General features: G+C 56.2%; 106 protein-coding genes, 7 tRNA genes and 2 pseudogenes (2 of these 115 running past the window's edge). 62 read left to right on the top strand and 53 right to left on the bottom strand.

The genetic code is table 11. The annotated features are described in order from the left end of the window. A protein-coding gene (gene maeB / locus ID864_RS09395; RefSeq protein ID WP_191149759.1) for an NADP-dependent oxaloacetate-decarboxylating malate dehydrogenase crosses the window boundary here: on the top strand, positions 1 to 1,902 show its 3' portion. 378 nt of this gene lie to the left of the window's left edge; 1,902 of the gene's 2,280 nt are visible here — the last part of the coding sequence; its start codon lies off the left edge, out of view; its stop codon occupies positions 1,900 to 1,902. A gap of 38 nt (positions 1,903 to 1,940) precedes the next feature. Here maeB and hemF read toward each other — a convergent pair whose 3' ends face one another. Then, positions 1,941 to 2,849, bottom strand: a complete 909-nt coding sequence (gene hemF / locus ID864_RS09390) for an oxygen-dependent coproporphyrinogen oxidase (protein WP_062818120.1) — start codon at positions 2,847 to 2,849, stop codon at positions 1,941 to 1,943. A gap of 47 nt (positions 2,850 to 2,896) precedes the next feature. Further along, positions 2,897 to 3,775, bottom strand: a complete 879-nt coding sequence (gene amiA / locus ID864_RS09385) for an N-acetylmuramoyl-L-alanine amidase AmiA (RefSeq protein ID WP_048915253.1) — start codon at positions 3,773 to 3,775, stop codon at positions 2,897 to 2,899. Between the two features lie 207 nt (positions 3,776 to 3,982). Here amiA and ID864_RS09380 point away from each other — a divergent pair, with 207 nt between their 5' ends. The 12 genes from ID864_RS09380 (at position 3,983) to ID864_RS09325 (ending at position 14,458) form a co-directional block, all read left to right on the top strand. Then, complete coding sequence (locus tag ID864_RS09380; protein WP_048915254.1) at positions 3,983 to 4,408, top strand: GNAT family acetyltransferase; 426 nt, start codon at positions 3,983 to 3,985, stop codon at positions 4,406 to 4,408. Positions 4,409 to 4,417: 9 nt separating this feature from the next. After that, positions 4,418 to 4,864 carry a DUF2919 domain-containing protein gene (locus ID864_RS09375; RefSeq protein WP_099753437.1) on the top strand — a complete coding sequence of 149 codons (447 nt, stop codon included), beginning with the start codon at positions 4,418 to 4,420 and terminating at the stop codon, positions 4,862 to 4,864. 69 nt (positions 4,865 to 4,933) lie between these two features. Next, entirely contained in the window at positions 4,934 to 5,557 is a 624-nt protein-coding gene (locus ID864_RS09370) for an RpoE-regulated lipoprotein (protein WP_048915256.1), read from the top strand. Between the two features lie 116 nt (positions 5,558 to 5,673). Then, positions 5,674 to 6,567, top strand: coding sequence for a Dyp-type peroxidase (locus ID864_RS09365; protein ID WP_048915257.1), 894 nt, complete (start codon positions 5,674 to 5,676; stop codon positions 6,565 to 6,567). Positions 6,568 to 6,792: 225 nt separating this feature from the next. Then, positions 6,793 to 7,806 carry a sulfate ABC transporter substrate-binding protein gene (locus ID864_RS09360; RefSeq protein WP_099753438.1) on the top strand — a complete coding sequence of 338 codons (1,014 nt, stop codon included), beginning with the start codon at positions 6,793 to 6,795 and terminating at the stop codon, positions 7,804 to 7,806. A gap of 2 nt (positions 7,807 to 7,808) precedes the next feature. Continuing rightward, entirely contained in the window at positions 7,809 to 8,642 is an 834-nt protein-coding gene (gene cysT, locus ID864_RS09355) for a sulfate/thiosulfate ABC transporter permease CysT (RefSeq protein WP_048915259.1), read from the top strand. Next, positions 8,642 to 9,517 (top strand): sulfate/thiosulfate ABC transporter permease CysW, encoded by an 876-nt coding sequence (cysW, locus tag ID864_RS09350; RefSeq protein WP_048915260.1) that lies wholly within the window; start codon positions 8,642 to 8,644, stop codon positions 9,515 to 9,517. Before cysT ends, cysW begins: the two co-directional genes overlap by 1 nt. Continuing rightward, positions 9,507 to 10,595, top strand: a complete 1,089-nt coding sequence (gene cysA, locus ID864_RS09345; protein ID WP_099753439.1) for a sulfate/thiosulfate ABC transporter ATP-binding protein CysA — start codon at positions 9,507 to 9,509, stop codon at positions 10,593 to 10,595. Before cysW ends, cysA begins: the two co-directional genes overlap by 11 nt. Before the next feature lie 76 nt (positions 10,596 to 10,671). Next, the gene (cysM, locus tag ID864_RS09340) at positions 10,672 to 11,550 is read left to right on the top strand and encodes a cysteine synthase CysM (RefSeq protein WP_048915262.1); all 879 of its coding nucleotides are present in this window, start codon (positions 10,672 to 10,674) and stop codon (positions 11,548 to 11,550) included. A 162-nt stretch (positions 11,551 to 11,712) separates the two neighbouring features. Then, positions 11,713 to 12,393 carry a response regulator transcription factor gene (locus ID864_RS09335; RefSeq protein ID WP_048915263.1) on the top strand — a complete coding sequence of 227 codons (681 nt, stop codon included), beginning with the start codon at positions 11,713 to 11,715 and terminating at the stop codon, positions 12,391 to 12,393. After that, the gene (locus ID864_RS09330) at positions 12,390 to 13,742 is read left to right on the top strand and encodes an ATP-binding protein (protein WP_048915264.1); all 1,353 of its coding nucleotides are present in this window, start codon (positions 12,390 to 12,392) and stop codon (positions 13,740 to 13,742) included. The genes ID864_RS09335 and ID864_RS09330 overlap by 4 nt, the downstream gene beginning before the upstream one ends. Positions 13,743 to 13,762: 20 nt before the next feature. Beyond that, the gene (locus ID864_RS09325) at positions 13,763 to 14,458 is read left to right on the top strand and encodes a GntR family transcriptional regulator (protein ID WP_099753441.1); all 696 of its coding nucleotides are present in this window, start codon (positions 13,763 to 13,765) and stop codon (positions 14,456 to 14,458) included. Between the two features lie 71 nt (positions 14,459 to 14,529). Here ID864_RS09325 and crr read toward each other — a convergent pair whose 3' ends face one another. From crr to cysZ, 6 genes are all read right to left on the bottom strand, one after another. Continuing rightward, positions 14,530 to 15,033, bottom strand: coding sequence for a PTS glucose transporter subunit IIA (crr, locus tag ID864_RS09320; protein WP_012440843.1), 504 nt, complete (start codon positions 15,031 to 15,033; stop codon positions 14,530 to 14,532). A 42-nt stretch (positions 15,034 to 15,075) separates the two neighbouring features. Then, on the bottom strand, positions 15,076 to 16,803 hold the full coding sequence (gene ptsI / locus ID864_RS09315) for a phosphoenolpyruvate-protein phosphotransferase PtsI (RefSeq protein WP_048915266.1): 1,728 nt from the start codon (positions 16,801 to 16,803) through the stop codon (positions 15,076 to 15,078). A gap of 213 nt (positions 16,804 to 17,016) precedes the next feature. Beyond that, positions 17,017 to 17,274 carry a phosphocarrier protein Hpr gene (ptsH, locus tag ID864_RS09310; RefSeq protein WP_048915267.1) on the bottom strand — a complete coding sequence of 86 codons (258 nt, stop codon included), beginning with the start codon at positions 17,272 to 17,274 and terminating at the stop codon, positions 17,017 to 17,019. Positions 17,275 to 17,403: 129 nt separating this feature from the next. Beyond that, a complete protein-coding gene (locus tag ID864_RS23700) occupies positions 17,404 to 17,649 on the bottom strand; it encodes a hypothetical protein (RefSeq protein ID WP_180276710.1) in 246 nt (81 codons plus the stop codon). A gap of 16 nt (positions 17,650 to 17,665) precedes the next feature. Next, positions 17,666 to 18,637 (bottom strand): cysteine synthase A, encoded by a 972-nt coding sequence (gene cysK / locus ID864_RS09305; protein ID WP_048915268.1) that lies wholly within the window; start codon positions 18,635 to 18,637, stop codon positions 17,666 to 17,668. 297 nt (positions 18,638 to 18,934) lie between these two features. Further along, positions 18,935 to 19,696, bottom strand: coding sequence for a sulfate transporter CysZ (gene cysZ, locus ID864_RS09300; protein WP_048915269.1), 762 nt, complete (start codon positions 19,694 to 19,696; stop codon positions 18,935 to 18,937). A 220-nt stretch (positions 19,697 to 19,916) separates the two neighbouring features. Between cysZ and zipA the strand changes: the two genes are divergently transcribed. From zipA to ID864_RS09280, 4 genes are all read left to right on the top strand, one after another. Then, positions 19,917 to 20,882 (top strand): cell division protein ZipA, encoded by a 966-nt coding sequence (gene zipA, locus ID864_RS09295; RefSeq protein WP_048915270.1) that lies wholly within the window; start codon positions 19,917 to 19,919, stop codon positions 20,880 to 20,882. A gap of 70 nt (positions 20,883 to 20,952) precedes the next feature. Further along, positions 20,953 to 22,965, top strand: a complete 2,013-nt coding sequence (gene ligA, locus ID864_RS09290) for an NAD-dependent DNA ligase LigA (RefSeq protein ID WP_187498150.1) — start codon at positions 20,953 to 20,955, stop codon at positions 22,963 to 22,965. Between the two features lies 1 nt (position 22,966). Then, the gene (locus ID864_RS09285) at positions 22,967 to 23,179 is read left to right on the top strand and encodes a DUF3820 family protein (RefSeq protein ID WP_048915272.1); all 213 of its coding nucleotides are present in this window, start codon (positions 22,967 to 22,969) and stop codon (positions 23,177 to 23,179) included. Between the two features lie 107 nt (positions 23,180 to 23,286). Then, on the top strand, positions 23,287 to 24,756 hold the full coding sequence (locus ID864_RS09280) for a PhoPQ-activated pathogenicity-related family protein (protein WP_191149758.1): 1,470 nt from the start codon (positions 23,287 to 23,289) through the stop codon (positions 24,754 to 24,756). 50 nt (positions 24,757 to 24,806) lie between these two features. On the opposite strand, the gene ID864_RS09275 is transcribed toward ID864_RS09280, so the two are convergent. Further along, positions 24,807 to 25,829, bottom strand: coding sequence for a bile acid:sodium symporter family protein (locus tag ID864_RS09275; RefSeq protein ID WP_048915274.1), 1,023 nt, complete (start codon positions 25,827 to 25,829; stop codon positions 24,807 to 24,809). A gap of 93 nt (positions 25,830 to 25,922) precedes the next feature. On the opposite strand from ID864_RS09275, the gene ID864_RS09270 reads away from it, so the two are divergent. Next, positions 25,923 to 26,843: a LysR family transcriptional regulator gene (locus tag ID864_RS09270; RefSeq protein ID WP_048915277.1), complete on the top strand. Its 921-nt coding sequence runs from the start codon at positions 25,923 to 25,925 to the stop codon at positions 26,841 to 26,843. Here ID864_RS09270 and ID864_RS09265 read toward each other — a convergent pair. The 5 genes from ID864_RS09265 to ID864_RS09245 all read right to left on the bottom strand — a co-directional run bounded on the left by ID864_RS09265 (position 26,840) and on the right by ID864_RS09245 (position 27,932). Beyond that, complete coding sequence (locus tag ID864_RS09265; RefSeq protein WP_048915278.1) at positions 26,840 to 27,184, bottom strand: FlxA-like family protein; 345 nt, start codon at positions 27,182 to 27,184, stop codon at positions 26,840 to 26,842. The two genes, ID864_RS09270 and ID864_RS09265, sit on opposite strands and share 4 nt — an antisense overlap. Before the next feature lie 353 nt (positions 27,185 to 27,537). Next, positions 27,538 to 27,613, bottom strand: a tRNA-Lys gene (locus tag ID864_RS09260). A gap of 4 nt (positions 27,614 to 27,617) precedes the next feature. Further along, a tRNA-Val gene (locus tag ID864_RS09255) sits at positions 27,618 to 27,693 on the bottom strand. Between the two features lie 35 nt (positions 27,694 to 27,728). Beyond that, positions 27,729 to 27,804, bottom strand: a tRNA-Val gene (locus tag ID864_RS09250). A gap of 52 nt (positions 27,805 to 27,856) precedes the next feature. Beyond that, positions 27,857 to 27,932 (bottom strand) — tRNA-Val (locus ID864_RS09245). 272 nt (positions 27,933 to 28,204) lie between these two features. On the opposite strand from ID864_RS09245, the gene gltX reads away from it, so the two are divergent. Further along, a complete protein-coding gene (gltX, locus tag ID864_RS09240; RefSeq protein WP_048915279.1) occupies positions 28,205 to 29,614 on the top strand; it encodes a glutamate--tRNA ligase in 1,410 nt (469 codons plus the stop codon). 45 nt (positions 29,615 to 29,659) lie between these two features. On the opposite strand, the gene ID864_RS09235 is transcribed toward gltX, so the two are convergent. Further along, positions 29,660 to 30,010: a YfeC-like transcriptional regulator gene (locus ID864_RS09235; protein WP_048915280.1), complete on the bottom strand. Its 351-nt coding sequence runs from the start codon at positions 30,008 to 30,010 to the stop codon at positions 29,660 to 29,662. 152 nt (positions 30,011 to 30,162) lie between these two features. Continuing rightward, positions 30,163 to 30,951, bottom strand: a complete 789-nt coding sequence (locus tag ID864_RS09230; protein ID WP_048915281.1) for a formate/nitrite transporter family protein — start codon at positions 30,949 to 30,951, stop codon at positions 30,163 to 30,165. A 346-nt stretch (positions 30,952 to 31,297) separates the two neighbouring features. Between ID864_RS09230 and ID864_RS09225 the strand changes: the two genes are divergently transcribed. Both ID864_RS09225 and ID864_RS09220 read left to right on the top strand, forming a co-directional pair. Next, positions 31,298 to 31,373: transfer RNA gene (locus ID864_RS09225), tRNA-Ala, on the top strand. Positions 31,374 to 31,423: 50 nt separating this feature from the next. Then, positions 31,424 to 31,499 (top strand) — tRNA-Ala (locus ID864_RS09220). A gap of 164 nt (positions 31,500 to 31,663) precedes the next feature. Here ID864_RS09220 and ID864_RS09215 read toward each other — a convergent pair. From ID864_RS09215 to ID864_RS09195, 5 genes are all read right to left on the bottom strand, one after another. Further along, positions 31,664 to 33,262, bottom strand: a complete 1,599-nt coding sequence (locus tag ID864_RS09215) for a rhodanese homology domain-containing protein (protein ID WP_191149757.1) — start codon at positions 33,260 to 33,262, stop codon at positions 31,664 to 31,666. Next, the gene (locus ID864_RS09210; RefSeq protein WP_099755190.1) at positions 33,255 to 33,839 is read right to left on the bottom strand and encodes a cysteine dioxygenase family protein; all 585 of its coding nucleotides are present in this window, start codon (positions 33,837 to 33,839) and stop codon (positions 33,255 to 33,257) included. Before ID864_RS09210 ends, ID864_RS09215 begins: the two co-directional genes overlap by 8 nt. Beyond that, the gene (locus ID864_RS09205; protein ID WP_191149756.1) at positions 33,832 to 34,806 is read right to left on the bottom strand and encodes an ABC transporter substrate-binding protein; all 975 of its coding nucleotides are present in this window, start codon (positions 34,804 to 34,806) and stop codon (positions 33,832 to 33,834) included. Before ID864_RS09205 ends, ID864_RS09210 begins: the two co-directional genes overlap by 8 nt. Next, the gene (locus ID864_RS09200; RefSeq protein WP_099755188.1) at positions 34,806 to 35,888 is read right to left on the bottom strand and encodes an LLM class flavin-dependent oxidoreductase; all 1,083 of its coding nucleotides are present in this window, start codon (positions 35,886 to 35,888) and stop codon (positions 34,806 to 34,808) included. Before ID864_RS09200 ends, ID864_RS09205 begins: the two co-directional genes overlap by 1 nt. A 106-nt stretch (positions 35,889 to 35,994) precedes the next feature. Beyond that, positions 35,995 to 36,894, bottom strand: a complete 900-nt coding sequence (locus ID864_RS09195) for a LysR family transcriptional regulator (protein ID WP_191149755.1) — start codon at positions 36,892 to 36,894, stop codon at positions 35,995 to 35,997. 149 nt (positions 36,895 to 37,043) lie between these two features. On the opposite strand from ID864_RS09195, the gene ID864_RS09190 reads away from it, so the two are divergent. After that, positions 37,044 to 37,961: an aliphatic sulfonate ABC transporter substrate-binding protein gene (locus ID864_RS09190; RefSeq protein ID WP_191149754.1), complete on the top strand. Its 918-nt coding sequence runs from the start codon at positions 37,044 to 37,046 to the stop codon at positions 37,959 to 37,961. A gap of 2 nt (positions 37,962 to 37,963) precedes the next feature. Next, positions 37,964 to 39,268, top strand: a complete 1,305-nt coding sequence (locus ID864_RS09185; RefSeq protein ID WP_048915288.1) for an LLM class flavin-dependent oxidoreductase — start codon at positions 37,964 to 37,966, stop codon at positions 39,266 to 39,268. Positions 39,269 to 39,324: 56 nt separating this feature from the next. Here the strand turns inward: ID864_RS09185 and ID864_RS09180 are convergent, their stop codons facing one another. Continuing rightward, on the bottom strand, positions 39,325 to 40,509 hold the full coding sequence (locus tag ID864_RS09180) for a NupC/NupG family nucleoside CNT transporter (RefSeq protein WP_048915289.1): 1,185 nt from the start codon (positions 40,507 to 40,509) through the stop codon (positions 39,325 to 39,327). Between the two features lie 439 nt (positions 40,510 to 40,948). On the opposite strand from ID864_RS09180, the gene ID864_RS09175 reads away from it, so the two are divergent. Next, positions 40,949 to 42,190, top strand: coding sequence for an Nramp family divalent metal transporter (locus ID864_RS09175; RefSeq protein ID WP_191149753.1), 1,242 nt, complete (start codon positions 40,949 to 40,951; stop codon positions 42,188 to 42,190). A gap of 117 nt (positions 42,191 to 42,307) precedes the next feature. Here ID864_RS09175 and ID864_RS09170 read toward each other — a convergent pair whose 3' ends face one another. Together ID864_RS09170 and mgrA are read right to left on the bottom strand one after the other, a co-directional pair. Beyond that, positions 42,308 to 42,661, bottom strand: a complete 354-nt coding sequence (locus tag ID864_RS09170) for a DUF2502 domain-containing protein (RefSeq protein ID WP_099754678.1) — start codon at positions 42,659 to 42,661, stop codon at positions 42,308 to 42,310. A 186-nt stretch (positions 42,662 to 42,847) separates the two neighbouring features. Continuing rightward, entirely contained in the window at positions 42,848 to 43,837 is a 990-nt protein-coding gene (mgrA, locus tag ID864_RS09165) for an L-glyceraldehyde 3-phosphate reductase (RefSeq protein WP_099754677.1), read from the bottom strand. Between the two features lie 207 nt (positions 43,838 to 44,044). On the opposite strand from mgrA, the gene ID864_RS09160 reads away from it, so the two are divergent. Both ID864_RS09160 and glk read left to right on the top strand, forming a co-directional pair. Then, positions 44,045 to 45,694 carry an alpha-keto acid decarboxylase family protein gene (locus ID864_RS09160; protein ID WP_191149795.1) on the top strand — a complete coding sequence of 550 codons (1,650 nt, stop codon included), beginning with the start codon at positions 44,045 to 44,047 and terminating at the stop codon, positions 45,692 to 45,694. Between the two features lie 158 nt (positions 45,695 to 45,852). Continuing rightward, entirely contained in the window at positions 45,853 to 46,818 is a 966-nt protein-coding gene (gene glk / locus ID864_RS09155) for a glucokinase (RefSeq protein WP_048915294.1), read from the top strand. A 19-nt stretch (positions 46,819 to 46,837) separates the two neighbouring features. Here glk and ID864_RS09150 read toward each other — a convergent pair whose 3' ends face one another. The 3 genes from ID864_RS09150 to ID864_RS09140 form a co-directional block, all read right to left on the bottom strand. Beyond that, entirely contained in the window at positions 46,838 to 47,566 is a 729-nt protein-coding gene (locus ID864_RS09150; protein WP_048915295.1) for a LytR/AlgR family response regulator transcription factor, read from the bottom strand. A 14-nt stretch (positions 47,567 to 47,580) separates the two neighbouring features. Continuing rightward, positions 47,581 to 49,266 carry a sensor histidine kinase gene (locus ID864_RS09145; protein WP_048915304.1) on the bottom strand — a complete coding sequence of 562 codons (1,686 nt, stop codon included), beginning with the start codon at positions 49,264 to 49,266 and terminating at the stop codon, positions 47,581 to 47,583. 167 nt (positions 49,267 to 49,433) lie between these two features. Next, on the bottom strand, positions 49,434 to 50,675 hold the full coding sequence (locus ID864_RS09140; RefSeq protein ID WP_099754675.1) for a DUF1479 domain-containing protein: 1,242 nt from the start codon (positions 50,673 to 50,675) through the stop codon (positions 49,434 to 49,436). Positions 50,676 to 50,798: 123 nt separating this feature from the next. Here ID864_RS09140 and ID864_RS09135 point away from each other — a divergent pair, with 123 nt between their 5' ends. Next, positions 50,799 to 51,326, top strand: a complete 528-nt coding sequence (locus tag ID864_RS09135; protein ID WP_099754674.1) for a GNAT family N-acetyltransferase — start codon at positions 50,799 to 50,801, stop codon at positions 51,324 to 51,326. Positions 51,327 to 51,444: 118 nt separating this feature from the next. Then, on the top strand, positions 51,445 to 52,647 hold the full coding sequence (gene alaC, locus ID864_RS09130) for an alanine transaminase (RefSeq protein WP_048915297.1): 1,203 nt from the start codon (positions 51,445 to 51,447) through the stop codon (positions 52,645 to 52,647). A 50-nt stretch (positions 52,648 to 52,697) separates the two neighbouring features. Here alaC and ypdK read toward each other — a convergent pair whose 3' ends face one another. The 3 genes from ypdK to ID864_RS09115 form a co-directional block, all read right to left on the bottom strand. Next, complete coding sequence (ypdK, locus tag ID864_RS23950; RefSeq protein WP_208864875.1) at positions 52,698 to 52,793, bottom strand: membrane protein YpdK; 96 nt, start codon at positions 52,791 to 52,793, stop codon at positions 52,698 to 52,700. Positions 52,794 to 52,860: 67 nt separating this feature from the next. Further along, positions 52,861 to 53,889 carry an HlyD family secretion protein gene (locus tag ID864_RS09120; protein WP_099754672.1) on the bottom strand — a complete coding sequence of 343 codons (1,029 nt, stop codon included), beginning with the start codon at positions 53,887 to 53,889 and terminating at the stop codon, positions 52,861 to 52,863. Beyond that, on the bottom strand, positions 53,889 to 55,496 hold the full coding sequence (locus ID864_RS09115) for an MFS transporter (protein WP_191149752.1): 1,608 nt from the start codon (positions 55,494 to 55,496) through the stop codon (positions 53,889 to 53,891). The genes ID864_RS09120 and ID864_RS09115 overlap by 1 nt, the downstream gene beginning before the upstream one ends. 171 nt (positions 55,497 to 55,667) lie before the next feature. On the opposite strand from ID864_RS09115, the gene ID864_RS09110 reads away from it, so the two are divergent. From ID864_RS09110 to ID864_RS09095, 4 genes are all read left to right on the top strand, one after another. Then, positions 55,668 to 56,450: an IclR family transcriptional regulator gene (locus ID864_RS09110; RefSeq protein ID WP_133623138.1), complete on the top strand. Its 783-nt coding sequence runs from the start codon at positions 55,668 to 55,670 to the stop codon at positions 56,448 to 56,450. Between the two features lie 12 nt (positions 56,451 to 56,462). Further along, positions 56,463 to 56,912, top strand: coding sequence for a universal stress protein (locus ID864_RS09105; RefSeq protein ID WP_048915301.1), 450 nt, complete (start codon positions 56,463 to 56,465; stop codon positions 56,910 to 56,912). Positions 56,913 to 56,970: 58 nt separating this feature from the next. After that, positions 56,971 to 57,780 (top strand): hypothetical protein, encoded by an 810-nt coding sequence (locus ID864_RS09100; protein ID WP_187499474.1) that lies wholly within the window; start codon positions 56,971 to 56,973, stop codon positions 57,778 to 57,780. 255 nt (positions 57,781 to 58,035) lie between these two features. Then, positions 58,036 to 58,317 carry a hypothetical protein gene (locus ID864_RS09095; protein WP_048915303.1) on the top strand — a complete coding sequence of 94 codons (282 nt, stop codon included), beginning with the start codon at positions 58,036 to 58,038 and terminating at the stop codon, positions 58,315 to 58,317. 116 nt (positions 58,318 to 58,433) lie between these two features. Here the strand turns inward: ID864_RS09095 and ID864_RS09090 are convergent, their stop codons facing one another. Further along, a complete protein-coding gene (locus ID864_RS09090; RefSeq protein ID WP_180276845.1) occupies positions 58,434 to 58,580 on the bottom strand; it encodes a hypothetical protein in 147 nt (48 codons plus the stop codon). Between the two features lie 274 nt (positions 58,581 to 58,854). Here ID864_RS09090 and ID864_RS09085 point away from each other — a divergent pair, with 274 nt between their 5' ends. Continuing rightward, positions 58,855 to 59,745 carry an SMP-30/gluconolactonase/LRE family protein gene (locus ID864_RS09085; protein ID WP_062818121.1) on the top strand — a complete coding sequence of 297 codons (891 nt, stop codon included), beginning with the start codon at positions 58,855 to 58,857 and terminating at the stop codon, positions 59,743 to 59,745. A 43-nt stretch (positions 59,746 to 59,788) separates the two neighbouring features. Here ID864_RS09085 and ID864_RS09080 read toward each other — a convergent pair whose 3' ends face one another. Further along, the gene (locus ID864_RS09080; RefSeq protein ID WP_191149751.1) at positions 59,789 to 61,015 is read right to left on the bottom strand and encodes an L-lactate MFS transporter; all 1,227 of its coding nucleotides are present in this window, start codon (positions 61,013 to 61,015) and stop codon (positions 59,789 to 59,791) included. Positions 61,016 to 61,354: 339 nt separating this feature from the next. Here ID864_RS09080 and ID864_RS09075 point away from each other — a divergent pair, with 339 nt between their 5' ends. Continuing rightward, positions 61,355 to 63,283, top strand: a complete 1,929-nt coding sequence (locus tag ID864_RS09075) for a methyl-accepting chemotaxis protein (RefSeq protein ID WP_048915307.1) — start codon at positions 61,355 to 61,357, stop codon at positions 63,281 to 63,283. 45 nt (positions 63,284 to 63,328) lie between these two features. Here the strand turns inward: ID864_RS09075 and ID864_RS09070 are convergent, their stop codons facing one another. Beyond that, positions 63,329 to 63,538, bottom strand: a complete 210-nt coding sequence (locus tag ID864_RS09070; protein WP_048915308.1) for a hypothetical protein — start codon at positions 63,536 to 63,538, stop codon at positions 63,329 to 63,331. Between the two features lie 186 nt (positions 63,539 to 63,724). On the opposite strand from ID864_RS09070, the gene ID864_RS09065 reads away from it, so the two are divergent. Beyond that, positions 63,725 to 64,276 (top strand): chorismate mutase, encoded by a 552-nt coding sequence (locus tag ID864_RS09065; RefSeq protein ID WP_099755041.1) that lies wholly within the window; start codon positions 63,725 to 63,727, stop codon positions 64,274 to 64,276. Positions 64,277 to 64,348: 72 nt separating this feature from the next. Further along, positions 64,349 to 65,596, top strand: coding sequence for a mechanosensitive ion channel family protein (locus ID864_RS09060; RefSeq protein WP_191149750.1), 1,248 nt, complete (start codon positions 64,349 to 64,351; stop codon positions 65,594 to 65,596). Between the two features lie 59 nt (positions 65,597 to 65,655). Here the strand turns inward: ID864_RS09060 and ID864_RS09055 are convergent, their stop codons facing one another. The 3 genes and pseudogenes from ID864_RS09055 to ID864_RS09045 all read right to left on the bottom strand — a co-directional run. Beyond that, positions 65,656 to 67,596: a methyl-accepting chemotaxis protein gene (locus tag ID864_RS09055; protein WP_048915311.1), complete on the bottom strand. Its 1,941-nt coding sequence runs from the start codon at positions 67,594 to 67,596 to the stop codon at positions 65,656 to 65,658. Between the two features lie 600 nt (positions 67,597 to 68,196). Then, the gene (locus ID864_RS09050; protein ID WP_191149749.1) at positions 68,197 to 68,439 is read right to left on the bottom strand and encodes a hypothetical protein; all 243 of its coding nucleotides are present in this window, start codon (positions 68,437 to 68,439) and stop codon (positions 68,197 to 68,199) included. A gap of 83 nt (positions 68,440 to 68,522) precedes the next feature. Next, a pseudogene (locus tag ID864_RS09045) lies at positions 68,523 to 68,664 on the bottom strand (transposase domain-containing protein); the annotation flags it as partial. 265 nt (positions 68,665 to 68,929) lie between these two features. Between ID864_RS09045 and ID864_RS09040 the strand changes: the two are divergent. The 4 genes from ID864_RS09040 (at position 68,930) to ID864_RS09025 (ending at position 76,137) form a co-directional block, all read left to right on the top strand. Continuing rightward, entirely contained in the window at positions 68,930 to 70,138 is a 1,209-nt protein-coding gene (locus ID864_RS09040) for an MFS transporter (protein ID WP_191149748.1), read from the top strand. Positions 70,139 to 71,419: 1,281 nt separating this feature from the next. Then, positions 71,420 to 72,970 carry an AAA family ATPase gene (locus ID864_RS09035; RefSeq protein ID WP_191149747.1) on the top strand — a complete coding sequence of 517 codons (1,551 nt, stop codon included), beginning with the start codon at positions 71,420 to 71,422 and terminating at the stop codon, positions 72,968 to 72,970. After that, complete coding sequence (locus ID864_RS09030; protein WP_191149746.1) at positions 72,963 to 73,847, top strand: HNH endonuclease; 885 nt, start codon at positions 72,963 to 72,965, stop codon at positions 73,845 to 73,847. The genes ID864_RS09035 and ID864_RS09030 overlap by 8 nt, the downstream gene beginning before the upstream one ends. 313 nt (positions 73,848 to 74,160) lie before the next feature. Then, positions 74,161 to 76,137: an ORC-CDC6 family AAA ATPase gene (locus ID864_RS09025; protein ID WP_191149745.1), complete on the top strand. Its 1,977-nt coding sequence runs from the start codon at positions 74,161 to 74,163 to the stop codon at positions 76,135 to 76,137. A gap of 1,131 nt (positions 76,138 to 77,268) precedes the next feature. Here ID864_RS09025 and ID864_RS09020 read toward each other — a convergent pair. From ID864_RS09020 to ID864_RS09010, 3 genes and pseudogenes are all read right to left on the bottom strand, one after another. Beyond that, positions 77,269 to 77,825: pseudogene (locus tag ID864_RS09020) on the bottom strand (tyrosine-type recombinase/integrase); the annotation flags it as partial. A 165-nt stretch (positions 77,826 to 77,990) separates the two neighbouring features. Next, positions 77,991 to 78,065 (bottom strand) — tRNA-Arg (locus ID864_RS09015). A gap of 70 nt (positions 78,066 to 78,135) precedes the next feature. Next, on the bottom strand, positions 78,136 to 79,056 hold the full coding sequence (locus ID864_RS09010) for a formate/nitrite transporter family protein (protein WP_099755043.1): 921 nt from the start codon (positions 79,054 to 79,056) through the stop codon (positions 78,136 to 78,138). Positions 79,057 to 79,302: 246 nt separating this feature from the next. Here ID864_RS09010 and ccmA point away from each other — a divergent pair, with 246 nt between their 5' ends. The 10 genes from ccmA (at position 79,303) to mlaA (ending at position 87,078) form a co-directional block, all read left to right on the top strand. Next, a complete protein-coding gene (ccmA, locus tag ID864_RS09005; RefSeq protein WP_191149744.1) occupies positions 79,303 to 79,920 on the top strand; it encodes a cytochrome c biogenesis heme-transporting ATPase CcmA in 618 nt (205 codons plus the stop codon). Next, the gene (gene ccmB / locus ID864_RS09000) at positions 79,920 to 80,579 is read left to right on the top strand and encodes a heme exporter protein CcmB (protein WP_048915372.1); all 660 of its coding nucleotides are present in this window, start codon (positions 79,920 to 79,922) and stop codon (positions 80,577 to 80,579) included. The genes ccmA and ccmB overlap by 1 nt, the downstream gene beginning before the upstream one ends. Positions 80,580 to 80,658: 79 nt before the next feature. Further along, entirely contained in the window at positions 80,659 to 81,402 is a 744-nt protein-coding gene (locus tag ID864_RS08995) for a heme ABC transporter permease (RefSeq protein ID WP_048915373.1), read from the top strand. Beyond that, complete coding sequence (ccmD, locus tag ID864_RS08990; RefSeq protein ID WP_048915374.1) at positions 81,399 to 81,632, top strand: heme exporter protein CcmD; 234 nt, start codon at positions 81,399 to 81,401, stop codon at positions 81,630 to 81,632. Before ID864_RS08995 ends, ccmD begins: the two co-directional genes overlap by 4 nt. Then, complete coding sequence (gene ccmE / locus ID864_RS08985; protein WP_048915375.1) at positions 81,629 to 82,111, top strand: cytochrome c maturation protein CcmE; 483 nt, start codon at positions 81,629 to 81,631, stop codon at positions 82,109 to 82,111. Before ccmD ends, ccmE begins: the two co-directional genes overlap by 4 nt. Continuing rightward, the gene (locus ID864_RS08980; RefSeq protein ID WP_191149743.1) at positions 82,108 to 84,063 is read left to right on the top strand and encodes a heme lyase CcmF/NrfE family subunit; all 1,956 of its coding nucleotides are present in this window, start codon (positions 82,108 to 82,110) and stop codon (positions 84,061 to 84,063) included. Before ccmE ends, ID864_RS08980 begins: the two co-directional genes overlap by 4 nt. Then, entirely contained in the window at positions 84,060 to 84,617 is a 558-nt protein-coding gene (locus tag ID864_RS08975) for a DsbE family thiol:disulfide interchange protein (RefSeq protein WP_048915377.1), read from the top strand. The genes ID864_RS08980 and ID864_RS08975 overlap by 4 nt, the downstream gene beginning before the upstream one ends. Beyond that, positions 84,614 to 85,072, top strand: a complete 459-nt coding sequence (locus ID864_RS08970; protein WP_191149742.1) for a cytochrome c-type biogenesis protein — start codon at positions 84,614 to 84,616, stop codon at positions 85,070 to 85,072. The genes ID864_RS08975 and ID864_RS08970 overlap by 4 nt, the downstream gene beginning before the upstream one ends. After that, complete coding sequence (gene ccmI / locus ID864_RS08965; protein WP_187497738.1) at positions 85,069 to 86,274, top strand: c-type cytochrome biogenesis protein CcmI; 1,206 nt, start codon at positions 85,069 to 85,071, stop codon at positions 86,272 to 86,274. Before ID864_RS08970 ends, ccmI begins: the two co-directional genes overlap by 4 nt. Positions 86,275 to 86,316: 42 nt before the next feature. Then, entirely contained in the window at positions 86,317 to 87,078 is a 762-nt protein-coding gene (gene mlaA / locus ID864_RS08960; protein WP_191149741.1) for a phospholipid-binding lipoprotein MlaA, read from the top strand. Between the two features lie 73 nt (positions 87,079 to 87,151). Here the strand turns inward: mlaA and fadL are convergent, their stop codons facing one another. Beyond that, positions 87,152 to 88,489 (bottom strand): long-chain fatty acid transporter FadL, encoded by a 1,338-nt coding sequence (gene fadL / locus ID864_RS08955; protein WP_048915381.1) that lies wholly within the window; start codon positions 88,487 to 88,489, stop codon positions 87,152 to 87,154. Between the two features lie 374 nt (positions 88,490 to 88,863). Here fadL and ID864_RS08950 point away from each other — a divergent pair, with 374 nt between their 5' ends. The 4 genes from ID864_RS08950 to sixA all read left to right on the top strand — a co-directional run bounded on the left by ID864_RS08950 (position 88,864) and on the right by sixA (position 93,430). Beyond that, positions 88,864 to 89,160, top strand: a complete 297-nt coding sequence (locus ID864_RS08950; protein WP_099753350.1) for a YfcZ/YiiS family protein — start codon at positions 88,864 to 88,866, stop codon at positions 89,158 to 89,160. 153 nt (positions 89,161 to 89,313) lie between these two features. Continuing rightward, positions 89,314 to 90,624, top strand: a complete 1,311-nt coding sequence (gene fadI / locus ID864_RS08945) for an acetyl-CoA C-acyltransferase FadI (RefSeq protein WP_099753351.1) — start codon at positions 89,314 to 89,316, stop codon at positions 90,622 to 90,624. Further along, positions 90,624 to 92,777, top strand: coding sequence for a fatty acid oxidation complex subunit alpha FadJ (gene fadJ / locus ID864_RS08940; protein WP_191149740.1), 2,154 nt, complete (start codon positions 90,624 to 90,626; stop codon positions 92,775 to 92,777). Before fadI ends, fadJ begins: the two co-directional genes overlap by 1 nt. Before the next feature lie 170 nt (positions 92,778 to 92,947). Then, a complete protein-coding gene (gene sixA / locus ID864_RS08935) occupies positions 92,948 to 93,430 on the top strand; it encodes a phosphohistidine phosphatase SixA (protein WP_048915384.1) in 483 nt (160 codons plus the stop codon). A gap of 111 nt (positions 93,431 to 93,541) precedes the next feature. On the opposite strand, the gene smrB is transcribed toward sixA, so the two are convergent. Beyond that, complete coding sequence (smrB, locus tag ID864_RS08930; protein WP_187498514.1) at positions 93,542 to 94,090, bottom strand: endonuclease SmrB; 549 nt, start codon at positions 94,088 to 94,090, stop codon at positions 93,542 to 93,544. 200 nt (positions 94,091 to 94,290) lie between these two features. Between smrB and prmB the strand changes: the two genes are divergently transcribed. The 6 genes from prmB to ID864_RS08900 all read left to right on the top strand — a co-directional run bounded on the left by prmB (position 94,291) and on the right by ID864_RS08900 (position 98,924). Then, positions 94,291 to 95,223, top strand: coding sequence for a 50S ribosomal protein L3 N(5)-glutamine methyltransferase (prmB, locus tag ID864_RS08925; RefSeq protein WP_048915386.1), 933 nt, complete (start codon positions 94,291 to 94,293; stop codon positions 95,221 to 95,223). Positions 95,224 to 95,249: 26 nt separating this feature from the next. Continuing rightward, positions 95,250 to 96,335 (top strand): chorismate synthase, encoded by a 1,086-nt coding sequence (gene aroC / locus ID864_RS08920; RefSeq protein WP_062818151.1) that lies wholly within the window; start codon positions 95,250 to 95,252, stop codon positions 96,333 to 96,335. Between the two features lie 4 nt (positions 96,336 to 96,339). After that, a complete protein-coding gene (gene mepA / locus ID864_RS08915; protein ID WP_191149739.1) occupies positions 96,340 to 97,167 on the top strand; it encodes a penicillin-insensitive murein endopeptidase in 828 nt (275 codons plus the stop codon). A 9-nt stretch (positions 97,168 to 97,176) separates the two neighbouring features. Continuing rightward, positions 97,177 to 97,980, top strand: a complete 804-nt coding sequence (locus ID864_RS08910; RefSeq protein ID WP_048915390.1) for a sulfite exporter TauE/SafE family protein — start codon at positions 97,177 to 97,179, stop codon at positions 97,978 to 97,980. Between the two features lie 82 nt (positions 97,981 to 98,062). After that, complete coding sequence (locus ID864_RS08905) at positions 98,063 to 98,611, top strand: elongation factor P hydroxylase (RefSeq protein WP_048915391.1); 549 nt, start codon at positions 98,063 to 98,065, stop codon at positions 98,609 to 98,611. A gap of 31 nt (positions 98,612 to 98,642) precedes the next feature. Beyond that, entirely contained in the window at positions 98,643 to 98,924 is a 282-nt protein-coding gene (locus tag ID864_RS08900) for a YfcL family protein (RefSeq protein WP_048915392.1), read from the top strand. Between the two features lie 36 nt (positions 98,925 to 98,960). Here ID864_RS08900 and ID864_RS08895 read toward each other — a convergent pair whose 3' ends face one another. From ID864_RS08895 to mnmC, 6 genes are all read right to left on the bottom strand, one after another. Further along, entirely contained in the window at positions 98,961 to 99,932 is a 972-nt protein-coding gene (locus ID864_RS08895) for an XdhC family protein (protein WP_191149738.1), read from the bottom strand. A gap of 2 nt (positions 99,933 to 99,934) precedes the next feature. Beyond that, positions 99,935 to 100,513, bottom strand: coding sequence for a nucleotidyltransferase family protein (locus ID864_RS08890; RefSeq protein WP_191149737.1), 579 nt, complete (start codon positions 100,511 to 100,513; stop codon positions 99,935 to 99,937). Then, positions 100,510 to 101,808, bottom strand: a complete 1,299-nt coding sequence (locus ID864_RS08885) for a c-type cytochrome (RefSeq protein WP_191149736.1) — start codon at positions 101,806 to 101,808, stop codon at positions 100,510 to 100,512. Before ID864_RS08885 ends, ID864_RS08890 begins: the two co-directional genes overlap by 4 nt. After that, a complete protein-coding gene (locus ID864_RS08880; RefSeq protein ID WP_191149735.1) occupies positions 101,805 to 104,051 on the bottom strand; it encodes a xanthine dehydrogenase family protein molybdopterin-binding subunit in 2,247 nt (748 codons plus the stop codon). Before ID864_RS08880 ends, ID864_RS08885 begins: the two co-directional genes overlap by 4 nt. Continuing rightward, entirely contained in the window at positions 104,048 to 104,521 is a 474-nt protein-coding gene (locus ID864_RS08875; protein WP_191149734.1) for a (2Fe-2S)-binding protein, read from the bottom strand. The genes ID864_RS08880 and ID864_RS08875 overlap by 4 nt, the downstream gene beginning before the upstream one ends. Positions 104,522 to 104,668: 147 nt before the next feature. Continuing rightward, positions 104,669 to 106,669 carry a bifunctional tRNA (5-methylaminomethyl-2-thiouridine)(34)-methyltransferase MnmD/FAD-dependent 5-carboxymethylaminomethyl-2-thiouridine(34) oxidoreductase MnmC gene (gene mnmC / locus ID864_RS08870; protein ID WP_191149733.1) on the bottom strand — a complete coding sequence of 667 codons (2,001 nt, stop codon included), beginning with the start codon at positions 106,667 to 106,669 and terminating at the stop codon, positions 104,669 to 104,671. Between the two features lie 155 nt (positions 106,670 to 106,824). Between mnmC and fabB the strand changes: the two genes are divergently transcribed. Beyond that, complete coding sequence (gene fabB, locus ID864_RS08865) at positions 106,825 to 108,048, top strand: beta-ketoacyl-ACP synthase I (protein ID WP_048915398.1); 1,224 nt, start codon at positions 106,825 to 106,827, stop codon at positions 108,046 to 108,048. Positions 108,049 to 108,109: 61 nt separating this feature from the next. Here the strand turns inward: fabB and ID864_RS08860 are convergent, their stop codons facing one another. After that, the gene (locus tag ID864_RS08860; protein ID WP_048915399.1) at positions 108,110 to 108,475 is read right to left on the bottom strand and encodes an MmcQ/YjbR family DNA-binding protein; all 366 of its coding nucleotides are present in this window, start codon (positions 108,473 to 108,475) and stop codon (positions 108,110 to 108,112) included. 262 nt (positions 108,476 to 108,737) lie between these two features. On the opposite strand from ID864_RS08860, the gene ID864_RS08855 reads away from it, so the two are divergent. Further along, positions 108,738 to 108,893 (top strand): Hok/Gef family protein, encoded by a 156-nt coding sequence (locus tag ID864_RS08855; protein ID WP_191149732.1) that lies wholly within the window; start codon positions 108,738 to 108,740, stop codon positions 108,891 to 108,893. A 67-nt stretch (positions 108,894 to 108,960) separates the two neighbouring features. Here the strand turns inward: ID864_RS08855 and ID864_RS08850 are convergent, their stop codons facing one another. The 5 genes in view from ID864_RS08850 to ID864_RS08830 are tightly spaced (at most 15 nt apart) and all read right to left on the bottom strand, a layout consistent with a single transcriptional unit that may run on beyond the window. After that, a complete protein-coding gene (locus ID864_RS08850) occupies positions 108,961 to 109,566 on the bottom strand; it encodes a KpsF/GutQ family sugar-phosphate isomerase (protein WP_048915403.1) in 606 nt (201 codons plus the stop codon). Then, positions 109,566 to 111,200, bottom strand: a complete 1,635-nt coding sequence (locus tag ID864_RS08845) for an FGGY-family carbohydrate kinase (protein WP_191149731.1) — start codon at positions 111,198 to 111,200, stop codon at positions 109,566 to 109,568. Before ID864_RS08845 ends, ID864_RS08850 begins: the two co-directional genes overlap by 1 nt. 15 nt (positions 111,201 to 111,215) lie before the next feature. After that, on the bottom strand, positions 111,216 to 112,169 hold the full coding sequence (locus ID864_RS08840) for an ABC transporter permease (protein ID WP_048915405.1): 954 nt from the start codon (positions 112,167 to 112,169) through the stop codon (positions 111,216 to 111,218). 1 nt (position 112,170) lies between these two features. Further along, complete coding sequence (locus tag ID864_RS08835; protein ID WP_048915406.1) at positions 112,171 to 113,157, bottom strand: ABC transporter permease; 987 nt, start codon at positions 113,155 to 113,157, stop codon at positions 112,171 to 112,173. Continuing rightward, a protein-coding gene (locus ID864_RS08830; RefSeq protein WP_191149794.1) for a sugar ABC transporter ATP-binding protein crosses the window boundary here: on the bottom strand, positions 113,150 to 113,736 show its final stretch. It continues 913 nt past the right edge of the window; 587 of the gene's 1,500 nt are visible here — the last part of the coding sequence; its start codon lies beyond the right edge, outside the window; the stop codon is at positions 113,150 to 113,152. The genes ID864_RS08835 and ID864_RS08830 overlap by 8 nt, the downstream gene beginning before the upstream one ends.

Genomic DNA, 113,736 nt, shown 5'->3' with positions numbered 1-113,736 from the left:
GAGCCGACTTTTGGCGGTATTAATCTGGAGGATATCAAAGCGCCAGAGTGCTTCTACATCGAAAAGAAACTGCGCGAGCGCATGAATATCCCGGTGTTCCACGACGATCAGCACGGCACGGCGATCATCTGTACCGCCGCGGTGCTCAACGGGCTGCGCGTGGTGAAGAAAAACATCTCCGACGTGCGGCTGGTGGTCTCCGGCGCCGGCGCTTCTGCCATTGCCTGCCTTAACCTGCTGGTGGCGCTGGGTATGCAGAAGCACAACATCGTGGTGTGCGATTCGAAAGGGGTGATCTACCAGGGCCGTGACGCCAACATGGAACAGACCAAGGCAGCCTATGCGGTAGCCGACAGCGGCAAGCGCAGCCTGCTCGAGGTGATTGCTGATGCCGATATCTTCCTCGGCTGCTCCGGGCCAAAAGTGATGACTCAGGAGATGGTAAAACGGATGGCGCGTGACCCGCTGATCCTCGCGCTGGCCAACCCGGAGCCGGAGATCCTGCCGCCGCTGGCGAAAGAGGTGCGCCCGGATGCCATTATCTGCACCGGCCGCTCGGACTTCCCCAATCAGGTGAATAACGTGCTGTGCTTCCCGTTTATCTTCCGCGGGGCGCTCGACGTGGGTGCGACGGCAATTAACGAGGAGATGAAGCTGGCGGCGGTGCACGCTATTGCCGAACTGGCGCTGGCGGAGCAGAGCGACGTGGTTGCCTCGGCCTACGGCGATCAGGAGCTGTCGTTTGGCCCGGAGTACCTGATCCCCAAACCGTTTGACCCGCGTCTGATTGTGCAGATCGCCCCGGCGGTAGCGAAAGCGGCGATGGAGTCCGGCGTGGCGCGCAGGCCGATTGCCGACTTCGATGCCTATCGCGAAAAGCTGATGGAGTTCGTCTATAAAACCAACCTGTTTATGAAACCGGTGTTCTCGCAGGCGCGTAAGGATCCGAAGCGGGTGGTGCTGGCCGAAGGGGAGGAGGCGCGCGTGCTGCACGCCACGCAGGAGCTGGTGACGCTCGGCCTGGCAAAACCGATCCTGATTGGTCGCCCAAGCGTGATCGAGATGCGCTTGCAGAAGCTGGGGCTGAAAATTGAGGCGGGCAAAGACTTCGAGATGGTGAACAACGAATCCGATCCGCGCTTCAAAGAGTACTGGAACGAGTATTACCAGATCATGAAGCGACGCGGCGTTTCACCGCAGCAGGCGCAGCGGGCGGTGATTGGTAATCCGACGCTGATTGGCGCGATTATGGTTCATCGCGGTGAAGCCGACGCGCTGATCTGCGGCACCGTCGGCGACTACAAGCAGCATTACGACATTGTGGAGAAGCTGTTTGGCTTCCGTGCGGATGTGAAAGTCGCCGGAGCGATGAATGCGCTGGAGCTGCCGAGCGGCAATACTTTTATTGCCGATACCTACGTCAACGAAAACCCGACCCCGGAACAGCTGGCCGAGCTGACGCTGATGGCGGCAGAAACCGTGCGCCGCTTCGGCATTGAGCCTAAAGTTGCCCTGCTGTCGCACTCCAGCTTTGGCGCTTCCGATGCGCCCGCCGCCCGCAAGATGCGTGACACGCTGGCGCTGGTGAAGGCGCGTGCGCCAGATCTGGAAATCGACGGGGAGATGCACGGCGACGCCGCGCTGGTGGAGAGTATTCGCCAGGATCTGATGCCGGACAGCCCGCTAAAAGGGTCTGCCAACATTCTGATTATGCCGAACGTAGAGGCGGCGCGTATCAGCTACAACCTGCTGCGCGTCTCCTGCTCCGACGGCGTGACGGTTGGCCCGGTACTGATGGGGATTGCCAAACCGGTCCACGTGCTGACACCGATCTCTTCGGTGCGGCGCATCGTGAATATGGTGGCGCTGGCGGTGGTGGAGGCGCAAACCGCCCCGCTCTGATCCTCAAAAAGGCCGGGTGAGATGCCCGGCCGCTTCATTTAGATCCACTCGCGGGGGACGATAAAATCGCTGTACAGCGCGGCTTCCGGCGTGCCGGGCTGCGGCTGATAGTCATATTCCCAGCGCACCAGCGGCGGCATCGACATCAGGATCGATTCAGTGCGGCCCCCGGTTTGCAGGCCAAACAGCGTGCCGCGATCCCATACCAGGTTAAACTCGACGTAGCGCCCGCGGCGATAGAGCTGGAAATCGCGCTCGCGTTCGCCCCACGGCATCGCCTTGCGGCGCTCGACAATCGGCAGATAGGCGTCGGTAAAGCCATTGCCTACCGCCTGCATAAAGCCGAAGCTCTGGTCGAAATCCGGCGTGTTCAGATCGTCAAAGAACAGCCCGCCGATACCGCGCTGCTCGTTACGGTGCTTGAGATAGAAGTAATCATCGCACCACTTTTTATAGCGTGGATAGAGATCTTCGCCGAACGGCTGGCACAGGTCGGCAGCGGTCTGGTGCCAGTGCACCGCATCTTCTTCGAAGCCGTAATAGGGCGTCAGATCGAAACCGCCACCAAACCACCACACCGGGTCGGCGCCCGGTTTCTCGGCGATAAAGAAGCGCACGTTGGCGTGGCTGGTCGGGATATAGGGATTTTCAGGGTGGATCACCAGCGATACGCCCATCGCCTCAAAGCTGCGTCCCGCCAGTTCCGGGCGGTGAGCGGTGGCGGAAGCCGGCATTGCATCACCGTGTACGTGAGAAAAATTCACGCCAGCCTGCTCGAACACCCGGCCCTGACGCAGTACGCGACTGCGCCCGCCACCGCCGCCAGGGCGGTCCCAGCTGTCTTCGGCAAAACCGGCTGCGCCATCGGCGGCGGCCAGCTTGCGACAAATTTCATCCTGCAGGTGGAGTAAAAATTGCTTAACCTGGGCGATATCCGGAGTGTTCATGAGTAAATCCTGTGGCAAAAAGACGCGCGGATTATACGCCATTTGGCTCAGCCTGTGCGCCTGGTCGCATCATACTCGTCAAAAAAGCTGACGATGCCGTCGGCGATCGCCCCGGCAATTTTCTGGCGAAACGCGGTGGTGCCGAGCAGGCGCTCCTCGTCAGGGTTGGTGATAAATGAGGTTTCCACCAGCACTGACGGGATGGAGGGCGACTTCAGCACCGCAAACGCCGCCTGCTCGGTGTGCTGGCTGTGCAGATGGTGTACCGGGCGGATCTGGCTCAGCACGTGCTTGCCGAGGGTCAGGCTATTTTTAATGGTATCGGTCTGCACCAGGTCAAACAGCACCTGCTGCAGATAGTGATCTTTCGCCGCCACTTTGACGCCGCCGGCGTCATCTGCCGCGTTTTCACGCTCGGAGAGGTAGCGTGCCATGGTACTGCTGGCGCCACGATTTGACAGGGCGAAGACCGAGGCGCCGTTAGCGCTCGGGCTGGTAAACCCGTCGGCGTGCACCGACATAAACAGGTCAGCACCGTGCTGATGGGCGATCTCCACGCGCTCGCCGAGCGGAATAAAGCGATCGGTTTCGCGCGTCAGGCGCACTTCAATACGCGGATGGTCACCCAGCAGGTGACGAATATGGTTGGCGATCTCCAGCACCACGTGCTTCTCCTCCGAGCCTTCATGACCGACCGCGCCGGAGTCAATCCCGCCGTGGCCGGGGTCAATCATCACGATACGTTTAGCGTTTTTCGCGCGCGGCGGCGGTGGAGAAACCGGCCTCGGCAGAACTGAACTGCCCCGCAGCGTGGCCTCTTCTTGTTTTGCGCGGGCCGGTCTGTTCGCCAGCAGCGCCAGCGCCAGGCCGGAGAGCAGAAGCTGACGGCGGCTGGTGAGCGGCGTCAGCTGAGAAATCTTTTTCATAAGAAGATCCTGAAGCATTAAGTGCTTATTGTTATATCGTAACGATGCATCGACAGCGAGGGGGGAACTATTTCAGGTTTTTACCAGTTATTTCAGCTGACTAATTGCACAACGGCCGTTTTTTTTCTTTCAGGTGCGTTAACAGACTTGCACCCGCAGAAGAAAGCGTGATAATCAGCAAATTAGCCTTAACATCAGGTATATCCCATGGAAATCCGCGCATTCCGACAAGATGATTTTGAAGAAGTGATCACCCTTTGGGAGCGTTGCGATTTGTTACGTCCGTGGAATGACCCGGAAATGGATATCGAGCGTAAGCTCAATCACGACCCGGATCTGTTCCTGGTGGCGGTGGTGGGGGGCGAGATCGTTGGCACGCTGATGGGCGGCTACGACGGACATCGCGGCTCTGCCTATTATCTCGGCGTGCACCCTGATTATCAGGGCCGTGGCTTTGCCAACGCGCTGATTAATCGCCTGGAGAAAAAACTGATTGCGCGCGGCTGCCCAAAAATCAATGTGATGGTGCGCGAAGAGAACGATGCGGTTGCGGGCTTTTACGAAAAGCTGGATTATGAAACTCAGGACAGCCTGCTGCTTGGCAAGCGTCTGATTGAAGACCGCGAGTATTAATTTATTATTTTGAATTATTCCCCTGATGATTACGACGCCAAAGGCCAGCTGCGACTGCCGCTGAGCTTTTGGGCGATCTTACTGCTGCAGGCCCGCACCTGGGTGATGTTTGTTATGGCCGGTGCGTCGCGCCAGCAGGGCACGCAGCTGCTGGAGCTGTTCTACCCGGATACTCACTCGTTTTGGCTCGGCCTGGGTTTTGGCATTCCAGCCGCCATCGGCCTGCTGCTGACCGGTTATCGTCAGCGCCTGCCGCGCCTGTGGCAGGCCTGGCGCTGGGTGCTGATTATCACGCTGGCGGTGACGATGCTGGCGCCGCTGCTGATGCAGTGGCAGGAAGAGGATCCGCTCTCCGAACTGCTGCTGATGGTGACGCTGCTGGATGGCCTTGCGCTGCTGGCGCTGCTGTTCTCCCCGCGGCTGCGCGACTGCTTCGACCCGGCAAAAAATCATTAAATAAAACTTTTTTGCCTGCCGGTACTCCAAGCAGGTAATTAAGGACCCCGTTTATTCACTGGAGTTGTCATGAAAACTTTTCGCCCGGCGCTGTTAATCGCCACCATCATGCTGGCTGGCTGCGCCGGTTCCTCTTCTTCGCAGCCGCAAAGCGCCTCGTCGTCCACCTGGTGGAATCCGATTTCCTGGTCGTGGTCCAGCCTGTCCCCCACGCACTGGTTTAGTTCTTCGCTGCAGGTGAGCGAGCAGGGCGTGGGTAAAGTCAATGGCAGCACCGCCATGCAGCAGGAGGCGATAGAGGATGGCCTGAGCGGCAACTATCAGCTGCGCCAGGGGATGCGCACCGCCAACGGTAATATCGTGCACTTCTGGCAGGCGCTGGACAGCGACAAACAGGTCAAGATGGTGCTGACGGGGCAGACGACCGTTAACCAGATTGAGGTCAGCGACAGCGATGTGGCCACTGAGAGCGGCGTTAAGATCGGCACGCCATTCAGCGATCTCTACAGCAAAGCGTTTGGCGCCTGCCAGCAGACCAGCGCAGGCGACAGCGCCAGCGTGGAGTGTAAGGCGCCGGGCAGCCAGCACATCAGCTACCAGTTCAGCGGCGAATGGCACGGGCCGGAAGGATTGATGCCGTCTGACGATGCGTTGAAAAGCTGGAAGCTGAGCAAAATTATCTGGCGCCGCTAAAGCCTGGCGACAAAGACCCCAGTAATACTGCGTATAAATAGTCTCCTGGCGGTACGATTTAAGGTATGATACGGCGCAAAATCGACCAGAAATAACCTGAACGCCAGGAGAGCAGTATGTCCCATTTCCAGAGCGGCATTTTGTTAGAACATCGCCGTTTTGCTATTTACCTTGAAGCCATGGTGGCGGGCGATATTGCCGATCTGCGCCGCGCCGTGGCGAACTTCTTACAGCAGTTAGCAGCACTGCAGCAGCAGTACCCGGATGCCGGCCTCGGTGCCGTGATTGCTTTTGGCAACGGCCTGTGGAGCGACCTCAATCCGTCACAGGTCAGCGAGCTGAAAGATTTCCTGCCGCTGGGCAAGGGCATGGCCCCCGCCACCCAGCGCGACCTGCTGATCCATATTCAGTCGCTGCGTCACGATGTTAACTTTAGCCTTGCCCAGGCTGCGCTCGCGGCCTTTGGTGACACCCTGCGCATTGCCGAAGAGACGCACGGCTTCCGCTGGACGGAAGACCGCGATCTGAGCGGCTTTGTTGACGGCACTGAAAACCCTCAGGGTGAAAAGCGCCAGCAGGTGGCGATTATTGCCGCGGGCGCTAATGCGGGGGGGAGCTACGTGTTCAGCCAGCGCTGGCAGCACAATCTGAAAATGTTTAACCGCCTGGCGGTGGATAAGCAGGAGCAGATTATGGGCCGTACCAAAGTCAGTAATGAAGAGCTGGAAGGGGATGCCCGCCCGGCGACCTCACACGTGGCGCGCGTTGACCTTAAGGAAAATGGGGCAGGGCTGAAGATCCTGCGTCAGAGCCTGCCGTACGGCACGGCCAGCGGCACCAACGGGCTGTTTTTCCTCGCCTATTGCCATACGCTACATAACATTGAGCAGCAGCTGCTGAGCATGTTTGGCGAAACCGACGGCAAGTTCGATGCGATGCTGCGCTTCACCAAGCCGGTAAGCGGCAGCTACTTCTATGCGCCGTCGCTGGAGCAGCTAGCGGCGTTGTAATGTCAGTTAGCCACACGTAGGGTCCAGGCATGCCTGGACCGGGCGGGTCATGACCCGCCCCGACGTTCATTTCCCATCCCCTGCATAACCAATTCCACACCCTTATAGCGTTTTCTACTTGCAAAGCACCAAACGGTATATAAAACCGCTACAGCTTTCACCCGGGTTATAAATAAACTGAACGCTCTTATGGCCTGCCTGGCAGGCAATCTTTCAGGGTGCAATATGACGTTACCGACGGTTAAAAAATTAGTGAGCGCTACCGCACTTTCTATACTGCTGGCAACAGGCGCGCAGGCCACAGAACTTCTCAACAGTTCGTATGATGTGTCACGCGAGCTGTTTACCGCCCTGAATGCACCGTTTGAGCAGCAGTGGGCGCAGCAGCATCCGGGCGACACCCTGACCATAAAACAGTCCCATGCCGGTTCCTCCAAGCAGGCGCTGGCAATCCTGCAGGGGCTAAAGGCGGACGTGGTAACCTACAATCAGACCACGGACGTGCAGATCCTGCATGACAAAGGCAACCTGATCCCGGCCGACTGGAAGCAGCGCCTGCCGAATAACAGCTCGCCCTTTTACTCCACCATGGCCTTCCTGGTGCGTAAAGGTAACCCGAAGAACATCCACGACTGGAACGACCTGGTGCGTGACGATGTGAAGCTGATTTTCCCGAATCCGAAAACCTCCGGTAATGCGCGCTATACCTATCTGGCCGCGTGGGGGGCTTTCGATCGGTCCGATGGCCAGGATAAAGCCAAAACCGAGAAGTCGATGACCCAGTTCCTGAAAAACGTCGAAGTGTTTGATACCGGCGGACGCGGGGCCACCACCACCTTTGTGGAGCGCGGGCTGGGCGATGTGCTGATCAGCTTTGAGTCGGAGGTGAACACCATCCGCAACCAGTACGCGAAAGACGGTTATGAAGTGATCGTACCGAAAACCAATATTCTGGCGGAGTTCCCGGTGGCGTGGATCGATAAAAATGTCGAACACAACAAAACCGAAGACGCGGCCAAGGCCTATCTCAACTATCTCTACACGCCGAAGGCACAGCAGATAATGACCCAGTTTTACTACCGGGTGAATAATCCGCAGCTGATGGCTGAACAGAAAGATCGCTTCCCGCAGACCAACCTGTTTAAGGTTGAGGAGTCTTTCGGAAGCTGGGATCAGGTGATGAAAACCCATTTCGTCAGCGGTGGCGAGCTGGATAAGCTGTTAGCGGCGGGGCGTTAAAGATGTTTGCAACCAGTAGTAAGCGCGTACTGCCCGGGTTTGGCATCAGCCTTGGCAGCAGCCTGTTTTTCACCTGTCTGATCCTGCTGCTGCCGATCAGCGCGCTGCTGATGCAGCTGTCGCAGATGACGCTGGCGCAGTACTGGGAAGTGATCACCAACCCGCAGGTGGTTGCGGCGTATGAAGTGACCCTGCTGGCTGCCGGTGTGGCATCCCTCTTCAACGCGCTGTTTGGCATGCTGATGGCATGGATCTTGACGCGCTACCGCTTCCCGGGCCGCGCCATGCTTGATGGCCTGATGGACCTGCCGTTTGCGCTGCCAACCGCGGTAGCGGGTTTGACGCTGGCCGGGCTGTTCTCGGTCAACGGCTGGTACGGTCAGTGGCTGGCGCAGTTCGATATTAAAGTCTCTTACACCTGGCTCGGTATTGCCGTGGCGATGGCGTTTACCAGTATCCCGTTTGTGGTGCGTACCGTGCAGCCGGTGCTGGAAGAGTTAGGACCAGAGTATGAAGAAGCGGCTGAAACCTTAGGTGCGACGCCGTGGCAGAGCTTCCGCCGCGTGGTGCTGCCGGAAGTTGGCCCGGCGCTGCTGGCCGGAACCGCGCTGTCGTTCACCCGCAGCCTCGGCGAGTTTGGCGCAGTGATCTTCATCGCCGGGAATATTGCGTGGAAAACTGAAGTGACCTCGCTGATGATTTTTGTGCGCCTGCAGGAGTTCGATTATCCGGCAGCCAGCGCGATTGCCTCGGTTATCCTCGCCGCCTCGCTGCTGCTGCTGTTTGCGATTAACACCCTGCAGAGCCGCTTTGGCCGTCGTATTGGAGGCCACTAATGGCAGACGTTACCGATTTTAAAGGGGCAGATCGTACCCGCTTTCAGTGGGGTAAGTGGATCCTGATTGGCCTGGGGATGCTGATCTCCCTGCTGCTGCTGGTGGTGCCTTTAGTGGCAATTTTCACTACCGCATTTTCTGAGGGGCTGATGGCCACGCTGAGCAATCTTGGCGATGCCGATATGCTGCACTCGATCTGGCTGACCGTGCTGATTGCGCTGATCGCGGTGCCGGTCAACCTGGTGTTCGGAACCCTGCTGGCCTGGCTGGTGACGCGTTTTAGCTTCCCCGGTCGCCAGCTGCTGCTGACGCTGTTTGATATTCCTTTCGCCGTGTCGCCGGTGGTGGCAGGGCTGATGTATCTGCTGTTCTGGGGCGTGAACGGCCCGGCAGGCGGCTGGCTGGATGCCCATAACATCCAGCTGATGTTCTCCTGGCAGGGCATGGCCATGGTCACCATATTTGTCACCTGTCCGTTTGTGGTGCGCGAACTGGTGCCGGTGATGCTGAGCCAGGGCTCGCACGAAGATGAAGCGGCGGTGCTGCTGGGCGCCTCCGGCTGGAAAATGTTCTGGCGCGTGACGCTGCCCAATATCCGCTGGGCGCTGCTTTATGGCGTGGTGTTAACCAACGCCCGTGCGATTGGTGAGTTTGGTGCGGTCTCGGTGGTATCGGGATCGATTCGCGGCGAGACCTACACGCTGCCATTACAGGTTGAATTACTGCATCAGGACTACAACAGCGTGGGCGCATTTACCGCCGCGGGCTTGTTGACTCTGATGGCGATAGTGACGCTGTTTCTGAAAAGTGCGGTGCAGTGGCGGTTAGAGAGCCAGCAGAAGCGCTTGCAACGGGAGGGGAACCATGAGCATTGAGATCGGTAACATCAATAAATCCTTCGGCAAGACGAAAGTCCTGAACGATATTTCCCTGGATATCCCTTCCGGGCAAATGGTGGCGCTGCTGGGGCCGTCTGGCTCCGGCAAAACCACGCTGCTGCGTATTATCGCCGGGCTGGAAAACCAGAACAGCGGGCGCCTGAGCTTCCACGGGAAGGATGTCAGCCGCGTGCATGCCCGCGATCGCCAGGTCGGCTTTGTGTTCCAGCACTACGCGCTGTTCCGTCATATGACGGTGTTCGACAATATCGCCTTTGGCCTGTCGGTGCTGCCACGCCGCGAACGCCCGTCAGCAGCAGAAATTAAGCAGAAGGTCACCCGCCTGCTGGAGATGGTGCAGCTGGGGCATCTTGCCAGCCGCTATCCGGCACAGCTGTCAGGCGGGCAGAAGCAGCGTGTGGCGCTGGCGCGTGCGCTGGCCGTTGAGCCACAGATTTTGCTGCTGGATGAGCCATTTGGCGCGCTGGATGCGCAGGTGCGCAAAGAGCTGCGCCGCTGGCTGCGTCAGCTGCATGAAGAACTCAAGTTCACCAGCGTCTTCGTGACTCATGATCAGGAAGAAGCGATGGAAGTCGCCGACCGCGTGGTGGTGATGAGCCAGGGCAACATTGAGCAGGTGGGCACGCCGGACGACGTCTGGCGCGATCCGGCCACCCGTTTTGTGCTGGAGTTCCTCGGCGAAGTGAACCGCTTCGACGGCGAAGTGCACGGCTCCCAGTTCCACGTTGGTGCCCATCACTGGCCGCTGGGCTACGCGCCGGCACATCAGGGGGCGGTTGAGCTGTTCCTGCGCCCGTGGGAGATTAACGTCAGCCGCCAGAGCAGCCTGGAAACGCCGCTGCCGGTACAGATTCTGGAAGTCAGCCCGCGTGGGCATTACTGGCAGCTGGTGGTTCAGCCCGCAGAGTGGAGCGGTGAGCCAATTACCGTGGTAATGGAGGGGGACCAGGTCGCCCCGATCCGCGGTGAGCGTCTGTTCGTTGGCCTGCAGCACGCGCGCCTGTATCACGGTGATACGCCATTACGCCCTGTTGCCTTTGCGCATAGCGCCTGATATTTTTTGTTCTGACATCTTTTGGGGAGAGGCTGGGTAATTCCGGCCTCTCTCATTTCATGCCGGGAATCACACCTTGACCACACTCGAAAATACCATCGGCAAGACGCCGCTGATTAAGCTGCAGCGCCTGGCACCGGACAACGGCAGCGAAATCTGGCTCAAGCTGGAGGGAAATAATCCCGCCGGTTCGGTGAAAGACCGTGCTGCGCTGTCGATGATCCATCAGGCTGAGCTGCGCGGGGAAATTCACCCTGGCGACGTGCTGATTGAAGCGACCAGCGGCAATACCGGTATTGCGCTGGCGATGATCGCTGCGATGAAAGGGTATGTGCTGAAGCTGCTGATGCCGGAGAATATGAGCATTGAGCGCCAGGCGGCGATGAAGGCCTACGGTGCCGAGCTGATTCTGGTCAGCCGCGAGCAGGGCATGGAGGGCGCGCGTGACCTGGCCGCCGCGATGGCGGCACGCGGGGAAGGCAAGGTGCTGGATCAGTTTAACAACCCGGATAACCCGCTCGGGCATTATCAGACGACCGGGCCGGAAATCTGGCAGCAGAGCGCTGGCCGCCTGACCCATTTTGTCTCCAGCATGGGCACCACCGGGACCATTACCGGCGTCGGCAGGTATCTGAAAGAGCTGAGTAGCTCGGTGGAGATTGTCGGGCTGCAGCCCTCGGAAGGCAGCAGCATTCCCGGCATTCGCCGCTGGCCTGCCGCCTATCTGCCGGGCATCTTCCGTCCTGAGCTGGTGGATCGGGTGATCGATATGTCACAGCAGGAAGCCGAAGAGACGATGCGCCAGCTGGCACAGCGCGAAGGCATCTTCTGCGGGGTCAGCTCCGGCGGCGCGGTGGCGGGAGCGCTGCGTATCGCGCGTGAACAGCCCGGCAGCGTCATCGTGGCGATAATCTGCGATCGCGGCGACCGCTACCTCTCAACCGGCGTCTATTAGCCTTCCTTTTTCTCAACGGCGGCAGAACCTTCTGGCGCCGCGCCTATCAAATCCTTCCGCCCCTTTTTTCCGCCTTTGTTAGACTGTAAGGATTGGGTAAAAGCGGCTGCTAATTCGTCGGTTTAAGGCGAAAATGGCGGCTGTATCATTGAGAGATCCTGTATGAAAATTTTACTGGTCGATGACGACCTCGAATTGGGCACCATGCTCAGTCAGTATCTGATTGCGGAAGGTTTTGACGCCTCGCTGGTGCTGACCGGCAAAGCGGGCGTGGATGGGGCGCTATCTGGCCAGTACCACGCGATGATCCTTGATATTATGCTGCCGGATATGAGCGGGATTGACGTGCTGCGCCAGGTACGACAGAACAGCCGCCTGCCGGTGATTATGCTGACCGCCAAGGGCGACAACATCGATCGCGTGATCGGCCTTGAGATGGGGGCGGATGACTATATGCCGAAGCCATGCTACCCGCGTGAGCTGGTGGCGCGCCTGCGGGCGGTGCTGCGCCGCGTGGAGGAGCAGCCCGTGGTTATTGAGAATAAAGATGTTATCGCCTGGGGCGAGCTGACGCTTAATCCGGCCACGCGCATCAGCGAGTGGCAGCAAAAGCCCTTTGACCTGACGGCATCGGAGTTCAACCTGCTGGACCTGCTGCTGCGCTCGCCGGACCGCGTGGTGTCGAAAGATGAACTCTCTGAAAAGGGGTTAGGCCGCCCGCGTGAAGCTTACGACCGCAGCGTGGACGTGCACATCAGTAATATCCGCCAGAAGCTGGCCGCGCTGACCCATGACACCATCAATATTGAGACGGTGCGCAGTATCGGCTACCGTATCCGATGAAAACCGGCTTCCGCGGCTTCCTGTTTTGGAAGATCCTGATCGGCTTCTGGCTCACCTATATCGCTATTACCCAGCTGCTTTGGCTGGGTTTTAGCTTATATGGCAAGCATCATGAGCCGCCAGAAAACATGGCCACTAAGCGCATCGTTAATTTGCAGATGACGTCGGCCGTCTCGGTGCTGCAGCGCGGCGGGATGGAGGCGCTGAACGATATGATGGTCGACTGGCCGCCTAACGACCGGCGTTTCTTCTCGGTCAAAGTGGTGGCGTCACCGCCGCCGCAGCTTCAGCCGCGCGATGAACTCAACCGCGATCTGGGGCCGGGTGAGTTTCCCAAAGAGGTAACGGAGTGGGTCAAAGGGGCCGATGGCCGCCAGTATCAGCTGAGCTACGACGTGGCGGGGCTGCGCGCTGACAGCTCCATGGGCAGGCATCCTCACAGCATCCTGAACATGCCGGAACCGCTGTTTATCGTCGGCATGGTGTGTGGCCTGCTGTTCAGCCTGATCCTTGCCTGGAACCTGACGCGCCCGATGCGCCAGCTGCGCGCCGGCTTTGCCCGCGTTTCAAAAGGTGACCTTTCGGTGCGTCTGTTCCCGCAGATGCGCCGCCGCCACGATGAGCTGTCGGTGGTGGCGCAGGACTTTGATGCCATGGTCGAGCGCCTGTCGGTGCTGGTCAGCGCCCGTGAGGAGCTGCTGCACGATGTCTCGCACGAGCTGCGCTCACCGCTGGCACGTTTGCAGCTGGCGACCGGGCTGGCGCGCCAGACGCCGGAATCGGTAGGTACTTCGCTCGACCGCATTGATGAAGAAGCCCGGCGCCTGGATAAAATGATCGGCGAATTGCTGACGCTGTCGCGAGCAGAGCATCAGGCGCTGCCGGATGAGCAGTATTTCGACCTGCTGGGGCTGCTGGAAGCGGTGGCGAACGATGCGCGTTATGAAGCACAGGTTCCCGGCGTTGAAATCCTGTTGTACGCTGATGAGCAGCAGGATTACACCGTCAAAGGGGATGCTAATCTGATCCGCTCGGCGGTGGAGAATGTGGTGCGTAATGCGCTGCGCTTCTCGCTGCAAGGCCAGCAGGTGCAGATAAACCTGCGCCAGGAGCAGGGCTGGCTGATTATCAGCGTGCGCGATCGCGGGCCGGGGGTGGAGGCGGATAAGCTTTCCAGCATTTTCGACCCGTTTGTGCGCGTAAACTCGCCCCTTTCAGGTAAAGGCTATGGCCTTGGGTTATCCATCGTGCGTAAAGTCGTGGCGGCCCATCGGGGTGACGTCAGCGCAATGAATGCCCGTGACGGCGGACTGGAAATCACTCTTCGCCTGCCGCACTGGGTGGTATAAGTATTTAAAGAGGAAACGTCATGAGCGGTGTGAGCAGCGCCAGACAACAGGAAGTGCAGCGCATAGTCGATGCGTTATCAGTGGCTATTGCACAGCATCGGTTAAAACCGGGAGTACGTCTGGTTGAGTCACAAATTGTGGAGGCGTTATCGGCCAACCGCAATCACGTCCAGGCCGCGCTGCAGCGGCTGGCGCTTCAGAAAATTGTGACGATCGCGCCAAATCGCGGCGCGCGGGTTGCACGGCCGCAGGCGCGTGAGGCCAGAGAAGTGTTTATTGCCCGTCGAGCGATTGAAGGCGCAATGATTGCCGCAATTACCCCCGAAAAACTGGCGTGCCATCAGGCCGAAATCGATGCCCATATGCAGGCGGAAAAGCGCGCCATCGCCGGTGAAGATCGCCGTGATATCGTGCGTGAACTGAGCCAGTTCCACCTGCTGCTGGCGAGGATCAGCGATAATCAGGTACTGATTGAGATGCTGGAAAACCTGATGGTGCGCAGCTCGTTAATCGTGGCGTTGTATCAGCGCAATGACAGCCCCGCCTGTCAGTGTCAGGAGCACAGTGCAGTGATTAACGCGTTGAAAGCAGGGGAGGTGGCAGAAGCTCAGGCGATGATGAACGAGCACCTGCTTCAGCTGGAGCACCAGCTGGATCTGGATGACACCCCGCTGAATGCCCTCAGCCTGCGTGATGCGCTGCTCTCCAGCTCTTAACCCGGTATCAGCGGCATAAAAAAAAGCCCCCCACAGCTGCCTGCGGGGGGCTTTTGACGTTAACGATAGCGTTACTTCTTGATGCGGATAACCGGAGTTTCACCCACTACAACGCTACCCGTCAGCTTAACCAGCTCTTTGATCTCATCCATATTGGAGATCACCACTGGCGTCAGCGTCGATTTTGCTTTCTCTTCCAGCAGAGCCAGATCGAACTCAATCACGACGTCGCCTTTTTTCACTTTCTGGCCTTCTTCAGCGATGCGCTTGAAGCCTTCGCCTTTTAGCTCAACGGTATCGATACCGAAGTGGACGAACAGCTCAATGCCATTGTCAGATTCGATGGAAAAAGCATGATTGGTTTCGAAAATCTTACCGATGGTGCCATCGACCGGCGCAACCATTTTATTGCCAGTAGGTTTGATAGCGATACCGTCGCCAACAATTTTCTCCGCAAACACGACGTCCGGTACATCTTCGATATTAACGATTTCGCCAGACAGCGGTGCTACGATCTCAATGGCACCAGATGCGGAATCTGACTTATCGCCAAAAAGTTTTGAAAACAAACCCATGTTCTTCTCCTAAGCAGTAATATTGGGCCAGCGTGTCAGGCTTCAGCAGAGTGTTTTTTCTTCAATGAACTTGTTGACCAGGTTCATCAACTCGTCCGCTGTCGGTTGAGCCAGAGCCTGCTCTGCCAATGCCTTCGCATCTTCAAAATTCGTATTACGAATAATTTTCTTGATGCGTGGGATAGAAATGGCACTCATGCTGAATTCGTCCAGCCCCATTCCCAATAACAGTAGTGTAGCACGTTCGTCGCCTGCCAGCTCACCGCACATACCAGTCCACTTACCTTCGGCATGAGAAGCATCAATAACCTGCTTAATCAGCGTCAGAACGGAAGGTGACATTGGGTTGTAGAGATGGGAAATCAGGTCGTTACCACGATCCACGGCCAGAGTATACTGCGTCAGGTCGTTTGTCCCAATACTAAAGAAATCAACTTCTTTTGCCAGATGGTGAGCGATAACGGCCGAGGCAGGGGTTTCCACCATAATGCCGACTTCAATGCTCTCATCGAAGGATTTGCTTTCAGCACGCAGCTGAGCTTTCAGCGTTTCAAGTTCGGCTTTCAGGAAGCGTACTTCTTCAACGGAAATCACCATCGGGAACATGATGCGCAGCTTGCCAAAGGAGGAGGCACGCAGGATCGCGCGCAGCTGGGCATGCAGAATTTCTTTGCGGTCCATACAGATACGGATTGCGCGCCAGCCGAGGAACGGGTTGTCTTCTTTCGGCAGGTTCATGTACGGCAGATCTTTGTCACCGCCGATATCCATAGTACGCACGATCACCGCCTGAGAACCCACAGCTTCCGCGACGGCTTTATACGCCTGGAACTGTTCTTCTTCGGTTGGCAGTGAGTCACGGTCCATAAACAGGAACTCGGTGCGGTACAGACCTACGCCTTCCGCGCCGTTGCGCTCTGCACCGGCCACGTCGCGTACGGTACCGATGTTGGCGCAGACTTCAACCTGGTGACCGTCAAGCGTCACGGCAGGCAGATCTTTCAGCTTCGCCAGCTCGTTTTTCTCGCTGAGATACTGGTGAGCGACCGCTTTCAGCTCTTCGATTTTCTCAGGCGTTGGATTCACGTACACCTGGTTGTTAACGCCATCGAGGATCAGGAAATCGTCGTTTTTTACCTGGTTGGTCACATCGCCGGTACCTACGATAGCGGGCAGCTCAAGTGAGCGGGCCATGATCGAGGTGTGTGAGGTGCGGCCACCGATATCGGTGATAAAGCCAAGCACTTTGTTCAGGTTCAGCTGCGCGGTTTCTGACGGCGTCAGATCTTTCGCGATCAGCAGAACTTCTTCGTTGATAGCGCTGAGGTCAACGATATGCAGACCAAGAATATTTTGCAGCAGGCGTTTACCGATATCACGGACGTCGGCAGCACGCTCTTTCAGATATTCGTCATCGAGCTCTTCCAGCGCTTTCGCCTGGCCTTCGATCACGGAAAAGGCAGCGGCATCCGCTGTGGCATGCTCGTCTTTAATCAGGGCAATGATTTCCTGCTCAAGCTCTTCATCTTCCAGCAGCATGATATGCCCCTCGAAGATCGCTTCTTTCTCTTCACCGAAGGTTTCCCCGGCTTTGATTTTGATCGCTTCCAGCTGCACGGCAGCCTTTTTACGACCATCAAGAAAACGCTGAACTTCCTGATCGACCTGGTCGGCAGTAATCTTCTTCCGGTTGATGATAATCTCATCTTCTTTCAGCAGAAGCGCCTTGCCAAAAGCGATACCCGGTGATGCTAAAATGCCTGAAATCATAACCCTACCTTTTCTTTCTCTGATAATCATCTGAAGCAAAGTAGCCCAGATGACTGCATCGGTTGATCCACTCAGCGAGCCGGAACAGAATGCAATGTGAGTTGACTACTTTCGGCTACTTTACGAAAGCAACATCGCGGACGTACTGTCCGCGATCAATATTGCAATCATCTGTCCTGAAACACTGCGCTGGACAGCTGGAAAGTGTGCTGATTACTCGAGTTCAGCCATCAGTTTAACCAGATGCTCAACGGCTTTCTGCTCATCTTCGCCTTCTGCTGACAGGGTAACAACGGTGCCCTGAGTCAGACCCAGCGTCTGCAGCTTGAACAGGCTTTTGGCGCTGGCAGATTTGCCGTTAGAAGTAACGGTGATTTCGGAAGAGAAGGCTTTCGCTTCTTTAACGAACTGAGCTGCTGGACGAGTGTGCAGGCCGTTTGGTGCGGTAATGGTGACTTCTTGCTGGAACATTATGTTTCCCCAACTTCATGGTTTGGTGTTGTTGATCCAAAGTCTAGCCTGGAGGCATGACTTTAGCCTGTATTGAGTCGCGCTGGCATGGTATGAAGACTGGCCAAAAAATGCGCTGGTAAGGTGGAGTTAAGATTGAGTGAAAATCCGGGATTTCCGCCTCGCTTTTCCGCCTACCATTATGCCGCGATTACCTTTCAGCGCCAAACCAGTAAATCGATTCAGCTTGATCCAGTTCACGCCGCGATTAATTTTACGGATCGAAATAATTGGCAGTCTAAATACCAGACACACGAGGGTAAAATCAATCTGCAGGGTGACAAAAGTTTGACGCAGTCCACAAAAAAGCACCCGTTCGGGTGCTTTTTCAGACAATTTCGTCCAGCCGGCATTACTGCTGCAATTCTTTCTCAGTAAACAGGTCCGCAAACAGGGCGGTTGACAGGTAACGCTCGCCGGAAGAGGGCAGGATTACCACGATATTTTTGTTGGCGAACGCCTCGTCTTCCTGCAGTTTCAGCGCGGCAGCAACGGCTGCCCCGGAAGAGATACCGGCAAGAATACCTTCCTCTTCCATCAGACGACGTGCGGTGGAGATCGCCTCTTCATTGGTGATGGCGACCACGCGGTCAACCAGGTTGAGATCGAGGTTGCCAGGAATGAAGCCAGCGCCGATACCCTGAATTTTATGCGGGCCGGGTTTGATCTCTTCACCAGCAATCGCCTGAGCAATGACCGGCGAGTCAGTCGGTTCCACTGCCACGGTGATCAGGTCTTTTTTGCCTTTGGTGTTTTTGATGTAGCGGCTCACCCCGGTCAGGGTGCCACCGGTACCAACACCGGCAATAAAGACATCCACTTCGCCATCGGTATCTTCCCAGATTTCCGGGCCGGTGGTTTTTTCGTGGATCTCCGGGTTTGCCGGGTTGCTGAACTGCTGGAGCAGCACGAATTTATCCGGGTCACTGGCAACAATCTCTTCTGCCTTGCTGATTGCCCCTTTCATGCCTTTCGCACCTTCGGTCAGCACCAGGTTAGCGCCGAGTGCTTTCAGCAGTTTACGGCGCTCAACGCTCATGGTTTCCGGCATGGTTAGCGTCAGCTTATAACCGCGTGCTGCTGCAACATAGGCCAGCGCAATACCGGTGTTGCCGCTGGTCGGCTCCACCAGTTCGATGCCCGGTTTCAGAATTCCCCGTTTTTCCGCGTCCCAAATCATATTGGCACCGATACGGCATTTGATACTAAAGCTAGGGTTACGCGATTCAACTTTAGCCAGAATGCGTCCATTACCGATGCGGTTCAGTCGAACCAGCGGCGTATGACCGATTGTTAAAGAGTTGTCTTCATAGATCTTGCTCATAGCCTGTCCTTAACTGTCTGAAATTTTGAGATTGGCTTAGAGCATACCTTGTTCAATTTCACAAGGAAGTGAAGAAATCGTATATAGATATGTTCGCTGGAAATAAGCCCTGCCGAAATGGCATAAGGGGCATCTGTAAGCATGAGAAATCAGTGCGCAGAGGGCGAACACTGAAGTTTTACCAGAAATATTGGGCTGAATATCATCGCGGGATGACAGGTTTCAGTAGGCAGGGCTGCTTTCCGCACGGCCATCCCTGGCCGTGAGCCTGCTGCAATCAGCGGGGGTAGAGAACGTTTAGCGATGCAGTGCCAGCTGCGCGCGGTAACGATCGACCCACATCGCGGTAGCGCCGCAAACGGCGACGGGCAGGATCACCAGATTCAGAACAGGGATGAGGGTAAACAGGCTGACCAGCGCGCCGAACTGCATATTGTCGGTCTTATTTTGACGCAGGGCAGAGCGCATCTGGCGGAAGCTGACCTTGTGGTTATCAAACGGATAGTCGCAGTACTGAATCGACAGCATCCAGGCGCTAAACAGGAACCACAGCACTGGTGCAACGGTTTGACCAAAACCTGGGACAAAATAGAGCAACAGCAGGACCAGCGCACGTGGCAGATAGTAAGCCAGTTTCTGCCATTCGCGCTTCATTATGCGCGGCAGATCTTTCACCAGCCCGCTCCAGCCGCTGTCCGGCAGCGGTTTACCGGTCAACCTTCCTTCCAGCTGTTCCGCCAGTAGCCCGCAGAACGGTGCAGCAATCCAGTTGGCAATAGTGGAGAAAAAGTAGCTAAAGACTAAAATGATCGACAACACCACCAGTGGCCAGAGCAGATAGCTCAGCCACTGAAGCCAGCCGGGAACCAGCGCCATCAACTCTGGTATCCACTGGCCCATGCGGTGGAACAACCAGACAAAGGCGCCACCCATCAGGACGATATTCACTAACAGTGGAAGAATGACAAAACGACGGATGCCAGGCAGGCGGATCAGTTTCCATCCCTGAGCAAAATAGTGCACGCCGTTGTAAGCGTGGTCGGAATTGTGATGTGACATGGACTGCTTTTCTCCATTATTCGGGCAGGCTGTGGCTATCATAACCCAGCTTTTTCCACTTACCAGGTGCCCTTTGCGCGAAAAAACAGCAAAAAAGCACACCTGGTACGTGATATTTGTCAGAAAATACTGCACGGACTTGCACTTGTGTACTCGGGCAAATACAGTTAGAGGATAAAGTTTGCCGCGGTGGCAAGGTATTGGAACAACAGAGAATACAATGATGCAGGATTTGCGTCTGATATTAATCGTTGTTGGCGCGATCGCCATAATAGCGCTTTTACTGCACGGCCTGTGGACCAGCCGTAAAGAGCGCTCATCCGTTTTTCGCGATCGCCCGCACAAGCGTTTAAAGCAGGACAGAGAAGAAGCGTTCGAGGATGACGAAGAGGGCGTAGGTGAAGTGCGCGTACAGCGTAACCAGCCTGAGCCAACGGACACCTCCCTGGGTGGATTTAATGCCGGGGATGAGCCGCCGCGTCAGCCCAAACCACGTCAGCAGCCAGAACCAGAACCTGTGCGTCATCAGCCACAAATTGATGAGCAGCCAGAGCTGGATCCGCTGTTTGGCGGTGAGCTGCCGCACGCGCCGGAACCTGAATACGATGAACCGGAAGTCTCAGCGTCGGTGCGTCAGCCTGAGCCTGCTCGCCCGGCCGTCACGCGTGAGCCTGTTAGCCCGCCCGCTGCGCCAGTGCAGCCAGCAGTGACGGAACCGACGGTTGAAGAGATTGCCGAGCAGAAGCGTGAAGAAGCGCGGCGTAAAGAGACCGTTCTGGTACTGCACGTTTCGGCCCACGCCGGTGGCGTGATCAACGGTGAAGCGCTGCTGCAGGGCGTATTGCAGGCTGGCTTCCAGTTTGGCGAAATGAACATCTTCCATCGTCATCTGAACCCGGCGGGCAGCGGCCCGGTCCTGTTCAGCCTGGCGAATATGGTAAAACCAGGGTCGTTCAACCCGGATAACATGTCCGAGTTCTCCACCCCGGGGGTCTCTATCTTTATGATGGTGCCGTCGTACGGTGATGCCCATCAGAACTTCAAGCTGATGCTGCAATCCGCACAGCGCATCGCCGACGATGTTGGTGGCGTGGTGCTGGATGATGAACGCCGCATGATGACGCCGCAAAAGCTGGAAACTTACAAGGCACGCATCCGCGACGTTATTGACGCTAACAGCCTCTGAGTTTCCCGCTATAATCGAACTCTTCCCAAACCCCCGTCTTCGGGGGTTTTTTATCTTTGATGGTGCCGCTATGGAATCCGTACAACAACAACTCACCCATCTGCGAACCCAGCTTCGCCACCACGAATACCAGTACCACGTGCTTGATGCCCCCGAAGTCCCCGATGCGGAATATGACCGTCTGATGGCGGAGCTGCGCGCGCTGGAAGCTGAGCATCCTGAACTCATCACCAGCGATTCCCCGACCCAGCGCGTCGGGGCTGCGCCATTAAGCGCCTTCGAGCAGGTGCGTCATGAAGTGCCCATGCTGTCGCTGGATAATGCCTTTGATGAAGAGAGCTACCTGGCATTTAACAAGCGCGTGCAGGATCGCCTGAAAAGCGTGGATGAGATCACCTTCTGCTGCGAGCTGAAGCTCGACGGACTGGCGGTCAGCCTGCTGTATGAGAACGGCGAACTGGTGCGCGCTGCCACCCGTGGCGACGGCACCACTGGCGAAAATATCACGGCTAACGTGCGCACTATTCGCGCCATCCCACTGCGCCTGCGCGGGGAGAATATTCCAGCCCGCGTCGAAGTGCGCGGCGAAGTGTTTATGCCGCAGCCTGGCTTCGAAAAGATGAACGACGAAGCGCGCCGCACCGGCAATAAGGTGTTCGCCAACCCGCGTAACGCCGCCGCCGGGTCGCTGCGCCAGCTTGACCCGCGTATCACCGCCAAACGCCCGCTGACCTTCTTCTGCTACGGTCTTGGCCTGCTGGAAGGCGGTGAAATGCCGCGTAGCCATATCGGGCGCTTGCAGCAGTTTAAAGCCTGGGGATTACCGGTCAGTGAACGCGTGCGCCTGTGCCACACCGCGGAAGAAGTGCTGGCGTTTTACCATCAGGTGGAGGCCGACCGCCCGAATCTCGGCTTTGATATCGATGGCGTGGTGATCAAAGTTGATTCGCTCGATCTGCAGGAGCAGCTCGGCTTTGTGGCACGCGCACCACGCTGGGCGGTGGCGTTTAAATTCCCGGCACAGGAGCAGATGACCGTGGTGCGCGACGTTGAATTCCAGGTGGGCCGCACCGGCGCGATTACTCCCGTAGCGCGCCTGGAGCCGGTGCTGGTCGCGGGCGTGATGGTGAGTAACGCCACGCTGCATAACGCCGATGAAATTGAACGCCTCGGCCTGAAGATTGGTGACCGCGTGGTGATCCGTCGCGCGGGTGATGTGATTCCCCAGGTGGTCAGCGTGGTGGAGAGCGCGCAACAGGCGCGTGAAGTGCAGTTCCCGACGCACTGCCCGGTCTGCGGCTCGGACGTTGAGCGCGTTGAGGGAGAGGTCGTTGCCCGCTGTACCGGCGGTCTGATCTGCGGCGCGCAGCGCAAAGGGGCGCTTAAACACTTTGTGTCGCGTCGGGCGCTGGATATCGACGGCATGGGCGAGAAGATCATCGACCAGCTGGTGGATAAAGAGTACGTGAAAAATCCGGCGGATCTGTTCGATCTCACCCCCGGCAAGCTGACCGGGCTGGATCGTATGGGGCCGAAGTCGGCACAGAACGTCGTCGACGCGCTGGCGAAAGCTAAACAAACCACCTTTGCCCGCTTCCTCTATGCGCTGGGCATCAGTGAAGTTGGCGAAGCCACCGCTGCTAACCTCGCCGCGCATTTCGGTACCCTGGAGGCGTTAATGGCCGCCGATCTGGAGGCGTTAATCGCCGTACCGGACGTGGGCAAGGTGGTCGCCAGCCACGTGCGTAACTTTATGGATGAAGAGAGCAACCGTGAGGTGATCCGCCTGCTGGTCGAGAAAGCCGGCATCCACTGGCCGGAAGTGGTAGTGGTGAAAGCCGAAGAGATCGACAGTCCGTTCGCCGGGAAAACCGTGGTGCTGACCGGCTCGCTCAGCATTCTCTCGCGCGACGAAGCGAAAGACCGGCTGGTGGCGCTGGGGGCGAAAGTCAGCGGCAGCGTGTCGAAGAAAACCGATCTGGTGATTGCCGGGGAAGCCGCCGGCTCCAAGCTGGTCAAAGCGCAGGAGCTGGGGATTGAGGTGATCGACGAAGCAGAAATGATCCGCTTACTGGGCGAGTGACATGGAAAAACAACACCTGATTGAGATCGCCAATACCGTCATGCCCTACGGCAAATACAAAGGGCGGGTGCTGATCGACCTGCCGGAAGAGTATCTGCTGTGGTTTGCGCGTAAAGATGAGTTCCCGCAGGGGCATCTGGGGGAGCTGATGCAGATCGCGCTGGCGATTAAAATCGAAGGTCTGGAAGGGCTGGTGAAACCGCTTAAGCGCTAGCTTAAACAGTTGATTTGCCCCTTAAACAACCTTAGCCATGCGGCAACTGGCACTTTTTACGCGATATCATCGTCAGCTAATGATGATTTTAGCTAAAAGGAACGTTAATGCCGCGTTTAAGTGCTTATATTCTTACTCTGGCTGGCCTCACCGGCGCCGCTTGCTCTACCGCTGCCTGGGCTGATTGTGGTAATCCGCAAGACAGCTTCAGCAGTGTTATCCCCTGCTATCGTGCAGCGCTGGCATCCGAACCGCTGGACTACCACTGGCTAGGCAGCGAAAATCTCGAGCAGCTGGAACTGCGCCACTATTCACTCAACTCTCAGTCCTGGTCACCGGCAGGGTTGGTTCAGCCTGCAGTATGGCAGCACGATGTTGATATCTATATTCCGCAGAATGCGCTTTCCGCCCGGGCGGTGGTATTTATTAATAACGGCACCAATAATCCCGAACCGGGTAAGCCGGCCAAAGCCCCAACCGATATGACCAGAGAGAAATTAGCCTCGCTGGCGCGTAATACCCGCTCGATTATTGTCTCAGTCAGCAATGTCCCGAATCAGCTACTCACTTACGCTAACGATGCGCAGGCTAAAGCGGAAGATGACAGCGTGGCGCACAGCTGGTCCATTTTTATGCAAGATCCGCAGGCAACGCCAACGATTCCGCTGCACGTACCGATGGCGGCCACGGTGTCGCAGGTGATGAATCTGGCAGAGCGCGAGCTTGATGAGTGGCAGGTGAAAAAATTCATTGTCTCCGGTATTTCAAAACGCGGCTGGACCACATGGCTGGCGGCGATAGCCGATCCTCGCGTTGAGGCTATTGCACCGTTTGCCATTGATTTACTGGGTATTCGCCCGGCGCTAAAGCATATGTATCGCAGCTATGGTAATAACTGGCCAGTGGCATTTTATCCCTATTTCCAAAAGGGGGTCGATACCAGCGTGGAAACGCCACAGTTTGCTGAGTTAATGAAAATTGAAGACCCGCTGGAATATAAAGACAGCGCGTACGGTCAGCGTCTGGAGATCCCCAAATATATTATTAATGCCAGCGGTGATGACTTCTATGTACCTGATAATAGCCGTTTCTACTTTGACCAGCTGCCGGGGCAAAAATCCCTGCGTATGGCACCCAACAGCGGGCATGCAGGTATCCGTGACTTCGCCGAGCAGTCACTAACCCATTTTGTGAATCGAATCCAGCAGTCGCAGCCGCTGCCGGTGGTAACAACGGCATTGCAGGAGAGCCAGCTAAAAGTAACGTTCTCCGAGTCGCCCAAAGAGCTTAAGCTCTGGCAGGCAGTAAACCCGGAAGCGCGTGATTTCCGCCACTCCTGTCAGATTGAATACCAGGCAGAAACGCTGCCGATTAGCGAATCGCTGAATATCAAATTAGCATCACCGGAGAAAGGCTGGCAGGCAACCTACGTTGAAGCCATCTTCGCAGATGGTTTTGTTGCCACAACGCCGGTCTATATTACTCCGGATGATAAATATCCGACGGTTGCGCCAGCGGAGAATGGCCCGGCCTGTAAGACGCTGCCGGGACGTGGCCTGGGGGAAAGTCAGGAATAAAGAGGGGTAACCGTCGCAGCCGCTCGGTCTGCGACGGTAAGTGTGGCACGTTACTTCTGCGATTCAACCACCGCTTTACTACTCGTGCTGGCTTTTTCCCCGGTGGCCAGCTTCTCTCCCGCCTTCTTATAGCGCTGCGCCAGCATTGAACAGACCATCAGCTGCACCTGGTGGAAGATCATCAGCGGCAGAACAATAATCCCCACCGCCGCGGACGGGAACAGAATGTTCGCCATCGGTACGCCGTTTGCCAGGCTCTTTTTCGAGCCGCAGAACAGAATGGTGATCTCATCCGCCCGATTAAAGCCGAACAGCTTCGCTGCGGCCAGGTTAACGGCCAGAACCACAAACAGCAGGCCAAGGCTGCCGACCACAATCCATACCAGCGTCATCGCCCCCACGCGGTGCCAGATACCGTTGACCACCGCTTCACTAAAGGCGGAGTAAACTACCAGCAAAATCGATGCCTGGTCCGTTTTACCAATCAGGCCACGGTTGCGCTCAACCCATCCGGCAATCCAGCGGCGCGACAGATGACCAATCACGAACGGCACTAGCAGCTGCAGCATAATGCGACCGATCTGCGCCAGGCTGCCGCCCGGGACGTCGCTGTGGACGTTCATCAGCAGGCCAACCAGCAGAGGAGAGATAAATACCCCCAACAGGCTGGAAGCCGAAGCGCTGCACACCGCCGCCGCAACGTTCCCCCCGGCCAGAGAGGTCAGGGCAATCGATGACTGAACGGTAGCCGGCAGGATCGACAGATACATAAAGCCGGTATAAATCTCGGTGCTGAGATTAAGCGGATGCCACCAGACAAACAGCATGCCCAGCGCCGGGAACATGACGAAGGTGCTGAACATCACCCACAGGTGCAGACGCCAGTGGCCGCCGCCGGCGATGATTTTCTCCCGCGACAGCTTGGCGCCGTGCATAAAGAACAGCAGGGCGATCGCGGCGGTAGTCAGCCACTCAAAGAAATCAACAAAATGGCCGCGCGCAGGCAGGAAAGAGGCCAGCAGCACGGTGATAATCAGTTTCAACATCAGTGGGTCGATACGAAAAATACGCATGTTAATGCCTGGTTAAAAAAACATGCGGCTATTGTGCGCTGACGAGGTTTAGAAATAAAATTGATTTATTGAATTCATATATGAGCAAAATCGATGAATTATACGCTTCGTCAGCTGCGCGTGTTTGTTGCCGTGGCCCAGCAGGGCAGTTTCAGCCAGGCGGGGCAGCTGATTGGCCTGAGCCAGTCTGCCGTCAGCCATAGCATTAAAGAGTTGGAAAACGAAATGGGTATTCGCCTGCTGGATCGCACTACCCGTGAAGTGCTGCTGACCGAAGCAGGTGAGCAGCTCGCCAGCCGCCTTGAACGCCTGTTAGAGGAGCTGAACAACACGCTGCTGGATGTGCGCAGCTACGGGCAGCAGCGCAGCGGGACGGTGCGTGTGGCCGCCAGCCAGACCATCTCCGCACATCTGATGCCGCAGTGCCTGGCGGCTGGGCAGCTGCATTACCCGGAGATCAAAGTGATGCTGCGCGACCGTCCTCAGCAGTGGGTGCTGCAAAGCATTCGCAATGCGGAAGTGGATTTTGGCATTGTCGTCGGGCCGCTGCAGGCCGACGATCTGGAGTCGGAGGCGATCCTCGATGAACCCTTTCTGCTGCTGTGCCGTCAGGATGACCCGCTGGCAGCGCAGGCGACCATCCACTGGCATATGCTGAATCAGCGCACGCTGGTATTACAGGATTATGCGTCCGGTAGCCGGGTGCTAATTGATGAGGCACTGCGCGTGCAGCAGGTGCAGGCGGAAATCGCCCAGGAGATTGGCCATCCGGCCACGCTTTACCCGATGGTGGAAGCAGGGATTGGTATCAGCATTTTGCCTGCATTGGCGCTGCCGTTACCGCAGGGCAGGCCGCTGATGGTCAAGCGCATTCTGCCGGAAATAAATCGCACCATTATGCTGATACGGCGTAAAAATCGCTCGCTGACGCCTGCGGCAGAAGCTATCTGGCAGGAAGTGCGTCAGCAGGCGGAACTGCTGACGCAACAGCGTGCCAGTGCGCCGCCGTTTTAGATATAAACGTTCAGCGTATTGGTTGCCGTTGGGCGGTTAACGCCGTCAGCAACTTTACTGCTGCCGCTATCAGGCTGCTTACTCGCTTCCTGCTTTTCCGCCGCTTTTTCCGCCTGCTGCTGCTGGATTTGCGCCAGCTGGGCCTGCAGCATCGCAATCTGGCCTTCGATCATCTGCTGCTGCTCAGACTTCTGCTCATCCGTCAGCTCATGGTCGTCACTCAGGCTTTTAAGCTGGTTTTCCAGCGCGATGATTTGCTTGGTGATGCTGGTGGTTTGTGAAGCTGAGCTGCCGCTGCCTGAACTGCTGGCGACGCTGCTACTGCTGCCGATAGTGCTCATCTCTGTCTCCTTTGTCATTGACCAATACGGGTTATCGGACGGGATCGCATAAGACTTGAGGCGTTAAAGCGTAAAAGGAGTGATAAGAAAGTGCAAAGAGGGGCAGGGTGACCAGTAAAGTTGGGGGAATTGCGCGCCAAATCCGGAACGACCAGAAAAGCGGTCGTCCCCTACAAAACACCGATGCGATATGCGATTCACCGGCTCGAAAACCAGGGACGACCAGAAAAGCGGTCGTCCCCTACGAAACCCGGCGCGATATGCGATTCACCAGCCTGTAGTGGCTGACCCTCTTTTTCGGTCAGCCAGAATCGCACATAGCAAAAAGGCGCCTTTAGGGCGCCTTCTTACATTGGTGGGTCGTGCAGGATTCGAACCTGCGACCAATTGATTAAAAGTCAACTGCTCTACCAACTGAGCTAACGACCCGATATGGTGGGTGATGACGGGCTCGAACCGCCGACCCCCTCCGTGTAAAGGAGATGCTCTACCAACTGAGCTAATCACCCATATCGTAACGCGGGCCAGAAATCTTACTGAGATATGGTGGGTGATGACGGGCTCGAACCGCCGACCCCCTCCGTGTAAAGGAGATGCTCTACCAACTGAGCTAATCACCCATATCTCGAATCTCTGGGTACTGCATTTTCGCGGGCATCATTCATCAAATGATGGTGGGTGATGACGGGCTCGAACCGCCGACCCCCTCCGTGTAAAGGAGATGCTCTACCAACTGAGCTAATCACCCCCGCTGTGTGGAGTCGCATTATAGGGAGTCGCCGAAATGAGTCAACGCTTTTTCAATGTAAAATGTGTGTTCGTCGTAAAAATAGTCAGGAAGTGGTGATTTCAGGCAAAAACAGCGGGTTGCTGAACGAAATCAAGGCAATGTTCCCCCGGCAGACGGGGAATGGCGTTGAGGATTCGACGACAGATGGTAGAATGTGCCCCACAAAAATCAGAACGTGACAGCACGCTTCTGACACTGGCCAAAGCATCCGCGTAATAAGGCATTCATTAATGAAAATCAAAACCCGCTTCGCTCCCAGCCCAACTGGCTATCTGCACGTTGGCGGCGCTCGTACCGCACTTTACTCCTGGCTATTTGCCCGCAATCACGGCGGCGAGTTTGTGTTGCGTATTGAAGACACCGATCTGGAGCGTTCAACTCAGCAGGCGATCGATGCCATTATGGATGGCATGAACTGGCTGAATCTCAACTGGGATGAAGGCCCTTACTACCAGACCAAGCGTTTTGACCGTTACAACACGGTGATTGACCAGATGCTGGAAGCGGGTAGCGCGTATAAGTGCTACTGCTCTAAAGAGCGTCTGGAAACGCTGCGCGAAACCCAGATGGCAAACAACGAAAAGCCACGCTACGACGGCCGCTGCCGCGACAGCCATGAGCATCATGCGGATGATGAACCTTGCGTGGTGCGTTTCCGCAACCCGCAGGAAGGTTCGGTTATTTTTGACGACCAGATCCGTGGCCCGATCGAGTTCAGCAACCAGGAGCTGGATGACCTGATCATTCGCCGTACCGATGGTGCGCCGACCTATAATTTCTGCGTAGTGATTGACGACTGGGATATGGAAATCACCCACGTTATTCGTGGTGAAGACCACATCAACAACACGCCGCGTCAGATCAACATCCTGAAAGCGATTGGCGCGCAGGTGCCCGTGTATGCCCACGTTTCAATGATCCTCGGCGATGACGGTAAGAAACTCTCCAAGCGCCACGGTGCGGTCGGCGTAATGCAGTATCGCGATGACGGCTATCTGCCGGAAGCGCTGCTGAACTATCTGGTGCGCCTGGGCTGGTCACACGGTGACCAGGAGATTTTCACCCTTGAAGAGATGACCAAACTGTTCGATCTCGATCAGGTCAGCAAATCTGCCAGCGCGTTTAACACCGAAAAGCTGCAGTGGCTGAACCACCACTATATCAACAGCCTGGCTCCGGAATACGTAGCTACCCACCTGCAGTGGCATATCGAGCAGGAAAACATTGATACCCGCACCGGCCCTGAGCTGGCGCAGCTGGTAAAACTGCTGGGTGAACGCTGCAAGACGCTGAAAGAGATGGCGGCGTCCTGCCGCTATTTCTATGAAGAGTTTGCTGAGTTTGATGCTGATGCCGCGAAGAAGCACCTGCGTCCGGTCGCGCGTCAGCCGCTGGAAGTGGTGCGTGACAAGCTGGCTGCTATCAGCGACTGGACGGCGGAAAACGTCCATCAGGCGATTCAGGCGACGGCGGATGAGCTGGAAGTCGGCATGGGCAAGGTTGGCATGCCGCTGCGTGTCGCGGTGACCGGTGGCGGTCAGTCTCCTGCGCTGGACGTGACAGTGCATGCTATTGGCAAGTCACGCAGCGTGGCGCGCATTGAGAAGGCGCTGGCGTTTATTGCCACCCGCGAAGCCTAACCCTCCGCCATTAAAAAACCCGGCCGCCAGGCCGGGTTTATAGTATTAACTACTGATACCCAATCGCTGCAAAATCCCCTGAATTCCCTCGCGTAGCAGCATCGCTGCCAGCTTCTCCTGTTCTTCATGGCTCAACTGCTGCAATGAAGTCACTAAAAGTGCGGGAAGAGAATTTTGATTGACGCGGTACTGGGCATTAGGCTCTGCAGCATGACGTGTCGATTTCAAAAAGAGCTTTACGCGTTCATCAATATGAATCATGCGTGCTTTTCCACCTTGAACACCGGGTTTCGGTGCGGTCGTCCAAGCCTCTTTCTTCACCCATTTATTTATGGTCTGTCTGCTAAAACCTGTTTGCTGTGCCAGTTCTTCCGGCGTTAACCAATCCTTTTTCACTTTACCATCCCTTTTGCCGAATAAAGTCATTGTGCATATTACAACAATTCATCACATGAACAACTAACACAAATTACTAACTCTGGCAGAACGAAGAGTAAAAAAGTCGAGAAGGATCTGAAATACCCCTGCATAAGCAGGGGATAGCACGATTAGCGGGAAGTCGAGCTTGCTGGCTGCGGTGCACGAAATGCAACAAAGTAGGCCAGACCCACAAAAATAGCACCGCCGACGGCGTTACCAAGGAATACCGCAATAAAGTTTGGCAGGTATTCGCCCCAGCTCAGGTAACCGGCAAAAATGGCCGCAGGAACGATAAACATGTTCGCGACAACGTGCTGGAAGCCAATAGCCACAAACGCCATCACCGGGAACCACATGCCAAAGATTTTGCCCACCACGTCTTTACTGGCAAAAGCCAGCCAGGTCGCCAGGCAGACCAGCCAGTTACAGCCCACGCCGGAGATAAACGCGTGCATGAAATCGGCGTTAACTTTGGCGCTGGCAATAGCGACGGTTTTTTTCAGGTAGTCACCTTCGGTCATGCCCAGCATATGGCCAAAGAACCAGGCGATAGCCACGCTGCCAATAAAGTTAGCAACGGTGACCCAGAACCAGTTACGCATGACGCTCAGCGCACTGATTTGACGTGCGAACCAGGCGACGGGCATCACCATCATATTTCCGGTCAGCAGTTCACCGCCCGCCAGCACGGTGATAATAATCCCCACCGGGAATACCGCTGCGCCCAGCAGGGTGCCAAAAGAGCCCCACTCTGCCGGAAGCTGGTTAACGACGTGAATATAGAGCAGGAAACCGAATGCAATAAACGCACCGGCAAGAAAACCAAGGATCAGTAATGAGGAAACCGGGGTGCGGCTTTTAACCACGCCAGACTCAACGGCAACGGCCGCAATTTCTTTTGGTGTGTGCAATGACATAATAACTCTGGTGGTGTAGTGACAAAAAGGGCCGGATTCTGCGGGCGGTTAAATACGCTTGTATCCAGCGCACAAGGGGATCCGGCAACAAAAAAACGCCGCAGTTTTGCACGCTCAATTAACAAAAACAAGTAGCTTTTAGGAGTGTTTTAACCTGCGCTTAACAGAAAAAGTGCTCAGGCAGATATAGAGGCATGAGACCGCCGCAGAAAACAGAGAGTTAGCGCTTTCTTGCCCGCTTTGACGGCTTTTTCAGCGATCGATCTCAGATTATCATTTTGCCGTTGACACCAACCCCACCGTTTCATATTATCCCCGCCGTCAACACGACACGGTTTTTCGGCTTGGGGGTATAGCTCAGCTGGGAGAGCGCTTGCATGGCATGCAAGAGGTCAGCGGTTCGATCCCGCTTATCTCCACCAAATCTTCACCAGCAGATTGGGTGGCACCGAAAAATCGCAGAGTTAGTAGTGGGGGTATAGCTCAGCTGGGAGAGCGCTTGCATGGCATGCAAGAGGTCAGCGGTTCGATCCCGCTTATCTCCACCAAATTCTTAATGATGTGAACAATAATCTGCTCAGGCGGATTTTTTTTCGTCTGCGTTTTATCAGGGGCAGGCAAGCCGCCCCTACAGCTACCGGCCAGAAACCGCTGTCGCGGTCGGTCTGGACGTACGCCCGCCCCCTGTTTCGGCATAGCGACGCGACGAATTTTACGCCGTCAGCACGCTAAACCCATGCGTGCCGTCGCGCTCCAGCTGCGCCACCAGACCATACTCCCAATCGAGATACGCCTGCATAGCCTCGGCGGAGTTATCCGTACCCTCATAAGGGCGGCGATAGCGATCGATGCGCGGCAGCAGCAGGGCTGTTTCCCCAGCTTCCACCGGCAATCCCGCCGCCTTCCATGCCGTATTTCCGCCCTTCAGCACGATAACCGCTTTACCCGTCAGCGCTTCCAGCTGTGCCACTGCATAGCGTGCCAGCATACTGCTGCCGCAGGTCACCACGTAACGCTGCGCGGCGGGCAGAATGGCCGCCCCCTGCTGCGTCAGTGCCGAGCGCTGAAGCCAGGCCGCACCGGGAATATGCGCGTTGACGTAATTGGCGCTGGTGGTGAAATCCAGCACCTGCGTATCGCCCTCTGCAAGCCAGTTGGCCAACTGATGCGGTTCAACTTCCTGCTGAGCTGGCAGAGGTGGGATAAGCGGTGCCCAGCCGCCGCTGGCGCTGAAATCCTGCGCGCAGAGGTCGTCCAGCACCCACACCTGCCAGCCCAGCTGTGCCAGCCACGAGCCGGTGCTGTTGGCACGCACGCCGTCATCGTCGATTAGCACAATCCACGCGCCGCGCACGCTGGCATAGTGGTCCGTCTCCTGCACCAGCTGGCCACCGGGCACATGACGGCTGCCCGGCAGATGGCCGTGTTCGTATTCGCTGGCGGCGCGCACATCAAACAGATATACGCTGTGCTGCTGCTGGCGCTGCCACAGCTGTACTTCTTTCAGCGTGGTGCGCTGCACGCCGGCTTTATCTGCCAGCGTCCTCGCCTGGCGCGCCGCCTGCACTCGCGCGGTATCGCTGGTGCCTGCATACTGGCGTGACTGTCCGTGCTCCAGCGCCAGGCCGGCCAGCGTCCAGCCGATGGTGCCGTTGCGCAGGGCGAAAAGCGGGTTACGCACGCCGGCGTTGACCAGCGACTGCGTGCCGATAATGCTGCGCGTGCGTCCGGCGCAGTTAACAATAATAGTGGTTTCCGGTGAAGGGGTGAGATCGCGCACGCGCAGCGCCAGCTCGCCGCCCGGCACGCTGATGCTGCCGGGAATGCTCATGGTCTGGTACTCATCAAAGCGGCGCGCGTCGAGCACCACCACCGGTTTGCCGCTGCGAAGCAGTGCATCGACCTCTTCGGCACTGAGTGAAGGGGTTGCGGCGCGGCTTTCGACCAGCTCGCCAAACGCTTTGCATGGCGAATTGACGTCGATGAACAGTTCGCCTCCGGCTTCGCGCCAGCCTGCCAGATCGCCCGCCAGCAGGGCAATATCCTGATAGCCAAGCTCGTGCAGCCTGAGCGCCGCAGCCCGCGCCAGCCCGCTGCCATTGTCATACAGCGTCACCGGGGTATTCAGCCGTGGAATGCGGTTAAGGATTTCGATATCCAATTTGGAGTACGCGATATTCACCGCGAACAGCGGGTGCCCGCTGGCGTAGTCGGCCTCTTCGCGTACATCGACCAGCGCCACCTCCTGGTGATTAAGCAGCGCGTGGCGCAGCTGATGATAGTCGCGGGTAAGCGGATTGAATTCAGTCATGTGAGAGATCCCAGATATTTGGTAAATGCGTGTTGTTGTAGCCGGAAATAAACGGTTTTTCACTGCCGTCATCAAGGTAGACCGCCCGGCGCACGCCGCCGATATTGCCGCCGTAGACGTGAATGCTGACCGAGGTGCGGTCACTCCATGCATTGCTGACGCGGTGGATATCGCCCACCTGCGGCGACACCGCCTCAACCGTACCTGGCTCCAGCCGCACAGCCTGCCCGTCGGGTTGCAGGCCGCTTTCCGTCAGGCGATAGCCTTGCGAAACTTCGGCACCGCGCAGCATGCCGATCAGCCCCCAGACGCGGTGATCGTGTACCGGCGTGGTCTGGCCCGGCCCCCAGACAAAGCTCACCACCGAAAAGCGCTGCTGCGCGTCGGCATACAGCAAGTATTGCTGGTAGCGCGCGGGATCGGGCTGGGCGAACTCATCGGGCAGCCAGTCATCAACGCGCACCAGCTCTTTAAGCAGTGCACTGCCGTGCAGCAGGATCTCCTGCTGCTGCGGCTTCTCATCGAGCAGGCTCGCCAGCCCGGCGAGAAAGGTGCGCAGTCGTTGTGGATTACTCATGGGGTTTCTCCCCGGCGGCGATGCGGTTGGCCGCGTCGGCCAGCGAATAATCGAAGGCGTTATGCACATCGATGGCTTTTGGCAGTACCTTATAGCGATAGAAGAAGTCCGCTGACTTTTGCAGCGTTGCCGCCAGCTGCGGATTAAAATGGGTCGGGCGGATCTGCGCGGAGGCGATCCAGCGCTGGGTAATGCTGACCGGCATGTTGAGTGATTGACTCAGTGCCTGCGCAAACTGTTGCGGATGCTGCTGTGCCCAGATTTGCGCTTTCGCCAGCCTTGCCAGCAGGTCACTAATAGCCTGGCGTTTACCGCTCTCTTTCAGCGCCTCTTCACGCGCCAGCGCATAGGAGTAACCGGAAAGAATGCCCTTGCCGCCGCCCTGCGGTACCAGCACGGCGTGGTCGACCACGATAGCGGAGGAGACATACGGCTCCCAGGTGGCCCAGGCATCAACCGATCCGGTCGCCAGCGCGGCGCGCCCGTCCACCGGCCCAAGGAAGCGCATCCTGACATCCTGCGGTTTCAGTCCGGCACGCTCCAGCAGGCCAAGCAGCAGAAAGTGCCCCCAGCCGCCGCGATTGACCGCAATCTGCTTACCTTTCAGATCTTGCAGGCTGTGGATGCCGCTGCCGGGGCGGGCCAGCAGGGCGATGCTGTCGGCGTTATTCTGCCAGGCACCGACCGCTTTCACCGGCGCGCCGGCGGCATAGACGAACAGAAACGGCAGGTCGCCGGTAAAGCCAACGTCAAGCGCTCCGGCATTGAGCGCTTCCTGCACCGGCGCACCGGAATCAAACGAGCTGAGCTTGAGCTCGTAAGGCAGATTATTGAGCTGTCCCAAGGCGCGCAGCGAGATAAAGCGGTCGCCTTTGACATCGCCCAGCCGCAGCGTGACTTTTTCCGCCGCCAGTGCCGAGGTCGCCACCGCCGCCAGCAGCAGGGCGTAAAGTGCATGACGTCTCATCAGGCGCTCCTTGCCACGCGGCGAGCCGCCACTTTTTCCCGCGTCAGGGGGATCAGCTCGCGGCCATACTCCAGCGCGTCATTGAGCGGGTCGAAGCCGCGTATCAGCACGCTCTCAATGCCGAGATCGTAATATTTGAGTAGCGCATCAGACACCTGATCCGGCGTGCCGACCAGGGAGGTGGAGTTATAGCCGCCGCCGACCAGCTGTGCGATGCCGGTCCACAGCACGCTGTCGAGACGCTCACCTTCACTGGCGGCGGCCATCAGGCGCTGCGCCCCCACGCTTTGCGGCTTGGTGGAGCCAAAATTGTGGCCGCTCTCATGCAGCCTTTTGCGCGCCTCTTCGCGGATATATTCCGCTTTCTCCCAGGCTTCTTTTTCCGTGGCGGCAATAATCGGGCGGAAGGAGATATTAAAACCGATCTCACGCCCGTGGCGGGCGGCCGCGGCGCGCACGGTGCGCACGGTTTCCGCTGCGCCTTTCAGCGGCTCTCCCCAGAGCGCAAACACATCGGCGTGACGAGCTGCCACGGCGATCGCTTCGTCGGAGGAACCGCCAAAATAGATCGGCAGCTTACCCTGCACGGGCTTTACCGCCGAAAATGCCTGCTCCGCCTGATAATACTCGCCCTGATGATCGTAAGGCTGCGCGGAGGTCAGGCTGCTGTTCAGCACGCTGAGGAAGTCGTCGGTGCGCGCATAGCGCTGGGTTTTATTCAGATAGTCACCGTCGCGGCGCTGCTCGGCATCGCTGCCGCCGCTGATGATATGCACCGCCAGGCGGCCGTCGGTTAACTGGTCAAGCGTCGCCAGCTTGCGCGCCGCCAGCGTTGGCGAGACGAAGCCGGGACGATGCGCCAGTAAAAACTTCAGCGTTGAGGTACTGGCCGCCGCATGGGCGGTGACCAGAAAACCGTCCGGTTGATCGGACCAGTAGCCGATCAGAATGCGGTCAAACCCCGCGTCTTCGTGGGCGCGGGCGAAGTCGGCAATGTACTGTTTGTTAAACACCGGGCCGCTGGCGCTAAGGGTTTCCGAGGCCAGGCGGTGGCCAATCATACCGAGGAACTGAATGCTCATGCTGTGCTCTCCGTGGTGAACGCCGCGCACTGGCGGGGTGAGAGCCAACCCTAAAGCTGAAAACACTATGTGTGAAATTCATAATTCTTCGTTGTTAATATAAAAATCAGCAATGCTCGCTGAGGCCAAATCCAGCCGCCAGCGTCGTGGCGAACAGATTGACGGCGGCCTGGTGGCTGGCCGGGAGCGCCGGATGCACCAGCCACAGCTCGCTTTGCGGGCTGAAGTCCTGCAGCGGGACTTCCCGCACCCGCTGCTGATTTGCGGCACGCGGCAGCAGCATGCGTGGCAAAATGCCCAGCCCGCTGCCCCCGGCAATTAACCCCAGCTGCAGCGCGGTGCCCTGAACTTCCATATTCAGCTGAAGCGGCAACCCCTGGTCCGCCAGCGCGCGGGCAATTGTGGCACGAAAACCGCAGCCGTCCGGATTGAGGATCCAGCCCCGGGCATAGCACTGCGCCAGCGTGCGCGGCAGCGGCTGTCCATCATCGGCGGCCACCACCACCAGCGGCACGGCGCCCAGACCGCGCGCCTGCAATCCACCGGCAAAGACTTTCCCCGCCGGGAACAGCAGCAGGGCGGCATCCAGCTGGGCCTGATCCAGCTGCTGCAGTAGCTGATTACCCCAGCCGCTGCTCAGGCGTGGCTGTAAATCGGGGTAGCGCTGCTGCACGGCGGCCAGCACCGGAAGCAGGCTATCATCGGTCAGACTGTGCGGCAGGCCAAAGCGCAGCACGCCCTGCGGGGCGGCATCACCAGAGACCAGCTGCGTCAGGGCCTCTACTTCAGCGGCGATGCGCTTGCACTGCTGATACACCAGCAGGCCAAGCGCGGTCGGTTTCAGCGGTTTGGTCTGGCGGTCCAGCAGCAGCACGCCGAGCGCCTCCTCAAAGTTTTGCACCCGTCGCGTCACGGCAGGCTGAGTCAGCCCGAGTCGGCTGGCGGTCTGCTGCGTGGACTGCAGCTGCACAAGGGTGACAAAGGCGTGAAGATCTTCCAGTTTCATCGCAGTTTTCCAGCAGTAAAAAACGTCAGCATAATGGCCCGTTGCGGAATTTAATATGCTCATTATGCATATTTATTGCCGATAAAATGCGTTCAGATTATAAACAGCGCGGTGCTAGTCTCAGTTTTTTCCTCTTGCTGAGACACCCGATGAAATCACGCTATCTGCTTCCTGTTTCCCTGCTGCTGGCCGCCGTCAGCTCCACCAGCTTTGCCGCCACGCTGTCGGTCGGCGATCAGCGCGGCAATGCCCGTGCCATCCTTGAAGCCGCTGGCGAGCTGAACAATCTGCCGTATACGCTCGACTGGCACGAATTTGCCAATGCCGCTCCGCTGCTGGAAGCGATGCGCGCCGGCTCGATTGATGCCGGTTCGGTCGGCGATGCACCGCTCACTTTTGCCGTGGCCGCCGGCCTGGATGCCAAAGGCATTCTTGCCACTCAGTATGCGGGTAACGCGATTATCGTCAAAAAGGGCAGTGCTATCACCACGCCACAGCAGCTGGCGGGCAAGCGCATTGCCACCGTCAAAGGTTCGTCGGGCCATAATCTGGCGCTGCAGGTACTGGAACGCGCTGGCGTCGCGGTCAAAGCGGTCAATTTTGTGTTCACGACCCCGGCAGAGGCCACGCTGGTGCTGGATCAGGGCGGGGTGGATGCGGTTTCCACCTGGGAGCCTTACGTCTCGTTCGCCACCCAGCAGTCCGGCGCGCAGATTATTGCTGACGGCAAAGATTACCCGGCGCTCAACTACCTGGTCGCCAGCAACAGCGCGATTGCCGCCAGGCGCAGCGAGCTGTCGGACTTCAGCCAGCGGCTGACGCGCGCACGGGCCTGGGGGGCACAGCATCCGCAGGAGTACGCCGCGTCAATTGCTAAGCTGCTGCGCATCCCGCAGGAAGTCGCGCTGCAAAAGGTGAAGCGTGAGATCAACACGGTGGTCAGCGATAAGGCGCAGGTGCTGGCTATCCAGCAAAATACCGCTGATTTCTACGCGAAAAATGGCCTGATCCCGAAACCGCTCAAGGCCGAATCGTTTATCGATCTCTCCTTATCGGCGGGGAAATAGTTATGCACCTGGCACTCTACCTGAGCGACACCGGGCTGCATGCGGGCGGCTGGCGCCATCCTGACGCCGAAAACCCGGACCCGATGCAGCTGGAAACCTGGCTGAAGCTGGTGCAGAAGGCCGAGGCAGCAAAATTCGACTTCGCCTTTATTGCCGATAAGCTGTCGATCGATGATATCTACGGTGCGGACATCGCCACTACCGTGCAGTATCGTCCCGGCTATGCGCGCCCGGAACCGATGGCGCTGCTGACCGCGCTCAGCCTGTTCACCCGCCGCATCGGGCTGGGGGGCACGCTGTCGACCACCTATGGCGAACCGTTTCACGCGGCGCGCACGCTGGCGACCCTCGATCACTTCAGCCACGGGCGCGCCGCCTGGAATGCGGTGACGTCGACTAACGACGGCGAAGCGCACAACTTCAGCCGCCAGCAGCTGCCCCCGCACGGCGAACGTTATCAGCGCGCGGCCGAGTTTATCGACGCGGTGCAGCTGCTGATGGCGAGCTGGCAACCCGGCGCGCGCGTGGCCGATAAAGCCAGCGGCGTGTATGTCGATGCCAGCAAGGTCAGCTACAGCCATTTCCACGGCGAACATTTTCAAATCAAAGGTCCGCTGACGGTCAGCCAGCCGCCGCAGGGCAGGCCGGTGCAGATCCTTGCGGGCGTCTCGGCGGATTTCCAGCAGGTGGCGACCCGGCTGGCGGAGGTGATCTTTACCGTGCAGCCCGAGCTGGCGCGCGCGCAGCTGTTCTATCAGCAGTTCAAACAGCAGATGGCCCTGCACGGTCGCCCGCCCGCCGCCTGCAAAGTGCTGCCGGGAATTATGCCAGTGGTGGCCGCCACGCAGCGGGCGGCTGAAGAGAAACGCCGTGAGCTGGACGAACTGGTTAACCCGCTGGCGGGCCTGAGCTTTATGTCGGCCAGCATGAATTACGATCTGTCACAGCATGACCCTGATGAGCTGTTCCCGGATATCTTTGCGCAGATCAGCGGCAGCAAAGGGCGCTTTGAATATGTGATCAGGCAGGCGCGGCAGGAAGGGAAGACGCTGGCGCAGGTGGCGAAAACCTACGCCGCCAGTGCCTCATTCCCGCTGCTGGTGGGCACACCACGCTCGATAGCTGACGAGATGATTCGCTGGGTAGAGGAGAGGGCCTGCGATGGATTTGTGCTGATGCCGGCCGATATGCCTGCGTCACTGAATGATTTTGCCGATTACGTGGTGCCGGAGTTACAGCGGCGCGGGGCCTTTAGAAAGGAGTATCAGGGGAAAACGCTGCGCGAGCACCTGGCGGTACCGTTGTGAATCTAAGGGGGATTTGGCACAGGGCTGACCTTTTTTTCGGTCAGCCCGCAAACCTATTACAGCACCAGACCCGTAATCGAGGCTGACAGCACGCTGACCAGCGTTGAGCCGTACAGCAGCTTCAGGCCAAAGCGGGAAACCACGTTGCCCTGCTCTTCATGCAGGCCTTTGATGGCACCCGCCACGATACCGATCGAGGAGAAGTTAGCAAACGATACCAGGAACACCGACAGGATGCCTTCACCACGCGGTGACAGCGTACCGGCGATTTTTTGCAGATCCATCATTGCCACAAACTCGTTTGATACCAGTTTGGTCGCCATGATGCTGCCGACCTGCAGCGCTTCATGAGCCGGCACGCCCATCACCCACGCGAACGGGAAGAAGACATAGCCAAGAATGCCCTGGAAGCTGATACCGAAAATAAAGTCGAACAGCGCGTTAATCCCGGAGATCAGGGCGATAAAGCCAATCAGCATCGCTGCCACGATCACTGCCACTTTGAAACCGGCGAGGATATATTCGCCCAGCATCTCGAAGAAGCTCTGTCCCTGATGGGTATTCCCCAGCTTGAGGTCTTCTTCGCTATCAACGCGGTACGGGTTGATCAATGACAGCACGATAAAGGTGCTGAACATGTTGAGTACCAGCGCGGCGACCACATACTTTGGCTGCAGCATGGTCATGTAGGCGCCGACAATCGACATTGAAACGGTCGACATCGCGGTCGCTGCCATGGTGTACATGCGGCGTTCGGACATTTTTCCAAGGATATCTTTATACGCAATAAAGTTTTCTGACTGTCCCAAAATCAGAGAACTGACGGCGTTGAAAGACTCCAGTTTGCCCATGCCGTTGATTTTTGACAGCACGGTACCGATGGCACGGATGACGATGGGCAAAATGCGGAAGTGCTGCAGGATGCCGATCAGCGCAGAGATAAAGACGATAGGGCACAGCACATTAAGCCAGAAGAAGGCCAGACCTTTATCGCTCATATTACCAAAGACGAAGTTGGTCCCTTCCGCCGCGTACTTCAGTAATTTTTCGAACAGATTTGAGAACCCCTGGACGAAGCCGAGACCCACTTCCGAGTTCAGGAAGAACCAGGCGAGGGCGACTTCAATCACCAATAGCTGTATGACAAAGCGGACACGGATGTTTTTACGGTCACGGCTGACTAACAAGGCCAGCAGAGTCACCACCACCAGTGCCAAAGCAAAGTGAAGAATGCGGGACATATTTGCTCCAAATTTGAGGGCTGTTATATTTCGTTGCACATTCTATGTAACAGGAACCGGAAAAACGAGATCTATGCCTCAATATAACAATTCCCTATTGCAGCAGATTACAGAAAAGCTTGAGGCGTCACAGGTTTTCACTCTTTTTTAACAGCTTACGCGTAAAGTTGCGCTTACCGACCTCTTTATTAAAACAATCCTGGCTGAATTGCGATGAAAAAATCACCGCACAAGTGGTAAGTGAATGCCAGATACCCTACAGTGAAAAAGGTTGCTCATTTTTTGGCGTTGCCGTACTTTATCTAAAAGTATAGCCATTGCTATAACTCATAGCGCTGGCTATCACAGCGATAAAGATAACCACTTTAAATGCACTTGATAATCATTATCACTTAAAGGCATGATAATTGTCAGGTGTTTAGCAGCAGGGGTAACAGCTATGTCGGAAAGCCGCACTGCGGAGCAGAACGTCCGCAGTAGTCGTAAAATCAAATTTGCCTTGATGGGGCCAGCCTTTATTGCGGCGATTGGCTATATCGACCCCGGCAACTTCGCCACCAATATCCAGGCAGGTGCCTCTTACGGTTACACCCTGCTGTGGGTCGTTGTCTGGGCCAACATCATGGCGATGGTGATCCAGCTGATGTCTGCCAAGCTGGGTATCGCTACAGGCAAAAATCTGGCCGAGCATATCCGCGATCGTTTTCCGCGCCCGGCGGTGTGGTTTTACTGGGTGCAGGCGGAAATTATCGCCATGGCAACCGACCTCGCCGAGTTTATCGGCGCGGCGATAGGCTTCAAGCTGGTGTTTGGCGTCAGCCTGTTGCAGGGGGCGATGCTCACCGGTGTGGCAACGTTTCTGATCCTGATGCTGCAAAGCCGTGGTTCAAAGCCGCTGGAGTTGGTGATCGGTGGCCTGCTGCTGTTTGTCGCGGCGGCCTATGTGATTGAGCTGTTTTTCTCGCAGCCGAAGGTGGTCGACCTGCTGCAGGGTATGGCGGTGCCATCACTGCCAACCGCAGATGCCGTGCTGCTGGCGGCGGGGGTGCTTGGCGCGACCATTATGCCGCACGTCATCTACCTGCACTCCTCGCTGACGCAGAACAGCAGCGATGGCGGTACGCGGGAGCAGCGCTACACTTCAACCAAGCTGGATGTGGCGATTGCCATGACTATCGCCGGCTTTGTGAATCTGGCGATGATGGCCACGGCGGCTGCCGCATTCCACTTTAGCGGCCACAGCGGGATTGCCGATCTCGACCAGGCGTATCTGACGCTGGACCCGCTGTTAGGTAAAGCCGCCGCGCTGGTGTTTGGCCTTAGCCTGCTGGCAGCAGGATTGTCCTCTACCGTGGTCGGCACCATGGCCGGGCAGGTGGTGATGCAGGGCTTTATCCACTTCCATATTCCGCTGCTGGTGCGCCGCGTGATCACCATGCTGCCCTCCTTTATTGTGATTATGGCAGGCTGGGAACCCACGCGGATACTGGTGATGAGCCAGGTACTGCTCAGCTTCGGTATTGCGCTGGCGCTGGTGCCTCTGCTGGCCTTTACCGGCAACCGTGAGCTGATGGGGGATATGGTGAACTCGCGCCTGATGCAGAACGTTGGCCGCCTGATCGTCGCGGTTGTGGTGGTGCTGAATGGGTATCTGCTGGTATCGATGGGAATGAATTTGTAAAAAACCGGGCGGGGCATGCCGCCGCCCCTACGCTTAACGTTATGCATGCGGCCTATGCCGCAGCATTCAAATGGATGTTTTTCGTAGGGGTCAGGCATGCCTGACCCGCCAGGATGGTTACCAACGGTCGTGGCCGTGATGGCGACCGTGGTCGTGACGCCATTCACGATGGCGCTCGTGGTCGCGCCAGCGGCGCTCCCTTTCCCTTTCATGATGTCGGCGCTCTGCTTCATGGCGTCGCCACTGCTCGTGTCGCCACCAGCGCCCTTCATTGTAGCGATAATTATTACGCCACCAGTGGTTGTCGCGCCAGCGGCCGCCGTCCCAGTAGCGTCCGCGATCGTCGCGGTCGCCCAAATGCAGCGTCACTCCCGGGGCTAAAGTAATACGTGCGCTGTCGGCATAAGCTGTGTGTACCGCCAACGGGGACAAACTTGCCAATAAAGTGGCAACAAGCAATAAGCGTTTCATATTATCTCCTTTATCAGCGGTCTGCCTTCTCCGCTGTAGCAGCACAATATAACGAGATTGCTGGCTTAACGCCTGGTGAATTCTGATAAACGCGCAAAAACGGCGAATTGGGATTTTTCTGCAGGGGGGAAAGGGGCAATTCTCGTTGGGGCCGACCCTCTCTTCCGGTCGGCCCGCATGGCGGGATTAAGCCAGAATTGACTCTATCCGGGCTAACTCATCTGCGCTGAAATCACGCTTGTTGAGCATCTGCACCGCATCATCAATCTGCGCAGTTTTACTGGCGCCAATCAGCACCGAGGTGACGTGGCCGCCGCGTAAAACCCACGCCAGCGCCATCTGCGACAGCTTTTGCCCGCGCTGCTGCGCCAGCGCATTCAGGCGCTGAACCTTCTCCATTTTCTCCGGCGTCAGCTGATCGCTGCTGAGGAAACGGCTGCCGCTGGCGGCACGGGAATCTTCCGGGATGCCGTTGAGATAGCGGTCGGTCAGCACACCACCGGCCAGCGGGGAGAAGGCAATGCTGCCCACACCCTTCTGCGCCAGCACATCCAGCAAGCCACCTTCCGGTGCGCGCTCAAACATCGAATATTTCGGCTGGTGGATCAGGCACGGCGTGCCGAGATCCTGCAAGATAGCAATCGCCTGCGCGGCCAGCTCTGCCGGGTAGTTGGAAAGCGCCACGTACAGCGCTTTGCCCTGGCGCACCAGATGGTCAAGCGCTGCCATGGTCTCTTCCAGCGGCGTTTCCGGATCCGGGCGGTGATGGTAGAAGATATCCACATACTCCAGCCCCATGCGTTGCAGGCTCTGATCCAGGCTGGAAATCAGGTATTTGCGCGAACCCCAGTCGCCATAAGGTCCTGGCCACATGGTGTAACCCGCCTTGCTGGAGATCACCAGCTCATCGCGATACGGGCGAAAATCTTCGCGCAGAATCCGGCCAAAATTCTCCTCGGCCGAGCCAGGAGGCGGACCGTAATTATTGGCCAGATCAAAATGGGTGATACCGTTATCAAAAGCATGGCGCAGCAGGTCACGACTGTTATCCACGCGCGTGCTGTCGCCAAAGTTGTGCCATAAACCCAGTGAAATTGCCGGGAGTTTCAGGCCGCTGCGCCCGCAGCGGTGGTAGGTCATTTTCTCATAACGCTGGGCATCTGCTTGATAAACCATGAGTAAATCCTGTTATTGAAACGGTAAGGACGCGGGATAGCAAAGCAGTGTATACGGTTACACTAAGTGAAAGAGCGGGATGGATCGCAACTTAAAGATAAATCTTAACGGCGTAACGATCTGTTGCCACGCGGTCAAAGGAGTTTCCTATAACAGAGTGAAAATAATCGCTAATACTCAATTCATACCGCCATGAGGAGCCGAATGATGAGCAGTTATACCGTTGGGGATTATCTTCTTACGCGTTTAAATGAGATCGGTATCGATCATCTGTTCGGCGTGCCCGGGGACTACAACCTGCAGTTTCTTGACCACGTTATCGACCATCCACGTCTTGCCTGGGTGGGCTGTGCCAACGAGCTTAATGCCGCCTATGCGGCGGATGGTTATGCCCGCTGCCGCGGGGCAGCGGCGTTATTGACCACTTTTGGCGTGGGTGAACTGAGCGCCATCAATGGCGTGGCGGGCAGCTATGCCGAGTATCTGCCGGTGGTGCATATCGTTGGCGCGCCCTCACAAACCTCACAGAATAAGGGTGAGCTGCTGCACCACACGCTGGGCGATGGCGACTTCCGCCACTTTATGCGTATGCATCAGGAAATTTCCGTCGCCAGCAGCGTGCTGACGGCAGAGAACGCGGCCGCAGAGATTGACCGGGTGCTGATTGCCGCGATGACCGGGTATCGCCCGGTCTATCTGCTGCTAGCGACCAACGTGGCAGAAAGCCCGCTTTCACCGCCTTCAACCCCGCTATTGCTGCCCGTCACTAACAACAGCACGCAGCGGGCGGCCTTTGCCGATGCCGCAGAGCTGAAGCTGGCCCCGGCCGCCAGCGTGGTGCTGCTGGCTGACTTCCTCGCCGATCGTGCCGGGCAGCAGCAACCGCTGGTGCGCTGGCTGCGCGAGGTGCCGATGCCATTTGCCACGCTGCTGATGGGAAAAAGCCTGCTGCCGGAAACGCTGCATGGCTTTGCCGGCACCTATGCCGGGGCCTCCAGTGCTCCACACACTCGACAGGTGATCGAGCAGAGCGACGTGCTGGTTACCGTGGGGGTAATCTATACCGATACCATTACCGCTGGCTTTACTCAGCAGATCGACAGCGCAAAAACCATTGACGTCGGGCTATATCGCAGCCGCATCGGTGACCAGACATTCGAGCTGCCCATGGCGACTGCGCTGGAAGTGCTGCACCAGCTGGCACGTAAGCATGGTGCAGGCTGGCAGCGCGGCATTGTTGCGCCGCCGCAGCTGGAAGAGGACTGCTCAGACAATCTGACGCAAAACAGCTTCTGGCCGCTGATTCAGGCGTTTCTGCGCCCCGGGGATATCATTCTGGCCGATCAGGGAACGGCGGCATTCGGTGCGGCCTCTCTGCGCCTGCCGCCGGATGCCCGCCTGCTGGTTCAGCCGCTGTGGGGATCGATCGGCTACACATTACCGGCGGCTTTTGGCGCGCAAACGGCAGAGCCTGCCCGCCGCGTGGTGCTGATAATCGGTGACGGTTCGGCCCAGCTGACGGCGCAGGAGATAGGATCGATGCTGCGCGATGGGCAAAAACCGGTGATTTTCCTGCTCAATAATGATGGCTACACCGTCGAGCGTGCTATCCACGGCGCAGAGCAGCGCTATAACGATATCGCTCACTGGGACTGGACGCGGCTGCCGCAGGCGCTGAACGTCGATTGTCAGGCCCAGAGCTGGCGCGTAACGCAAACGGTGCAGCTGCAGGAAGTGATGAAGCTGCTGGAGGGGAACTCGCGCCTGTCGCTGGTGGAAGTGGTGCTGCCGCAGCAGGACATTCCGCCGCTGCTGGCCGCCGTCACCCAGGCGCTGCATCAGCGTAACAGCAGCTAAACTGCCATTTAGTGCGCAATTCAGACTGTTGCCCGTGGGCAAAAAGCACTAACCCCGTTAAGGTAACGCTCGCGTAGGTTTTACTTCCGCTGATCGTTGTCGTTTTAACGGGGGGAATTTATAGTGTGTCTAATTGACGTAAGTGGAGCAAAACAATAATGACTAAGTATGCTTTGGTAGGTGATGTCGGCGGCACCAATGCGCGCTTGGCACTGTGTGAAGTTGAGACCGGTGCTATTTCACAAGCCAAAACGTTCCCCACGACAGATTATGCCAGTCTGGAAGCGGTTATCCGCGCTTATCTGGATGAACAGCAGCAGGACATTAAGCATGGCTGTATTGCCATCGCCTGCCCAATCACGGAAGACTGGGTCGAAATGACCAACCATGACTGGGCATTTTCCACCAGTAAAATGAAAGCCAGCCTGGCCTTCGAGTCGCTGGAGATCATCAACGATTTTACCGCCGTGTCGATGGCGATCCCGATGCTGTCGCCTGACGACGTGCTGCAGTTCGGCGGCGAACCGGCAGTGCAGGATAAGCCGGTTGCCGTGTATGGCGCGGGCACCGGGCTCGGCGTGGCGCATCTGGTCCACGTGGATAAGCGCTGGGTGAGCCTGCCGGGCGAGGGCGGCCACGTTGATTTCGCGGCTAACAGCGACGAAGAAGATATGATCCTTGAGGTGCTGCGCGCTGAACTCGGCCACGTTTCCGCCGAGCGTATTCTCTCCGGCGGCGGGCTGGTAAACCTGTATCGGGCGATTGTTAAATCAGATGACCGGGAGCCAGAAAACCTCAAGCCGCGCGATGTCAGCGAGCGGGCGCTCAACGGCAGCTGCACCGACTGCCGCCGCGCGCTGTCGATGTTCTGCGTCTGCATGGGCCGTTTTGGCGGTAACCTGGCGCTGAACCTCGGCACTTTTGGCGGCGTGTATATCGCCGGTGGCATCGTGCCGCGTTTCCTGGAGTTCTTTAAAGCTTCCGGGTTCCGTGCGGCGTTTGAAGATAAAGGACGCTTCCGCGACTACACCTCGCGCATTCCGGTCTTCATGATCACTCACGATCAGCCGGGCCTGCTGGGCGCGGGCGCGCACCTGCGTCAGACCCTGGGCCGCGTGCTGTAATCTCCCTGCTGTTGCGGCGCTACAGCCGCATCAGCTGGCGAAACTCCTTCACCTTGCTGCGGCTGACCGGAACCTGAAACTCCATATCGCGCAGCTTGAGAATATAGGTGTTGTTAAACCACGGCTCAATCTCGCGGATCTTACTCAGGTTCACGCAGTATGAGCGGTGGCAGCGAAAGAAATACGCCTCCGGCAGGCGACTGCAAAACTCGGTGATATTCATCGACATCACATACTCTTCCCGCCGCGTATAGACAAACGTCAGCTTTTCATGGGCTTCTGCGTAATAGATATCGTTGATATCGGTGACGATGATGCGTTCGTCCTTCACCAGATTAATGGTGTACGCAGCAGGGCGTGCCGCCGTGCTGCTGAGCTGTGCGCTGCTCTGCGCATGGTTTTCCAGCTTGCGCAGCAGAGTAACGATGCGCATCTCTGAATAGGGCTTGAGGATGTAGTCAAATGCTTCCAGCTCAAACGCATCTACCGCGTGCTCTTTATAGGCGGTAATAAACACGATCAGCGGCTTGCTGGCGAACTTACTGATGTTCTGCGCCAGCAGCATGCCGTCCAGCGACGGAATATTGATATCGAGAAATATCACGTCCACCTGGTGACTCTGCAGGTACTTCAGCACGTCGAGGCCGTCATCAAACGTGGCTTCAATGGTAATGCTGCTGTGCTGGCGGATCAGCCAGCTCAGCTCCTGCTGGGCAAGAAATTCATCTTCAACGATTATTGCTTTCACATCGGTTTCCCATCTCAGGCAGTCAATGAAACACTCTGGTTTTCCGGCAACAGGGCGCCGTTCTTACTGATGTAGAAGGCGATTTCGGTACCCGGATTAAAACGGTGGATATGCAGCCCCTCGCCGTACAGCAGTTTCACCCGATGATGCACGTTCAGCAGGCCGATCTTGTTGCCCGGCATTTCGTTGCGCTTCACGCGCGCCATCACCTCTTCGCTAATGCCGTTGCCGGTGTCGCGCACCGCAATACGCACCCGATGGCCCTGATCCTTAATGCTCAGCGTCACCACGCCTTTACCCCGGCAGGGATGGATGCCGTGGACAATGGCGTTTTCCACCAGCGGCTGGATCAACAGGCTGGGCAGCGGACAGTTGACCTCTTCATCGATATCGTAAATCACCGTCAGCTTGTCGCCGAAGCGCGCCTGCTCGATGGCGATATAATCTTTCACCTGATACAGCTCTTTTTTGATGTCGATGGTTTCATCGTCATTCAGTTCGAGGTTATAGCGCAGATAGCGGGAAAGATTGGTAATCAGCTGGCGCGCAGTATCGGGATTAATACGAATAGAGGAGGAGATGGCATTCAGCGCGTTGAACAGGAAGTGTGGGTTAATCTTGCTTTGCAGGGCGCGCAGCTCCGCCTTGTTAGCCATTTCGCGCAGCTGCTCGGCGCGTGATACTTCCAGCTGGGTGGAGATAATTTGCGACAGCCCGACTGCCATCTCTTTCAGCGACCAGGTAATGCGGTGCGCGTGGCGATAGTAAATCTTCAGCGTGCCGGTCACTTCGCCTTTTTCCCACAGGGGGATGACAATCATTGAGTGAATTTCCGGGGTGCGGTGCGCCTCATCATTATTTTTAATGATGATTTTACCCTCTGAGATCGCCGCCAGCGTGGTCGGGCTGATGCCGTCATCGCCGTCACGATAGTTGCCTTCGCCCACGCCAACGTAGGCGAGGATCTGGCGGGTATTGGTCATCGCCACCGCATCGGCGTTGATATCGCTGCGGATGATATCACACACCTGGCGCAGCGAATGGCTGTTGACCTGGCGGAACAGCGGCAGGGTTTTATTGGCAATATCCAGCGCCAGCTTCGCCTGGCGGGCGGCAATTGCCTCTTTTTCCCCCTCTACGCTCTGCACCAGCAGCACAATCAGGCCGATGCTGACCGCGCCGAGGATCATTGGAATGGCAATCTCAGAGACGATATCGACGCCCAGTGAGGTCGGTGACGCCCACAGCACAATCAGCACCATGGTCAGCGTTTCACAAGCCATCCCGCCGATAATGCCGATGCTCCAGCGCTTCTCTTTCACCACTTTGAGATTGATCCAGCCGGAGACGATCCCGGCGGCAATGCTGGTGATCAGGCACGGCACCGAAGTCACGCCGTCAATGTCGATCAGGAAGCGGTGCAGCCCGGCAATCACCCCGGTAGCGATGCCGACCCACGGACCAAACAGGATGCCGCCGGACATAATGGCGATGGTGCGCACGTTGACCAGCGACCCTTCAACATTGATGCCGGTCCAGGTGCTGAACAGCGCAAACAGCGAGAAAATAGCGGTCACCGCCAGCAGCTCCTGGCGCGAGTGTTCGTCCTTCTGCAACAGCTGCCGGAAATGGCGGGTACGGGTAATAAAGAACAGGCAGATAAGCATCAGCGCTGCGCGATCAAACACGGCGAGCAACATCTCAAACATCGAATGCACGGGCGCCTCGGCTGGCGGAAAACAGTGGCGCTATGATAGGGAAAGCGGGCGGGATGTGCCAGGGATCACCGCGTGGCAATCGGTTAATCCCGGCCTGGATCAATTTTTCCCGCATAAACGGGGGACCTTTTTTCGATCGCCCCGCAGGTTTACTCCAGCATCTGCTGCTTGCCCAATGGCGTCAGATCCTGCGCGGTGGCGCGCCCGACGAAATCGACTTCGAAATCGTCGGCGGCGAAATCCGGTGGCGAACGCCCCTCAACGAAGGCGGGCCACTGGCGCTGTAAATAGGCGACATTTTTCTCGCACCACGGCGCGGCGGCAATGTACATCACGTTGCTGTCGAACTCGCCCTGATGCTCATTTTCCACGGCGTGAACCACGTCGCAATGCCAGAACACCGTGTCGCCCGCTTCCATATCGGGAATAGAGGAAAAACCCTCAAGTAAAAGAGGATGGAACTTCTCGCTAACCGATAAAGCGCGCCCCGGAGCGGCACCGCACAGGTCATCCTCCGCGACATCATCCTGCAGCGCGCGCAGTAAAATCCACGCCATGGCGTTGGCGATCGGCAGCAGCTGCAGGGTGCCGCCGTGCTTGCGCTGCGGCGTCAGCGCCGTCCAGCCCTGGAAAGTGCGAAACATCGAGCAGACGGCAGGGGAGGGAAATTCGCGTACTTCGCAGCGTTTCTCGGCGTCAAACGGATTGTACTGCTGCCAGTTGCCGCTAAACACGTGTCGGTAAACGTGACGGAAGTTCTCATCCAGCCAGCGCTCCAGCGACCCGCCATCCACGTGCGGCGACAGGCCGAGTGAACCCGAGTTCGGTGGGCGGCGGCGCGTGCGGTCGGCGTAGCTGACGATGCGCGTCGGGTCGAAGTGCTGCTGGCCGTGGCTTTCGCTCTGCCACAGCGAGTTAAGGAATGCCTGCACCGCCTGCATGCGTGCATCCTGACGCGCCTCCACCTGGGGTCTGGACCAGTAAATGCCGTAGATTTGCGGCTTACCCTGCTTCAGGTCGCCAAAGTAATTGTCCTCGGCGGCATGTTCTAGCTTTTCCACAAACTGATTCTCGTCGAGGTAATCGCCAATCTGCTGGTTCCAGTCGCTGGCCTGCTGGCGCGTGAACACGCCTTTGATGACGCAGCAGCCGCGCTGGCGGATCAGATTTTTTTGCTGTTCCGTCACGCGCTGATTCAGGATATCGTTGGCCTCAAGCTGCGGTACCGGATGCTCACCGCGCTGCTGCTCATGGTTGAGCCTGGCAATCTGGCGGCGCATATCGGCATCCAGTTCGGCAAACACCTGGCGATAGTTGGGAAGCTGCTGGCGCAGCTGCGCTTTAATCTGGCGCACTGCGTCGGGAATATTGTCGATTTTGAGAGGGGCCATGGTCGTTCTCCAGTGACAAAATTGTTATCGTTTTGCTGTAGGGCAGGACGATTACACGGCCAAAAAGCGGCAGATAAAAGAGATGACTATTTTGTGGTTTTTCCCCTTTTAGTGAGCGAAACGATGCAACTCACCACGCAACGACTGGTACTGACACGGCTGAAGCCGGAAGACTGGCAGCTTTTTTTACAGGTCCACACTGACGAAACCTGCATGGAGTTTATCAGTGCAGTACCGCAGCTGGCCGATATCCGCCAGCGTTTTCAGGACCGGCTGGCGCCCTGGCAGGTGACCAGCTTTCACATGCTGTGCCTGGTTATCCGCCGCAAAGAGGACAACCAGGCGATAGGCATGATGGGGGCGAACCCGGAATGGGCTCCCCATCGGCAGGTGGAAGTGGGCTATTCGCTGCTGAGCGACTATTTCGGCCAGGGCTACGGCAGCGAAGCGCTGGGGGCGCTGTGTGACTTCCTGCTGGCGCACTGTGAGTTCCACAAGCTGAAAGCGCAGGTGGTAGAGGGCAATATCGCCTCGCGCCGGGTGCTGGAAAAAAACGGCTTCGTGCTGGAGGGGACGCTGCGGGATAATTATCTGCTGCGCGGCCAGTGGGTGAATGACTGGCTGTTTGGACGCATTAATCCGGCCAGATAAAAAATTTTATTCTGCCTCTCGACAGGTTACAGAATTGTACGTTATGGTCATTCCTCGACCACTACGGTGGTCAGCGTCGCTCGGATGGTCCGGGCGCTTACGTTAATCAGAGGTTACTATGGCTGACAATCATTCCGCTCGCCGTTTTTCCCGTATCGAACGTCTCCCCCCCTATGTATTCAATATCACTTCCGAACTGAAGATGGCCGCACGCCGTCGCGGGGAAGATATTATCGATTTCAGCATGGGCAACCCGGACGGCCCGACGCCGCCGCACATCGTGGAAAAACTCTGCACCGTGGCGCAGCGTGATGACACCCACGGCTACTCGACGTCGCGCGGCATTCCGCGCCTGCGTCGGGCGATTTCCCGCTGGTATGCCGACCGTTACCAGGTGGATATCGACCCGGAATCGGAAGCGATTGTCACCATTGGTTCCAAAGAGGGGCTGGCACACCTGATGCTGGCAACGCTCGATCACGGTGATACCGTGCTGGTGCCGAATCCGAGTTATCCCATCCATATTTACGGTGCCGTGATTGCCGGGGCGCAGGTACGTTCGGTGCCGCTGGTGGCGGGCGTGGACTTCTTCAACGAGCTGGAGCGTGCGATCCGCGAAAGCTATCCGAAGCCGAAGATGATGATCCTCGGCTTCCCGTCGAACCCCACCGCGCAGTGCGTCGAGCTGGACTTCTTTGAACGGGTCATCGCGCTGGCAAAGCAGTACAACGTGCTGGTGATCCACGACCTGGCCTACGCCGATATCGTTTACGATGGCTGGAAAGCGCCGTCGATTATGGAAGTGCCGGGCGCGCGCGACGTGGCAGTGGAGTTCTTCACGCTGTCGAAAAGCTACAACATGGCGGGCTGGCGTATCGGCTTTATGGTCGGTAATAAAGAGCTGGTGGCGGCGCTGGCGCGCATTAAGAGCTACCACGATTACGGCACCTTCACCCCGCTTCAGGTGGCCGCGATTGCCGCGCTGGAAGGGGATCAGCAGTGCGTGCGCGACATCGCCGAACAGTATAAACGCCGCCGTGATGTGCTGGTGAAAGGGCTGCACGAGGCGGGCTGGATGGTGGATAACCCGAAAGCCTCGATGTACGTCTGGGCGAAAATCCCCGATCGCTATGCGCACCTGGGTTCACTGGAGTTCGCTAAACTGCTGCTGCAGGAAGCGAAAGTCTGCGTCTCGCCGGGGATTGGCTTTGGCGATTACGGCGACACGCACGTGCGCTTTGCGCTGATAGAGAACAGCGACCGTATTCGCCAGGCAGTAAGAGGGATCAAGGCGATGTTTCGTGGAGAAGGCGTGAACTAACCAGGCTGGGGGTCAGGCGCACCTGACCCTTTTCTTTATCCGGCTAATCATTACAGCATCAGATAGAAAGTGCCAACCCAGATTAGCAGGATAAAAGAGATCCCCATAAAAGCATATTTCACTGCAAAAACCCTCTGAACACCCATGATCGAACGCTAATCTACCGCTATTTCCCGGCAAAATAAAGACGCCTGTTCTGAGACCTTTCTTACATTAATGGCTTTCCAGTTGCGGCACCACCGACATGCCAACGCGCAGCCTTGCCAGCTCAGGCTGGCCCGGTTCCAGCACGATTTTAACTGGAAGACGCTGAACCACTTTAGTGTAGTTTCCGGTCGCGTTGTCGGCGGTGATTGCGGCAAAGGTCGAGCCGGTCGCCGGTGCGATACTGTCGATATGGCCGCGCAGGGTAACTCCGGGCAGGGCATCCACCGTTATTGAAACGGCCTGGCCGTGGCTGACATGCGCCAGCTGGGTCTCAAGAAAATTGGCCACCACATAGCTCTGTTGCAAAGGCACCACCGCCAGCAGACGCGTTCCGGCCGACACCCACGCCCCCTGGCGCACCGCGCGCTGCCCTACGCTGCCGTCAATCGGTGCGGTGATGCGGGTATACGAAAGGTTAAGCTGCGCCTGATCCACGCTGGCGCGCATCGCGGCGATATCGGCCTGCGCCTGCTTCTTGCTGGCCTGCAACACGGCCACTTCCTTACGCGCGGCCAGCTCGGCCGCCTGGCTCTGCTTTACCTGCGCTGCGGCGCTTTGCATGGTGGAGCTGGATTTTTGCTGTTCATCCGCCGTTGCGGTGCCGCTTTTCAGCAGGCGGCGATAGCGCTCGGCATTCTGCCCGGCGTAGCTCAGGGTCGCCTGGCTGGCGCTGACCGCGGCGGCCGTCTGGGCGATGGTTGCCTGCTGCTGTTCAAGCTGGGCATCAATGCTGCTCAGCTTCGCTTCGCTGACCTGTAAATTGGCCTGGGCGGTTTCCAGCGCGACGCGATAGTCGCGATCGTCGATGGTTGCCAGCACGTCACCAGCTTTAACCTGCTGGTTATCCTCTACATTTACCGTGCGAATATAGCCAGAGACTTTCGGGGCCACCAGCGTATAGTCCGCCGTGACGACCGCGTCATCGGTGCGTAGCGAACGGTGGTTGATCGCCGACCAGACGAAAAAGGCGATAGCCAGCAGGATCAACAGCAGCAGGAGCAGCAGAGTGGTACGTTTGGCAGGTGTGAAGCGCATTATAATTTTCCCGGAGTAAGCGGAGCAGAAGTGAGTAAGGTTTGCGGTGGCCAGACGCGTTTCGGCAGCCAGGCGGTCAGCAGCACCAGCAGCAGAGCGAAGCCGATGATCAGCAGGTAGCCGTCGCTGATGCTGAGGATCACCGCCTGATGTTTTACCAGCGTGCTGAAATGGCCAAGGTTCTCGCCGGAGCTGATTGAACCGTCCGGCAGCAGCGGAGCCAGAGAACTGGCGCTGTCGCTGCCGGGGGCGGTCATCAGCCACGGACGGTTGCCGAGCTGATCGACCAGCACGTGCGAATGGAATTTTTCACGATGGGTGAGGAAGTTTTCCACCAGTACCCCGGCGGCGACGCTGGAAAAGCCGCGTACGGTATTAAACATCGCGGAAGCAAAGGGGCCTTCGGGCGGTAACACGACGCTGGTGGCGCTCATCAGTACCGGCAGGATCATCATCGGCTGACCGAACGCCTGCAGGCTCTGGATCAGCCAGAAGTTCTGCCGCGCCCAGTCGTCGGTCAGCTGCATTCCCAGCAGGCAGGAGAGCACCATCAGCGCCGCGCCGGCGGTCAGCATCCAGCGGCAGTCTACCCAGCGCAGATTAAGCAGGGCTGCTATCAGCGGCGCAATCAGCAGCTGCGGCAGGCCAATGGTCAGCGCCAGCGGAGCAAACTGCGCGGTGCGAAACCCGTCAATCTGCCCGAAGTAGGCAGAGGGCAGCGCAGATCCGGAGAGCGCCACCATCAGCACGCCCGCTAACACCAGCAGTCCGTGGGTCAGGTTTTTACGCTGCAGCATTTGCAGCTTGAACAGCGGCAGCGGGTGATACCATTCGTTAATCAGGAACACCAGCAGCAGGGCAACCGCGGCCAGCAGCATGGCGCTAATGAGCGGTGACTGCAGCCAGTCAAGGCGCTCGCCCTGGGTCAGGGCCAGCACCAGCAGCGCCATGCCACTACAGCCGGTCAGCATGCCGAAGGCATCAATCTGGCGAAAGCGCTCAAGGCGCAGCGGATCCTGCGGCAGTCCCCAGCCAATCAGCGTGGCGGCCACCAGGCAAGCCGGGATCACCTGCCAGAAAGTAAACTGCCAGCCGACGGAATCGGTCCAGAACGCCGCAAGCGAGGCGGCCATATTCGGGCCAAAGGTGGCGGTCAGCGCATAGGCGGCCAGGCCATAGAGTTTGATGCCCGGCGGCAGAAAACGCAGCGCCACCGTCATCAGCAACGGTGGCAGCGCCCCGCCAAACAGCCCCTGGATTGTGCGCAGGGTAATAAAGGTGCTGGCATCGCGGGCTAAGGGCTGGATCAAGGCGATCAGCGCAAAACCAAAGGTTACTGCCAGCGCAAAGCGGCGCAGGGAGAAGGTCACGGCAAACCACGGCGCAATCATCATGGCCGCCACTTCTGCGGCCTGGTAGCTGGAGGTGATCCAGCTGCCGCTGTCAAAATCGATACCGATCGCCGCCCGAATGTCGGCCAGCGCCAGATCGGTGACGCGATCGTTAAGTCCTGAACTGAGCGCGGCGATCAGCACGCCGACCAGCCCCAGCGCCAGGCGCAGGGTAAATGGGTGCGGTGCGGGCATAGCGGCAGGCTGGGAGTTCATAGCAGGGGCTCCGACATCATTGATCGTTATTATTATCGATGCACTGTATTGCATCGTGATACATTTGCGGCAATAGTACAGGGTGATGCACTGTATTGCAATGCGATACAGCGTGTCCGCTAAGCCAATTAGTGCTACAGTAATTGCCGATTACAAGGAAAGAGAATCCCTATGTCTGAACCCCTACACTGCCGCGATGATGAACGGATCGGCGGCATTCAGGTCATCACACGCGCCGCGAAAATATTAGATGCGCTGGGGGCCACACCAAACGGCATGAGTCTGGGCGAGATCGCCCAGGCCGTCGATTTGCCGCGATCGACCGTGCAGCGCATCGTCGGCGCACTCGACTCGGTGCAGCTGGTGCGTAGCCACGGCGTGGGCGGCGTGCGCCTTGGCCCCGCGCTGCTGCGGCTGATCGCCAACGTGCATACCGACGTGGTGGCTATCGCTCAGCCCTGGCTGCAGGCGCTGTGCGATGCCACAGGCGAAACCGTCTCGCTGGCGCGCGCCAGCGGACTGCAGCTGGCCATCGTGCACTATGTGGTGGCCGATCGCGAGCTGCGGGTCGTGCCGCGCATCGGCATGAATCTGCCGCTCTACAGCACCTCCGGCGGGCGCGCTCTGCTGGCGCTGGACAGTGATGAAGCGGCAAAAGAGCTGGTGGGCGAGGCCTACCAGGCCATTACCGAGCTGACGGTGCGTGACTTCCCCGCGCTGCTGGCGCACTTAACTGAAATTCGTCACACTGGCCTGGCCTACGATCGCGGCGAAACGCTGGAAGGGATCTCCACCATGGCCGTGGCGATCGATACCATTCTTGGCCGCTTTTCCATCAGCCTGTTGATCCCCAGCGCACGCTTTCAGCTGAATGAGGAGCGCAATCGCGCTGAAATCCTCAAGTGTAAAGACGCGCTGATCGATGAGATTGGAAAAGCGGCATTACGTGACTGACAGGAGAGGGATATGAAAACGCTTTTAGTCGCTGTAGATAATTCAGTTATTGCACGTAAAGTGGTGGCGCTGGCCACCGAACAGGCGCTGGCTTTACAGGCGGAAGTGGTGGTGGTGTGCTGTGTTGATGCCAGCTACTCTGCTTCCGGGGCGTTTGATATTGAAGCCGGAGAGGACCCGGGTGATTTCGGCCTGGCGCTCGATGAGCAAAATACCGCTGAAGCCGTAGTGCGCATGGCGCTGGCCGAACTGCAACGCGCGGGCGTTAAGGCGCGCGGCAAGGTGGTTCCCGGCGAGTCGGCACAAAGTATTGTCGCCCAGGCCAACGAGCTGAACGCCGCGATGATCATCATGGGCCGCCGCCATCTCTCCTCGTTCAACCGCCTGCTGAAAGGATCGTGCAGCGCCGCCGTGATTGAACGCGCCAGCTGCCCGGTGCTGATTGACGTCCGCGCTGATTAACCCACCGACGAACCTTATACAGGCCGGCAACCCGGCCTGATGATTTCAGGAACCTGTTTTGAACTCTCACGCAATTCTCGCCTCGCTGTTCTCCGCTCTGGTCTGGCTGCTGGTTATCGGCTGGCTGCTAAAACGCCAAAAATTGTCGAAACTAACCGGCGCGCTGCTGTTTGTACTGCCGCTGCTGTTGGGGAATCTCTACTACTACGGCTGGATAGCCCCGCGTCAGCAGCAGGAAGCGGCTCTGGCTGCCGCGCAGGACAGTCTGGCGGTGCAGCCCGTCTGGCGCACCATCAAAGAGCAGCAGCCCACGCTCTACCGTCAGGCAAACGATCGGCTGCTCAGCAGCCTTGAGGCGGGCGTACCCTTACAGCAGGCGATTGACCGCCTGCGCCCGCTGGCTGCCGATCTGCTAAATCAGCGCATCAACGCCGCGCGCGATGAAGATCTTATCCGCTATATGCAGATTTCCCTTGAGGAGATGAAAGCGATGCGTGAAAGAGGTGCCGCTGAATGTTTCCGCTTTCTGTTCCCGCAGGTGAAGGGGGGGATCAACATCAGCGATGTGCTGCCCAAGCCGCTGACCGACAGCGAACTGCTGGCGATGGATACGCTGTTTAAGCACAGCAATGGTGCTGACCAACCGGTTGATTTACAGCAGGGAAGAGTAAAATTGCAGGGGGTGGTGCGCACGCTGTACGCGAAGTGGGGCAGTGACTTACAAACCCTCAATACGCCTGCTGAAGCGGGCGTTGACGAAGCGAAGCTGTGCGATATGACCATTGATCTTTATCAGTCGGTTCTGGCACTTACTGATAAGGATTCGGCAAACGTCTTACGTATAATTATTAGCGGAACAGGTAACTGACCTGCAAAAAAAAGCCCGCTCGCCGCGGGCATAAAATATTGTAATTATTAATAAAAATCCTGGTGTTGTGCAGACATGTCGCGATGTCTGTAAAGCATATTCGCACCTAACAGCAGATAACGCTAAGCGTCTTCCTGAATCGATTCAATCGGTAGAACATTGCATAACTTAAGTAAACTTATGCAAATGCGCCGGAATCCGATAGTCACGGAGGGGGAGCTTGTTATTATGCGGCACCGGAAGAGGGGAATCAGAATGAAAACGAAACTGTTCGGCGCTCTGGCGCTGTTATTGCTGGCGGGCTGTACTTCCAGCAAACCAGGGGCTTTTGAGAAAGTCGATGAAGATCCGGCGGTGAATACCGTGCAATATCGCTTTAACCCGACAAGCGTGGATAAGACCGCCATGTTGGAAGATGTTGAGCGCTACTGTAATGAGCGCGGGTTCGATAAGGTAGAAGCGCTTGACCCGCAGGACAGCCACGTCCCGGGACTGAAGAAAGCCTGGTATCAGTGTAATTTCAGCGTTAAAAGCTAAAAGCAAAAAATAAGGGCGGGGAAATCCCCGCCCAATTTATTTCAACTTCTCTGTTTTTATTATCTTGCTGTGTGCAGGCTTTGCCCGCGAAGGTGAGAAAACCTCACCTGACTTCCTTACCAGCCACGGTGTCTGCCGTGGTCATGATGATACCCTCCGCCGCCGTGATATCCGCCGCCGCCGTGATAAGGTCGGCCAACGATACAACCACTCAGCATGACAATCAGTGCGGCTACGGTCGCTGCTTTAATTATGTTTTTCATTATGTCTCTCCTTCCCTTTTCTATAGCTACAACTCTACGTGGGAAAAGTGGAGGAATAATGCGTCGATTGTAGATTTATTTAATAAGGTATTTCAAAATAATTCCAATAGCAGAGTTATTTATTAAGCTGCTATTTATTAAATAAGATATAGCCTAAAAACAGGCCTTTCGATTGGGAATTGTCTCAAACATTAAATGAGGTAGGGAATTTTGCCTGCGATGCCGCGGATAAAATCACGTACACTTAAGGTAAATAACCGTGCAAGGAGCTGAGATGAATTATCAGGTGAGCAACGTATTACCGGTACAGGCGGAGCTGGGTGAGTGCCCACTGTGGTGCAGCGAGCAGCAGGTGCTGTGGTTTGTCGATATCCTCGCGCCAGCATTGCACCGCTTTGACCCGGCCACAGGCGAGCATCAGCGCTGGCCGGTGGCGGAAGATATTGGCTGCATCGGCCTGCGCGCAGAGGGCGGGTTGATAGCCGCACTGCGCAGCGGCGTCTGCTTCCTTAATGAGCAGGGGCAAATTACCCAGCGTATCGCGGATAATCCCGGTGATGCGCCGCGCAGCCGCTTTAACGACGGCCGCGTCGATCCTTTTGGGCGCTTCTGGTGCGGCACGCTGTGGGAACCGCAGGATCGCAACGGCGCGGCGCTTTACCGCGTCGATAATCAGCTGAACCTTAGCATGCAGGCTGACGATATTAAGATTTCCAACGGGCTGGCATTTTCTCCCGATCGCCGCTGGATGTACCACACCGACACGCCAAACGGCGTGATGTACCGCTACCCGCTTGACCCCCACAGCGGGGAGATCGGTAAGCGCCAGGTAGTGCGCCGCTTTATTCAGCAGCAGGGGGGGATCCCCGACGGCGCGGCGGTCGACAGCGAAGGCTATTACTGGTCGGCGATGTTCGACGGCGCCCGAGTCATTCGCCTTGATCCGCACAGCGGGGAAATTGTCGATGAGATCCCGCTGCCGGTACGCTGGCCGACCATGGTGGCATTTGGCGGGCCGGATCTGAAAACGCTGTATATCACCAGCTCACGCGAAAATCGTAGCGCTGAGGAGCTGGCGCAATATCCGCAGTGCGGTGACCTGTTTGCGGTGCGCGTGGCGGTGGCGGGCCTGCCGGAGCCGAAGTTTCGCCATCAACAGGCATAAAAAAAGCCCGCTGTGTTCAGCAGCGGGCCACTCTTGCGTGCCGTCAGGCGTGCTGCAGCGTCTCTTTACGCGCTGCCGGCTTGTGCGGCATGCGGATGGTGGCGGAGAGCAGCAGGGAGATAACCAGCAGCGCCATAATCAGGCTGAAGGTGATGGTAAAGCCGCCAAACAGTGAGGCGATCAGTGAACCCATCACGCTGCCGATACCAAAGCCGAGGTAAATCACGCCGTAGTTTTTTGTCAGGTTGTTCAGGCCGAAGAAATCACTGACCAGCGACGGATAAACGGTAATAGTGCCGCCGAAGCTGAAGGCGACGCAGGCAATGGCAATAAAGAAGCTGCTTTCACTCATATGGCTGAACAGCAGAATGCTCATGCCGACCAGCGACACCACCTGCGCCAGGGTGATCACCCGAATACGCGCCACTTTATCCGACAGCACGCCAAGCACCAGGCGACCGCTGAGGTTGGCAATCGCAATGATGGTCACTGCATTCGCCGCCGTCTGCGCGCTCAGATGTACCATGCTCTCGCCGATATCCTTCGCCACGCCAATCACGTACAGGCCGCTCATGCAGGCGGTCAAAAACATCAGCGCCAGCATCCAGTACTGCGGCATGCGCATCGATTCGCCCAGCGAATAGTCACGCGCCTGGCTCGCCATTTTGTTACCCGCCGCCTGCTGTTTAGGGGCATCTTTCATCATCAGCGCGCCGAGGATCATCGTGGTCATTGCCACGCCGCCCCAGATCATAAAGGTGGTTTCAAGGCTGTAGACGCTCAGCAGGTAGCTGCAGATAAACTTAAAGCCCAGGCTGCCGAGGCCGTAAGCGCCGATAGCACAGGCTGAGATCACCCCTTTACGCTCCGGGAACCACTTCACGCAGTTGGACAGCGTCATCAGATAGCCTGCCCCGTCCGCCAAACCGACCAGTACCCCGGCGCTGAGGTAAAGCATAAACAGATTATCCGCCTGCGAGGTCAGCATCAGGCCAATCGCCATCAGCAGGCCGGCACCAATAGTGACGTTGCGCACGCCAAAACGCTCCTGCAATTTCCCTGCTACCGAAGAAGCCAGCGCCAGGCCGAGGCTCAGCAAACCAAAGGAAAATGCCACCTGGCTGATGGGCGCGTCCAGCTTCATAGAAAGCTGGCCGTTGAACAGGCTCCAGGTGTAGACCGAACCCAGCGCAAACTGGGTGATGATAGTGCCTATCAGGGTTAACCCGCGGGTGCGATTAACGCTGCTGCTGACGGTTGCTGTGCTCATGGGGCTCTCCCGGTGGGAAAATTAACAATATGGAATTGCAGCCATAGTAAGACCGGCTTCTTTATGGCGGGAGAAAAGGGCATGAGCTGCCATTAGCAGGGAATGAAATGCACTGAGAGCGACATGAACGGCAGTCTCAGGGAACGAACGCAGAGTAACAGGCAGTGGAATATTTTGATATATATCAAGTTTTTCCCGCAAGTTAAAGTTTTATGACGGCACGGCCGATATTAACCGGATAAAGCGTCTTTAGAACGCAGCTGCATAAACTTAATCAATATTTAGCGTTGAGCTTATCTCTGATAGTCGCTGTGCAATTCCATCTTGAGGATATTCATTATGTCGTGGGTTCCAGTTCGTTTATCAGGGAAATTGATGTCAGGTGGCGTTTTAATGCTGCTGCTTACCTGCATCATGGTCTATCTGGCTATCTCACTGCGCGGCCAGCCGCGCGTGATCGAGGCCAGTAACAGCTTAATTCAGCAAACCGGAGAGAATATCGTTGGCCAGCTTAATCAGCAGCTGATCCGCGTAGAGGGTGAGGGCGTGAGCCTGGCGCGGCTGGCCGAAGTGTTGCCACACGATGAAGCGCTGTTTCGCCAGGTGTTGCCGCAAATTATCGACAGCAAGGGCGACAAAAGCATTGCCGGCGGTGGAATCTGGCCGGAGCCGAATGCATTCAGTGACGGCGTAGCCCGCCGCAGCTTCTTCTGGGCGCGCAACGCCAGCGGCAGCCTCGACTACTCTGACGGCTATAACGACCCTGCCGGAACCGGCTATCATCACGAGTCGTGGTACACCTCGACCCGCACCACTTCCCCCAACAAGTGCAACTGGTCGGAAGTTTACCAGGACCCGGTATCCAGGGTAAATATGGTGACCTGCAGCGTGCCTTACCGCAAGGGCGATACCTTTGCCGGCGTCGCCACTTTTGACGTGCTGCTGGACAACCTCTCCGGCTTTATGCAGCGCAATGGCGCCAGTACCGGCGGCTATGCTTTTGCTCTCGACCAGGCTGGCAACGTGCTCTATTTCCCGGGTATCAAAGATAAGGCGCTGAAGAAGTTCAGCGATCTGGCGCAGCAGCAGGCGTGGCTTGCTCCGATGGTGGCTGCAGTGAAATCCGCCAGCGCCAGCCAGCGCAGCGCCACCTTCAGCAACCTGAATGATGAGTGGTTGCACTCCCGCAGCCAGCTGACCCTGTTTCGCATGGCGGATACCGGCTGGATGATCGGCCTGGTGACGCCGGAATCCCAGGTGACCGCGCTGGCCGATAATATCATGCAGGACATTTTCATCCTGCTGATCCCGGCACTGCTGCTGCTGCTGGTCATCTTATGGTTTGTTGCCCGCCAGATCTCCGGGCGGCTGGAATCCACGCGTAAAGCGCTGGACGATATCGCCCACGGCGACGGTGACCTGACGCGCCGCCTCGATACCTCCGGCCGTGATGAAATTGCCGATATTGCCGTCTCCTTTAACCAGTTTGTCGACAAGATTGCCGGGGTGATCACCAACGTGCAGTCGAGCGGCGTACAGGTGGCGCACAACGCCAGCGGGTTGGAGCAGAGCAATCAGGAGCTGAGCGGAAAAATCAGCGAGCAGGCGGCAGCGGTCGAACAGAGCGCCGCGGCGATGGAACAGCTCAATGCGACAGTACAGCAGAACGCCGAGAACACCCGGCTGGCCGATGCCTTTACCGAGCAGACCGCAGAGATCGCACGCAATAGCAGTGATGTGATGCGTCAGCTGATTGATACGATGGAAACCATCCGCACGTCATCCAGCCGCGTCGGTGAGATCCTCAGTGTGATCGACGGTATCGCCTTCCAGACCAATATTCTGGCGCTGAACGCGGCGGTGGAAGCAGCCCGCGCCGGCGAGCAGGGGCGCGGCTTCGCCGTGGTGGCCTCTGAAGTACGGGCACTGGCCCAGCGTAGCGCGACGGCGGCGCACGAGATCAAAGCGCTGATTGGTCAGTCAGACAGCAATGTGCTGACCGGCAGCAAGCTGGTGGAAGGGGCAGGGCGTCAGCTGGAAGAGCTGGTGAAAGATGTGCTGAAGGTGAAAGAGGTGGTGGGTGAGATCCGCGTGGCGGGCGATGAGCAGAGCAAAGGCATTGCCGAGGTCACTCAGGCCGTGTCGCAGATGGAGCGCAGCATCCAGCAGAACCTGATGCTGGTTCATCAGACCGCTGAAAACACTCACGCCCTGCATGCCGAAGCTTCGCAGCTGGCGCAGGATATCTCAGTGTTTAAAGTGGCGTAACAGGCTGGCAGGCCCCGGCGTGATACCGGGGCTTTGTCGCCGCACTTAGCGAATATAGGTGCGGATTACATCGGCAATCGCTTTATTCGCTTCGCGCCCGTCGCGGTGCTCAACGTCTTCTGCCACCTTCTCAAGGTACTTGTTCAGCTTACCGCCGGTCGGCACATTGCCGTAGGCGATCAGCATCTGCACAATATTGCGCAGTGCAACTACCTCAAGGGAGAGGCGTTCAACAACGGGGTCTTTATCTGGCATAGGGTGCTCCGTACGGCTATCAATTATTCCACCAGCTTAGCCCCTGTGCGCACAAATCAATTCGCCGAATATCGCCGATTTCTGCCGCGATTCTGCTGCAGGTCGCTAAATGCGCCATCATGCTTTGGCATATCCAGCCCAATGATCTACAGTCTGCAGGTCAATAAACGGGAACAGGGAAGCCACATGTCAGCAAAAATTCTATTTACTCTGTTATGCCTGAGCATCGGCAGCGCGCAGGCCAGCGATCTCGCCGCCTCGGTTAATCAACGCCTGAGCTATATGAAAGATGTGGCGGCGTTTAAGGCCGACAAGCACCGGCCAATAGAGGATCTGCAGCAGGAACAGAAGGTGCTGGCTGCCAGCAAACAGCGCGCGACGCAGTTCTGTCTGGATGAGAACTCGGTGGTGCCGTTTATTCAGGCGCAGATGGACGCGGCCAAAGCGGTGCAGTATCGTTTTCGTGCTGACTGGCTGGCTACGCCGATTCGCGGCTGGCAGCCCCGACCGCTGGAAGAGGTGCGCGCCCAGCTCGCCAGACTCAATGACGTCATATTGCAGCAGATTGCGCAAGGCTTGCAGCAGAAGACACTCAACGCGCTGGATGAAAAGCAGTTTGTCGGGCAGCTTAATCAGCCGAACCTGAGCGACGCGGATAAATCCCGCCTTTATCGCACGCTCCGGGAGGTCAGATTATGGTCAGGTGACTGCCACGCCGCGAGTAAAACCAAGACCTGAGCACGGATAACCAGGGGTTGAACCTGGATGCCGCAGCAGGCATGATCCCCCCTCGTTCGAAAAGGAGGCGTCATGCAGCAGTTACTCGCATTATTAAAGCAATATGGAATAGAACCTGACCACACCACTTCGCTTATTGTTATTTTTGGCATTATTTTCCTCACCGCCATTATTATTCACTTTATCCTGCACCGCATCGTCCTGCGCACCTTTGAGAAGCGTGCGCAGGCCAGCAGCCATCTGTGGCTGCAAGTCATCACGCAAAACAATCTGTTTCACCGGCTGGCATTTACCCTGCAGGGGGTGATCGTCAACGTGCAGGCGGTGCTGTGGCTGCAAAAGGGCAGCGATGCTGCCGCCATCGTCACCACCTGCGCCCAGCTGTGGGTGATGCTGTACGCGCTGATGTCATTCTTCTCGCTGCTGGACGTGATGCAGGGCCTGGCGCACCGTTTTGCCTTCTCCTCACAGTTTCCCCTTAAGGGCTTATTGCAGGGCGTGAAGCTGCTGAGCGCGATCGTGATTGGCATCATGATGATCTCGCTGCTGATTGGTAAATCTCCGGCCATTCTGATCAGCGGGCTGGGTGCGATGGCCGCGGTGCTGATGCTGGTATTTAAAGACCCGATCCTCGGGCTGGTGGCGGGAATACAGCTGTCGGCCAACAGCATGCTGAAAATGGGCGACTGGCTGGAGATGCCGAAATACGGCGCCGACGGCGCGGTGATTGACATCGGCCTGACCACGGTAAAAGTGCAGAACTGGGATAATACCATTACCACTATCCCAACTTATGCGCTGGTTTCCGATGCGTTTAAAAACTGGAGCGGCATGTCCGCTTCCGGCGGCCGCCGTATCAAGCGCAGCATTAATATCGACAGCACCAGCATTCGCTTCCTCAGCGCAGAGGAGCAGCAAAAGCTGGCGCAGGCGCGCCTGCTGCAACCCTATATTGCCGAGCGTCAGCAGGAGATCGACAGCTGGAATGGCGAACAAAACACCCGTGATTCGGTACTTAACCAGCGCAGGATGACGAACGTGGGCACTTTCCGCGCCTATCTCACCGAATATCTGCGCCAGCATCCGAAAATCCGCAAGGATATGACGCTGATGGTGCGCCAGATGGCACCGGGCGCAGAGGGGTTACCGGTAGAAATCTACGCCTTTACCAATACCGTGGTGTGGCTGGAGTATGAAAGTATTCAGGCGGATATCTTCGACCACATCTTTGCGGTGGTGGATGAATTTGGTCTGCGTATTCATCAGGCGCCCACCGGCAATGATGTGCGGGCAATAGCGGAAGGGTTCAAGGTGCAGTAACGGCACATCCGGTGTGGGACTGACCACACCGGATTGCCCTGTCTTAATGCGCGGTGCCGTTACGCTGGCTGCCCGGTACGAAACACGGCCACCAGCTCTCGTAGCTGTATCGCGCGCGCGGCCAGTTCATCTGCAGACGAGGCGGACTGTTCCACCAGCACCGCATTTTGCTGAGTCACCTGGTCCATCTGATTGACGGCGATGTTGATTTGCGACACGCCGGCGCTCTGCTCCTGGGAAGAAGAGGAGATTTCGTTGACCAGCTGCGCAGTCTGTTCAATCGCCCCCACGCTTTGCTTCACCTTTTCTCCGGCATCCGCAACCATGGAAATTCCCTGACGCGCATTTTCCACCGAGTGTGCAATTAACTGTTTAATCTCTTTCGCGGCAGAGGCAGAACGTTGGGCTAACGCTCTGACTTCAGCGGCGACGACGGCAAACCCCTTACCATGTTCCCCGGCTCGGGCTGCTTCAACGGCGGCGTTTAACGCCAGAATATTCGTCTGGAAGGCAATACCGTCGATAACGCTGATGATCTCTTCAATCTCACCCGCGCTGGCGCTGATTTTTTGCATGGAGACCATGACAGATTGCATCGCCTCACCCCCTAACAGCGCCGCATCGGTGGCCGAAGTGGCCATGCCTGCGGCATAGCGGGTATTTTCAGCGTTTTGCAGAATGATGGATGACAGCTCTTCCATGCTGGCCGCCGTTTGTGCCAGTGAAGCAGCCTGCTCCTCTGTGCGCGCGGAGAGGTCGCCATTGCCTTGAGCAATTTCTTCGGAAGAGGTGGCAATCGTCGTGGCGTTATCCTTGATATCCGCAACCAGCAGAGAAAGGCGCTGGCGCATCTCCATCAGCGAGGCGATCAGGCCCGCCATTTCATTACTTCCGGTCACCACCAGGTGCGAGGTTAAATCACCGGCAGCGACATCTTTGGCAACTTTTGCGGCATCACGTACCGGCCCGGTGATGGAGCGAATGATAAATACCGCCAGGAAGATGATAAGCCCCGCCAGCAGTGCCAGCACGCCCAGCAATTCAAATTGAGCGGTGCGATGCTGACTAATTTGCTCAGAAAGCATGTTGCTGAGCTGGTCACTCGCGTCGTTAGCAAATTGATTGTACTGATTGATCGCAGCGGTAAAGCGTGCCACGAACTCCGTGGGCGGGAGATCGTTTTTCGTCCGCTTAATAAAGACATCCTCAGCGAGGGCTAAGGCTTCACCCGCCTGTTGCAGTGCGGCATTAGCCTGACCACTAAACTTTTCGCGTACGCTGCTATCAGTGTTAAAGGACTTTAAAAGATTCGCGTTATACAGACGCAGAGCATTCTTACCGTTAAGGATCTGAAACTCCATACGGGCGTAATCGCTGTCCAGAATCGCCTCTTTGCTGGCCAGTAGTGACGTACCCCGGGCACGAATCTGACCCAATGTTTCTGTCAGTTCTGGCAGGCGACTGAATGTACTGATAATAAACTGGTAAGTATTTAAATCTGGATCCAGCGACAGGCCAAAATAGTCGATCACTTCAATGTTGGCATCAAGCAGCGTCCGAATCATTTCGGCGTGGCGCGAGAGGTTGGTTTGCAGCGTCAGGTTACGGCTGTCAATGTCGCGCTGTAGCTGCTGCCACTGCGCTGTCACCTTGCTAAAATCTTGCCAGGCCACATTGTCCTGACCGGTGGCGGCCAGCGTGGTTTGAAGAGTGCTAATAGACTGTTCTACCTGCTCTTTCAGCGCCAGACGTGCAGGAATAGCGGCATTTTGCTGTGCCACGGCGATTGCCGCTTGTGCGCGATGGAGCTGCATCATATTGAGCAGATTCAGCATCTGTTTTTCAACGGGAATTCCCTGCAATTCTCGCTCTTTAGCGTTTATCTGTTGATTACCTTCATTGACAAAAAGCCATGAGGGTACGGCAAACAGCAGCAAAGCAAAAAAAGCAAGAATGAGAAACTTTGCAGGCAAATTAATCGTATTCAGGATGTTTTTCATTTTTTTAATTTCACTTAAGTTGAATATGGCTGTTCGTTATTTCACTGGTGGGTGAATGCTAATTTATATCTGAATGCCAAATGTGCTTAAAAATTCATACTTAGAGATAACCACTGCATGACTCAATAATGAGAATGAGTTTTGTTATCAAGGTATAAATAAATCTTTTACATAGCGTGTTGAAGTATAGGTTCAAGTGAGTGATTGTCCATGAAGGGAACTGGTAATATTTATTAATGATAGGCTTGTTTTTAACCTGTTATAACTGGTTGTTTTTAGTGTTATTTTTATATTCTTGTTATTCTTGTGGTATTTAATTGAACGCTATAAATGCATTTTTATTAACGGTGGAAAAAGAGGTTAAAGTTTGCAGGGAATATGCCGATAAGGGGGTTTTTGATACTGCTATCTCAAGAAAGAGCTCATTTCAGCAAGGACAAGAGCATATTTCTCAAGGCATTAAGACTGCTAAATAAATAACCCGATTGGTTTTTTAACTTACTTTATTACATCCTGTCTATTTATCTCTCAGGATGTATGTTATGGAATGTTTGGCTAGCAGGTCGTAAAAAGATAGTGCTGGCAAAACAGATCCGTGCGTTAACTGGCCCAATTCCAAAGGGTAGATTTATTGACTTGTTTTTTTGTCCGCTCATAACTTCGCTGATCTGCTGTACCATTTTCCAGTGCGCTCCTGGCAAGGGCACTTTTAATATACTGACAGTATCTGACTTTAACCCCCTCAACCGTGGCAAAATATTTGGGTTCTTTACAAGGTCTTTTGGCACGGTTAATGAAGATATTTCCTTCAATCAATGCAAGGGCTTCAAGGCTGAAACTCATACCATAAAAATCCCAGTTCTCCAGTGCGTTGTTATAGAGATGGAATGTGCCAAATTGTGCCCGTGCATTTCGGGTTCGGTAGTGGTGAGATCTGCGTTACATGCCAGAAGTTCTGCCACCTTATTGGAAGGCCACTCTGGCAGCACACTCAGGATATATCTCTGGTAGGCTTCCGGGATCGATGTCATTCAGCCTGCACGTTCCGATAAGACCATACAGCAAGGCTTACGGGCGCGAAGGATATCAATACTGCTGATGAGTGGGACTGTGTTTCTGTGCTAAAACTGTGGCCAGTTTTTGTTGAGCACTTCAGAATCAATGATTGAGCAGTACGCTCATTTATATGCAAGTGGGGTTGTTAAACATGCTGTAACTCCCTCACTTACTTGCGCGATTTAATGCACAATTCTGTCGCCAGTAAACCATCCCAAAAACTGGTATACCATGCAACGGGATACTCATCAGCGTCGAATCATAAACCGGAGAAACCATGGCTAATCCCTACCGCGAACTTCTCACAACCCCCGGCGTCATGGGGTTAGTGATTACGAGTTCTATTGCTCGCCTGCCACAGGCAATGTTCGGCATCGGCATCATTACTATGTTAGTGCAACAGACGGGTCTTTATTGGCTGGCTGGCTCAGTCGCCGGGACCTTTACCTTGGCAAATGCGATTGTCGGTCCGCAAGTCTCGAAACTCGTTGATCAACATGGCCAGAGCCGGGTTCTCCCCTTTATGACAGCCTTTAGCATTGGTATGTTGCTGGCACTGATAATTGCTGTCTATATGAATGCTCCGACTCCACTGTTTTTTATTCTTGCTGCATTGTCGGGCACGATGCCAAGCATGCCTGCCATGATAAGAGCACGCTGGACACAGCTTTTCCGTGGCAAGCCGCAATTACACACGGCCTTCTCTTTGGACACAGTTCTCACTGAACTCGCTTTTATAATCGGTCCACCACTCGCCATTGGCCTGAGTACCAGTTTTTTCGCCGAGGCCGGACCTCTTGTTGCCGTGTTGCTACTAATCACCGGCGTGACAGCGTTTCTTCTACAGCGAGAGACAGAACCGAAGGTCGTCGTAGGCGCCAAGAGGAACACAAGCTCGACCTTACTTATCCCCGGCGTTCGTACCATTGTTCTGGCACTACTGGCGATGGGAGTGATTGGCGGCTCCATCGATGTGGCTGTGGTTGCCTTTGCCAACGCACAAGGCTGTCCAGCGTCTGCCAGTTTCATCCTGGCAGCCTATACGCTAGGCTCAATGATTGCGGGCCTGACATTCGGTACATTAAGGATTTCCTTACCCATTGAAAAGCAGTTCTTAGTGGGGGTACTGGTAACTTCAGTCACAGCTGTATTACCTATTTTCTCACCGGACGTCTACATCCTTTCCGTGATGCTCTTTGTGGCAGGTATGTCATTTGCACCAACGATGGTGGTTGTTATGAATCTCGGTACGATCATTGTTCCGCCGTCCAGGCTCACCGAAGGACTCACTTGGATGACGACGGGTATCAGCATCGGTGTAGCGCTCGGGAGTGTCCTCGCGGGCATGGTCATCGACGTCTATGGCGCACGGTCAGGGCTCAGTGTAGCCATTGTTTCGGGCTTGGTCATGGTGGTTATCGTGCTTTTGGGACTACGTACACTTCGTGCCACGTCAGCGGTTGACGCCGAACCTATCTTCCAGTAATCGTCCCGATCCGGCCGCCCTTGTTGTCTGTGGGCAGTACTTTTCGAGCTACGTTAAATGACCACATGTTATCTACATGACCTAATGTGAGCGAAACTACAATATGACGACATTTGGCTTAGTTTTAACACGCAGAAATCTCCAGTCCGTAACTGGTCGGGTTCGGATATCAAAAAATGTCGTGAAATCACAGCCTCGCTCTCATTGAGTCAACTTAATGATAATTAATGTTTTTTAGCTATGCGGCGGGACTTTGAAAGAAGAATGTGCGCATAGCTCCTACTACGCTAACCACTTGTAACAGGCTACAAGGTGATTTCATGCTTTATGAGGAACCGAGAGGCACATTTGTAAGCGTTAAGTGGGCGCCGTCTTGACGGCTATTTATTAATGAGATCAACGTTCCATGGCAGGAGTGTCACCAACATGGATACCAACAAAATTTGCAGGATGTTGATAAAAGTTATTGGCATTTGGTAGACGAAGTAATGGGGTTAACTTGCTGAATTTAGAGAATTAAATAGTCTTGAGTGGGCGTTGGTAGGCATTAACATGGTCCCTGCAGGATTAAATATTAACTTTTATGTGATTGAATTATATTGTTAATCACTTGTTTTGTTTTTGTTAATACCCCCAAAGATACCCCCACTAGATGCAATGCACCAAGTTATAATGCTTGATTAGCTTCAAGTGTTATCTGCTGGTGTGGTGAACACAGTCGCTAATTTAGTAATGACGAACTCATTCTTGGTTTGATGCAGGATACAGGCATTTGCATGTACTGCGACCAATTTGCTGAGCTACCTATAACTTTTGATAGACGAATCGCCAGTTCAGAGCACATTTTGGCTTTCTCATTCGTAATCTCTGATGTTTTGAAGCTGAAACACCAAACTTTTCAGTAACATTACGCAGTGACATTTTCAGGACATAATGTTGCCAATGATAATTTCCCTTAAGTTAGGGTAATTATCTTTCTAAGCATCTGCTATGTAGCGGTTAGAAGCTCTATTATTTATACATCACCACGATAACCACCTCATCGAAAATGAACATATTGTGTCGTTAGATGCTCCTGCTTGCACACTTCAGTTCGCAAGGCAACGCCTCGTAGTCAATGAGCTAAAGTCCTTGTTACTGCCAAGACCGATTATCTGAATACATTATGAACGCTAATTATTATTGACAATCATTCTTTTTTATATAAAGTAATGTCACGAAATTCCAAAAAAATAACCAACTCCCAAATGATATTATTCTCAAATAATTTAAAGGGCAGTCATGAATAAACTTAAATTTAAAATCGTTGATAGCAAGAGCTTTATTACAACTGAAAGCCCTCGGTGTGTTTATTTAACTAATGACAATTGGGATGACTGGGGGAAGTATGAGACAAAGTATTATATGCGGGTAGTTGATGATAATGGGGTATTGAAAGATATTGGGTCTCTTAAAATTGGAAGAAAAGGACTTAAACCTGCAAATTATTCCTCCAAGGAAAAGGGAACTAGGAGAGTTGAGTTGGATAATATGTTCCCATCTTTAGGGGTTGATTATTTCTCATTGGGACAAAGTGAAAGTTACTATGAAGCATTAAATGAACTTGATGATGAATTAAAAAATGAGATCCTCACATCAGTAAATGACTGCGCTTACAATCTTGATATTTTTAATGAAAATCTTCAAGAAGATGTTATGGGGGAATCTCTTTTACGTGATTTTAGCATAGAAAATATTAATAATAAATTTCATAGGTTATCACGTGGTTTTGCTGAACTAACTCGTTTTAATTTTAAATTCGAGTTTCCTGGAGGGGCTGCGGATGAACCTACGTTAGAGTTTGTTGTAGAACCAACTTCATTTCCTTCAAGTAATGTTCATGTATTAATTGGCAGAAATGGCGTAGGGAAAACACGATGCATACAGAACTTAGTTCGTTCCATTATTGAAGATAATGAAGATGTTGAAAGCTATGGACGAATAATTAGAGCAAGAGAAAGTAGGTGGAATTTTTCAGGGATAATATCTGTTTCGTTTAGTGCGTTTGATGATTTCGATTTGCCAAAAATAAAAGTTAAAGGAATGAAGGCTTTTCAGATCGGATTGAGATATTTAAAAGACGATTCAAGTTCCGATGTTTTAATTAAAACACCCTCAATGCTTAAAGACGATTTAGTTGAAAGTTTTAGTGTCTGTCGCCTTGGACCACGACGTACTCGGTGGAGTGAAGCAATCAAATCCTTAGAGTCAGACCCATTATTTGAAGAAGCTGATTTCTGTAAGTTACTTGAATATAATGACGATAACTGGGAGATGTATGCAAGGCAAAAATTTAATAAACTAAGCTCTGGGCATGCTATTGTACTGCTTACTATCACTAAACTAGTGGAATTAGTTGATGAGATGACTTTGGTTATATTAGATGAACCAGAAAGCCATCTTCATCCGCCACTTCTTTCTGCATTTACTCGAGCTTTATCAGACCTTCTCACAAAACGTAATGGTGTCGCTCTTGTCGCTACACATTCACCTGTATTGCTTCAAGAGGTACCAAGAGATTGTGTTTGGAAGATTTCTCGCTCAGGGAGTTCATCACATGCCCAAAGACCTCGCATTGAAACCTTTGGAGAAAATGTTGGTATCCTTACTAGTGAAATATTTGGTCTTGAAGTTACAAGATCAGGTTTTCATAAAGTACTTGAGAGCGCTATCAAAACGGAATCTTCCTATAAAAGTGTATTCGATCAGTTTAATGGCGCGTTAGGTTCCGAAGCGAGAATGATATTAAGAGGGCTTCTTAGCAATAGAGTAAAGGATGTTTCTGATGAATGAGGTAATTAAACCACGTTTTAATCCCGGCAAGGTTTTTGATTCATGTGTAGAGGTGAAACAGTCTGAAGATTTAAAAGAAAGACTTATGAATATTAGGTCTGAAATTACTAATGAACACATAAAATATCAAGATAAAGGTAACGGAATTCTATTTCATCATATTGATAGAGGAAATGGCATACCCCCAAATGTAACAAAGGAGGAGATGGAGGATCTCTATGAAAGTAGTTTTTCTCAGAGTAGGGTGGTAAGAAAAAAGTATTATGACAAGATTAAATTATATGCAAAAGATGATATTTGTCCTTATTGCGCTCAGCGTAACGTTAGCACTCTTGATCATTACTTACCTAAAAGCCTATATCCAAAATTGGTGGTAAATCCACTCAATTTGATACCGTGCTGTATGGAATGCAATCATATAAAAAGAGAGCATTACCCTATAAACAATGAAGGGCAAGTGATAAATCCTTATTTTGATAATTTTATTGAAGATGTTTGGTTGGTTGCAAAACTAAAAAAAATGAGAGGTAAACCACCGGTTATTATTTTTAAAGTAGAACCAAGCGACATCATTTTACCACATCTATCCGAAAGAATACGGTGGCATTTTGATAAATTTAAGCTAGCCGACTTATATACTTCACAATCAGGTCGATATTTGACTGGTATTGCTGAATCTTTAAAGCGAGAGTGGGAGCAAGGAGGGGAGGCAAATATTAGAAGAGCACTTGAAGAACATTACATTACCTGGAGTACAATAAATGTAAACGCATGGCAAAGTGCAATGTTCGCTGCGTTAAGAGAGTCATCTTGGTTTATAAGTTCTGGATTTAAATTATGTGGAGATTTACGTGACTTGGTAGAACCAGCCAAGTGAAAATTTACTTAATTGTGTCTAAAAGTAGGCGAGGCATTACAAAAAATCGCAAGTTTTGGCCGAGGTGTATATGCTTAGCCCTATGAATTGTTGTTCTCTTCTGCTTTCTTTTGATGGAATAGTCTTATCGATAAACCCTGATAAGAACAATGTTTCATAGCCAATATGTGTGATTAAGCCTGCTTTTTCTGCGAATATGAGAGATATGTAGCTATAAGAATCACAATTAACGAGAAACTAAAGTTGATGCCTTGCTTAATGCTGATGCATTTTTTATCAATAACATATACCAACTGAATTATAATGGATAGTTATGCGAAAAATAAATTCAATTATGATGAGACTTGCTAAGAGAGCAGAAAAACTTCAACCGGATCATCTAATTAAGTCATTTGTTGATGTCGGCCCTACCTACACCTTATTGTCTAGCAATGATAATCAAATAATGTTTGGAAGGAGAGGAACAGGCAAGACACACTTCTTGTCCGTTCTTTGTAATAACATACAAAAAGAAGGCATTATTTGTGTTCCGATAGATATGAGATTGATAGGATCAACTGGGGGGATTTTTTCAGATCCAAACGTATCACTTAGTGAAAGAGCGACTAGGCTTCTGTCTGATACATTATGCAGCATCCATGAGGTTATCTTTGAATATATATTCGAAAAGGAAATTGAAAATACTACAGAAATAGCTGAGTTGCTTAATGAGTTTGTTGAAAAAGCGACATCATTGACTATAGAGGGAACTTCAGAGGAAGAGATAAATTCAGCGAGCCTAAATGCCATGAATTCTTCTTTTGGAGCTGGTATAACGAACAAAGGTATTTCTGCCAGCATTTCATTGTCTAGTAAATCTTCGTTAGAAAATGCTGAGAAGAAAAAGATTTCTGGCAAAAAAACATTAAGAATACATTTTGGTGAGATTACTAAGCTACTTGGCAATCTCGTGTCAAAATTGCCTGAAAAGGAATTATGGATTTTAATTGATGAGTGGTCCGAGGTTCCAATGGATCTTCAACCATACTTGGCAGAACTTTTAAGAAGAATATTGTATCCTATTTCAGGGATTACAGTAAAAATAGCAGCCATTGCTCACCGATGTAATTTTTTGCTCAATGATGAAGAGACTGGAGTTCGGGTAGGAATTGAACTAGGTTCCGATGCATCATCAGTAATAAATTTAGATGAGTATATGGTGTTTGATAATGACCGCGATGCAGCTAAAGCATTTTTCAAAAAACTACTACACAAACATGCTCAGGCAATTGATAAAAGTAAAGTTTGTGATGATGATGTTAGTTTATTTATTAACGATGTTTTTACTCAACCATCTGCATTTGATGAGTATGTGCGCGCAGTGGAGGGTGTACCACGAGATGCTATTAACATCATATCGTTAGCAGCGCAGTCAGCGTTAGAAAATAAGATTTCGATTCTACACGTGCGAAAATCAGCACAAAAATGGTTTCAAGTAAATAAGCATTCTGCTCTTAATAGTAAACAAGATGCTGTTTTATTATTAGATAAAATTATACATGAAGTGATTGGGCACAGAAAAACGCGAGGTTTTTTGTTAAGTAATGAAAATCATCATCCATTAATTGATTATCTTTATGATATGAGAGTGATTCATGTTCTAAAACAAGGGGTTTCAGCTGGTAATACCATTGGGAAGAAATATACACTTTACACCCTAGATTACGGGTGTTATGTAGAACTTATGTCAACTAGTTCTGCACCATTGGGATTAATAATTGAAGCGGATGAAAATGATGATTTAAAATACATAGAAATACCAAAGTCCGATTACAGGTCAGTGAAGAACTCTATTCTGGATTTCGAGAATAACAATCAACTAAGATTGAATTTAGTGTCATCAACTGAACATCTTCAGCTTCCTCTTAATGGGGGGAGGCATAAGAATGTGGAGAGGGCGATAGATAACAAAATCATAAATGCAATCCCCAAAAATATAGGGACATTAAAAATAGGTGGAACAATTTACATCCCTATCATCATGGTGGCTTTGGCGTTGAGAAAAGCAAGAGGTTACGAAAAAAGCCATGCTGTTGATTTAACGAAAGTAATCAATGAACATATAGTTATTGGTGTAAATAGGCCGAAAATTGCAACCAATAATATGTCGAGAGAGCTTAGAAAAGATAACATACTTGAACTACCATGGTTAGAATTCCACGAGAATGGAAGAAATCCACAATTCTCTTTGCATTCTAGTTGGAAGGAGTATTGGAAACAGTACTTCGGTAAGAAAGCCCCTATATTTTAATATTAGATGTGGCATTTTGTGATATGATGAATGCCACTTAATATTTTGATCTGCTCCGAATTTATTAACATTAATTGGTTGATTTGAATTTTATTCATTATCACATTATGATGATGTTTTTAGTGTTATTTCTATTATCTATTAATTGATACAAACCGCTTCAAAAACTTCTTTTGGCAATAAGCATTAATTAACAGGAAATTGAACTGTTTTAATCTATAAAAAGTCATACTGCCTAACAATGCCAAGATAATTATCTAGCAATTAACAAGGCCTCTCTCAGTCGTGCTCATATCCCAATGATGGCCAAGAAGATGACGAGTCTTTAATAAGTTAAATGCAAAGGTATAGTCAAGTCATATGTAAATATGTAAATGAAACTGAGCACTCTGATAACTTTAACAGAGTGGAGGGGGGATTATAGTTTCTGGTGTTGAATGTTCTGGACTACCCGCCTAGTCGTATTTTTTCATGCGAGAAATAAGAAAAGAAAATCCTTAGGCAGTGAGTGATATTAATAGTCAAAAGCTATCAATTATTCAAGGGATTTCATCAGTTATTTTAAATGGTTGATCTAAATGATTGATCGTGACTTCCTCATTCCTGAACTTTTAGACGCTCTTTTTAGTGGATTAAAAACGTTGGAATGGCGAGAAAAGCGCACATTGCAGAGCAACATAAATTCGAGCCCTAAGTGACAGCCATTAACGGCAATTCGGATGAGCGGATCAATAATGGTAATAACGATGCCAATTGTATCAATCATCATTTTAGCTTCCTGTACGCGCTTAAAAGTGATTAGTGCCAGCTACAACCTGACGCGATGAGCATCGCAACGCAGCAGTAGCCAATTGGCAGAATTGAAAACTTCAAGTAGCTGAACGAGCTGAACCGAAGCTTTAACAATAAAATGAAAGCTGATTTGATTACCATTCTGGGCAGCTGGCATAAAGTTGGGAAATTAATCTTCGTTCTACTATCCAGCAGGTAAAGGCCTTAGGCCGTGACCGACGCCAATGTGGCGGAGATTAATATAATAACCGCCAAGTACTTTGACTATGGTGCGTTATGGTGAGATCTGTAGACTTTAATCGGCTTAATTTAATGATGATTTTATGTTTATTTTCAATTAGCTGGGTTGTACTGCGCTTTGCCCGTAATGATGGCGAAGGTGAAGATCTGCTTACAAGCCTGCCTAACCTTTTTTAGCTTGTGTAACACGTTACGGGCTTCCATTCGGCGCAGTACATCAAGCATATCGGCTGGTTTGATTGAAGTAATGTCCTGACGTCCAATGAAAGGAAAGACATCCATCTCAAGGCAAGCCATCATCGAGTCGGCATACTCTTCCGTCCATTTCGCAGATTTGTAGGCGTGCCACTCCAAGGCAGCAGATTTGAAGGTGTTAACAACCGCGCGCTCCTTCTCTCTTTTTTCTTCCTGCTTCAAAACGCCGGGATCGCCTCCAGCGGCGATTATCTTCTTGGCTTCATCGCGTTATTTACGCGCGTCTGCCAATGTCACTTCAGGATATATACCTATGGCGAGAAGCTTTTCTTTGCCAGCAGCGCGGTACTTCTGACGCCAGTATTTTGCACCGTTAGGGTTGACCAGAAGGTACAAGCCGCCGCCGTCAGTGGCTTGTCCTTTCCTTTCGCTGTATCCACCTGGCGGGCGTTTAGCTTCATTTTGGGGGTATCCCATTTCGTTGAACAGAACTCTACCCCCAAATGTACCCCCATGTATGTGTAGATTACAATAGATGCTTAAAGACTTCACAAGAGAGTGAATTCCTCAGATGCCTGCTATGACTGGATTTAGTAAGCGTTGTGCGATGATGGGAGATGTTCGAATGGTGTCCCCTGCAGGAATCGAACCTGCAACTAGCCCTTAGGAGGGGCTCGTTATATCCATTTAACTAAGGGGACCGCGGCGCGAAGTATAGCGCAATTATCGCCGCGGATTAACCAGTTACCTGACTGACTGCGCGTTAAACCATCAATCCGCGCAATCCTTCTTCTCTTTATGCTGCTTACGCTTCGCCTCGGCCTGCGCTTTAGCTTTGGCCTCGGTGCTCATATCGTTGCGGATCTGCGCGTGGCTGATCAGGGCAAAGATAAAGGTGCCGCCGATGATATTACCCGCCAGCGTCGGCAGGGCAAAGGGCCAGATAAACTGCTGCCACGGGATCTCACCGTTAAACACCAGATAGAAGATCTCAACCGAACCGACCACGATATGCGCCAGGTCGCCGAGCGCTACCAGCCAGGTCATCAGGATAATAATCCAGATTTTCGCGCCGCCAGCGGAAGGGAACATCCATACCATAGTGGCGATAATCCAGCCGGATACCACCGCATTGGCAAACATCTCTCCCGGCGTATTCTCCATCACTTTCTGACTGATGCTGACAAAGGCGCTGCGCACCGCATCGTCAAAAATGGGCATATGGGTAAAGGCCAGCGCCGCCAGCGCGGTACCCACCAGGTTCCCGACCAGAACCAGCCCCCATAGGCGCAGCAGCAGCAGCAGGTTACTGCCGCTAGGTTTATGCATTATCGGCAGCACGGCCGTCACGGTGTTTTCAGTAAACAGCTGCTGGCGTGCCATAATGACGATAATAAAGCCGAAGGTGTAGCCGAGGTTTTCCAGCAGAAAACCCCCGGGGACGTCGTGCAGATTGGCCTGAAAGATCCCTTTTGCCATCAGCGATGCGCCCATCGACAGCCCGGCCGCGATGGCGGAAAACAGCAGCGCCAGCCCATCACGCTCTAACTCCTTTTCACCTTCCTGGCGGATCTGTTCATGGACCGCAGCAGCGCGTGAGGGCAACGCCTCCTCATCCACCTCGATCTCTTCGCCCTGTTCGCTCTCTTCGCTCTCAACCTGATTTTCAGTCTCTTTTTGTGTGTTATCCATTTTTCCCCCCAGTAATAAAGTGTCCTGATAAGCGTAGCGGGTATTGTCGCTAAAAAGTGAAATGTAAGTAGATTTTATAAGAAGAGTAACAAAGCTTTAACCGCAGCGATGTTTTCAGCTGTTTTTGTGCGCTTTACGGCGTGCAGAGCCGCAAAACCGCGCCGGGCGCGACCTGCCGCGTTTCAGCGAACGTAAAGCCTGTGGTACTATTCGCCATCAAATTTAACAAAGTGTGATCTTCCTTCCATGCTGGCAGCCAGAAATCTGACATGTGTTCGCGACGAAAGGGCGCTGTTTCGCAATCTCAGCTTTACCGTTGCGGCGGGTGAAATTGTGCAGGTTGAAGGGGCGAATGGGGCAGGGAAAACCTCACTGCTGCGAATTCTTGCCGGCCTCAGCCGGGCGGAGCAGGGAGAGATCCTCTGGCAGCAGGAAAGCATCCAGCGCCAGCGCGAAAGCTATCATGCCAGCCTGCTCTACCTCGGCCATCAGCCGGGGGTGAAGGCGGTGCTGACGCCGTTTGAAAATCTCAGTTTCTGGCATGTCGAACGTACGGCGGATGAGCTGTTTCAGGCGCTTGAGCAGGTTGACCTCACCGGTTATGAAGATGTGCCCGTCGCAGCCCTTTCCGCCGGGCAGCAGCGGCGCGTGGCGCTGGCGCGGCTGTGGCTGAGCCAGGCCGCACTGTGGATCCTCGATGAGCCGCTGACGGCGATCGATAAATCCGGCGTGGAGAAACTGATGGCGCTGTTTGTGCAGCACGCAGAGCAGGGCGGGGCAGTGATCCTCACCACCCATCAGGATCTGCCAGGTGCCGCTCAGCGCGTCAGCCGTATTCGTCTCACTTGCGCAGGGGAGCCGTGATGTTCTGGCGCGTACTCAAGCGTGAACTGCGCATTGCCTTTCGCAGCGGCGCGGAGATTATTAATCCGCTGTGGTTTTTCCTGATTGTGATTACCCTGTTTCCACTCGGCATCGGCCCGGAGCCGCAGCTGCTGGCGCGAATTGCCCCCGGGATTGTCTGGGTTGCGGCGCTGCTCTCCTCCCTACTGGCGCTGGAAAGACTGTTTCGCGATGATTTTCTCGATGGTTCGCTGGAGCAGCTGCTGCTGCTTCCCGCACCGCTGCCGATAACGGTTTTGGGCAAGGTGGCGGCGCACTGGATCGTCACCGGCCTGCCACTGCTGCTGCTGTCGCCGCTGGTGGCGCTGCTGCTGTCGCTGGATTTTGCCAGCTGGCGGGCGGTAGCTCTGACCCTGCTGCTGGGGACACCCACCCTGAGCTTCCTCGGTGCCATTGGCGTCGGGCTGACGGTCGGGCTGCGGCGCGGTGGCATATTGCTGAGTTTACTGGTGCTGCCGCTGGCGGTACCTGTGCTGATTTTTGCCAGTGCGGCGATTGATGCTGCCGGGATGGGCTTGCCGATTGATGGTTACCTGGCCATTCTCGGCGCGCTGCTGGTGGGGAGCGCCACGCTGGCGCCGTTTGCCACCGCAGCAGCTTTACGGGTAAGCGTGCACTAAACGGCTAACAGAGACCGGTGCGCGCGGCAGTTCCGATGCAGATACCAGAACGATTTCTTTTATTGTGAGCAAAATAATAATGTGGAAATGGATACATCAACTGGGCCAGCCCGAGCGGCTGTACCCGTTATGCGGCCGTTTTGTGCCGTGGTTTGCCATTCCCGGCATCGCGGCGCTGCTGCTCGGCTGGGCATGGGGATTCGGGTTTGCCCCATCAGATTATCAACAGGGTAACAGCTACCGCATCATCTATATCCACGTGCCTGCCGCGATGTGGTCAATGGGCATCTATGCCTCAATGGCGATTGCGGCCTTTGTCGGGCTGGTGTGGCAGTGGAAAACCGCCGATCTTGCCGCCGCCGCAATGGCTCCGGTGGGGGCGGTATTTACCTTTATTGCTCTGGTGACGGGTTCCGCATGGGGTAAGCCGATGTGGGGGACCTGGTGGATCTGGGATGCACGCCTGACCTCGGAGCTGGTGCTGCTGTTCCTTTATATGGGCACTATCGCGCTTTATCACGCCTTTGACGACCGCCGCATGGCGGGCCGCGCGGCCAGTATCCTGATCCTTGTTGGGGTGGTTAACCTGCCAATTATTCACTACTCGGTGCAGTGGTGGAACACGCTGCACCAGGGGTCAAGCGGGGTGTTGCAGCAGGCGATAGACCCGAGTATGCGCACGCCGCTGCGCTGGTCAATCCTCGGTTATCTGCTGATATTCGTTACCCTGACGCTGATGCGCCTGCGCAATCTGCTGCTGCTGAGCGAGCGCCACCGCCCGTGGGTGGCTGCCGTGGCGGCAAAAGGGGGGCGTAAATCATGACGCCGGCATTCTCTACCTGGCACGACTTCTTTGCCATGGGCGGCTACGCATTCTATGTCTGGCTGGCCGTAATCTGTACGCTGGTTGCCCTTGGCGGCCTGGTACTGCATACCGTTTTACAACGTCGTCGGCTGCTGGCGGATATTCGTCAGCGCCTGGCGCGTGAACAGCGCATTCGTGCGGCAAAAGTGAAAAAAAACGCCGGTGAAGCGGCAGGAGAGCCATCGTGAATCCCCGTCGTAAAAATCGCCTGATGCTGGTGATGGTGGTGCTCGTCGGGCTGGGGCTGGCAACGGCTTTAGTGATGTACGCACTGCGTTCTAATATCGATCTGTTCTACACCCCTGGTGAAGTGGTGTATGGCAAAGGTGAAACCCACGTTAAGCCGGAGCCGGGGCAGCGGCTGCGTATTGGCGGCATGGTGATGCCGGGCAGCGTTAAGCGCGACCCGGATACGCTGAAAGTTGCCTTCCAGCTGTATGACAACAGCGCGGTGATTAACGTCAGCTATGAAGGTATTCTGCCGGACCTGTTCCGCGAAGGGCAGGGCGTAGTGGCGCAGGGCGTACTGCAGGACGGTACGCACGTTATCGCCAAAGAAGTGCTGGCCAAGCACGATGAAAAATACACGCCACCGGAAATCAGTGACGCGATGAAGAAGAATCACACCCATCCTGGCGCTAACGACAATAACGGAGGCCAGTCATGATCCCCGAAATCGGCAGCTTCCTGCTGTGCCTGGCGCTGGCGCTCTCCCTGCTGCTCAGCGTCTACCCGCTGTGGGGCGCGGCGCGCCACGATCGTCGGCTGATGGGGCTGGCCCGCCCGCTCTCCTACGGGCTGTTTGCCTGTATCGCGGCGGCGTTTATTATTCTGGTTCACGCCTTTGTGGTGAATGATTTCAGCGTGGCGTATGTGGCCACCAACTCCAATACGCTGCTGCCGGTTTACTACCGGGTGGCTGCCACCTGGGGCGCGCATGAGGGCTCGCTGCTGCTGTGGGTGCTGCTGCTGAGCACCTGGACGCTGGCGGTGGCGCTGTTCAGCCGCGCGATGCCGCTGGAGGCGATTGCCCGCGTGCTGGCGGTGATGGGGATGATCAACCTCGGCTTCCTGCTGTTTATCACGCTAACCTCGAATCCGTTTACCCGCACGCTGCCGGACTTCCCTATCGACGGCAGCGACCTGAACCCGATGCTGCAGGATATTGGGCTGATCTTCCACCCGCCGCTGCTGTATATGGGCTATGTCGGCTTCTCGGTGGCGTTCGCTTTTGCGATTGCCTCGCTGATGGCCGGACGGCTGGATACCGCCTGGGCGCGCTGGTCGCGTCCGTGGACCACGGCGGCCTGGGTGTTCCTCACCATCGGCATCGTGCTCGGTTCCGCCTGGGCTTATTACGAGCTTGGCTGGGGCGGCTGGTGGTTCTGGGATCCGGTCGAGAATGCCTCGTTTATGCCGTGGCTGGCCGGAACGGCGCTGATCCACTCGCTGGCGGTTACCGAGAAGCGCGGCACCTTTAAGGCCTGGACCGTGCTGCTGGCGATCGCTGCCTTCTCCCTCAGCCTGCTGGGCACTTTCCTGGTGCGCTCCGGGGTGCTGGTGTCGGTGCACTCGTTTGCCTCCGATCCGGCGCGCGGCATGTTTATCCTCGCCTTCCTGATTATTGTTATCGGCGGTTCGCTGCTGCTGTACGCCATCAAGGGCAGCAAGGTGCGCAGCCGGGTGCAGAACGAGGTGTGGTCGCGGGAATCCTTCCTGCTCGGCAACAACGTGCTGCTGATTGCCGCGATGCTGGTGGTGCTGCTCGGTACGCTACTGCCGCTGGTGCATAAACAGCTGGGGCTGGGCACCATCTCCATCGGCGAGCCGTTCTTTAATACGCTGTTTACCTGGCTGATGGCTCCGCTGGCGCTGATGCTCGGCATCGGTCCGCTGGTGCGCTGGCGTCGCGATGAGCCGCAGAAGCTGTGGAAGCGCCTGGCGATTGCCGTGGTTGCTACCCTGCTGCTGTCGATACTGCTGCCGTGGCTGATGCAGGATCGCATTGAAGCGATGACGGTTGTGGGGCTGATGATGGCGATCTGGGTGATTATCCTGACGCTGCTGGAGCTGCACGAGCGCGCGACTCACCGCCACAGCTTCCTGCGCGGGCTGCGCCATCTGTCGCGCAGCCACTGGGGCATGGTGCTGGGCCACCTCGGCGTGGCGGTAACGGTGATCGGCATCGCCTTCAGCCAGAACTACAGCGTGGAGCGTGACGTGCGTATGAAGGCGGGTGACAGCGTGGATATCCACAACTATCACTTCACCTTCCGCGACGTGCAAAGCCTGCAGGGACCGAACTACTCCGGCGGCGTGGGCATTATCGACGTGACGCGCAACGGCAAACATGAGGCCACGCTGCACGCGGAAAAACGTTACTACAGCGTGGCGCGCACCATGATGACCGAAGCGGCGATCGACGGCGGCTTTACGTGCGATCTCTATGCGGCTCTGGGCGAAGAGCTGGGCGGTAATTCGTGGGCGGTACGCATCTATTACAAACCTTTTGTGCGCTGGATCTGGTTTGGCGGCGTGTTTATGGCGGTGGGCGGCATTTTCTGCCTGCTCGACCCGCGCTATCGCGCCAGTAAGAAAGCGCAGAAGGAGCTGGCATGAGCAAGAAAATCCTCTATATCCCTCTGATCCTGTTTCTGCTGCTGGCGGCGGCGCTGCTGTGGCAGCTGACCCGTAACGCCAACGGCGATGATCCGACGCGGCTGGAGTCGGCGCTGGTCGGCAAGCCGGTGCCGGTATTTAAGCTGGAATCACTCGACCAGCCGGGCAAAACCTTTGACCAGTCAGTGCTGACCGACGGTAAACCGCTGCTGCTGAACGTCTGGGCTACCTGGTGCCCAACCTGCCGCGCGGAGCATCAGTACCTCAACACGCTGGCGACCAAAGGCGTGCGCGTGGTGGGCCTGAACTATAAAGACGACCGCCAGAAAGCGATTAACTGGCTCAATACGCTGGGTAACCCGTATGCGTTGAGCCTGTATGACGGCGACGGGATGCTGGGGCTGGATCTGGGCGTGTACGGCGCGCCGGAAACCTTCCTGATCGACGGTCACGGGATTATCCGCTATCGCCACGCGGGCGATCTCAACGAGCGCGTGTGGAATGACGAAGTCAAACCGCTGTGGCAGAAATATAGCCAGGAGAGCGGTTCGTGAAATCTATTCTGATCCTGCTGGCGTCACTGCTGTTTAGCAGCCTGGTGCTGGCCGATAATATCGATACTTATCAGTTTGATTCAGTCACCCAGGAGCAGCAGTACCGCCACCTGACCGAATCGCTGCGCTGCCCGAAATGCCAGAACAACAGCATTGCCGACTCAAACGCGATGATCGCCGGGGATATGCGCCTCAAGGTGTATCAGCTGCTGCGCGCAGGGCAGACGCCGGAACAGGTGAAGGCTTATATGGTGGCCCGCTACGGTAATTTTGTCTCTTATCAGCCGCCGCTGACTGCCTCCACCCTGATCCTGTGGGCTGGCCCGGCGCTGTTTGTGATAATTGGCGCGCTGGTGATTATTTTGCGCAGCCGCAAACGCACGCCGCATGTCGAGCTGGATGCCGCCGAGCAGCAGCGGCTGGATGCGTTGTTAAATAACAGGAAGCAACCATGAGCGCACTTTTGCTAACCCTTCTGGCGCTGCTGATCGCCGCCTGCCTGCTGTTTGTTCTGGCCTGGCGCAGAAATAGCGGCAGCGTGAGTGACCGCGATACGCTGAACCAGACTTTTTATCATCAGCGCCTGCGCGAGCTGGAAGAAGATGAAGCGCAGGGCGTGGTGGCCGAGCGACCGGAGATGGTGCGCGAACTGCAGCAAACGCTGCTGCTGGACGTGCCGCCGCACTCCGCCCAAGCTGAACGTCAGGTCAGCCGCTGGGTGCTGCTGCCGGGCGTGCTGCTGCTGCTTGCCGTCAGCATCGGTTTCTATCTGAAAACCGGTGGCCTGTCGCAGGTGCTGGCGTGGCAGCAGGTGAACAACGAACTGCCCGCGCTGCGTGCCCAGGTGATGGACCCGCAGGCCCGCCCGCTGAGCATGGAACAGCTGGCGCGCCTGGCATTAGGCATTCGCAGCGAGCTACAGCGCGACCCGACAAATCTCAACGACTGGATGATGCTCGGCCGGCTGGGCATGGTGCTGAACAACGCCAGCACGGCCAGCCAGGCGTTTCGTCATGCATTACAGCTGGCGCCAACCGATGAGCAAGTGCGCCTGAGCTATGCTGAAGTGTTGACCCGTTCTGAAGATCCGCAGGACAACAGCCAGGCAACGGCAATGCTGGAAGAGATGGCGCGTCATGACGGCAGCGATTTGCGGGTGCTGGGCTTATTGGCATTTAATGCTTTTGGTCAGCAGCGCTATGCGCAGGCGATTAGCGCCTGGCAAAAGATGTTACAGTTGTTACCGGCTGACGATCGGCGCGTGCTGATGATCCAGCGCAGCATCGAGCAGGCCAAAAGCGCATCCGGTAAGCAAAATAGCCAGCTGGCACTAACGGTCGCTCTGTCGCCTGCGGCAGAAAAAATGTTACCAGAGGGCGGAGTGTTGTATATTTCCGTGTCAGACGGGAACTCACCGGTCCCCGTGGCGGTGAAAAAGTTACCGCTGAGCCATTTTCCTTTATCGCTCACGCTGGATGACAGCAATGCCATGATGCCGCAGCGTCTGTTATCCGCGCAGCACCAGTTACAGGTCCGCGTGCGTATTTCACGTGATGGCAGCGCCAATCCGCAGCCGGGCGACTGGTTCGGGCTGAGTGCGGTCACCCCGTTTGCCGGGCAGCAGCAGATGGCTGTTGAAATTAACCGGCAAATGTAATCCGCTGGGCGATAATTTATAAAACAGTACAGGGAGAAAACTATGAACTATCGCCTGACGGGCTTAGTGCTGGCGAGCGTACTGATGGTGGGTTGCGCTAGCTCTAAATCGGGGGATGAACCACAGGGTCGTTCCGATCCGCTGGAAGGTTTCAACCGTTCAATGTTCAATTTTAACTACAACGTGTTGGATCCTTATGTCGTGCGTCCCGTCGCGGTAGCCTGGCGTGATTATGTGCCGGTGCCTGCGCGCACCGGCCTGGGGAACTTCCTCAGCAACCTCGATGAGCCTGCCACCATGGTGAACTACTTCGTGGAAGGGAATCCGTACAAGGCGATGGTGCATTTTAACCGCTTCTTCCTGAACACCCTGCTGGGCATGGGCGGCTTTATCGATGTCGCCTCCATGGCTAACCCGAAACTGGCAAAAGAAGAGACGCGCGCCTTCGGCAGCACGCTCGGCCATTACGGTGTGGGTTACGGAACCTATGTGGAGCTGCCGGGCTACGGTGGCTTTACGCCGCGTGAAGATATTGGCGGGCTGGTCGACGATGTGTACCCACCGCTCAGCTGGCTGACCTGGTGGATGTCGATTGGTAAATGGACGCTGGAAGGGATTGAAACCCGTGCCCAGCTGCTGGATTCCGACGCTATCCTGAAAAACTCGAAAGATCCTTACGCCTTTGTGCGTGCGGCCTATTTCCAGCATCATGATTTCCTTGCCAGCGACGGCAAGCTGATCCCGCAGGAAAACCCGAACGCGACGGCGATTGAGGGCGATCTGAATTCTATCGACTCCCAGTAAATACCCGATTAGCTTCAGGCAATAAAAAACCCCACTGATGTGGGGTTTTTTGTACTTAGAGCCTGCCGGGCAATCAGAACTTGTAGTTAAAGCTCGCGCCGTACAGCCACGCTTTACCTTCAGAATTAAAGGTATAAGGGGTTGCTACGCCGCCATTTCGCGCGGTGGCAACCGGGTCGGTACCCTCTTTAATCGTTACGCTCTGGCCGTGCATGTAGGAGACGCCGACATCGACTGAAGCATTATCGTTAAACGCGTAGGACGCGCCGGCGCTCAGCCACAGGCGATCCTGATCGGGAATCGAGATAGAGCGTTTGTCAGAAGGGACCGGGCTGTCATCAAAGGCGATACCGGTACGGAAGGTCCAGTTTTTATCGTAGAAGTAGCTGGTACCCAGCGCGATGCGGTAGGCATCGTGGTAGCTCTCGTCCTTCAGGAACAGATCATTGCCGTTGCTGTCAGTGGCGCGCAGTTCCTGGAACTGGCTCCAGCTGGTGTAGGCCAGGCTGTAGTGCACCGCCCACTGAGGCGCGACTTTGTGATAGCCGGAAACTTCCCACATCTCTGGCAGATGCAGCGACAGCGACCCCGGAATTGTCTGGCCGCTGGTGCCGGTTGGCAGGCCGAACTGACCGCCAATCGGGTTATAAGCTACCGGGATATCGCTGCGATAATCGCCGTCGAAGTCGATTTTAACTTCAGAACGGTAGGTCAGGCCGAAGCGGTTGTTGTCATCCACTTCATACAGGATACCGGCGTTCCAGCCGTAACCCCATTCGTCACCTTTCAGATGGGCAATCTGCGTATCGGCCGGTGCAGCAGGTAATCCTGCGGCGGGCAGTAGGGCACCAAGCTCACCGATATTACGTTCGATTTTGGCACGGGCGTAGACAGCATCAAAACCTACGCCAAAGCTGAAGTGCTGATTAAGACGATAGGCGGTGCTTAAATTCAGGTTCATGGTCATTAAATCGGTTTTACCCGCAAACGGACCGCCGGCATAACCATCATTAAATTCTGTTGCCAGACCGTAATTAGAGGTGGCGCTGGCGCCAACCCACCACTGGTCGTTTATTGGCTGAACGTAGTGAATATTAGGAACCCACTGCGTTGGCGCAATATTATCGGCGTTCAGGCTGTTGCCGGAACCGGATTCACCGCTAATATTCACGTCCGGGTCGATAAATACCCCGCCGATGGAAAACATCGGGCGGTCCATCAGTGCCATGGTTGCCGGGTTACGACTGGCGGACGCGGCGGTATCACCCATCGCGCCTTCACCAGAATAGGCACGACCCAGGCCAATCGTAGAAAATTCGTTTAGTTGAAAGCCGGCTGCTACGACATTCGAAGAAACAAGCGCCACTGCTGCTGCGAGTGCAGACTTAGCAAACAGGTTTTTATGGTTCATGACCACAACCTCATTATCGGATTTTTATTAAACTCTGTTACTTAGCGTAACAAGGGATCGCGAATTCTAGGGACTGACAGACAACCAACAAATCAGACCAGTGGCGCAAGTATAGGTCTGACCTGTACATGTGTTGCAATAATGTTTTTTAAATATTGCGGAAATGATGCTGGAAAAGAGATCTGGCTAACAAAAAACTTACACTTGATATTTGCTGGTCTTAGTCTGACTTGTTTTGGATCAAATAATAGTGTGATTTTCGTCACTTAACACGCTGTTTTTGCCCGATGGCTGGAGCTGAAAACCGGGCAAGCGTAGACTGACGCCAGTCTAAATAATCTGCCGCCGCATCTGGGTGGCATGCCGGAGGATGTATGAGCGATGCCATTAACCGCTGTAGTGCCAGTGAAACGGCGGCCTGTTGCTGTGTGGATGTGGGCACGATAATGGATAATACCGACTGTACTGCCACATTCAGCCAGCTATTTAGCACCCATGCTGAAGCCCAGGCGATGCTGCAGTCGCTGAGTGAAAAAGCGCGGGCGGTGGAGTCTGAACCCTGCACTATTGACAGTCGCATCAGCGAAACGCCACAGGGCGTACAGCTGGACTGTGATTTTACCTTCAGCTGCCAGGCTGAAACGATGATCTTCCAGCTCGCTCTGCGTTAATCCCCGTGGCGGAGGGGCTCTCCTTCGCCAGATTCGTGTTTCCACTCGCATTTTTCTCTTCCCGTCGTAGCGCCCGCATCAATTCTGATTACACTTATCAGGTCCGACCTCTTTGGCAATGATGCCTTTATCGACACGACACAGGTGAGAATAATGAGCAAAGCATTACCTTTGCTGACCCGTCAGGGCGATCGTATCGCCATTACCCACGGTTTACGTACCCCCTTTGCCCGCCAGGCAACGGCTTTCCACGGTATTCCTGCGCTGGAGCTTGGCCGCATGGTGGTGAGTGAACTGATGGCGCGCAGCGAGCTGCCGGCTGACATCATTGAGCAGCTGGTCTTCGGCCAGGTGGTGCAGATGCCGGAAGCGCCGAATATTGCCCGTGAAATCGTGCTGGCCAGCGGACTCAACGTCAGCACGGATGCTTACAGCGTCAGCCGCGCCTGCGCCACCAGCTTTCAGGCGGTAGCCAACGTGGCGGAAAGCCTGCTGGCGGGGACGATTCAGGCAGGCATCGCCGGCGGGGCTGACTCCACTTCCGTGTTGCCGATTGGCGTCAGTAAAACCCTGGCGCGCACGCTGCTCGACCTCAGTAAAGCGCGCAGCGTCGGGCAAAAGCTCAGGCTGCTTTCCTGCCTGCGCCCGCGTGATTTAATGCCGGTGCCGCCTGCGGTTGCGGAGTATTCAACCGGGCTGCGCATGGGCGATACTGCCGAACAGATGGCGAAAAGCCACGGCATCACGCGTGAACAGCAGGATGCGCTGGCGCACCGTTCTCATCAGTACGCCGCGCGCGCCTGGCAGCAGGGGCTGCTGAGCGCAGAAGTGATGACGGCGTTTGCGCCACCGTGGAAGCAACCGCTGGAGCAGGACAACAACGTGCGCAGCGATTCAAAGCCGGAAGATTATGCGCGCCTGCGCCCGGCCTTTGACCGCCAGCACGGGACGGTGACGGCCGCCAACAGTACGCCGCTGACCGACGGTGCGGCGGCGGTGATCCTGATGACGGAATCGCGCGCGCGCGAGCTGGGCATAACCCCGCTCGGCTATCTGCGCAGCTATGCCTTCACGGCGATTGGCGTGCGCGAAGATATGCTGTTAGGGCCATCTTATGCTTCACCGCTGGCGCTGGATCGTGCCGGAATTACCCTTGCCGACCTCAGCCTGATCGATATGCATGAAGCCTTCGCCGCCCAGACCCTGGCTAATCTGAAAATGTTTGCCGATGAGCGTTTTGCCCGTGAGGTGCTGAACCGTCCGCACGCGCTGGGGGAAGTCAATCAGGAACAGTTTAACGTGCTGGGTGGCTCCATCGCTTATGGCCACCCGTTTGCCGCCACCGGGGCGCGTATGATTACCCAGACGCTTAACGAGCTGCGGCGGCGCGGCGGCGGCTTAGGGTTAGTCACCGCCTGCGCGGCAGGTGGCCTCGGTGCAGCCATGGTTCTGGAGGCGGAATAATGGAACAGACAAGCGCATTTACGCTGACGATGCGCCTGGATAACGTGGCGGTGATTACCCTCGACGTACCGGGCGAGAAGATGAATACCCTGAAAGCGGAGTTTGCTGCGCAGATCCGTACCGCAATCCGCAATGCGCGCGCCAATCCCCGGCTGGCTGGCATCGTACTGATTTCCGGCAAGCCCGATTCCTTTATTGCCGGGGCAGATATCAGCATGATTGCCGCCTGTGAAAATGCTCAGCAGGCGCAGTCGCTGGCCGAGCAGGGGCAGAACGTGATGGCCGAGATTGAAGCGCTGCCGGTTACGGTGGTGGCAGCTATTCACGGTGCCTGCCTGGGTGGTGGTCTGGAGCTGGCGCTGGCCTGCCACCGCCGGGTTTGCACGCTCGACGACAAAACCCGCCTTGGCCTGCCGGAAGTTCAGCTGGGGCTGCTGCCCGGCTCCGGCGGCACCCAGCGCCTGCCGCGCCTGATTGGCGCCTCGACCGCGTTGGATATGATACTTACCGGCAGAACGCTGCGCCCCCGCGCCGCGCGCAAATGTGGGCTGGTGGATGATGCCGTCGCCCACAGTATCCTGCTGGATACCGCCGTTAAGCTGGCGCTGCAACCGCGTACCGCCCGTCAGCGTCTTCCGCTGCGCGAACGGCTGCTCGCCGGCCCGGCGGGGCGTGCCATCCTGTTCCGTCTGGCCCAGCGCCAGACGCAGGCGAAAACTCACGGCAACTATCCGGCGGCGGATAAAATCCTTAGCGTGGTGCGCTGCGGGCTGGAGAAGGGCAGCAGTAGCGGTTATGCCGCCGAAGCCCGCGCCTTTGGCGAGCTGGCAATGACGCCGCAGTCTGCCGCACTGCGCAGCCTGTTCTTTGCCACCACCGCAATGAAAAAAGAGCGGGGCGCACAGGCGCAGCCGCGCGCATTGCGCAGCATTGGCGTGCTCGGCGGGGGGCTGATGGGCGGGGGCATTGCCTGTGTGACCGCCACGCGTGCCGGATTACCGGTGCGCATCAAGGATGTCAGCCCGCAGGGGATCAATCACGCGCTGAAAACCAGTTGGGATGTGTTAAGTAAAGGGGTTAAAAGACGCCGGATAAGCGCGGCCGAACGCCAGCAGCAGATGGCACTGATCAGCGGTAGCACGGATTACCAGGGGTTCAGCCAGCGCGATATGGTGATCGAAGCGGTGTTTGAAGATCTGGCCTTGAAGCAGAAAATGGTGGCGGAGATTGAACAGCACTGCGGCGCAGAAACGCTGTTTGCCTCCAATACCTCTTCGCTGCCGATTGCCGAAATCGCTGCCGGCGCGCAGCGTCCGCATAACGTTATTGGTCTGCACTACTTCAGCCCGCCGGAAAAAATGCCGCTGGTTGAGGTGATCCCTCATGCGGGAACCGCAGCAGAGACGGTGGCGACGGCAGTCTCTCTGGCAAGAAAGCAGGGTAAAACCCCCATTGTGGTGGCGGATAGCGCTGGCTTCTACGTTAACCGCATTCTGGCGCCCTATATGATCGAGGCGATGCACTGCCTGCTGGAGGGCGAACCGATCGAATCTGTTGATGCGGCGCTGGTTAAATTTGGCTTCCCGGTCGGTCCGGTGCAGCTGCTGGACGAGGTCGGTATTGATGTTGGCACCCATATTATGCCGATCCTCGAACAGGCCTGGGGAGAACGTTTCGCCTTGCCGCCAGCACTGGGTGCGGTGCTGAATGACGACCGCAAAGGGCGCAAAAACGGGCGCGGCTTTTATCTCTATCCGCAGAAAGGGCGAAAAAAACAGGTGGACAGTGCCATTTACCGCCTGCTGAACATCACGCCAAAACACCACCTTGACGCACAGAATATCTCGCAGCGCTGTGTGATGATGATGCTGAATGAAGCGGCACGCACCCTGGAAGAGCAGGTGATTGCCAGCGCGCGCGACGGTGATATCGGCGCGGTATTTGGCATTGGTTTCCCACCTTTCCTCGGGGGGCCGTTCCGCTATATGGACCAGCTGGGCATTGCTGAAGTGGTTAACAGTTTAGAGTTGTTAATGCAGCGTCACGGCGCGCGTTTTGCTCCCTGCGCGCTGCTGAAAAAAATGTTGGAACAGCAGCAAACGTTCTATAAACCGGACGTAAATCTGAATAGTTTTCGTGATTCAGCGGGTTAGTCTGGTCACGGGGTGAGTTACTTATGGCGGGTGCCCACCAGGGCGCTCAATAAGTAAACAATCGGTTGACTATACTCAAGGCATTGGGGTACAACACAGCGTTCATTCTCTGAATGAAGAGTCGGTTGGCGTTGTCCCCCGGCGTTTTTGTTTAACAACAGCGGTGCTATATGCAAGTTTTCATAATGCGTCACGGCGATGCGGCTTTAGATGCAGCAAGTGATTCAGTTCGACCTTTGACTCACTGCGGCTGTGATGAAACCCGTCAAATGGCGACCTGGCTTAGCGGTCAGTCGGTTGATATTGAACGGGTGTTGGTCAGTCCCTATCTGCGCGCCCAGCAGACTCTCAGCACGGTGCGTGAAGCGCTGCCTCTGCCGGAAGGTGAGGATGTGCTGCCAGAATTAACCCCGGGTGGCGACCCCGGGCTGGTGGCGTGCTACCTGCACGCGCTGGCGAATGAAGGCGTGAAGTCGGCGCTGGTGATTTCGCACCTGCCGCTGGTGGGCTACCTGGTGGCAGAGCTGTGCCCGCAGGAAGCGCCGCCGATGTTCGCCACTTCCGCCATTGCCTGCATCGACTTCGATGCGGAAAATGTGCTGGGCAAGCTGGAGTGGCAGGTCTCTCCGGCGAAATTAGCCAAGGCGATGTAATTGCCTTACGGGCCGACCGAAAAAGCAGGTCGGCCCGCTTCGACGATGCGTCACCCGCCACGGGCGGACCGAAACAAAGGGTCCGCCCCGACTAAATATTCAAAACTTTCCTCAAATATCCGGCGGTAACCACTCTTCCACTTCAATCAGCACCAGCAGCGCGGCATCGCCGCCAAATAGCTTGGGTGCCTGATGAAATGCCATTACGTGCGGATGCTGTGCCAGCCACAGCGGTGTCTGCTGCTTCAGAACGTGTTTACCGTGCCCGTGCATCACGCTGGCACAAAAAATATGCTCACGGCGACAGGCGGCAATCAGCGCGCCCAACTCCTGCTTAGCCTGATTCTGCGTTAAACCGTGCAGATCGAGGAAAATCTCCGGGCTGAAATCACCACGGCGCAGCTGCTTCAGCTTGTAGTGGTCAACATCCGCACGCACATAGCGCACCGCGCCTTCGCTGGCCAGCAGCGGCTGAAACTCGTCGGAAAAATAGTGGCTGTTATCTATCTGTTCCGACAACAGGCGTTTCTGCGGGACTTCACTTATCTTTTTACGCAGTGGTTTATGAACAATGGTGTCCTGCGCCAGCTTGCGCGTGCCGCTCATCAACCCGCGAAACAGCGCCTCATCTTCCGCGCTCAGCTTCTCTTTTTTGCTCATCTCTGTAGGTCACTATTTTCCTGGCTGCTGTTTCGCAACCGCTTTAAAGGGGCGTTTCAGTCATTTTCTGTCGCCAGTCTACCTTTTCCGCGCCCGCGGCTGAAACAAATCTCAGCTTTTTCACCCCTGCGCGCTGAATTATCACCAGCTTCATGGCAAACTAACGCCCGGGTATAACAGAACGGCCTGCGGAGGGCACTTTGGACAAAATTTTCGTCGAAGAAGCAGTCAATGAACTGCACACTATTCAGGATATGTTGCGCTGGTCGGTCAGCCGTTTTTCTGCCGCTGACATCTGGTACGGCCACGGCACCGACAATCCCTGGGACGAAGCCGTTCAGCTGGTGCTGCCAACGCTCTATCTGCCGCTGGATATTCCTGAAGATATGCGCACGGCGCGCCTCACTTCCAGCGAGCGTCACCGCATCGTTGAGCGCGTGATCCGCCGTATCAACGAGCGCATTCCGGTCTCCTACCTGACTAACAAAGCCTGGTTCTGCGGCCACGAATTCTACGTCGACGAGCGCGTGCTGGTGCCGCGTTCACCGATTGGCGAGTTGATCAATAATCGCTTTGCCGGTCTGATCGCTGACGAGCCGCAGCACATTCTTGATATGTGTACCGGCAGCGGCTGTATCGCGATTGCCTGTGCTTACGCCTTCCCGGATGCGGAAGTCGATGCGGTGGATATCTCCACGGATGCGCTGGCGGTGACTGAACAAAATATCAGCGCGCACGGCCTTGACCACCACGTCACGCCGATCCGCGCTGACCTGTTCCGCGAACTGCCTAAAACGCAGTACGATTTGATCGTCACTAACCCGCCCTACGTTGACGCCGACGATATGGACGACCTGCCGAACGAGTACCGTCACGAGCCGGAACTCGGCCTGGCTGCGGGTCGCGATGGGCTGAAGCTGGCGCGCCGTATTTTGGCCTGCGCACCGGATTATCTCAGCGAGCAGGGCGTGCTGATTTGCGAAGTGGGCAACAGCATGGTGCATATGATCGAGCAGTATCCGGATGTACCGTTTACCTGGCTGGAGTTTGATAACGGCGGTGACGGCGTGTTTATGCTGACCAAACAGCAGATTATCGACGCACAACATCATTTCAAAATCTATAAAGACTGATTTTTAAATTTTAGCGAGGAAGCCGTATGGCGGGTAATACCATTGGACAAGTATTTCGGGTCACAACGTTCGGCGAATCGCACGGCATCGCCCTCGGTTGTATCGTGGATGGCGTACCGCCGGGGATCCCGCTGACCGAAGCCGACCTTCAGCACGATCTCGATCGTCGCCGTCCGGGCACTTCACGCTACACTACCCAGCGCCGCGAGCCGGACCAGGTGAAAATTCTGTCGGGCGTGTTCGAAGGGCGCACCACCGGCACCAGCATCGGACTGCTGATCGAAAATACCGATCAGCGCTCGCAGGACTACGGCGCGATCAAAGATCTCTATCGCCCGGGTCATGCGGATTACACCTACGACCAGAAGTACGGCTTCCGCGACTACCGCGGCGGCGGGCGCTCTTCAGCGCGTGAAACCGCGATGCGCGTGGCGGCCGGTGCGATTGCTAAAAAATACCTCGAAATGAAGCACGGCATCAAAGTGCGCGGCTATCTGGCGCAGATTGGTGACGTCGCCTGCGAGCTGAAAGCGTGGGACCAGGTTGAACAGAATCCGTTCTTCTGTCCGGATCCGTCAAAGCTGGAAGCGCTGGACGAACTGATGCGCGCCCTGAAAAAAGAGGGCGACTCCATCGGGGCGAAAGTCACGGTGATGGCAGAGAATGTTCCGGCGGGTCTCGGCGAGCCGGTGTTTGACCGCCTGGACGCTGACCTGGCGCACGCGCTGATGAGCATCAATGCGGTGAAAGGCATTGAAATCGGTGATGGCTTTGCGGTCGTCGGCCAGCGCGGCAGCGAGCACCGCGACGAAATCCGCAGCAGCGGTTTCCAGAGCAACCACGCGGGCGGCATCTTAGGCGGGATCAGCAGCGGTCAGACCATTGTTGCCAACCTGGCGATGAAACCGACTTCCAGCATTACCGTGCCGGGCAAGACGCTGACGCGTAGCGGGGAAGAAGTGGAGATGATCACCAAGGGCCGTCACGATCCTTGCGTGGGGATCCGCGCAGTGCCCATTGCCGAAGCGATGATGGCGATTGTGCTGATGGACCACCTGCTGCGCCACCGCGCGCAGAACGCCGATGTTGAAACCACTTACCCACGCTGGTAATGCAATGAAAAAGACGCTAATCGCCCTGGGCGCGCTGCTGATGATCGGCGCCACAGTCCAGGCCGCCACCCCGTGGCAGACTATTCGCCAGCCGGTCAGCGGTGCGCCGCAGTCGATTGGCGGCTTCGCCAACGGCTGTATTATCGGCGCTCAGGCGCTACCGCTGGAGGCAGCGGGCTATCAGGTAATGCGGACCGATCAGCGGCGCTATTATGGCCACCCGGATCTGATCGCCTTTATCCAACGGCTGAGCACCCAGACCCGTCAGCTGGGCCTCGGCGAAGTGCTGGTCGGCGATATGGGCATGGCGGCCGGTGGGCGTTTCAGCAGCGGTCATGCCAGCCACCAGTCCGGTCTGGACGTGGACATCTGGCTGCAGCTGCCGAAACAGCGCTGGACGCAGCAGATGTTGCTCAAGCCTCAGCCGCTCGATCTGGTGGCTGCCGATGGCAAAAATGTCGTGGCGCGTCACTGGCAGCCTGAGATCGACAGCCTGATTAAACTGGCGGCGAAAGATAACGAGGTTACGCGCATTTTTGTCAATCCGGCGATTAAAAAGCAGCTGTGTGCCGATGCCGGTAGCGATCGCGACTGGCTGCGCAAGGTGCGACCGTGGTTCCAGCATCGTGCGCATATGCACGTGCGCCTGCGCTGCCCGGCGGACAGCCTGGAGTGTCAGGACCAGCCGCTGCCGCCGCCGGGTGACGGCTGCGGAGCCGAGCTGCAGAGCTGGTTTGCTCCGCCAAAACCGGGCAGCACGCCACCGGTGAAGCGCGAGCCGCCGCCGTTGCCGCCGTCGTGTCAGGCTCTGCTGGATAAACACTTACTGTAAGGCGTTAAAATGGAATGGGTTAGCGTGGCGCCGTGGTTGCTCGGCGTGCTGTTTCTGGTGGCGTTACTGGCGGGTTTTATCGATTCTATTGCGGGCGGCGGCGGGCTGTTAACCGTTCCGGCGCTGCTGGCGGCGGGGCTGTCACCGGCCCAGGCGCTGGCGACCAATAAGCTGCAGTCGGTGGGGGGATCTTTTTCTGCCAGCCTCTATTTCATCCGCCGTAAAGCGGTCGATCTCAGCCAGCAGAAGCTGAATATTGCGCTGACTTTTCTAGGTTCAATCAGCGGTGCACTGCTGGTGCAGCACGTTAAGGGCGATATTTTGCGCCAGCTGCTGCCGCTGCTGGTGATTGCCATTGGCCTCTATTTCCTGCTGATGCCGAAGATTGGCGAGGAAGATCGCCAGCGTCGTCTGCACGGCTTGCCGTTTGCCCTGGTGACCGGGGGCTGCGTGGGCTTTTACGATGGCTTCTTTGGCCCTGGTGCCGGGTCATTCTACGCGCTGGCGTTTGTCACGCTGTGCGGCTACAACCTGGCGAAGTCGACCGCGCATGCCAAAGTGCTGAACTTTACCTCCAACCTCGGTGGCCTGATGCTGTTTATGATTGGCGGCAAAGTGGTATGGCTGGTGGGTTTGGTGATGCTGGTCGGCCAGGTGTGCGGCGCGCGTCTCGGGGCGAGGATGGTGCTGAGCAAAGGGCAAACGCTTATCCGCCCGATGATTGTGATTGTCTCCGCGGTGATGAGCGCCAAACTGCTGTATGACAGCCACGGCGCACAGTTAGTCAGCTGGTTTCATCAGCTCACGGGCTGACGCGCGGGGTGAGAATAGTTCTCGAAACCCGACGGACAAAATGCGACAATTGCGCGTTTTTTTACTTTGACGACAAACAGCTATGAGCGCGCAACACCACTATCAGGACCTGATCGACATCTTCGATCGCTGCTTTATGGATGATTTTCAGACCCGCCTGATTAAAGGCGACGACGAACCGATCTATCTTCCTGCTGACGACAGCTCGCCGTGGAACCGGGTGGTTTTTGCCCACGGTTTCTACGCCAGCGGCATGCATGAAATTTCCCACTGGTGTATTGCCGGTCCCGAGCGCCGCAAGCGGGTGGATTTTGGCTACTGGTACTGCCCGGACGGTCGTGATGAAGCCACGCAGAGCCAGTTTGAATCAGTGGAGATCAAACCGCAGGCGCTGGAGTGGATGTTTAGTGTTGCAGCGGGCTTTCCGTTCAATGTAAGTTGTGACAATCTTGAAGGTGATTGTGAGCCGGATCGCATTGCGTTTCAGCGTAAGGTCCATGCTCAGGTGATGGAATATCTGGAAAAAGGTATTCCCACGCGCCCGGCACGACTGATTGCCGAACTTCGCTCGTTTTACTCAACTCCCCCGCTAACGGCGGCGCAGTTTCCCTGGCCGGAAGACTTGTGCTAACGGCCGCGCGAATTGCTTACAGAGGAAAGATATGATCGATGAATTTGAGGCGCGTATTCTTGGCCTGATTGATGACATGGTGGATCACGCCAGCGACGACGAGCTGTTTGCCGGCGGCTATCTGCGCGGTCACCTGACGCTGGCCGTGGCCGAGCTGGAGCTGAGCGGCGAACATACCCCGGAGGCACTGCAGATTCAGGTACAGAATAGCCTGCAAAATGCTATCCAGGCGGGTGAACTGTCGCCGCGTGACCAGGCGCTGGTGATTGGCATGTGGGACAACCTGTTCCTGCAGGCGCGCCAGCCGTCGTAACCTCCCGCTTACCTGTGGGCAGCACTCTCGCTGCCCTCAGCGCCCGTTTTTTACCCGCACAATATCCGCCATAATCGCCAGCGCAATCTCCGGTGGCGTTTTACTGCCAATTGGCAGGCCAACCGGGGCTGCGATGCGCGCCAGCTGCTCCTTCGTTAAATCCCCGCACGCCGCCAGCCGTGCCAGCCTGTGCATGCTGTTGCGCGGTGAACCCAGTGCGCCAATATAAAACGCCGCACCGCGACAGGCTTCCATCAGGGTGAGATCGTCGATGCGCGCATCGTGCGTCAGGCAGAGGATGGCCGTGTGTGCTGCGCACTGATGCTGTTCAAGATAACGCGCCGGGAACTGCTTTATCACGGTGACGCCATCGCTCAGCGTGCTGTTGGCGAGGAACGCTGCCAGTGGCTGCTCACGATGCTCACAGAGCACAACAGCGTAGCCCAGCATCTGCGCCAGATGAATGCAGTAGTCAGCGACCGGCGACAGTCCGGCTATCAATAGCGTGGTCGAGCCAGTAAGTTTCAGGCTGACCTGCTGGTCATCAAAGCGAATTTCAGACTGCGGCGTGGCCTTTTCACAGGGAGTCAGCCGGGCAAACTGGCCTGTCACGACGCGTTTCTGTAATGAGCACTCCCCGCGCTGCGCGCTCAGCAGCTGGGCGAGATAACGCTCCGCTGCGGCCGAAGGGGGCAGGTACTCGATGAGCACCTCAAGGCTGCCGCCACAGGGCAGGCTGATATCGGGTTGCAGTCCACCTGCACCATAGCGCACGCGCTGGCTGGGCTGGCGAAATTCTCCTGCCGCCAGGCGGCGCAGGAAACTCTCTTCAATACAGCCGCCAGAGAGTGAGCCGCTTACCGCACCAGCATCAGAGGCCGCCAGCAGCGCGCCGGGCGCGCGCGGGGCCGACCCCCAGGTGTGCAGAACGGTACACAGCCAGATGCTGCGCTGCTGTTGCAGCCACCCCAGCGCACTTTCCAGCACCGTAATATCCAGTGAGCGCATGCTTAACTCCCGCTGTGCCAGTCGGCGGGCCTGTCAATATCACGCACGCAGCCGGGGTCATCGACATCCAGCAGCAGCGGCGGTGCAGGAGAGATGACGTGGCGCCCGCCGTCTTCCCCCTTCAACGCCAGCAGCTGCTCGCGCAGACTGGCGTTAAAACCTACCGGATGTCCTCTGCGCCCTTGCCATAGCGGGCGTACGACATCAGCTAACTGCAGCCCGGCATAAACCTGCTTAACGGTGCTGAGCTGGAGCCAGGGTAAATCAGCCAGCATCACCAGCCAGCCCGACCACTGGGGTTGTGCTGCAACACCGGCGGCAATTGACGACCCTAACCCATCACTTTCAATCAGGGTGGTGGCGCAGCGATAACGCTGTGCCAGCTCAATAATTTGACGGTCTTCGGGGCGTGCCACAACGTTTACGCGTTTTCCACAGGCGGCGATAGCCAGCTGCAGGGTATAGGTCAGCAGCAGCAGATTGTGACAGGCGGGGTGACGGATCAGCAGCTTATGCTGACCGCTTTGATCGATATAGCGCGAGCTGCGCCCGGCAGCCATCACCAGAACTCCAGCTTTCATTGCGACTCCCTGGCGCTTTGCTTACGAATTTCTGCCACTTTATCCTGCAGCCCCTGCCACGGGGTCTGCCCGGCAAACTCCGTGCGTAGCCAGTTGAGCAGCATGGCAATCTGGCTGTCATTAAGCTGGTGACGAAAACCGGGCATGGTGCCGAGATTGTCACTGGCTGGATGGTCGATGCCATCGAGTACGATGCGGATAAGATTGTCCGGCTCGCCAAGATAGAGATTGCTGTTGAGCGCAAGCGACGGGCGAACTCCCGCGAGCTGCGGGCCTTTTTGTTGAGAATGGCAGGCCATACAGGATCCGGAATATTGTCTGGCTCCAGGTGAGTCGAGTCGTTCACTGCGCTGGTCGGCCGCTGCCGTCAGCGCTTCCGCCTGCTGCGTTTTCGGCGGCTGGAAGCTGCTTAACCAGCTGGCAAGCGCTTGCAGATCTTCGTCTGGCAGCTGGGATAATCCCCCGGCTATTACAGGCCCCATCGGACCGGTTGCCACCCCGTGTTCGGCGGAAAAACCGTGGCGCAGATAGCGCATCAGCTGCGGTTTATCCCATGCAACCGGCGCCGGAGAGCTACCGTTGAGTGCCGGCGCGGTCCAGCCCTCGGCAACGCCGCCTGCCAGACGATCGCGCCCGGTTTTTTCGGCCGCCGCGAAGTTGCGCGGCGAGTGGCAGGCGCTGCAGTGTCCGAGGCTTTCGGCAAGGTAAGCGCCGCGATTCCACTGCGCATCCTGTTGAGGATTGGGCGGCAGCGCCCCCGGCTGCAGATAGAGCCAGTTCCAGGCCGCCATGCCCCGGCGAATATTAAACGGGAACCTTAGGCTGGTCTGCGGCGGCTGATAGCTGACGCGGGGCTGGCTCATCAGATATGCATATAAATCCCGCATATCCTGGTCGTTGGTGTGGGTGAAGGCGGTGTAAGGAAACGCCGGATAGAGGTAATTTCCCTGGCGGTCAATGCCATGACGCATGGCGCGTTCAAACGCCGGATAGGACCAGGCGCCTATTCCGCTGTCCATGTCCGGGGTGATATTGCTGGTATAGATAGTGCCAAACGGACTTTCCATTGCCAGTCCACCACTGTTCGTTGCACCGCCTTTGCGGGTATGACAGACAGCACAGTCGCCAAGCGCGGCCAGCGTTTTGCCGCGTGCGATGCTCTGCGCGGAGAACGAAGGGGTTTGCAGTGGTGAAATCGGCGCTATCTCGGGCTGCATGCTGAGCAGTGCCGCAGCGCTGCCCGCCAGCAGCAGGAGCACGCCCAGTGCGATCGGCTTTTTTTTGCCATTTTTCATGCTTCACTTCCCTGTAGTTCACGTAATACCCGATCCGGAGTAAACGGTGGCGCACGGAAGCGCACGCCGGTTGCGTCAAACAGCGCATTGGCAATCGCAGCCGCGCCCGGTACCGAGGCAGACTCACCGGCCCCCATTGCCGGTTCGTCGGGATAATCCAGCAGATTGATCTCCACCTGCGGCAGTTCATCGAAGCGTAGCAGTGGGTAGCTGCCCCATTCGAGTGAGGTGGTGCCGCTGCCATCAAAAGTGGCGAACTCTTTCAGCACTCTGCTGGCGCACTGCACAATATTGCCGTGGACCTGGTGGCGTACCCCGGCCGGATTAACTATCTGCCCACAGTCGTGGCTGACAAAAATCTTCTCGAGTTTGATCTCACCGCTCAGGCGGTTCACCCGCAGGTCACACACCCAGGCAGCCCAGGCGGCACCGAAGCCGGGAAACTGACTGTGGATGTATCGTGCCCAGGCAAATCCACGCCCGTGCAGCCAGTCACCCTGCTGCTGCTGCTGGCGATGCGGCGGGCCAGGCTGCCAGCGCGCCATTTTTTTGACCGCATCAATCAGGGCCACGGCACGAGAATCAGTGAGATAGCCCAGCCGCAGATCGATCGGATCGCGCCCGGTGTGCCACGCGATTTCATCCATCCAGCTCTCATGCGCGAAAACGTTCGGCAGGGCCGAAACGCCGCGCATCCAGGAGGCGCGCACCAGCGGGGCGGCATCCTCACAGATCATACGCATGTGTGGGAAATGATAGGCCGGAACGGCCGTGCGGTCCCCCATCGACTGCACCACGGGCAGGTTAGGGACTTTACCGGTCAGCAGCAGCGGCAGCGTGGTCGCGTTGTTGGATGGATAGCAGGTGCGCAGCTCGTAGCTGGAGATATTCATCATGCGATCCAGCCCGCCGCGCACGCGGATCAGCTGACCGGTGCCTTTCGGCTCCCATGCTGCTTCCTGCTCGCGCATCAGCTGCACCCGCACCGGCACGCCCGCTGCCTGCGACAGCAGCGCAGCATCGGCGGCGACGTCATCGGCACAGTTGCGGCCATAACAGCCAGAGGCTTCCATACGCTTAATTTCAACTACCGCGGCATCGCGCCCCAGCAGCAGGGCAATATCTTTGCGCAGGTCGTGCGGGTTCTGCGTGCCGGACCACACCCGTGCGCGGTCGTCAGTGATGTCGGCTACCGCGCAGGAGGGACCAATGGAGGCGTGCAGCTGATAGGGCCAGACGTAATCGGCATCCACGCTAATATGGCGCAGCTTCAGGGCAAGATCGGTTCCTGGATCGTCGCGCAGCACGCGCGCTGTTTTGGCACAGTTGCTCAGCGTCTGATGCAGCTGGTCCAGCCCGAGCTCCGGCAGCCCGGCCCAGGGCTGCCAGCGTACTTTCAGCGCGTACATCGCGGCGATAGCCTGCTCCTCTCGCTGGGCCACCACGCCGACAAAATCTCCGTTAACCACTACTTTGACGATGCCCGGCAGATGAGCAATCGAATGTTCATCCACCGCCAGCAGGCTATTGCCGAGTGGGGCGCTGCTGTCGGCGCCGCCGTAGGGCGGGCGGATAACGCGGCCGTGCAGCATGCCCGGCACGCGCAGATCGTGAATCCAGGTGAGCTGGCCGCTCACTTTGGCCGGGATATCCACGCGCGGCACCGATTTGCCCACGTAGCGAGGCTTAGCAGTATGTAGCGCAATGGAGGTATCCAGCGGCAGATGAGTGTCTTCGCGGCTGGCAAGCTGGCCATAGCTCAGGCGGCGTTGCGGATGGCTGCTGTCGAAAACCCAGCCGGCTTCGCTGCGCAGCTGGCCAGGCGCAACGTTTAACACTTTGGCTGCCAGCTGCATCAGCTGTTGACGCAGCTGGCTGGCGGCCTGGCGCAGCGGCACGGCCGTAACCTGTAGCGTGGCGCTGGCGATGGTGGGTCCCTGATCCGGCGTCAGTGCGGTATCGCCAAGGATCATGGTGACAGAGTGGAAGGGCACGTCGAGCGCATCGGCAACGTATTGGGCTAAGGCAGTGCGCACGCCGGTGCCGAGATCGACGTGGCCGTTAAAGGCGGTGACGTTGCCATCGGCAGCCAGCGCGATAAAGCTGTCCATGCGATTAAGCGGGCGCTCAGGGAGCGTTAACGATTGTGCCTGCGCGAATGTTGTCTGGGGTAATAGCGTGCTGACGCTGATGACGCCCCCGGCCTTTAACAGGCGGCGGCGGGTGAGATTAAACAGGTTCATGGCTTCTGCTCCCCGCTGATAATGTCACGGGCTTTCTGCGCGGCGCGCAAAATTTCCAGATGCGTACCGCAGCGGCAGAGGTTAAACGCCAGCTCATTTTTTATTTGTTGTTCACAGGCCTGGGGCTCGCGCCTGAACAGCGCGACCAGCGTCATGATCATGCCATTAGTGCAGTAGCCACACTGCGCAGCCTGTTCATCGATAAAGCTCTGCTGCACCGGATGCAGCTTCTCGCCATCGGCCAGCCCTTCCAGAGTGGTGACCTGTTTTCCGGCCACGGTGTGAGCAGGTACGCTGCAGGAGCGCGCAGCGACGCCATCGATAGTGATAGTACAGGCGCCGCATTCACCGATGCCGCAGCCGTATTTCGGGCCGTTAAGCTGGAAGTCGTTGCGCAGAATATAGAGAAGCGGGGTGTTTGAGTGCGCGTCATCAAGAGTGACGTGCTGGCCGTTAAGTGTGAAATACATAGCTTGAATCATCCGTTGATTACCCCGGCGGGGGAGCGAATTGCCCCTGAAGAACTCAAGGGCAATTACGGATTTTATGCTATTTATTGTGCTTTAGTTAAGCTGGTTTGCTGGCGATAGCACCTTAGCGCAAAGATAATTCTTACCCTATTCCACGGGGCGCCCTTTCAACAGTCGCCGTACCCAGAAACGATTGGGGCTGGTGGCCGCCAGCGTGGCATTGTCGAGCGGGATAGGTTCATCACACAGCTGAGCCGCCAGCACTTCGGCCGCCAGCGGTCCGCTGCATAACCCGCGAGAGCCCAGCCCTCCCAGAATAAACAGCCCCTGATGGGCCGGTGCAGTGCCTGCCTGCTGCGGCTGCTGAGCAAGCGTGACATACTGCGCCAGGGTGGCGCTGTAGTCCGGCAGTGCGCCAATCATCGGCAGATGATCGCGCGTGGCGGCACGCACCCCGCAGCGGGCCTCTGCGCCACTGATATCAATCTCTTCAGGCCATTGTTCCCCGGGCAGGCAGCGCAGCAGGCGCTCGCGGTTTTCCTGCTGGTCCTCTGCGCGGTATTCGGCGTCAGTGGCGCCACGATGATAGCTGGCACCTATACAGTGCTGCTGGTAGTGCGGGCTGACGGGGGTGAGATAACCGTCGTAGCACAGCACCTGCTGCAAAGAGGTCAGGGCAGGCGTGGTCGGCACGTGGCTGACCTGGCCACCGACGGCATTCACCGGCAGTTTTTCGCTCTGCGTGAACTGCGCCAGCCGGTGACCGGTCGCGAGCACCAGGTTACGGTGATGGCGTGCAGGCTGGGTGGCAAAGTGCAGCTGCCAGCCCTGTTCAGCTTCATTCAGCTGTGTGATTTCGTGCTGCCAGTTGAGCTGCGCCCCCTGCTGCTGCGCCAGCTGCCACAGCGCGGCGGTCAGTTCAGCGGGGGAGAGCCAGCCGCCGAGGGGATAGGTGATGCCACCACAGCCGGTCGGCACACCGCAGAGCGCTTCCGCTTCCGCCCGATCCACCGCGTACGCGATGCTGTGCGGCAGGCCCATCTGCAGCATTTTTTCAATCTTCTGCGCGCTTTTCTCATCCCACGCCAGCTGCGTCACGCCGCACCAGTCGTGTTCGAAAGCGAGGTCCAGCTGGTCATACAGGCGCCGTGCAAAGGTAAAGGCGGCAGGGAACAGCTGCGCCAGCGCCGGGTCGTGGTCGTTGAGCAGCGGGTAGAGTGCGCCCTGACGATTGCCTGAAGCACCCTGTGCCGGCAGGGCATCGGCGCAGTAGAGCGTCACCCGTTTGCCGCGCCGCAGCAGCGCCAGCGCCAGCAGCGCACTGGCAATACCGCCTCCGGCGATCGCAATATCATCGCCATCGGCGGCAGGGCGGGCATACCACGGAGCCTGCGCGGTGGTGACCACCGCAGCGGGCAGATAGCCTGCCAGCATGTCGCGTTTTTCACCAAAGCCTTTGCATTTGCGCACCGCGAACCCGGCCTGATTCAGCCCACGGCGCACAAATCCGGCGGCGGTAAAGGTCGCCAGCGTGCAGCCAGGGCGCGCCAGCCTTGCCATGCAGTCGAACAGCTCCTGAGTCCACATATCGGGGTTTTTCGCCGGGGCGAAGCCGTCGAGGAACCAGGCATCAACTTGCTGATTCAGGGTGTCATCAAAAGTGTGAATAAGCTGGTTAATATCGCCAAACCACAGGTCAAGCGTGATGCGGCCGCCGTCCAGCAGCAGGCGCTGACAGCCCGGCAGCGCTTCGGGCCACTGTGCCTGCAGCTGGCGTGCATAATTTTCCAGCTCCGGCCAGCTGGCATGGGCTGCCGCCAGGTCGCTGGCGCTTAACGGAAACTTCTCACAGCTTATAAAGTGCAAACGCTGTACCGTAGCGTCTGGCTGCGCTTGCCGAAAGGCGTCAAAAGCCTGCCATAGGGTGAGAAAATTCAGACCGGTGCCAAAGCCGGTTTCCGCGGTGATGAATAAATCACGCGAATGATGAGCAAAACGCTCAGGCAGACCATTGTTGCCGAGAAATACATAACGCGTCTCTTTAAGACCATTCTGGTTAGAGAAGTAAACATCATCAAATACTCGGGATACAGGTGTACCCTGATCGTTCCAGCTTAGCTCAGCGTACTCTATTGGTGCGGTTTTCACGGCAAAGGCTCATTGCTCAGGCAGTGGCGCGATTTTAACGATGTGGTTGACCCTACGCAAATTTACACAAGGAATCTGCTGATCGGACTTGTTCGGCGTACAACTGTAAGCTAGAGTGCCAGTCGAATCCTAATTAGAAGTGGAAGAGGTATTGAATGAAACGTGCTGTGATTACTGGCTTAGGGATCGTTTCCAGTATTGGTAATAACCAAGAGGAAGTTCTGGCATCATTGCGTGAAGGACGCTCTGGTATTACCTTCTCGCAGGAGCTGAAAGATTCCGGCATGCGTAGTCACGTCTGGGGCAATGTTAAGTTGTCTAAAGAAGACATTGCGGCGCGTATTGACCGCAAAATGCTGCGTTTTATGAGCGATGCGTCAATTTATGCTTTCCTCTCCATGCAGGACGCGGTGAAAGATGCCGGCCTGACTGACGAGCAGTACCAGAACAACCCACGCGTGGGCCTGGTTGCCGGTTCCGGCGGCGGTTCTCCGTTCTATCAGGCTGCCAGCGTTGACGGTATGCGCGCTAAAGGCCTGCGCGGCGTTGGCCCTTACATGGTGACCAAAGCGATGGCATCCGGCGTGTCTGCCTGCCTGGCTACCCCGTTCAAAATCCACGGTGTTAACTACTCTATCAGCTCCGCCTGCGCCACCTCTGCACACTGCATCGGTAACGCGGTAGAGCAGATCCAGCTGGGCAAGCAGGACATCGTGTTTGCTGGCGGCGGCGAAGAGCTGTGCTGGGAAATGTCCTGTGAGTTTGATGCGATGGGCGCCCTGTCCACCAGGTACAACGACACGCCAGAAAAAGCGTCGCGTACCTACGATCAGCAGCGTGACGGCTTCGTCATTGCTGGCGGCGGCGGTATGGTGGTGGTGGAAGAGCTGGAACATGCTCTGGCACGCGGCGCGCACATTTACGCTGAAATCGTCGGCTACGGCGCAACCTCTGACGGGGCTGATATGGTGGCTCCATCAGGTGAAGGCGCAATGCGCTGCATGCGTATGGCGATGGAAGGCGTGGATACCCCAATCGACTACCTGAACACCCACGGTACCTCTACCCCGGTCGGCGACGTGAAAGAGCTGGGCGCAATTCGCGCCGTGTTCCCGGACAAAACCCCGGCCATGTCAGCCACTAAAGCCATGACCGGCCACTCTCTGGGTGCCGCTGGCGTGCAGGAAGCTATCTATTCACTGCTGATGCTGGAGCACGGTTTCGTTGCGCCAAGCATCAACATTGATGAGCTGGACCCGGCGGCCGAAGGCCTGGACATCGTGATGAAGCCTACCGAGCGTAAGCTGACCACCGTGATGTCAAACAGCTTCGGCTTCGGTGGCACCAACGCCACCCTGGTGATGCGTAAACTGGCGTAATCTGCCGAAATAAAAAGGGGAGACTGTAAAGTCTCCCCTTTTTTTTTACCTCTCAGGTAAATCAGCGTTTTTCCATTGGCCGTAAGCGCTTCGGCAGCCCGGCAACCACCAGGTCGTATGACTCTTCCACCAGCTGTTTGATCAATCCTTCGCTTATCTGCTCTCCGGCATAAATCGAAATCCAGTGGCGCTTATTCATATGGTAGCCGGCGTGGATGCTGTCATAAATCACGCGATGCAGTTCGCCATCTTGCGGGCGGCATTTCAGGTTCACCACCCTCTCGCCGCGCACCTGCGCCATCAGGGCAAACATCTTGCCGCGTACCTTGAACACCTCATACTCCGGCCCGAACGGGTAGCACAGCTCAGCAGCGGGTAGCTCCTGTGCGATGCGCATCGCGATTTTCTGTATCTGTTGTCCGTCCATTGCCAGCATCCGTCATCGTTGAATATCAGCAGGCTAGCACAGAGCAACCGCGCTTTCCTTTTTTGCGCACTTATTCAGCAGAGATAAAGCGGGAGATAAGTAATATGCCTGCGGGTGCTTGAGGCTTTCTGCCTTAAGCATGCTGTTTGCAGACGGCAGAAAGAGAAAAGCCCCGAGTGATTTTTCAATCAACCCGAGGCCTATCCTATGCTTAGCAACATCAGGTTAGCGTCTTACCCGTCGCAAGACAAGGAGAGCAACCATGAAACAGCACAAGGCGATCTTTATCGCCCTTATCATCCTCTGTATGACGGCGCTGGCCGCCGTTCTGGTGACGAGGAAGGACCTGTGTGAGGTGCGGATCCGCGCCGGTATCGCAGAGGTGGCTGCGTTTATGGCCTGCGACCCGCAGAAGTAAGAGCAGCCGGAGGCGGGAGCAATCCCGCCTTTTCGGTGTGGCGATGCACTGTCCTTAAGCACCCTTTCTATTGCTCTTCGCGCAGGATCTTCCCGACATTGCCGCCCGGGTGCACCGCCAGCAGTGTTTGCCTGTCATAGCCGCTGTATTCCATCAGCACGGCAATCATCGCATCGAACACCGCCAGTACGCTGATGATGGAGGTGGTCGCCAGCATGTTTAGCGGGTCGATCTCCTGCGTTTTCGGCATGAGCAGCAGCAAATCTGCCGCGTGGGCAATCGCCGAATCAGCGTTTTCGGTCACGCTAATCAGCAGGGTGCCTTTGGCTTTAAGCGTCGGCAGCAGGCGCGTCAGCTCATCGGAATTGCCGCCGCGCGACAGCATAATCAGCACGTCATCGGCGCGCAGAAAACCGATGTCACCGTGCGCAGCATCGGCGGCGCTCAGCCAGATGGCAGGGTGCTCAACGCAGGCCAGCATATGGGCGATTTTACGCGCCGCGATGCCGGAAGTGCCGATGCCGGTGACGGCGATTTTTCCGCGACAATGGGCAAGGGCATCAAGCACCGCCTGCCACTGCTGACGGTCGAGCTGCTGCTCCAGCGCGCTTAGCGCTTGCCGATAACTTTGCCAGCCCGCGCAGGCCTGCTGCCAGCTCTGTTGTGCATCCATCAGGCCTCCTGCATCATCTGCTGATATTTCATATGGTCGTGATACATCTCACGGAACACGCGGTATTTACGATCGTAGTAGCGTTTGATTTCGTTGGTTTGCGGGGTGACGGTTTTGCCAATCCGGCTCATGGCATTCATGGCTTCCGGCAGTGAGTCATATACGCCTGCGGCCACCGTGCCCATCATCGCGCTGCCCAGCAGCATTGATTCGCTCTCTTCCGCCAGCAGCATCGTGCAGCCGGTGGCGTTGGCATGCTCCTGCACGAAAATTGGGTTTTTCGTGCCGCCACCGCTGGCCATAATGGTATCGATGCTGTAACCCGTCTGGTTCATGGTCTCAATAATGTGGCGCGTGCCGAGCGCAATCGCCTGGATGGTGGCCAGATAATGGAGCGCCATATCTTCCGGGGTACGCGACAGCTTCAATCCGGTAAGCATTCCGGTCAGATTCGGATTCGCCCGCGGCGAACGGTTGCCGTGGAAATAGGGCAGCATATGGATATCCTGCGTGAGAAAGGCGATCTTATCCGCTTCACCCGCCATACTGCGCAGCAGGCCATTCAGCACTTCATAAATGGTTTTATCCTGAGTTTTTCCCTGTTCGCGCAGCGTGGCGTAGCAGGGGTGCGATTGGATAACGTGGTCGATCAGCGCCCCGGTTGCTGACTGGCCGCCTTCATTCAACCAAAAGTCTGGCAGCACCGCCGAGAAGTAGGGCCCCCAAACACCTTTGATAAAGCGCGGCTCGCGGGAGATCGCCATATGACCGGTGGAGGTGCCGCCAATAAGCGCGATGCGACGGTCAAAATCAGCCAGCTCGCCGGACGGCCCGGCGGCACCCAGGGTGCCAAGGCTGCCAGCGTGCGCATCAATGATCGAGGCGCTAACCGCCGTGCCGGGCAACAGGCCTAGCTCGCCGGCGGCGCGCTGGGTCAGCCCTCGCCCAAGCGGTTCGCCCATGCTTTTCACTTCACTGCCAATTTTAGCCGCGTCGCGCTCCAGCAGGTCATCCAGCCCAATCTGTTTAAAGTAGCTGGCATCCCAGCCGTCCTGGTGGGCAAGGTAGGTCCATTTACACACCAGCGAACAAAGCGAGCGGGTTTCGTCCGCCGTGGCGCGCCAGGTCAGGAAGTCGGGCAGGTCGAACAGATGGCCGATATTCTGCCAGCTGGCGGGCATATGCTGTTTCAGCCACAGCAGCTTCGGAGTCTGCATCTCCGGGGAGATTACGCCACCCACGTAATCGAGCACCGGATGTTTTAAGGCATTAATGCGCTCGGCCTGCACGATGGCGCGGTGGTCCATCCAGACGATGATGTTCTGCTCATTACGACCGGACGGACTGACCGTCAGCGGCTTGCCTTCTTTATCCAGTACCACCAGCGAACAGGTGGCATCAAAGCCCAGCCCTTTAATCTGCACCGGGTTAATATTGCTCTGGTTAATCGCATCGCGCACCGCCTGGCAAACCGCCTGCCAGATATTGTCGGAGGACTGCTCGACAAAATTGGCCTGTGGGCGATACATATCAATTTCACGGCTGGCCTGGCCCATCATGCGCCCGGTGATATCGAAAATCCCCGCGCGTGCGCTGCCCGTTCCCACATCCACACCAATGTAATAGCTCGCCATTTTTATCCTCAGTCGTCAGGTTCTGCGATTTTGCAACGCAATAAACAGGATCAGTACGCCACCCCAAAGTGCCATGGTGAGGTAGCTACTCACCCCCAGCAGATTCAGTCCACTTTCAATCATCTGTAACACAATCAGCGCCAGCACCAGCCCGGGAATACGGCCAAAGCCGCCGTCAGGATTGATGCCGCCGAGCACGGAGGCGAGGATGGTGACCAGCAGCCATGACTCGCCATAACCTGCCTTGGCAGAGTTAAACATCGACATCATCAGCAGCGCGGCTCCCCAGCTCATCAACGCGGAGAGGACATACACGGTGATAATCACGCGGGTGGTGTTCACCCCGCTAAAGCGCGTGGCCTTCTCATTCGACCCGATGAGCAGAATGCTGCGCCCGAGCGTGGTGCGTTCCAGCAGCAGCCACACCAGCGCAGCGACCAGCAGGAAGATCAACAGCGAGAGCGGGATGCCGGCGATATCCCCGTTGCCGAGCATCTGGATCAGCGGCGGGAAGCCAGAGATTACCGCACCGTTCGACAGCAGGATATTCAGCCCGGCAATCAACGTCATGGTGCCGAGCGTTGCCAGAATTGGCGAAACGCCCACCACTGCAATCAGCACACCGTTAAGCACGCCAATCGCCACGGCCGTCAGCAGGCCGGCCAGCAGCGCCAGGGCCAGCCACAGCGGCTGTTCCGGATGGGCGACAATCAGTGCCGCCATCACCAGCGAGCAGGCATTGGCACTGGCAATAATCGATAGATTAATGCCGCCGGTCAGCATGGTCACTGCCATGCCTAATGCCAGCAGCCCCAGCACCGGCAGCTGGCTGGCGATAGACTGAAAGTTGCCGTTGCTAAAGAAGCGTCCGCCAAGCGTCAGGGAAAACAGCGCCAGCACCACCACCATCATCAGCAGCTGCAGCCGGATGATGCGGTCGCCCGGCAGTTTATTCAGTAATGTCTGCATCTCAGTTCCCCTTCGCCAGCTGGTGTTTCTCGTTCCACGCCGTCGCGCTGACGCTCACCAGAATAATCACTCCGCTGAACACCATGTGCCAGTAGGATGACACCGCCATCAGCGTCAGGCCGTTTTGCAGAAAGGCCAGTAGTAATACGCCGAGCAGGGTACCAATCAGCGTTCCTCGCCCGCCGCTCATACTGGCTCCTCCCAGCACGACCGCCGCCAGCACCGTCAGCTCGTAGCCGACCAGCGAGTTCGGTGCTACCGACTGCGTGGTCTGTGCCTGAACCACGGCCGCGACGCCCGCCAGCACGCCCATATATCCGTAAACCGCCAGATGCAGGCTGCGCAGGTTGATGCCGAGGCGCGAAGCGGATTCGCGGTTACCGCCCATCGCGTAGATCTGCCGCCCGAAGCGGGTAAAGTTCATCAGCACACCGGTCAGCACAAAGACGCCCAGCAGGCAAAGCAGCGGCAGCGTCAGGCCATATTCATAGCCGTCCGAAGCGGTAAAGGAGAGCCAGTTAATGCCGTTCATAAACCATTCCGGGAAGCCGTACAGCCAGGTGCCGTTGGTTATCCACACCAGCAGGCCATAGAACAGGTTGAGCGTGGCGATGGTGATAATAATTGCCGGCACCCTCAGCAGGTATACCAGCAGCCCGTTAACCATGCCGAGCAGCAGCCCGCAGCCGATGGCAATGGCAAAGGCGCTGAAGAAATTGCCGCCGTGCGCCAGCAGGGTGCTGGCCATCACGTACTGCGCGATGGCGGTCATCGCCGGGAAGGAGATATCGATGCCTCCGGCGATCAGCACCACAAACAGGCCGCAGGCGAGAATGCCGAGAATGGCATAGCTGGTGGCCACGTCGGTCAGGTTGCCGAGAGTGAGAAATTCGCTGGTGCGCAGGCTTAGTCCCAGCGCCAGCAGGACAATTAACAGACCCAGCCAGAACTCATGGTGGCTGATCAAGTGACGCAGCTTGCTATTCATTAACCACCCCGGCAATCTCCTCTTCGCTGCACTGATGGGGCGCGAAGCTGGCAACCAGCTCGCCTTTGCGCATCACCAGTACGCGATGACTGTTGTAGTAAGCTTCCGGGATCTCATCGCATATCATCAGCACCGCCATACCGGAATCGGCCAGCTCGCGGGCAATGCGATAGATCCCCTCTTTATTAGCAATATCGACGCCGACGGTCGGCGAGTCGAGGATCAGCACTTTGGGCTGCGTCGCCACCCATTTACCGATCGCCACGCGCTGGGCGTTGCCGCCGGAAAGCGTTTGAACCGGCAGCTGGCTGTCGGACACTTTGATATTGAGCTCGCGGATGAGTGAGGCCACCTGGTGGCGCGCCTGCGTGCGATCCATCAAGCCGAGTCGACCGCGCAGGCGGCCAAACACCGGCACCAGCAGGTTGTCGAAGATCGACTGCGGCATAATCAGCCCTTCGCTCTGACGATCTTCCGAAACGTAAGCAATGCCGTGGCGGATAGCGTCGCGATTATGGCGCAGCCTGACTGACTTACCGTCTATCAGCATTTCGCCGCTGTCCGGGCGCGAAAGGCCAA

This window comes from Erwinia aphidicola (assembly GCF_014773485.1).
Taxonomy (GTDB): domain Bacteria; phylum Pseudomonadota; class Gammaproteobacteria; order Enterobacterales; family Enterobacteriaceae; genus Erwinia; species Erwinia aphidicola.
Note: the sequence above shows the minus strand (reverse complement) of the source record. Positions and strands in the feature narration are given on the sequence as shown.

Excerpts from the sequence above, each read along its gene's own strand:
- hemF (WP_062818120.1), bottom strand. The coding sequence starts at position 2,849 with ATGAACACTCCGGATATCGCCCAGGTTAAGCAATTTTTACTCCACCTG.
- amiA (WP_048915253.1), bottom strand. The coding sequence starts at position 3,775 with ATGAAAAAGATTTCTCAGCTGACGCCGCTCACCAGCCGCCGTCAGCTT.
- ID864_RS09380 (WP_048915254.1), top strand. The coding sequence starts at position 3,983 with ATGGAAATCCGCGCATTCCGACAAGATGATTTTGAAGAAGTGATCACC.
- ID864_RS09370 (WP_048915256.1), top strand. The coding sequence starts at position 4,934 with ATGAAAACTTTTCGCCCGGCGCTGTTAATCGCCACCATCATGCTGGCT.
- ID864_RS09365 (WP_048915257.1), top strand. The coding sequence starts at position 5,674 with ATGTCCCATTTCCAGAGCGGCATTTTGTTAGAACATCGCCGTTTTGCT.
- ID864_RS09360 (WP_099753438.1), top strand. The coding sequence starts at position 6,793 with ATGACGTTACCGACGGTTAAAAAATTAGTGAGCGCTACCGCACTTTCT.
- cysT (WP_048915259.1), top strand. The coding sequence starts at position 7,809 with ATGTTTGCAACCAGTAGTAAGCGCGTACTGCCCGGGTTTGGCATCAGC.
- cysW (WP_048915260.1), top strand. The coding sequence starts at position 8,642 with ATGGCAGACGTTACCGATTTTAAAGGGGCAGATCGTACCCGCTTTCAG.
- cysA (WP_099753439.1), top strand. The coding sequence starts at position 9,507 with ATGAGCATTGAGATCGGTAACATCAATAAATCCTTCGGCAAGACGAAA.
- ID864_RS09335 (WP_048915263.1), top strand. The coding sequence starts at position 11,713 with ATGAAAATTTTACTGGTCGATGACGACCTCGAATTGGGCACCATGCTC.
- ID864_RS09330 (WP_048915264.1), top strand. The coding sequence starts at position 12,390 with ATGAAAACCGGCTTCCGCGGCTTCCTGTTTTGGAAGATCCTGATCGGC.
- ID864_RS09325 (WP_099753441.1), top strand. The coding sequence starts at position 13,763 with ATGAGCGGTGTGAGCAGCGCCAGACAACAGGAAGTGCAGCGCATAGTC.
- crr (WP_012440843.1), bottom strand. The coding sequence starts at position 15,033 with ATGGGTTTGTTTTCAAAACTTTTTGGCGATAAGTCAGATTCCGCATCT.
- ptsI (WP_048915266.1), bottom strand. The coding sequence starts at position 16,803 with ATGATTTCAGGCATTTTAGCATCACCGGGTATCGCTTTTGGCAAGGCG.
- ptsH (WP_048915267.1), bottom strand. The coding sequence starts at position 17,274 with ATGTTCCAGCAAGAAGTCACCATTACCGCACCAAACGGCCTGCACACT.
- cysK (WP_048915268.1), bottom strand. The coding sequence starts at position 18,637 with ATGAGCAAGATCTATGAAGACAACTCTTTAACAATCGGTCATACGCCG.
- cysZ (WP_048915269.1), bottom strand. The coding sequence starts at position 19,696 with ATGTCACATCACAATTCCGACCACGCTTACAACGGCGTGCACTATTTT.
- zipA (WP_048915270.1), top strand. The coding sequence starts at position 19,917 with ATGATGCAGGATTTGCGTCTGATATTAATCGTTGTTGGCGCGATCGCC.
- ligA (WP_187498150.1), top strand. The coding sequence starts at position 20,953 with ATGGAATCCGTACAACAACAACTCACCCATCTGCGAACCCAGCTTCGC.
- ID864_RS09285 (WP_048915272.1), top strand. The coding sequence starts at position 22,967 with ATGGAAAAACAACACCTGATTGAGATCGCCAATACCGTCATGCCCTAC.
- ID864_RS09280 (WP_191149758.1), top strand. The coding sequence starts at position 23,287 with ATGCCGCGTTTAAGTGCTTATATTCTTACTCTGGCTGGCCTCACCGGC.
- ID864_RS09275 (WP_048915274.1), bottom strand. The coding sequence starts at position 25,829 with ATGCGTATTTTTCGTATCGACCCACTGATGTTGAAACTGATTATCACC.
- ID864_RS09270 (WP_048915277.1), top strand. The coding sequence starts at position 25,923 with ATGAATTATACGCTTCGTCAGCTGCGCGTGTTTGTTGCCGTGGCCCAG.
- ID864_RS09265 (WP_048915278.1), bottom strand. The coding sequence starts at position 27,184 with ATGAGCACTATCGGCAGCAGTAGCAGCGTCGCCAGCAGTTCAGGCAGC.
- gltX (WP_048915279.1), top strand. The coding sequence starts at position 28,205 with ATGAAAATCAAAACCCGCTTCGCTCCCAGCCCAACTGGCTATCTGCAC.
- ID864_RS09230 (WP_048915281.1), bottom strand. The coding sequence starts at position 30,951 with ATGTCATTGCACACACCAAAAGAAATTGCGGCCGTTGCCGTTGAGTCT.
- ID864_RS09215 (WP_191149757.1), bottom strand. The coding sequence starts at position 33,262 with ATGACTGAATTCAATCCGCTTACCCGCGACTATCATCAGCTGCGCCAC.
- ID864_RS09210 (WP_099755190.1), bottom strand. The coding sequence starts at position 33,839 with ATGAGTAATCCACAACGACTGCGCACCTTTCTCGCCGGGCTGGCGAGC.
- ID864_RS09205 (WP_191149756.1), bottom strand. The coding sequence starts at position 34,806 with ATGAGACGTCATGCACTTTACGCCCTGCTGCTGGCGGCGGTGGCGACC.
- ID864_RS09200 (WP_099755188.1), bottom strand. The coding sequence starts at position 35,888 with ATGAGCATTCAGTTCCTCGGTATGATTGGCCACCGCCTGGCCTCGGAA.
- ID864_RS09195 (WP_191149755.1), bottom strand. The coding sequence starts at position 36,894 with ATGAAACTGGAAGATCTTCACGCCTTTGTCACCCTTGTGCAGCTGCAG.
- ID864_RS09190 (WP_191149754.1), top strand. The coding sequence starts at position 37,044 with ATGAAATCACGCTATCTGCTTCCTGTTTCCCTGCTGCTGGCCGCCGTC.
- ID864_RS09185 (WP_048915288.1), top strand. The coding sequence starts at position 37,964 with ATGCACCTGGCACTCTACCTGAGCGACACCGGGCTGCATGCGGGCGGC.
- ID864_RS09180 (WP_048915289.1), bottom strand. The coding sequence starts at position 40,509 with ATGTCCCGCATTCTTCACTTTGCTTTGGCACTGGTGGTGGTGACTCTG.
- ID864_RS09175 (WP_191149753.1), top strand. The coding sequence starts at position 40,949 with ATGTCGGAAAGCCGCACTGCGGAGCAGAACGTCCGCAGTAGTCGTAAA.
- ID864_RS09170 (WP_099754678.1), bottom strand. The coding sequence starts at position 42,661 with ATGAAACGCTTATTGCTTGTTGCCACTTTATTGGCAAGTTTGTCCCCG.
- mgrA (WP_099754677.1), bottom strand. The coding sequence starts at position 43,837 with ATGGTTTATCAAGCAGATGCCCAGCGTTATGAGAAAATGACCTACCAC.
- ID864_RS09160 (WP_191149795.1), top strand. The coding sequence starts at position 44,045 with ATGAGCAGTTATACCGTTGGGGATTATCTTCTTACGCGTTTAAATGAG.
- glk (WP_048915294.1), top strand. The coding sequence starts at position 45,853 with ATGACTAAGTATGCTTTGGTAGGTGATGTCGGCGGCACCAATGCGCGC.
- ID864_RS09145 (WP_048915304.1), bottom strand. The coding sequence starts at position 49,266 with ATGTTGCTCGCCGTGTTTGATCGCGCAGCGCTGATGCTTATCTGCCTG.
- ID864_RS09140 (WP_099754675.1), bottom strand. The coding sequence starts at position 50,675 with ATGGCCCCTCTCAAAATCGACAATATTCCCGACGCAGTGCGCCAGATT.
- ID864_RS09135 (WP_099754674.1), top strand. The coding sequence starts at position 50,799 with ATGCAACTCACCACGCAACGACTGGTACTGACACGGCTGAAGCCGGAA.
- alaC (WP_048915297.1), top strand. The coding sequence starts at position 51,445 with ATGGCTGACAATCATTCCGCTCGCCGTTTTTCCCGTATCGAACGTCTC.
- ypdK (WP_208864875.1), bottom strand. The coding sequence starts at position 52,793 with ATGGGTGTTCAGAGGGTTTTTGCAGTGAAATATGCTTTTATGGGGATC.
- ID864_RS09120 (WP_099754672.1), bottom strand. The coding sequence starts at position 53,889 with ATGCGCTTCACACCTGCCAAACGTACCACTCTGCTGCTCCTGCTGCTG.
- ID864_RS09115 (WP_191149752.1), bottom strand. The coding sequence starts at position 55,496 with ATGAACTCCCAGCCTGCCGCTATGCCCGCACCGCACCCATTTACCCTG.
- ID864_RS09110 (WP_133623138.1), top strand. The coding sequence starts at position 55,668 with ATGTCTGAACCCCTACACTGCCGCGATGATGAACGGATCGGCGGCATT.
- ID864_RS09105 (WP_048915301.1), top strand. The coding sequence starts at position 56,463 with ATGAAAACGCTTTTAGTCGCTGTAGATAATTCAGTTATTGCACGTAAA.
- ID864_RS09095 (WP_048915303.1), top strand. The coding sequence starts at position 58,036 with ATGAAAACGAAACTGTTCGGCGCTCTGGCGCTGTTATTGCTGGCGGGC.
- ID864_RS09090 (WP_180276845.1), bottom strand. The coding sequence starts at position 58,580 with ATGAAAAACATAATTAAAGCAGCGACCGTAGCCGCACTGATTGTCATG.
- ID864_RS09085 (WP_062818121.1), top strand. The coding sequence starts at position 58,855 with ATGAATTATCAGGTGAGCAACGTATTACCGGTACAGGCGGAGCTGGGT.
- ID864_RS09080 (WP_191149751.1), bottom strand. The coding sequence starts at position 61,015 with ATGAGCACAGCAACCGTCAGCAGCAGCGTTAATCGCACCCGCGGGTTA.
- ID864_RS09075 (WP_048915307.1), top strand. The coding sequence starts at position 61,355 with ATGTCGTGGGTTCCAGTTCGTTTATCAGGGAAATTGATGTCAGGTGGC.
- ID864_RS09070 (WP_048915308.1), bottom strand. The coding sequence starts at position 63,538 with ATGCCAGATAAAGACCCCGTTGTTGAACGCCTCTCCCTTGAGGTAGTT.
- ID864_RS09065 (WP_099755041.1), top strand. The coding sequence starts at position 63,725 with ATGTCAGCAAAAATTCTATTTACTCTGTTATGCCTGAGCATCGGCAGC.
- ID864_RS09060 (WP_191149750.1), top strand. The coding sequence starts at position 64,349 with ATGCAGCAGTTACTCGCATTATTAAAGCAATATGGAATAGAACCTGAC.
- ID864_RS09055 (WP_048915311.1), bottom strand. The coding sequence starts at position 67,596 with ATGAAAAACATCCTGAATACGATTAATTTGCCTGCAAAGTTTCTCATT.
- ID864_RS09050 (WP_191149749.1), bottom strand. The coding sequence starts at position 68,439 with ATGAGTTTCAGCCTTGAAGCCCTTGCATTGATTGAAGGAAATATCTTC.
- ID864_RS09040 (WP_191149748.1), top strand. The coding sequence starts at position 68,930 with ATGGCTAATCCCTACCGCGAACTTCTCACAACCCCCGGCGTCATGGGG.
- ID864_RS09035 (WP_191149747.1), top strand. The coding sequence starts at position 71,420 with ATGAATAAACTTAAATTTAAAATCGTTGATAGCAAGAGCTTTATTACA.
- ID864_RS09030 (WP_191149746.1), top strand. The coding sequence starts at position 72,963 with ATGAATGAGGTAATTAAACCACGTTTTAATCCCGGCAAGGTTTTTGAT.
- ID864_RS09025 (WP_191149745.1), top strand. The coding sequence starts at position 74,161 with ATGCGAAAAATAAATTCAATTATGATGAGACTTGCTAAGAGAGCAGAA.
- ID864_RS09010 (WP_099755043.1), bottom strand. The coding sequence starts at position 79,056 with ATGGATAACACACAAAAAGAGACTGAAAATCAGGTTGAGAGCGAAGAG.
- ccmA (WP_191149744.1), top strand. The coding sequence starts at position 79,303 with ATGCTGGCAGCCAGAAATCTGACATGTGTTCGCGACGAAAGGGCGCTG.
- ccmB (WP_048915372.1), top strand. The coding sequence starts at position 79,920 with ATGTTCTGGCGCGTACTCAAGCGTGAACTGCGCATTGCCTTTCGCAGC.
- ID864_RS08995 (WP_048915373.1), top strand. The coding sequence starts at position 80,659 with ATGTGGAAATGGATACATCAACTGGGCCAGCCCGAGCGGCTGTACCCG.
- ccmD (WP_048915374.1), top strand. The coding sequence starts at position 81,399 with ATGACGCCGGCATTCTCTACCTGGCACGACTTCTTTGCCATGGGCGGC.
- ID864_RS08980 (WP_191149743.1), top strand. The coding sequence starts at position 82,108 with ATGATCCCCGAAATCGGCAGCTTCCTGCTGTGCCTGGCGCTGGCGCTC.
- ID864_RS08975 (WP_048915377.1), top strand. The coding sequence starts at position 84,060 with ATGAGCAAGAAAATCCTCTATATCCCTCTGATCCTGTTTCTGCTGCTG.
- ccmI (WP_187497738.1), top strand. The coding sequence starts at position 85,069 with ATGAGCGCACTTTTGCTAACCCTTCTGGCGCTGCTGATCGCCGCCTGC.
- mlaA (WP_191149741.1), top strand. The coding sequence starts at position 86,317 with ATGAACTATCGCCTGACGGGCTTAGTGCTGGCGAGCGTACTGATGGTG.
- fadL (WP_048915381.1), bottom strand. The coding sequence starts at position 88,489 with ATGAACCATAAAAACCTGTTTGCTAAGTCTGCACTCGCAGCAGCAGTG.
- ID864_RS08950 (WP_099753350.1), top strand. The coding sequence starts at position 88,864 with ATGAGCGATGCCATTAACCGCTGTAGTGCCAGTGAAACGGCGGCCTGT.
- fadI (WP_099753351.1), top strand. The coding sequence starts at position 89,314 with ATGAGCAAAGCATTACCTTTGCTGACCCGTCAGGGCGATCGTATCGCC.
- fadJ (WP_191149740.1), top strand. The coding sequence starts at position 90,624 with ATGGAACAGACAAGCGCATTTACGCTGACGATGCGCCTGGATAACGTG.
- sixA (WP_048915384.1), top strand. The coding sequence starts at position 92,948 with ATGCAAGTTTTCATAATGCGTCACGGCGATGCGGCTTTAGATGCAGCA.
- smrB (WP_187498514.1), bottom strand. The coding sequence starts at position 94,090 with ATGAGCAAAAAAGAGAAGCTGAGCGCGGAAGATGAGGCGCTGTTTCGC.
- aroC (WP_062818151.1), top strand. The coding sequence starts at position 95,250 with ATGGCGGGTAATACCATTGGACAAGTATTTCGGGTCACAACGTTCGGC.
- mepA (WP_191149739.1), top strand. The coding sequence starts at position 96,340 with ATGAAAAAGACGCTAATCGCCCTGGGCGCGCTGCTGATGATCGGCGCC.
- ID864_RS08910 (WP_048915390.1), top strand. The coding sequence starts at position 97,177 with ATGGAATGGGTTAGCGTGGCGCCGTGGTTGCTCGGCGTGCTGTTTCTG.
- ID864_RS08905 (WP_048915391.1), top strand. The coding sequence starts at position 98,063 with ATGAGCGCGCAACACCACTATCAGGACCTGATCGACATCTTCGATCGC.
- ID864_RS08900 (WP_048915392.1), top strand. The coding sequence starts at position 98,643 with ATGATCGATGAATTTGAGGCGCGTATTCTTGGCCTGATTGATGACATG.
- ID864_RS08895 (WP_191149738.1), bottom strand. The coding sequence starts at position 99,932 with ATGCGCTCACTGGATATTACGGTGCTGGAAAGTGCGCTGGGGTGGCTG.
- ID864_RS08890 (WP_191149737.1), bottom strand. The coding sequence starts at position 100,513 with ATGAAAGCTGGAGTTCTGGTGATGGCTGCCGGGCGCAGCTCGCGCTAT.
- ID864_RS08885 (WP_191149736.1), bottom strand. The coding sequence starts at position 101,808 with ATGAAAAATGGCAAAAAAAAGCCGATCGCACTGGGCGTGCTCCTGCTG.
- ID864_RS08880 (WP_191149735.1), bottom strand. The coding sequence starts at position 104,051 with ATGAACCTGTTTAATCTCACCCGCCGCCGCCTGTTAAAGGCCGGGGGC.
- ID864_RS08875 (WP_191149734.1), bottom strand. The coding sequence starts at position 104,521 with ATGTATTTCACACTTAACGGCCAGCACGTCACTCTTGATGACGCGCAC.
- fabB (WP_048915398.1), top strand. The coding sequence starts at position 106,825 with ATGAAACGTGCTGTGATTACTGGCTTAGGGATCGTTTCCAGTATTGGT.
- ID864_RS08860 (WP_048915399.1), bottom strand. The coding sequence starts at position 108,475 with ATGGACGGACAACAGATACAGAAAATCGCGATGCGCATCGCACAGGAG.
- ID864_RS08855 (WP_191149732.1), top strand. The coding sequence starts at position 108,738 with ATGAAACAGCACAAGGCGATCTTTATCGCCCTTATCATCCTCTGTATG.
- ID864_RS08850 (WP_048915403.1), bottom strand. The coding sequence starts at position 109,566 with ATGGATGCACAACAGAGCTGGCAGCAGGCCTGCGCGGGCTGGCAAAGT.
- ID864_RS08845 (WP_191149731.1), bottom strand. The coding sequence starts at position 111,200 with ATGGCGAGCTATTACATTGGTGTGGATGTGGGAACGGGCAGCGCACGC.
- ID864_RS08840 (WP_048915405.1), bottom strand. The coding sequence starts at position 112,169 with ATGCAGACATTACTGAATAAACTGCCGGGCGACCGCATCATCCGGCTG.
- ID864_RS08835 (WP_048915406.1), bottom strand. The coding sequence starts at position 113,157 with ATGAATAGCAAGCTGCGTCACTTGATCAGCCACCATGAGTTCTGGCTG.